Here is a 110,808-nt window from a genome sequence, read left to right as displayed (position 1 = left end):
GGGCGTCGCGAGCGATCTGGACAGCAGAGTCCAGCGGCCCCAGAGCAGGCTGAGGCCCTCGAAGCCGAACAGCAGCAGCGGTCGCCGCCCCTGCAGCCGGCCCCAGCCGGCGAAGCGCAGCTGCAGGGGGCCGAGCGCCACGGCATTGGCCACGCGCAGGGGCTCCCCAGCGGCATCCGGGCTCAGGCTCAGTTCCAGCCGCGCGCCCAGCCGGCGCAGCAGCGCACCGGTCAGCCGCGGCTCGGAGGTGGCTCCCTTCGGCCAGACCTGCTCCAGGCACCACACACCCACCAGATCCCCGGGGTGCAGCCCCAGGCCCTCCCGCCGGGCCCGCTCCTCCAGCGCCAACAGCTCCGCCGCCTCCGGGCGCCGGTCCGCATCGGAACCTCCGGCAGGCGGTTGGGTTGGCATCGGCCACTCATACAAGAGAACCAACAGTTTCGCCGGCTCGTTGGCCGGGGCCGGCGCCTACGCCGGCGATCCAGGCCGTGACAACCGCCCTTGTCAGACCGGCTCCGGCTGTGAAATCTTGAGCCGCCCCCAGCCCGCACCGGCTCCAGCACCCGGCCGTTGTTCAGGCAACCCCCGCCCCGATCCGATGACCGCCAACGCCACCCCCGATGTTCTGGTGATCAGCGCCAGCAATGGCGAGAACCTCAAGCTGGGAGAGCGCTTCGTCGCCGCCGGCCGTGAGCTCGGCCGCCAGACCGACCTGCTGGACCTCACCAGCCTCCCCCTGCCGCTCTACAACCCGCGCGCCCATGCCGCCGATGGCGTGCCCGACGCGGCCCGGGCCCTCAGCAGCCAGCTGCAGGCGGCACCCCGCTGGCTGATCTGCGCACCGGAATACAACGGCTCGATCCCACCGGTGCTCTCCAGCGCCATCGCCTGGCTGTCGGTGCAGGGCGACGATTTCCGCACCCTGTTCAACGGGCGCCCGATCGGCATGGCCAGCCATTCCGGCGGTGGCGGCATGGAACTGCTGACGGTGCTGCGCATTCAGCTGGCCCACCTGGGGGCTCAGGTGGTGGGCCGCCAGGTGCAGGCCAATGCCGCGAAGCCCGCCAAGCCCGAGAGCATCCGGGATCTGATGGTGCGGCTGCTGCAGATGGAACCGCTGCAGCTGAGCTGACCGGCGTTCCTTCCCCTCCGCAACCGCCGATCCCGTGCCCAGTCCTCTCCCCCCGCCAGCCGGCCCCATCCGGCTCCGCCGTGCCGCTGAGCGTTTCCACAGCCGGCTCGACTGGCTCGACTCGTGGCACAGCTTCTCCTTCGCCGGCCACCACGATCCCGACTGGAGCGGCTGCGGGCCGCTGCGGGTGATCAACGACGACACAATCGCCGCCGGGAAGGGATTCGGCATGCATCCCCACCGCGACATGGAGATCATCACGGTGATGGTGGAGGGCGAGCTGCACCATCGCGATTCGATGGGCACCCATGAGGTGCTGCGGGCGGGGGAGGTGCAGCGGATGACGACCGGCACCGGCATGGTGCACAGCGAGATGAATGAGGGGAGCGAGCCCTGCCGGCTGCTCCAGATCTGGGTCGAACCGGAGGCCAACCAGCTCCCACCCGGCTACCAACAGCGCCACTTCCGGATCGGAGGCGACTGGAGCCTCTTGGTGGATGGGGCGGACGCCGAACATGACACGGAACCCGGTGCCGATCGTGAGGTCCAGGGAGCCAGCCAGGACGCGGACGCCAGCCACCCCCTGCACGTGCATCAGGGCATCCGGCTCTGGCGGGCCCGACCGCAGGCGGGCCAGCAACTCCATCTGCCGCTGGCCTCCGGCGCACCGGCCTGGCTGCAGCTGATCGACGGGGATGGCGCCCTGGAGACAGGCGGCTCAGACGACAGCGGCCCGCTGGATCTGTACCGCGGCGATGGTCTGGCCTTCCGGCCGGCCAAGGATTGCGGTGCCGGGATCACAGCCGGCACCAAAGGCGCGGACCTGCTGCTCTTCGAACTGGGCTGAGGGAAGGCACGGATCTCAGCGGAGATTGACGAGCACAGATCCTGAAGGGAGCCGGTGAAGCGAGGGGGCGTCAGCGAGACGAGGCATCACGCGTCGACGCACTCCTCTTCAATACTCCTCGACGACCTCCTCTTCGATCACTTCCTCTTCGACAACCTCCTCGACCACCTCTTCTTCATAGACCTCGAACTCCTCGGCCAGGACAGCGGGGCTGAAGCCGAACGCCAGAAGGGCGCTGAGCGCCAGAAGACCTCCTTTCATCAACAGCTGCTGGTCGGGCCCGAGGAAGGTCTCAGGCTGCAGCGGGAGGCGGAGTGGGGGCCGAACCGTTGGCCACCAGCGGCAGCACCAGGGTGGCCAGGCGCTCGGGCCGGGCGGGGCGTTCACGCCGGGGCCGGCGGACGCCGAAGGGAACCCGGATCACGTTGGTGCCCTCAACGGTCACTGCCTGGCCGCTGGCGAGGGACTGCCGGGTGGCGTTGAGACCGGGCGGCAGGCTGGGGCCGGCGGGGAGGGAACGGCCCGGTGTGCCGGAGGGTCTGCCGGTGCGATCGCTGCTCATGAAACCGCCGAATCGGGGAATGCGGTGAGGCAGGACGGGAAATCCGACCTCCACGACCGCAGTTGCAGCAGATTGTGCGGGATGCGCAAGGGCTGAATCAAGCAGAAAGTCTGAAGATCAGCGCGCCAGGGCCGGAACGGGCTCCGCCAGCTCCTCCAGCGAGGGGCAGGTGCAGATCAGATGCCGGTCGCCGTAGGCGTTGTCGATGCGGGCCACGGCGGGCCAGAACTTCGCCTCCCGCAGCCCCGCCATCGGGTAGGCGGCCTGCTCGCGCGAGTAGGGCTCCTCCCAGGTGTCGGCCGTCACGGCCGCGAGGGTGTGGGGGGCCTGGCGCAGGGGGTTGCGCTCGGGATCCGCCTCGCCGCTCTCGATGGCGGCGGCCTCGGCACGGATCGCGGCCATGGCCTCGCAGAAGCGATCGAGCTCCTCGATGGGCTCGCTCTCGGTGGGCTCCACCATCACGGTGCCCGCGACCGGCCAGCTCACGGTCGGCGCGTGGAAGCCGTAGTCCATCAGACGCTTGGCCAGATCATCCACCTCGAGACCGGCCGTGCGGCGCAGCCCCCGCAGATCGAGGATGCACTCGTGGGCCACCAGGCCGGAGGGTCCCCGGAACAGCACCGGGTAATGGCGATCCAGCCGTGTGGCCAGGTAATTGGCCGACAGCAGCGCCACCGCGCTGGCCTGGCGCAGACCCGCACCTCCCATCATGCGGATGTACATCCAGCTGATCGGCAGGATGCCGGCGCTGCCCCAGGGAGCCGCCGACACCGCACCGATGGCCTCCTCGCCGCCGCAGCCCGGCCGCAGGCCATGGCCGGGCAGGAACGGAGCCAGGTGCGCGGCCACGGCGATCGGCCCGACGCCGGGGCCGCCACCGCCGTGGGGGATGCAGAAGGTCTTGTGCAGGTTGAGGTGGCACACATCGGCGCCGTAGGCCCCGGGATGGGCCAGGCCCACCTGGGCGTTGAGGTTGGCCCCGTCCAGATAGACCTGACCGCCGTGCCGGTGCACCAGCTCGCACAGGCGGCGGATGCCCGGTTCGAACACGCCGTGGGTGGAGGGGTAGGTGACCATGGCGGCCGCCAGCTCGCCGGCGTGCTGGCTGGCCTTGCGCTCCAGATCCTCCAGGTCCACGTTGCCTTCGTCGTCACAGGCCACGGGAACCACCTGCATGCCCGCCATCACGGCGCTGGCCGGGTTGGTGCCGTGGGCGCTGGTGGGGATCAGGCAGATGCGGCGATGGCCCTCGCCCCGCTGCCGGTGCCAGGCGCGGATCACCAGCAGACCGGCGTACTCGCCCTGCGATCCGGCATTGGGCTGCAGCGACACGGCGGCGAAGCCGGTCAGGGCGGCCAGCCAGCGCTCGAGGTCCTCGATCAGGCGCGCGTAGCCCCGGCTCTGCTCAGCCGGTGCGAAGGGGTGCAGCTGGGAGAACTCCGGCCAGCTCACCGGTGCCAGCTCGGCAGCGGCATTGAGCTTCATCGTGCAGCTGCCCAGCGGGATCATCCCCTGAACCAGGGAGAAGTCGCGCGCGGCCAGGCGGTGCACATAGCGCACGAAGGTGCTCTCGTTGCGGTGGTCATGGAACACCGGCTGACGCAGCCAGGGCCCCTGCCGCAGGGGCAGCCCGGCCCAGAGCTCCTGCTCGGGCGCCGCGGCCACCTCGATCCCTGCGGAGACCTCGGCAGGCGCGGCCGGGAGGGCTGAGGCGAAGGCTGCCAGCAGCCCCTTCAGTTCGCCGGCATCGCTGCACTCATCCAGGCTCAGCGCCAGGCCAGTGGCCTGCTGCGGAGGAGCGCCCAGCGGCAGCACCCTGAGGTTGAAGCCCGCCGCACTCGCGGCCGCCAGCAGCTCGGGCGCCCGGCCGCTCTGCAGGCAGACGGTGTCGAAGCCGGGCCCGCTCCCGGGGGTCAGGCCCAGCCCCTCCAGCCCGCGGCGCAGCTGTTCCCGCAGCGTCAGGATCCGGCGGGTGATGGCGGTGAGGCCCTCGGGGCCGTGATGCACGGCGTAGAAGCCCGCCATCACGGCCAGCAGCACCTGGGCGGTGCAGATGTTGCTGGTGGCCCGGTCGCGGCGGATGTGCTGCTCCCGCGTCTGCAGGGCCAGCCGCAGGGCGGGCTGACCGGCCCGGTCGCGGGAGCGCCCCACAAGGCGCCCGGGAATGCGGCGCTTGTGGGCCTCGCCGGTGGCGAAGAAGGCGGCATGGGGCCCGCCGAAGCCCATCGGCACCCCGAAGCGCTGGGTGCTGCCGATGGCGATGTCGGCCCCCAGCTCCCCCACCGGCTGCAGCAGCACCTGGGCCAGCGGATCGATGGCCACGGTCACCAGGGCGCCGGCCCCGTGCAGACGGTCGATCAGCGGGCGGGGATCGGGCAGACCCCCATCGCGACCGGGCAGCTGCAGCAGCAGGCCGAAGACATCGCTGAGGTCGACGCTGCCCGCCAGCGCAGCCACCGACGCGGTGCGCACCGCCACGCCCAGAGGCTCGGCCCGGGTGCGCAGCACCTCCAGAGTCTGGGGCAGCACCTGGTCGTCCACCAGGAAGCAGCGGGCCTCGCGCCGGGTGCAGGCCGAGAGGCTCAGGGCCATCGCCTCGGCGGCGGCGGTGCCTTCATCCAGCAGGGAGGCGTTGGCGATCGGCAGGCCCGTGAGCTCGCTGATCAGGGTCTGGAAGTTGAGCAGGGCCTCGAGGCGTCCCTGGGCGATCTCGGCCTGATAGGGGGTGTAGCTCGTGTACCAGCAGGGGTTCTCGAGCACATGGCGCTGGATGGCGGCCGGCGTGATCGTGCCGTGGTAACCGAGGCCGATCAGGCTGCGGCGCGGCGTGTTGAGCGCGGCGATGCGGCGCAGATCCGCCAGGGCCTCGCCCTCGTCGCAGCCCTCGGGCAGACCGGCGGTCGCCGCATCGGCCTCCAGCAGAATCGATTCGGGCACGGCGGCGGCGAGGAAGCTGCTCCAGTCCTCGAAGCCGATGGCCCGGAGCATCCGGTCCTGATCCGCCGCCGTGGGGCCGATGTGGCGCCCCACGAACGCGTCACCACCAGCCCGGATGCCCTCTGCCATGTGCCGCGAACCATGCCACCGGCGGGGATGCTAAGGAGGGCGCCCGCGGCCCGTCCCTCAGAGGCCGTCCACGCGAGCCGCGTAGCCGGCCAGATCCATCAGACCCTCCAGTTCGGCGGGATCTTCCAGCCGGATCTGCAGCAGCCAGCCCTCGCCATGGGGGTCGTTCTGGAGCTCCTCGGGGCTGGCCAGAACCGCATCGTTGCGGCGCTCGATCACGCCGGAGACCGGCGCGAACAGGTCCTCCACCGCCTTCACCGATTCCACCGAGCCGAAGCTGCTGCCGCGGCTGAGGCGCTCTCCCACCTCGGGCAGCTCCACGAAGACGATGTCGCCCAGCTGCTCCACGGCGTAGGCGCTCAGCCCCACGCGGGCCAGCTCCGGATCGGGCCGCACGTATTCATGGCTGTCGGCGAAACGGAAATCGGCGGGAGCGTCAAACGCCATCGGAGCCGGAGCACACGATCCCCAGTCTGCCGATCCCCCGGCCTCAGACCAGCTCAGCCGCCCGCAGGGCGGCGAGGGCCCGGATCAGCGCCAGCTGGTGGTGGGCCCGGTGGGTCCCCCCCTGGCTGAACAGCACGTAGGGCTCCCGCAGCGGCGCGTCAGCGGAGAACTCGCTGGTGCTGCCATCCACGAAGGTGCCGCCGGCCATCACCAGATCGCTGGCATAGCCGGGCATAGCGGCCGGCACGGGATCCAGATAGGCCTCGATCGGCGAGCAGGCCTGGAAGGCGCGGCAGACCAGCCGCAGCGGTTCGGGGCTGCCGAAGCGCACGGCCTGGATCAGATCACCGCGCCAGGCGCCGGGCAGCGGCTGCACCGGGTAGCCGAGGCCCTGAAACAGAGCCGCCACCAGATCGGCGCCGATGAGGGCCTCGGCCACCATCTGCGGCGCCAGGAACAGCCCCTGCAACACCCAGCGGTGGGCCTCGAAGCCCGTGCCGCCGGCGGCGCCGATGCCGGGCGCCGTCAGGCGGCAGCAGGCCTGCTCCACCAGATCGGCCCGGCCGGCCAGGTAGCCGCCGGTGGGAGCCAGGGTGCCGCCGGGGTTCTTGATCAGGGAGCCGGCGATCAGGTCCGCACCGGCGGCGGTGGGCTCCCGCTCCTCCACGAACTCGCCGTAGCAGTTGTCGACAAAGCAGACGCAGCCGGGCCAGCGCCGGTGCACCCGCTCGCACAGGCGTTCGATCTCCTCCATCGACAGGCAGGGGCGCCAGCTGTAGCCGCAGCTGCGCTGCAGCAGCACCAGGCGGGGCTCCTCGGCCAGCGCCGTCTCGATCGCGCCCTCGTCGGGCCGGCCGTCCGGGGCGAGGGGTACCTCGGCGTAGGTCACGCCGAACTCCGCCAGCGAGCCCTGGCCGCTGCCCCGCAGACCGATCACCTCCTCGAGGGTGTCGTAGGGCCGGCCGGTGAGCGCCAGCATGCGATCGCCGGGGCGCAGCACCCCGAACAGTGCGGCGGCGATCGCATGGGTGCCGCTGACGAACTGAAGCCGCACAGCCGCCCGCTCCGCTCCGAGCACATCGGCGAAGACCCGGTCGATCACCTCACGGCCCTGATCGCCGTGGCCGTAACCGCTCACGGAGGCGAAATGGTGCGGCCCCACACGCGCCGCCGCCAGGGCCGCCAGCACGCGGGCCAGACGGGGGCGCACCGCCTCGGTGCGGGCCGCCGCGGCCCCGGCCATCGCCTCACCGGCCGCCTGGACCCGCTCGCTGGCCCAGGCCTCCCAGGCCCGCCAGTCCGCCCCCGTTCCCCCTGCTGCCGCCATGGCTGCGCACTCCGCGACGCACAGGACTCCTAGATTGCCGCGCTGCCCCGCCGCTTCGGACACCGCCTTGCCCACTGCCGCCGCCACGCTCCCCTCCCCGTCGCGCCCGCAGGCGCCACGTCCAGCGGAGCTGCGCCGCGGTCTGCTGGAGCCCCGTCCACCACTGCCGCCACGGCAGCGACGGTTCAAGGCGGGCACCACCGGATTCATGCTGGCGCTGCACGTGGGAGCGGTGGCGGCCCTGCTGCCCCGCTTCTGGAGCCTGCCGGCCGTTCTCACCCTCGCTGTTCTCTACTGGGTCACGGTGCTGGGGGTGACCCTGGGGCTGCACCGCCTGGTGGCCCACCGCAGCTTCAGTGCCCCCCGCTGGCTGGAACGGCTGCTGGTGCTGATGGGCACCCTGGCCTGCCAGAGCGGTCCGATCGAGTGGGTGGGCCTGCATCGCCATCACCACCTTCACTCCGATCAGGTCAACGACCACCACGACGCCCGCCGCGGCCTCTGGTGGAGCCACAGCGCCTGGATGCTGCACGAGATCCCGGCCCTCCGGGAGGTGAGCCGCTTCACCGGCGACCTGCGGCGCGATCCCTTCTATCGCTGGCTCGACCGCTGGTTCCTGCTGCTCCAGATCCCCCTGGGTCTGACCCTGTACGCCCTGGGCGAGCGCCTGGCCGTGCCCGGCGGCGGCCTGGCCCTGGTGCTGTGGGGCATCCCGCTGCGGCTGGTGCTCGTGTATCACGTCACCTGGCTTGTGAACTCGGCCACCCACGCCTTCGGTTACCGCAACTTCGATTCGCCCGATCTCTCGCGCAACTGCTGGTGGGTGGCCCTGCTGAGCTTCGGTGAGGGCTGGCACAACAACCACCATGCCCACCCCTCCAGCGCCCGCCACGGGCTGCGCTGGTTCGAGCTCGACATCACCTGGGCCCACATCCGGGTGCTGCGCGCCCTGGGTCTGGCGCGCCGGCTGCGGCTGGCGCCGATGCCAGGCTCCGGGCGCTGAGGCGCGGGTTCAGGAGGGCCCTGAACCGTTCGTCGGCAGCCTGCGGCGCAGGCGCTCGAGGAACTCCCCCGGGTTCTCCTCACCGTCTGCCCCGACCTTCCCCTCGCTCCCGAGAAGAGCCTGCTCGGTGCGCTGCAGATCGGGCAGGAGGGCATCGAGGCTGCGGGCGCTGTATTCGGCCTGTCCGGCCATCACGGCGGCGAAGTCATTGCGGTCCTGGCGGCGGCGGCGGGGAAAGGCGGCCATCACCTCATCCCGGCAGGACCGCCAGGACCGGCCGCCGCAGAGCAGATCCGCCAGGGCCGCGCTCAGCTCAGCGGCCTCGGCATCGCCGGCGATGCGCCAGTCGTAGGCCGGCGGCGGCGGCCTCAGGCCGACGAAGATCTCCACCAGGTCACCGCAGCCGAGGGGCTGACCACCGCCGTCGAGCAGGGGCAGGGCCGAGGCCTCCACGGCGGCGAGCAGCTCGGGCACATCCGCCAGCGCCGTGCACAGCGCCGAAGGAAGCGGCGCCCCGGCGGGCCGCTGGGCCAGCAGGGCGTTGAGGCGGGCCAGGGTGAGAAAGATCTCCGGCCCCGGTGCGGCCAGCTTGCCGTTGCGCAGATTGGAGAGCTGGGAGTTGTGGATGCGACCGAGATCGAGCAGCTCGGCCATGGCCGGCAGCACCCGGTGCGACCAGGCGTTGCGCTCGTGCCAGACCTTGATCATGTGCCCGAAGGCCTGGCGCCCTGATACGAGGTCGTCTCGATACCCCAAGCGTGATCTTGATCCGTATCGCTATTGTACCGATCACTGATTCGGAATGCCCATGACGGCAACCCTCTCGGCACCAGTGGCCGCCAGTGCCGCCCACCGCCGAGCCCAGGCCCTGCACATCCCCCGCCGCGGCGAGCCGATGCCCTCCGCCGAGCGGGGGGTGCGCTGGGGCACGGTGGCCTTCATGGTCGTGATCCACGCCCTCGGGCTCTTCGCCCTGCTGCCGCGCTTCTGGAGCCTGCCGGCCGTGCTCAGCCTGCTGATCCTCTACTGGGCCACCGCCTGCCTGGGGGTCACGATCGGCTATCACCGCCTGCTCTCCCACCGCGCCTTCCGGGTGCCCCACTGGCTCGAGCGGGTGTTCGCCACCTTCGGGGCCATCAGCTGCCAGCACGGCCCGATTGACTGGGTGGGCCTGCACCGCCACCACCACAAGTTCTCCGACACCGACGCCGACCACCACAACAGCCACCGCGGCTTCTGGTGGAGCCACATGGGCTGGATGTTCCAGGAGATCCCGGCCATGGCGGCCGTGCCGCGGCTCACGGGCGACCTGGCCAAAGACCCCTACTACCGCTGGCTCAACGTTCACTTCCTCTGGCTGCAGCTGCCCCTCGCCCTGCTCCTCTACGGCATCGGCACGGTGACGGGCGCCGGCGGCTGGGCCCTGGTGCTCTGGGGCATCCCGCTTCGCCTGATGGTCGTATATCACATCACCTGGCTGGTGAACTCGGCCACCCACTGCTGGGGCCAGGCGCCCCACAGCAGCGGTGACGCCTCCCGCAACAACCCATGGGTCGCCGCCCTGACCTTCGGCGAGGGCTGGCACAACAACCACCACGCCTACCCCCACTCCGCACGGCACGGCCTGGAACCCGGCCAGATTGATCTGACCTGGCAGCACATCCGGCTGATGCGCCGGCTCGGCCTGGCGACCCGCATCCGCCTGCCCGGCGGCTGGGCGGATGCCCCCGGCACGGCCGGGTAAGGTGTTGGGCTGATCTGCGGGGGGCGTGCCCGGATGCACCGGGGCCTCCCGCCAGCGCCCGCCCCAGCTGATTCCCCCCCACCCCTTCGAACCGTTCCCATGGCCAAGCGTGTCCAGGTCGTCCTCAGCGAGGACTTGCTCAACCTCGGCAAGAAGGGTGATCTGGTGGAGGTGGCCCCGGGCTATGCCCGCAACCACCTGCTGCCCACCGGCAAGGCCCTGGCCGTGACCCCCTCGGTGATGCGCCAGGTGGAGCACCGCCGCGCCAAGGAGGCCGAGCGCCAGGAAGCGCTGCGCCAGGCCGCCGTGGACTTCCGCACGGCCCTCACCACGATCGGACGCTTCACCGTCAAGAAGCAGACCGGTGGCGATGACGTGCTCTTCGGCACGGTGACCAACGGTGATGTGGCCGACGCGATCACCGCGGCCACCAAGAAGGAGGTGGACCGCCGCCACATCCTGGTGCCCGAGATCCACCGGACCGGCTCCTACAAGATCCAGGTGAAGCTGCACCCCGAGGTCACCGCCGAGATCAACCTCGAGGTGGTGAGCCACTGATCCGGCGGCCGGGCGTTCCCCTGCGGTCATGCTGAGCGCCTCCACACCAGGGCCCGAGGGGCCCACACCTCCTCCCGCGCGGGGTCCGAGACCGGCGCCGCAGCGGGAGGAGCGCCTGTTCGAGGCGTTGCCCGAGTCGATGCCGCCGCAGAACCTGGAGGCCGAGGAGGCTGTTCTGGGGGGCATCCTGCTGGATCCCGAAGCCATCGCCCGTGTGGCCGACCAGCTGCGGCCGGAGGCCTTCTATCTCACGGCGCACCGCGAGATCTACCGCACCGCCCTGATGCTGCACAGCCAGGGCAAGCCCACCGATCTCACCGCCATGACCGCCTGGCTGGCGGACACGGGCCATCTGGAGAAGGTGGGCGGGAGCGGCCGCCTTGTGGAGCTGGTGGAGCGCACCATCTCCACCGCCTCGATCGAGCAGGTGGCCCGGCTGGTGATGGACAAGTTCCTGCGCCGCCAGCTGATCCGGTCGGGCAACGCCGTGATCCGGCTGGGCTTCGATCAGGCCCGACCGATGGAGGAGGTGCTCGATGAGGCCGAGCAGCAGATCTTCGCCATCAGTCAGGAGAAGCCGACCAGCGGCCTCACGCCCACGGCCGAGATCCTCACCAGCACCTTCAACGAGATCGAGAGCCGCTCCCTCGGCACGGCGGTGGCCGGCATCCCGGTCAACTTCTACGACCTCGATGCCATGACCCAGGGGCTGCAGCGCAGCGACCTGATCATCGTGGCCGGGCGCCCCGCCATGGGGAAGACCTCGATCGTGCTGAACATCGCCCGCAACGTGGCCCAGCACCATCAGCTGCCGGTCTGCGTCTTCAGCCTGGAGATGAGCAAGGAACAGCTCACCTACCGGCTGCTGTCGATGGAGGTGGGGATCGAGAGCGGGCGGCTGCGCACGGGCCGACTGCAGCAGGAGGAATGGCCCCTGCTGGGCCAGGGCATCAACACCCTCGGGCAGCTACCTCTCTTTCTCGACGACAAGCCCAATGTGGGTGTGCTCGAGATGCGCTCCCTCTGCCGCCGACTGATGGCCGAGCAGGGCCGCGAGCTGGGGCTGGTGGTGATCGACTACCTGCAGCTGATGGAGGGCTCCAACTCCGACAACCGGGTGCAGGAGCTCTCCCGCATCACCCGCGGCCTCAAGGGCATGGCCCGGGAGCTGAACGTGCCGGTGATGGCCCTCTCCCAGCTCAGCCGGGGCGTGGAATCGCGCACCAACAAACGGCCCATGCTCAGCGATCTGCGCGAATCGGGTTCGATCGAGCAGGACGCCGATCTGGTGCTGATGATCTACCGCGACGAGTACTACAACCCCGAAACGGCCGATCGGGGCATCACCGAGGTGATCGTGACCAAGCACCGCAACGGCCCGGTGGGAACGGTGAAGCTGCTGTTCGAACCCCAGTTCACCCGCTTCCGCAACCTGGCGATGTGAGCCGGCCGGTGCGGCGCGATCCTGGGATCGTGTTCCACTCGCCGAGATGATTCGCTCACGCGCCGCCGTGGCCTGGGAAGCGGGCCGCCCCCTGGAGGTCACGGAGGTGGACGTGGCGCCGCCGGGACCAGGGGAAGCGCTGGTGAAGCTGGTGGCCACCGGGGTCTGCCACACGGATGCCTACACGCTGTCGGGGGCCGACCCGGAGGGACTGTTTCCCGCGATCCTCGGCCACGAGGGCGGCGGTGTGGTGCAGGAGGTGGGCGAGGGGGTGAGCAGCGTGCGCCCCGGCGACCACGTGATCCCGCTGTACACACCGGAGTGCGGACGCTGCAAGTTCTGCCGCTCCGGCAAGACCAACCTCTGCCAGGCGATCCGCGCCACCCAGGGCAAGGGGCTGATGCCCGACGGCAGCAGCCGCTTCTCCAGGGACGGACGCCGCATCCACCACTACATGGGCACCTCCACCTTCTCGGAGTACACCGTGGTGCCGGAGATCGCCCTGGCGCGCATCGCTGCCGGTGCACCGTTGGAGAAGGTCTGCCTGCTGGGCTGCGGTGTGACCACCGGCATCGGTGCGGTGCGCAACACCGCCCGGGTGGAGCCAGGCAGCAGTGTGGCTGTATTCGGTCTGGGAGGCATCGGCCTGGCCGTGATCATCGGGGCGGTGATGGCCGGAGCGGAGCGGATCCTCGCCATCGACATCAACCCGTCCAAATTCGAGGTGGCGCGCCAGCTGGGGGCGACCGACTGCCTCAACCCCAGGGACGAGGAGAGCCCGATCCAGGAGCGGATCATCGCCCTCACCGACGGCGGCGTGGACTACTCCTTCGAGTGCATCGGCAACGTGGAGGTGATGCGCGCGGCCCTCGAGTCGTGCCACAAGGGCTGGGGGGAGTCGACGATCATCGGCGTCGCGGGAGCCGGCCAGGAGATCAGCACCCGGCCCTTCCAGCTGGTGACCGGCCGTGTCTGGCGCGGCACCGCCTTCGGCGGGGTCAAGGGGCGCTCGCAGCTGCCCGAGTATGTGGACTGGGCCATGCAGGGCCGCATTCCACTCGATGTGTTCATCACCCACACCATGGGGCTGGAGGACATCAACACCGCTTTCGATCTGATGCACGAGGGCAAGAGCATCCGCTCGGTGATCCATTTCTGACGCTCCAACCCCATGCCCCTGCCCGAGCCCGGCTCCAGACGTCCAGCCAGCCCGCCAGGCGCCCCGCCATGGCTGCAGCTGCTGGAGGAGAACCGCTGCTTCGGCGGCCTGCACCGCCGCTACAGGATTGAGAGCCGCGAGCTGAGCGGCAGCACGGTGGTGGCGGTGTTTCTGCCCCCCTCGGCGCTCGACGGCCAGCGGGTTCCAGCCCTGTACTGGCTCTCCGGCCTCACCTGCACCGATCAGAACGTGATGCAGAAGTCCGGCGTGCAGCGTCTGGCCGCCCGGCTGGGACTGGCGGTGGTGGCACCGGACACCAGCCCACGCGGCGAGGGGGTGCCCACGGATCCTGACGGCGGCTGGGATCTGGGCCAGGGAGCGGGCTTCTATGTGGATGCCAGCGCCCCGCCCTGGAACCGCCATTACCGCATGCACAGCTACGTGACAGAGGAGCTGCCGGAGCTGCTGGAGCGGGAGCTGCCACTGCTGCCGCTGCGGGGAATCAGCGGGCACTCGATGGGGGGACACGGGGCGCTCATCTGCGCCCTCCGCCATCCCGGTCGCTACGCCTCGGTCTCCGCCTTCGCCCCGATCGCCCACCCGGGTGCCTGCCCCTGGGGGCGCAAGGCCCTGGGCGCTTACTTGGGAGCGGATCCGGCGGCCTGGCGTGGCTGGGATGCCTGCACGCTCCTTCAGGACGGCCAGCGGGCGACGGGGCCGGATGGCGGCCTGCTGCCGCTGCTGGTGGACCAGGGCCTGGCCGACGGCTTCCTGGAGGAGCAGCTGCGGCCCGCGGATCTGGAGGCCGCCGCGGCCGCAGCCGGCCAGCCCCTGGAGCTCCGCCGGCAGCCCGGCTACGACCACAGCTACTTCTTCATCGCCAGCTTCATCGACGACCATCTCCACCATCACGCCCGGGCGCTGCTGAACCAGCCACTGCCCTGAGCCGAGCCATACATTGACCCGATGGCTCAGGACTGCACCGAACGCTTCGATCTGATCGTCGTCGGAGGCGGTCATGCAGGCTGCGAGGCGGCCCTCACGGCAGCGCGGCTCGGCCTCTCCACCGCCCTGTTCACCCTCAACCTCGACCGCATCGCCTGGCAGCCCTGCAACCCGGCGGTGGGCGGGCCGGCCAAGAGCCAGCTGGTGCACGAAGTCGATGCCATGGGCGGGGTGATCGGCCGCCTGGCCGACGCCACGGCCCTGCAGAAACGGGTGCTCAACGCCAGCCGCGGCCCGGCGGTGCGGGCCCTGCGCGCCCAGACCGACAAGCGTCTCTACGCCCGTCAGATGCTGCAGCTGCTGCAGCACACCCCGAACCTGGCCCTGCGGGAGGCGATGGTGACCGAGCTGCTGGTGGCGGGGGACGCCGATGCGGGAACGGCCCGCATCGAGGGGGTGGGCACCTACTTCGGGGGCCGCTACGGCGCCGGGGCCGTGATCCTCACCACCGGCACCTTCCTCAACGGCCGCATCTGGGTGGGCCTGCAGTCGATGGCGGCCGGCCGGGCCGGCGAGGCACCCTCCCAGGGCCTCACCGAAGCCCTGCATGCCCTGGGCATCCACACCGAGCGCCTCAAGACCGGCACCCCGGCCCGGGTGGACCGGCGCAGCGTCGCCCTCGATGCGCTCGAGGAGCAGCCCAGCGACGCCGCCGATCGCTTCTTCTCCTTCGATCCCACGGCCTGGGTGAGCGGCGAGCAGATGAGCTGCCACATCACCCGCACCACCGAGGCCACGCACCGGCTGATCCGCGACAACCTCCACCTCACCCCGATCTACGGCGGTGTGGTCGACAGCACGGGGCCGCGCTACTGCCCCTCGATCGAGGACAAGATCGTCCGCTTCGCGGACAAGCCCTCCCACCAGATCTTTCTGGAGCCGGAAGGGCGCGACACGCCCGAGCTCTACGTGCAGGGCTTCTCCACGGGGCTGCCGGAGCGGCTGCAGCTGGAGCTCTTGCGCACCCTGCCGGGGCTGGAGCAATGCGTGATGCTCCGGCCCGCCTACGCGGTGGACTACGACTACGTGCCGGCGACCCAGCTCTGGCCGAGCCTGGAGAGCAAGCGGGTGCAGGGACTCTTCTGCGCCGGCCAGCTCAACGGCACCACCGGCTACGAGGAGGCGGCGGCCCAGGGCCTGGTGGCGGGCCTCAACGCCGCCCGACGGCTGGGGCAGCAGGACCCGGTGCACTTCCCGCGCGAGGGCAGCTACATCGGCACGATGATCGACGATCTGGTGAGCCGGGATCTGCGCGAGCCCTACCGGGTGCTGACCAGCCGCAGCGAGTACCGGCTGGTGCTGCGGGGCGACAACGCCGACCGCCGCCTGACACCGCTCGCCCGTGAGCTGGGTCTGATCGATCAGCGCCGCTGGGATCTGTTCCAGCGCAAGCAGGAGGCGATCGAGCGGGAGATCCAGCGGCTGGAGACCAGCCGCCTCAGGGCCGGCGATACCGCCGGCGCGGCCCTGGCGGAGCGGTCCGGCGCGGCGATCAAGGGCTCGATCACCCTGGCGGATCTGCTGCGGCGCCCGGCCCTGCACCACAGCGATCTGGTCGAGCACGGACTGATGGAGGCGGAGCTGGGAGCCGACGTCTGCGAAGCCGCCGAGATCGACATCAAATACAGCGGCTACCTGGCTCGCCAGGAGGCCCAGATCGCCCGCGTCCGCCGCCAGGAGCACCGGCCGATCCCCGAGGACGTGCCCTATGCCTCGATCGACAGCCTCTCGCTCGAGGCGCGCGAGAAGCTCGCGGCCGTGCAGCCCCTCACCCTCGGGCAGGCCAGCCGGATCCCCGGCGTGAGCCGGGCCGACGTGAGCGCCCTGCTGCTGTGGCTGGAGCTCGAGCGACGCCGAACGCTCGTCAGCAGCGGCCGGGACCGATAAGATCCGCGCGACCGTCTCAGGCAGGACGCATCGCGGTGCACACTCCAACCTCCCGCGCCTACTGGGAACTCAAGGCCGAGCAGGTGCTCGACCGGGTGTTCGAGGAGCAGGAGGAGGCCATCGATGTGCCGCTTCATCCGGCCCCGGAACCCGTGCTGCAGCGGCCCGCTCCGGCACCGGAGAGCGCAGCGCCGCCGCATCGCTCCAGCCGGGTCACCCGGCTGGAGACCCGCCGGGCCGCCGGCCAGCGCGATCAGACCCGTCGCCAGCTGCTGGTTGGGGGCCTGGCCCTGGTCACCGGCGCGGCCGGCATCGCCGCCCTGATGGGCTGGAGCGGCTGGCGCGCCGCCCAGGCCGACCTGCGCCAGCAGCGCACCATGCTCGTGCTGGAGCGCATGCGCCAGCTCCGGCCGGCCGAACCCGCCGCCGCCGGCACCCCTGCCGCACCGGCGACCCAGCCCACGGCGGCCGTGGCCGCCGCCAACCCGGCCGTCGCCGCCGCTCCGGCGGTGGCTGGGGTGAATGCGGCCGCAGCGCTGCCGCCGCCGCCACCGGAGGAAGCCTGGATGCAGGAGATCGCGCCGCTGCCGGTGCCTCTGCAGGGCACGCTGCCGGCACCAGCGCCCCAGCAGGCGGTCGCGGTCGCCGCACCCGCCGCGGCCCTGCCGCCCCTGCCGGAACTGGTGGGCCTGGTGGAATCCCCCAACGGCGCCTCGGCCATCTTCCAGGTGGGGGGAACTTCCACCAGCGCCGGCGTGGGCGAAGTGATCGGGGCCAGTGGCTGGCGGCTGGTGGCCGCCGGCAACGACGAGGCGGTGCTGGAGCAGGGCGGTGTTCAGCAGCGCGTCAGCATCAGCGGTTTCTAGGGTGAACGGCCGCATGTGAGCCGATGGCGGCCGAGGCCACCCTGCCGTCCCTGCTGCCCTCCCCCACGCCGCTCTGGCAGGCCCCCTTCAGCGATGTGCTCGAGGCCAGAGCCGGCCAGCACCTCAGCGGCGCCTGGCGCCTGCTGCTGCTGGGCGACGGCAGCCCCACCCGCCACTTCCAGCTGCTGACCGGCGATCCGGTCAGCATCGAGCTGATCGCCATGGCGCCCGAACCGGCCCTGGAGGCGTCAACGGAAGGGGGCGATAGGGCAGATGGCGCGAATCGGGAGCGCCCGCCCGAAGTGGCAGAGCTGGCTGGTCCGCTGCTGCGGCGCCAGGTGTGGCTGCGCTGCGGCGAGCGGCGCCTGGCCTGGGCCGAGAGCTGGTGGAACCGGGATGCCGCCGAGCACCACCTGCGCGATCGCTCCCAGCCGATCTGGAAGAGCCTCACCAGCCGCCGGGCGGAACTGTTCCGCGAGGTGGACGGGCTGGCCCTGGTCACGGCCCCCTGGCTCAGCGAGGGCTTCGGGCAGGAGGGCCCCTTCTGGAGCCGCCACTACCGCTTCTTCCGCGGCGGCCGGGAACTCACCGTGATCCGCGAGGTGTTCTCGCCGGCGCTGGAGCGTTGGCTGGGGCCGACGGCAACACTTCCTCATGACGATTGATGACGGCCATGACGGTTTGTCCCGCTTTCGGCTTGACAGGTTGCCCTTCGCCGCTCCAACCCCAATCTGTGGTGAGGACAGCCCATCGCCATGGCCACCTCACCTCAGCCCATCTGGCTCAGCCTTGACGACCTGGCGCACCTGTTCGGCCTCTCCAGCCGGGCCTGCGCCCAGCAGCTGAGCCAGGCCGGCCTGCGCCTGAGCGGCGGCGCGCCGAGCGCGGAAGCGATCCGCACCGGTGCCGCCCGGCGCTCCCATGGCGGGCGAACGACCGGCCCGAAGCTCTGGAACCGGGAGGTCTGCAGCACGGCGCTCGGTGCGCGGGGCCTGCAACCGGTGAGCCTGGCCGAGCGGGTGCGGCAGTGGGCCGATCTGCTGGAAGCCCTGGTGCACGGCTCCCCCTCGATCTCCCTCTCGGCCGATCAGATGGCCGAGGACGTGCCCAGCGAGCTGGTGGAGCCGGTGAACCGCCAGCTGCAGCATGACGGCTGCAGCTACCGGGTGCGCCGGCGCGGGCTGCACCGTGGCGGCCGGGCAGCCGTGTCGGCGGGAGCCGACTGAATCAGAGGCCTGGGGACCGGCCTCAGGCCAGCCGCAGAGCTTCCGCCTGCTGGCTGGCCTTGGAGAGCATCTCCCGCAGGCGGTCCTCATCCACATGGCTGAGGCTGGTACGGATCAGGCGGGCATGGGGCGCGTGGCTGCGCAGGCGCTCGATCACCCGATCCGGCGTGGCATCGCGCACCAGCAGGCAGAGGGCGGCACTGCCCGCAGGCAGGGTTTCACCGAGCTCCCGCATGAAGGTGTCGTTGATGCCCAGGTCACTCATGGCGCCGGAAGCCGCGCCGACGCCGGCACCCACCGCGGCGCCCAGAAGGGGGTTGAGGAACAGCAGACCCACCAGGGTTCCCCAGAAGCCGCCACCGAGGGCGCCGGCGGCCGTGAGGTTCACCGCCTGGCGCAGGTGCACCTGTCCGTCGGCGTCGTTCTCGACGACCACCGCGTCCTCGAGGGCGATCAGGTGCTCCTGCTGGATGGACACCAGCTCCTTGCGCACCGCTTCGGCCTCCTCGGCCTTGGGGAAGCCCACCACCACAAGGTTGCTCATCGCTGCGAGCGGCTGATGCCGCGTCAAAGGTCTGGCCAGAAGCGTAGTCAGGCGCGGCGGGCGGAGAGGCCGGGCCGCAGCTCAGGGGCTCTGGCGGCGGCGACTGGAGCGCGGCATGGGCCGGCGGCCCGGACCGGGGCGGCGCACCGGTCGGTCCGGTTGATCGTCGGAGCCGCGGGGGGCCGGAGCCGCCGGCTCCACGGGCTCCGCATCCCGGCTCCAGCGGGCAATGCGAAACGCGTCCTCATCCGGCCAGTCGTCCGGTCCTGCGGGAGGCGTCGGTCGCGGCTCCCGAACAGGGGCTGGGGCCTCTGCCCTGGCCCTGGGCTGACGGCGGGAGATGGCCTCCAGCCGGCGGCGGCCGCCGGGCTCCGGCGGCGCCGGAGAGCGGACGGCCGGCGGGTCCTGCTGCTGCCAGGGCTCCTGCCAGTCGTCCTCATCCTCGAGCAGCCAGTCGAGTCGATCCCCCATCCAGCGCCCCATGCGGGCCAGACCGTCAGCGGCGCGGCGGCCCTCGCTGCGGGCACGGTCGAGGCGGCGGCCCCCCCGGGCGGCATCGAATCGATCCATGGCCCGACCCTACCGGCGCCGGCTCCTCAGCCAGCGCTCGCGCCGGAGGCCCAGCACGGCGATCGCCACACCGGCCAGCTCGAGGGTCCAGAGAAAGCAGCTGCCGGCGGTGACGGCGTCGCTCACGAGGCGGTCTCCCGGACCGTCTCGGGGGCTCTCTCCGGGTCGGTCACCGCGGCCGGTTCGAACACCAGCAGACAGCTGGCATGCCAGCGGCCGCTGTGCAGACGCTCGCAGCAGGGCCGGCAGGCCGCCTGGCTGACCCGACGCCGGTAGGGCGTGGTGCGTCCGCACTGAGGGCAGCGGGCCTGCCAGCGCACCGATGCGGCCGGCAGCGGATAGCGGTGGCGCACGCTCACCCGGAAATCCGACTGGGCGGCGTTGATGGCCTCCATGCGGGCGCAGAAGCGGGGGCCGTGGGCCTCCCTGAGGCCGAGCACCCGGTCCACCCAGGCGTGGATCATCTCGTGGCAGAGGGTGGACAGCAGGGCCTCCCGCGGCAGGGGCTCCAGCAGGGGGCGCGACAGCACGATCTCGCACAGATCCCCGCCGTCGCGGCCCCGGCCGCGCTTGTAGAAGCCGGCGGTGCGGGTCATGCGGCCGTCGCTCCAGCGCAGGCTCACCAGCGGTGATCCCCGGTGCAGCAGCGAGCCGTCGAAATGCTCCCGGTTCAGGCGATGGAACAGGGGCGGTAGCGGCTCCAGCGGCATGCCATCGGCAGCTCGGCCGGCTCAGTCTGCCGGCAGGGGCCAGCGGTCCGTCAGACTCGCCCATCCTTCCCCTTCCGCCCAACGCCATGGACACGGCCCTGGTCAGGGACATCGGCACCAAGGCGCTGCTCGCCGGCGCCGGCACGCTCCTCCTCTACTGGACGGTCAATGCCGTGAAGCTGGTGCTGAGCGCCCGCGGCATCAACCCCCTGATCAAGCAGTTCTTCACCCAGGTGGCCTCCGGCCGCATCGATGCGGCCTACCTGCTCACCACAAAGAACTACCGGGTGCATGTGAACCGGCAGCAGTTCATCCGTTTCCTGGCCGGCCTGCAGCTCAACCGCTACCGCAACCTCAAGTCCGGCCGGCCCCGCATCCAGGAGGGCAACGTGATCCTCACCGTGAAGCTCAAGGCCGAGAACAAGGACGAGCTGCCCCTGGATTTCACCTTCACCAAGGTCGACGACCAGTGGAAGGTGGAGCGCATCACCCGGGTGGCCGCCTGAGGGCATGGCACAGGCCCCAGCGGCGGCGGCGGCCCGGGCCGCCGAGCTGCGCCCCCTGATCACCCGGGCGGCCCACGCCTATTACGTGCTGGACGCACCCGTGATGGAGGACGCGGTCTACGACCGTCTCCTGCGGGAACTCGAGCAGCTCGAGCGGGAGCATCCGGAGCTGCACCGGCCGGACAGCCCGACCCTGCGGGTGGGGGGGGCTCCCGCCAGCCGCTTCGAGAGCGTGGCCCATCGCATCGGCCTGCTCAGCCTCGACAACGCCTTCGACCTGGGGGAACTGAGGGCCTGGCACGAGCGGCTGCAGCGGGTGCTGGAGAAGGCGCGGACCGCCGGAGCCACCGAGTCCCCTGAAACGGCACCGCAGGGGCAGACCGAACAGGCCCTGGTCAGCGAACTGAAGATCGACGGCAACGCCCTGGCCCTGAGCTACGAGGACGGTGTGCTGGTGCGGGCCGCGACACGCGGGGACGGCAGCCGGGGCGAGGAGATCACCGCCAATGTGCGCACCATCCGCACGGTGCCGCTGCGGCTGCAGCTGGAGCGGCCGCCGGCCTGGGTGGAGGTGCGCGGTGAGGCGTTCATCCCGTCGGCCACCTTCGAGGCCATCAACCGGGAGCGGGTCGCCGCCGGGGAGCCCGCCTTCGCCAACCCGCGCAACGCCTGCGCCGGCACCCTGCGGCAGCTGGATCCGGCTGTGGTGGCCCGCCGCCGCCTGGATTTCTTCGCTTACACCCTGCACCTGCCGCCCGATGCAGCGCAGGCGCCCGCCAGCCAGTGGCAGGCCCTGGACTGGCTGCGGCAGGCCGGCTTCCGGGTGAATCCGAATGCCCGCCGCTGCCCGGACCTGAGCGCGGTGGAGGCCTTCGTGGAGGAGTGGTCAGAGCGGCGCCACGGCCTGCCCTACGCCACCGACGGCGTGGTGGTGAAGCTCGACGACCTGGCCCTGCAGGAGCGGGCGGGCTTCACCCAGAAGGCCCCGCGCTGGGCGATCGCGCTCAAGTACCCGGCCGAGGAAGCGCCCAGCCGCCTGATCCGGCTGACCAGTCAGGTGGGCCGCACTGGCGTGGTCACCCCCGTGGCCGAGTTCGAGGCGGTGGCCCTGGCCGGCACGAGCGTCAGCCGGGCCACCCTCCACAACGCCGATCGTCTGGCGGAGCTGGATCTGCACACCAGCGACACGATCGTGGTGCGCAAGGCCGGCGAGATCATCCCGGAGGTGGTGCGGGTGCTGCCGGAGCTCCGGCCCGAAGGAGCGGTACCGCTGAGCCTGCCGAGCGCATGCCCGGTCTGCGGCTCCCCCCTGGTGCGGGAAGACGGGGAGGCCGCCACCCGCTGCGTGAACAGCAGCTGTCCGGCGATCCTGCGGGGCAGCCTGCGCCACTGGGTGAGCAAGGCGGCACTCGATGTGGACGGGCTCGGCAGCCGCCTGATCGAGCAGTTGGTGGACAAGCGCCTGGTGCGCTCCATCGCCGATCTCTACCGGCTCGATGCCGCGCTGCTGGCCAGCCTCGAGCGCATGGGGGAGAAGTCGGCCGCGAACCTGATGGCGGCGCTCGAGGCCTCGCGCCAACGACCCTGGTCGCGGCTGCTGCACGGGCTTGGCATCCATCACGTGGGCCAGGTCAACGCCCGCGCCCTGGCCTCGGCTTTCCCGGGCGTCGCCGAGCTCGCCGCGGCCGCTCAGGAGGCCCCGGAGACGGTCACCGCCGTGCACGGCATCGGCGATGAGATCGTCCAGAGCCTGCAGCAGTGGTTCGCCACCCCGGCCAACCAGGCGCTGCTGCGGGACTTGGCCGGCCTGGGCCTGCCTCTGGCCGGCAGCTCCGGCAACGAGCGGGCTTCAGGCGACCCGGGCGAGGCCGTGCCGGCGAGCTCACCTCTGGCCGGCAAGAGCGTGGTGCTCACCGGCACGCTGCCCGACATGAGCCGGGAGCAGGCCCGCGACCTGATCGAGGCGGCCGGCGGCCGGGTCACCGGCTCGGTGAGCCGGCGCACCAGCCTGGTGGTGGCCGGCGATGAAGCGGGAGGAAAGCTGGCCAAAGCCCGCGAGCTGGGAGTGACCGTGATCGATCAGGCCCAGCTGCAGGCCCTCCTCTCCGGTGCACTCAGCGAAGGCGCCGGTGAGGACGCAGCAGACGCCGGCGCAGCCTGAGAAAGGCCCAGCGCACCAGCTGGCCTTCAACGGCCACCGCCAGCACCAGCAGCAGTGAGCGGAGCAGAAGCGCCAGCGGTGAATCCGCATCGGGCACCAGAACGGCCGTCAGCCAGCCACTGATCAGGAGCGCGCCGATCACCGCCAGAACAACGATCAGCGGCAGCAGGCACCACAGCAGCGGCTGCGCCCCCCCTTCGCGATCGGCCGGATCAGCCCCCGGCCGGTAGTAGTAGGCCAGGATCAACGCCACCCAGCTCAGGGCCAGCCCCAGAAGCACCGCCACTGGACCTGTCCACGTCGGATGGCAGTCCAAGCGTAGGCAGGCTCAGCCCTCCGCCTCCGCCCCGTCGATCCAGCGGAAGCAGCGGTTCAGCTCAGCCAGGTCCAGGGCGACCTGAAGGCCCGTGAACCCCTTCGCATGGCGCACGGCCTCGGGCACGATCCGGCGTTCCAGCGGTCCGCCATCAGCCGCCACGAGCAGCACAGCGCTGGCGGCGACGCCACCCTCCTCACTGCCGCTGCAGACCCGCAGCCGGTCGCCGGGTCGGTGGATCAGCTCAGTCCGCTCAGCCGTTCGCGGGCGAGCTGGGCCTGGGTCTCGGCTTCGGCCAGGCTGGCGCGGCAGTCGGCCACCACGGCCTCCGGCGCCCGGTCGACGAACTTCGGATTGGCCAGCCGGCCGGAGAGCTGGGCGATCTCCTTCTCCGCCCGGGCCAGGTCCTTCTCCAGGCGGCTGCTCAGGGCCGCCAGATCCACCAAACCCTCAAGCGGCAGCACCACCTGCAGCTCTCCGCTGACGCCGGCCAGGGCCCGGCTGGCCGGGCGCGCTCTGGCCACGGCCGGATCCATCACCTGCACCGAGGGCGCGCGGGTGAGCAGGGCGATGTCCACCTCGGCGCGCATCAGCACGTCCGCCAGCTCGGGCCGGCCGGTGATGAAGAGCACCGGAGCGGGCTGGGAGGGCTTCAGGCCCGCCAGGGCCCGCAGGTTGCGCACCACCCGGATGGCGGCGATCAGCTCGGCGAAGCGGGCCTCCAGCCCCGCATCCATGGCGGCGGCATCGGGCTCGGGCCAGCGCTGCAGGGCGAGGAGCCGGTCATCAGCGGCGCCGCTGAGGCCATGCCAGAGCTCCTCGGTCAGATGGGGCATCAGCGGATGCAGCATCAGCAGCAGCTGCTCCAGCACCAGCGCGAGCACCTGCCGGGCGGTGCGCTGATCGGTCGCGGCCCGCTGTGCCGCCTCGCCCCGCAGCTCCGCCGCTGGATTGAGGCGACGCTTGCTCAGCTCCAGATACCAGTCGCAGACCTCGTTCCAGGCGAACTCGTAGAGCCCCTTGGCCGCTTCACCGAGGCCGTAGGCCGCGAAGCGCTCGGCGGTGCCGGCATTGACCCGCGCCAGCCGGGAGAGAATCCAGCGGTCCGCCAGGGTCAGGTGCGCCGGGTCGGGGCGGCCGAGGCTGGCCGGCGTCTCCCCACCCAGGTTCATCAGGGCGAAGCGGGTGGCGTTCCAGAGCTTGTTGGCGAAGTTGCGGGCGCTCTCCACGGTGGCGGAGGCCCCGCTGGCGCGGTCGTAGTCGAGGCGCACGTCCTGGCCGGCACCGGCCACCTCCCGCACCAGGGCGAAGCGCAGGGCATCGGCGCCGTAGCGGTCCACCAGCAGCAGCGGATCGATGCCGTTGCCGGCGCTCTTGCTCATCTTGCGGTTCTGCTCATCCCGCACCAGGCCGTGAATGGCCACATCCCGGAAGGGAATCCAGGGCTCGCCGGCGCCGCCGGGATCCATGGCGGCGGCCATCATCGTCATGCGGGCCACCCAGAAGAAGATGATGTCGAAACCCGTCACCAGGGTGGTGGTGGGGTACCAGCGCTGCAGATCGGCGCTGCCGGCATCGGGCCAGCCCAGGGTGGAGAAGGGCCAGAGGCCGCTCGAGAACCAGGTGTCGAGCACGTCCTCGTCCTGCTCCAGCACCACATCCGGACCGTGGCGCTCGCTGGCGATGGCGCGGGCCTCCGCCTCGCTGCGGGCCACCACGAAGGGGGTGTCGTCGCACACCCGGCCATCGGTCGCGCTGATCACGAACCAGGCCGGGATGCGGTGTCCCCACCAGAGCTGGCGGCTGATGCACCAGTCGCGGATGTCCGTGAGCCAGTCGAGGTAAACCTTGCGCCAGCGCTCCGGCACGAATCGGGGCTGCTGCCGCTCCAGGGCCTCGCGGCAGCGGGCGGCGAGCGGTTCGGTGCGCACGAACCACTGGGTGGAAAGCAGGGGTTCCACCGGCACCTTGCCCCGGTCGGAGTAGGGCACGCAGTGGCGGTGGGGTTCCACCTTCACCAGCAGGCCCTCCGCCTCGAGGGCCTCCACCACGGCACGACGCGCCTCGAAGCGATCGAGCCCCTCGAAGCGACCGGCGTGATGGTTCATCGTGCCGTTCTTGCGCATCACCGTGATCTGGGGCAGACCGTGGCGCTGGCCGATCGCGTAGTCGTTGGGGTCGTGGGCCGGGGTCACCTTCACGCAGCCCGTTCCGAAGCCCGCCTCCACGTGATCGTCCGCGATCACCGGGATCTCGCGCCCCACCAGCGGCAGCACCAGGGTGCGGCCCACCAGATGGCGGTAGCGCTCGTCGGCGGGGTTCACGGCCACCGCCACATCCCCCAGCATCGTTTCGGGCCGGGTGGTGGCCACCTCCAGATGGGTGGGTTGGCCATCGGCGGCACCGTCCTCAGCGCCGCTGAGGGGATAGCGGAAATGCCAGAGGTGCCCATCCACCTCCTTCATCTCCACCTCGAGATCGCTCACGGCCGAGCCGGAGGCGGGGCACCAGTTGACCAGGTACTCGCCGCGGTAGATCAGCCCCTGCTCATGCAGGCGCACGAAGGCCTCGCTCACCGCCCGGCTGAGCCCCTCGTCCATCGTGAAGCGCTCACGGCTCCAGTCGACCGAGTAGCCAAGCCGACGCAGCTGGGAAACGATGCGGCCACCGCTCTCCCGTTTCCACTGCCAGGCCCGCTCGAGGAAGGCGTCCCGCCCCAGATCGCGCTTGTCGGAGCCCTCGGCCCGCAGCTGCTTCTCCAGGATCGTCTGCACCGCGATCGAGGCGTGGTCGGTGCCCGGCAGGCAGAGCACGTTGCGGCCCCGGAGGCGGTGGAAGCGCACCAGGGTGTCGATCAGCGACGTCTCGAAGCCATGGCCCATGTGCAGGCTGCCGGTGACGTTCGGCGGCGGGATCACCAGGCAGAAGGGCTCCCCCGGGGCCTCGGGATCGGCATGGAAGGCACCGCTCTCCTCCCAGATCCGCTGCCAGCGGGCTTCCGTGCCGGCCGGGTCGTAGGTCTTGGGCAGGGCGTCCGCGGCCGTGGCGGCGGCGACGGAGGGCTCGGGCACAGGCGGGTCAGCGGGCTGGCCCCATGCTCGCAGGCGCCTCAGCGCCGCAGCAGCACCACCGCCATCGCGCTGAGGCCGATGGTGAGCCCGATGCCAACGTTCCAGACCAGGGACTGACGCCGCGCCAGCCGCCGCAGGCTGTCGGGCAGGGCATCGGGATACCGCTGCAGCAGCAGGGTCGACACCACCAGGATCAGGGTCGGGATCCCCAGGGCCACCAGCAGGGTGGGATCAACCACGCGCGGCGGCCGCGGCGAGGGCAGCGGCCTCCCGGGCGTCGGCCTGGGCCTGGGGAATGGAGATCCGGTCGTAGATGTGATGGATCCAGCGGCCGAAGAAGAGGTTGCGGTGGCTGCGCCAGAGGTTGAGCGGGTCGGCGGGATCGAAGTGCTCCGGCGGCTCCACCAGGGGATTGGCCTGATCCCGTTCGGCCTCCATGATCAGCCGGCCGGCGTTGTATTCGGGGTGGCCCAGATGCACGATCTGGCGCTGATCCGGCGTCTCGAAGATCGAGTAGCCCACCTTGTGGCCCCAGGCCAGCAGACGCAGGCGCCCGTCGGCCTGGGCCTCCTCCATCGCCGCGTCATCGAGGGTGGCGTGACGGCTCTGGGGGCAGGGGAAGCTGTCGTCGTGGCTGCCCATCACCGGATGGCCGCGGCCGAGGTTGCGCAGCGGGAACACGCCGAAGAGCTTGCTGGAGAGGGCCCGTTTGTCGACGCCGGCCCTATAGGCCATGGCGAAACCGGCCCAGCAGAGACCGAGGGTGCTGGGGATGTGCTGGCGGGCCACATCCATCAGCTCACAGATCTCATCCCAGTAGCGCACCTCCCGGTAGGTGAGGTGCTCCACCGGCGCGCCGGTGATGATCAGACCGTCCAGCGGCGCCTCGGCCAGAGCGGTCTCCCAGTCGACGTAGAGCTCATCGAGATGCTGGCGCGACCAGGTGCGGTAGGCGTGGGAGCGGAGCCGCAGCCAGATCGGCTGGATCTGGATCAGGGAGAGCCCGAGCGGGTGGAGCAGGTTGAACTCGTACTGCTCACCCAGGGGCATGATGTTGAGGATGCCGATGCGCAGCGGACGGATGTCCTGGCTCTCGGCACGCTCCGGTGGCATCCAGTGGATGCGGTTGGCCTCCACGGCCTCGAGACCGTGATACGAGCGCGGCAGGATCAGCGCCATGGCCGTGGAGCGAGGGGGGATGTCATCGGCCGATGGCCTCGAAGGCCTGCTGGAAGTCGCCCTTGATGTCGTCGATGTGCTCCAGGCCCACCGACACCCGCACCATGGTGGGGCTCACACCGGCGGAGAGCTGCTCCTCGGGGCTCAGCTGCTGGTGGGTGGTGGAGGCGGGGTGGATCACCAGCGTCTTGGCATCGCCCACGTTGGCCAGGTGGCTGGCGATCGTGAGGGACTCGATGAAGGTCACGGCATCGTCGTAGCCGCCCCGGAGGGAGAAGCTGAGCATGCAGCCCATGCCGCGTTCCAGATAGCGCTGGGCCAGGGCGTTGTAGGGGCTCCCGGGCAGGCCCGGATAGGAGACCTCCTCCACCTGCGGGTGCTCCTGCAGCCATTCCGCCAGGGCCTGGGCGTTGCTGGTGTGGCGCTCGACCCGCAGGCTCAGGGTCTCCAGACCCTGAAGCAGCAGGAAGGCATTGAAGGGGCTCAGGGCCGGGCCCCAGTCCCGCAGGCCCTCCACCCGTGCCCGCAGGGCGAAGGCCACGTTGCGATCGTCCGGAACGCCGAGCGCCCGGCAGACATCGCTGCCGAAGCCGAACGCCTGCCAGTGAACGAGACCGTGGTAGGCCTCACTGGGCTCGGAGAAGAGGGGGAAGCGGCCGTTGCCCCAGTCGAAGGTGCCCGCGTCCACGATCACGCCGCCCAGGCTGGTGCCGTGGCCGCCGATCCACTTGGTGGCGCTCTCCACCACCACATCGGCGCCGTGCTCGATCGGGCGGATCAGGGCGCCGCAGGCGCCGAGGGTGTTGTCCACGATCAGGGGGATGCCGTGCTCGCGGGCGAGGGCCGCCATCGCCTCGAAGTCGGGAATGTTGAAGCGGGGGTTGCCCATCGCCTCCACGTAGAGCGCCTTGGTGCGCTCATCGATCAGGGCGGCGAAGCTGGCCACATCATCGCCGTCGGCGAACTTCACCTGGATGCCCAGGCGGGGGAACTGCACCTTGAACTGGTTGTAGGTGCCGCCGTAGAGGTACGAGGTGGAGATGAAGTTGTCGCCGGCCGTCATGCAGTTGCTGATGGCCAGGAACTGGGCCGACTGGCCGGATGCCGTCGCCAGGGCCGCCACCCCACCCTCGAGCGCCGCGACGCGCTTCTCGAACACGTCCGTCGTGGGGTTCATCAGACGGGTGTAGATGTTGCCGAACCGCTTCAGGGCGAACAGATCGGCACCGTGTTCGGCGCTCTCGAACACGTAGGAGCTGGTCTGGTAAATCGGCACCGCCCGGGCGCCGGTGGTGGGGTCCGCCTGCTGACCGGCGTGGAGCTGCAGGGTCTCGTAGCGCAGGGAGCTCATCGGGATCGCTGGAGGGTGCGGCGACGCGGGCCGGGTCAGAATCCGTGTCTAGCTCAGGACCGGCTCTGTGGGACCTGAGGGTCAGAGCCCTGTCAGGGGCGGCCTGCCAGGCAGACTGCGGGGGCAGGAGCGAGGCACAAGGCTGTGGCGCTGGACTTCAACGATCCCGAACTCGAGTTCTCGGATCTGGTGTACGCGTACCAGAGCTGGGTGATGGCGGTGATCAACGACGAGAAGCTCGACAGCGAGGAGTCGCTCCTCACCGACGAGATCGCCGAGGACGCCCTGAACGCCTCCCGCTTCCTGCCGGCGGAGGTCTCCGCCGCGATCGAGACCAGCCTGGCGCGCGTCTACGAGGTGGATGCCGACGAACTCGCCGCCCTGCTCTACCCCGAAGACCCCGAGGACTGAGGCGGCGGGCGCGGCAGGGGGGGTCACAACCGACCCCATCCGGACGCCATCCTTGCGGCGCACCTCTTTCACCCGCAGCCCGATGCGCTGGACCTGCCAGGACATCCCCGATCAGAGCGGTCGGGTCGCCCTGATCACCGGCGCCAACAGCGGCCTGGGCCTGGAGAGCGCCCGGGCTCTCGCAACCGCCGGTGCCACCGTGCTGATGGCCTGCCGCTCCAGCCGCCGCGGTGAGCAGGCCCGCCAGCAGCTGCTCGGCAGCGCACGGGGCGGCCTGGAGCTGCTGCCGATGGATCTCTCGGATCTGGCCAGCGTCACCGCCGCGGCCGAGACCGTGCGCCGCGACTACGGCCGGCTGGATCTGCTGCTCAACAACGCCGGGGTGATGGCACCGCCGCGCACCCTCACCCGCCAGGGCTTCGAGCTGCAGTTCGGAGTCAACCACCTGGCCCACATGGCCCTCACCCTGCAGCTGCTGCCGCTGCTGCGCAGCCAGCCCGGAGCCCGGGTGGTGACGGTGACCTCCGGCGCCCAGTACTTCGGCCGCATCGGCTTTGATGACCTGCAGGGCGAGCGCCGCTACGACCGCTGGGCCGCCTACAGCCAGAGCAAGCTGGCCAATGTGATGTTCGCCCTGGAGCTGCAGGAGCGGGAGGCGGCGGCCGGCGGCGGCCTGCGCTCGCTGGCCGCGCATCCGGGCCTGGCCCGCACCAACCTGCAGCCCACCTCGATCGCCAGCCACGGCTCGCGGATCGAGGCCCTGGCCTACCGCCTCATGGACCCCCTCTTCCAGAGCGCGGCCCAGGGCGCCCTGCCCCAGCTTTACGCCGCCACCGCGCCCGAGGCCGAGCCCGGCGGCCACTACGGCCCCGACCAGCTCGGCGGCATGCGGGGCTGGCCCACCAGCTGCCGCATCGCCCCCGCCGCTCTGGACCCCGCCCAGCGCCAGCGGCTCTGGCAGCGGAGCGAGGAGCTGCTGCAGCTGCAGAACGTGCCGGTGGCCGCCTGAGGCACCGGATCTAGCGTGATGCGGGACGCCCGAGCCCGTGCCGCATCACAGCCTCCCCAGCGATCAGGTCCTGCGGGAGCTGGCCAGCGATGCCGAGCGCGGACTCAGCCGGGCTGAAGCGAGCACACGCCTGGAGCGCGATGGCCCCAACAGCCTGCGGCCACCGCGGCGGCGGCCCCTGTGGTGGCGCTTCCTGCGGCAGTTCCACGACCCGCTCCTCTACGCCCTGCTGATCACCGGGGCGATCAAGGCCTTCAGCGGATCCCTCACCGAGGCCCTGGTGATCTGGAGCGTGACCCTGATCAACGCCGTGATCGGCTTCGTGCAGGAGAGCCGGGCCGAGACGGCCATCGCCTCCCTGGCCCGGGTGGTGCGCAGCACCGTGGTGGTGCTGCGCGACGGCCGGCGTCAGCCCCTGGATGCAGCCGGTCTGGTGGTGGGGGATGTGGTGCTGCTGGAGCCCGGCGGCAGGGTGCCGGCGGATCTGCGGCTGCTGGAGCTGCACGAGTTCAGCTGCGACGAATCGAGCCTCACGGGCGAATCGCTCCCGGCGGCCAAGCAGTGCGCGCCCCTGCCGCCATCCACGCCGCTGGCCGACCGCACCAACATGGCCTACGCCGGCAGCTTCGTGAGCCGCGGCACGGCCCGGGCGGTGGTGGTGGCCGCGGGGCAGGACACCGAACTGGGGCGCATCTCCAGCGATCTGGAACAGCAGGTGAACCTGTCCACGCCGCTGACGCGGCGCTTCGCCCGCTTCAGCCGTCTGCTGCTGAAGGTGGTGGCGGTGGCGGCGCTGCTCACCTTCCTGATCGGCATCAGCCGCGGCCAGCCCTGGGGCGAGATGGGTGATGCGGCGGTGGCCCTGGCCGTGAGCGCCATCCCCGAGGAGCTGCCCGCGATCGTGACCATCACCCTGGCGATCGGGGTGCACCGCATGGCCCGGCGCAACGCGATCATCCGCCGGCTGCCCGCGGTGGAAGCCCTCGGCAGCGCCACCGTGATCTGCTCCGACAAGACCGGCACCCTCACCGAAAATCGGATGACGGTGGTGACGGTGCAGGCCGCCGGCCGTGCCGACGCCCCGGATCGAGAGGCCGAGCTCAGCAGCGCCCAGCGCCGGACCCTGGAGGCCGGAGTGCTCTGCAACGACGCCGCCCCGATGCAGGAGGGCGAGGGGCCGCTGGGCGACCCCACCGAGACCGCCCTGCTGGTGGCCGCCGACCGGGCCGGCCTCGAGCGCGACGGGCTGCTGGATCGCTGGCCCCGGCGCGACAGCCTGCCCTTCGAGGCCGCCCGCCAGTGCATGGCGACGGTGCATGCGCCCGATCGCCTGCTGATGAAGGGCTCGCTGGAGGCGATCCTGCCCCGCTGCAACCGCCAGCTTGCCGCCGATGGCGGCAGCGAGCCCCTCCACCCCCAGGCCCAGCAGCAGGCCCTCAGCCAGCTGGCGGAGCGTGGCCAGCGGGTGCTGGCCTTCGCGGAGGGTCGCCTGCCACCGGGGGCGACGCTCACAGCCGGGCAACTGCCGGACGATCTCTGTTTCCTGGGCCTGCAGGGCATGCTCGATCCGCCGCGGGCGGAGGTGCGCCGGGCCGTGGCGGCTTGCCACAGCGCCGGCATCGCCGTGAAGATGATCACCGGCGATCATCTGGCCACCGCCGGGGCGATCGCCCGCCAGGTGGGGCTGGGCCAGGGCGATGGGCTGCAGGCCATGGGCAGCCGTGAGCTGGAGGCACTGGCGGAGGCGGATCTGCCGGAGGCCGCACGCGCCACCACGGTGTTCGCCCGGGTGGCGCCGGGGCAGAAGCTCTCTCTGGTGCGCGCCCTGCAGGCGGCGGGGGAGATCGTGGCGATGACCGGCGACGGCGTGAACGATGCGCCGGCCCTGCGGCAGGCCGACATCGGCATCGCCATGGGCCGGGGCGGCACCGAGGTGGCCCGCGAAGCGGCCGACATGCTGCTGACCGACGACAACTTCGCCTCGATCGAAGCGGCGGTGGAGGAGGGCCGCGGCGTGGCGATGAACCTGCACAAGGCCCTGGCCTTCGTGCTGCCGATCAACGGCGGCGAGTCGATGACGATCGTGTTCAGCACCCTGCTGGGGCTGCCGCTGCCGATCACCGCGCTGCAGATCCTCTGGCTGAACATGGTCAACTCCCTCACCCTCTCGGTGCCGCTGGCCTTCGAGCCCAGGGCCGAGGGGCTGATGCAGCAGCCACCGCGCCGGCCCGATGCGCCGCTGCTCACCGGTGGCCTGCTGCGCCGGCTGGCCCTGGTGTCCGCCTTCAACTGGGCCGTGATCTTCGGTCTGTTCGCCTGGGGCCAGCACCAGCACGGCAGCCTGGAGGTGGGGCGCACCATGGCCGTGCAGGGCCTGGTGCTGAGCCGGCTGATCTACCTGCTCAGCCTGAGCGAGGCCGTGCGCGGTCTCTGGCGAGGGGGGCACCTGCACTGGCCGGCCCTGCGGCAGGCCCCCTGCTGCTGGCGGGCGTGGTGGTGGCTGTGGCGCTGCAGGTGCTCTTCAGCCAGCTGCCGGCGATGAACCACTGGTTCGCCACCACGCCCCTCAGCCCCGACGACTGGCTGATCTGCAGCCTGGCGATGCTGCCGATGCTGCCCATGGCCTGGCTCACCCACCGGCTTGATCGCCCGGCAGGCGCGGCATGATCAGGGGATGGCCGCGCCACGATCCCGCACCGTCGCCGCAGCCACGATGGCCCTGCAGGCCGCCGGCTGTCTGGTGGTGGGAGCCATCCTGGCCGGCGTGATCCTGACCCGGGCTCGTGAAGCGCGGCTCAACCAGGAGCACCAGTACGCCTTCGACAGCCAGCTGATGCTGGTTTCACCGCTGGCCTTCATGGCGGTTGGCCTGTGGCTGGGGGTGCGGAGTGGCCTGGTCCTGCTCCGCCCGCATCCTCCCGGAATCGGCGGCCAAACTCGGAATGATCCAGCGGATGGCGTGAGCTGGACAGGGCCATCACAACCTCGGCGCCGGCCAGCGAAGCGGCGCAATCAGACGATGCCGCCCCCATCGCCGATTCAGGCTCCTGACCCAGCCCCCACGTACCCCGACCGCTACTGCCGCGCCTGCGCCGAACTGGGCCTCGAGCCGGGTGTGAGCTGGGAGGTGATCCGCGCCACCTGGCGGCGCAAGCTGCCCCTCTGGCATCCGGACCGGGGCGGTGACCAGGAGCGCTGGCTGCGCAAACAGGCGGCCTACAACCTGCTGCAGGCCTGGGAGCAGTTCCGCCTCTGATGGTGCCGGGTGGCGGGCGCTGCTACCAGAACAGCAGTGCCCGGCTCTTCGCCATGCGCCCAGCCCTCGCTGCCGGCCCGCTCACACCCGTGAACCTGCTGGCCCTCGTGGGCTGCATGACCCTGGCCCTGATACAGCCGGCGATTGCCGTGCTGGTGCTGCTGATGGCCCTGAGTCACTGCGGACTGACAGCAGGCCGTCGCCAGGACGAGGACCCGGGCTCCACCCTGAGCGGCCAGGTGAGCCGGATCCTGCACCTGGAGCGCTGTCTGCAGCACCCCTGTCCCAGCCGCTGACGCGGTCGCGGACTCGGGCGCGGGTCAGTCCCAGTTGAGGGCGCCGCCGGTCTGGTACTCGGTGACGCGGGTCTCGAAGAAGTTCTTCTCCTTCTTCAGGTCGAGCACCTCGGACATCCACGGGAAGGGGTTGGCGGCACCGGGGTACTGCTCGGGCAGGCCGATCTGGGAGCAGCGGCGGTTGGCGATGAAGTGGAGGTACTCCTCGAACATCGGGGCGTTGAGGCCGAGCACACCACGGGGCATGGTCTCCACCGCGTAGCGGGCTTCCAGATCCACGGCCTCGCGGATCATGCCGACGAGCTCCTGCTGGAAGGCATCACTCCAGAGGTGGGGATTCTCGATCTTGATCTGATTGATCATGTCGATGCCGAAGTTCATGTGCATCGATTCATCACGCAGGATGTACTGGAACTGCTCCGCCGTGCCGGTCATCTTGTTGCGGCGGCCCATGCTGAGCACCTGCACGAAGCCCACATAGAAGAAGATGCCCTCGAAGACGATGTAGAAGGCCACCAGCTCGCGCAGCAATCGCTGATCGGCCTCGGGGCTGCCGGTGTGGAAGTAGGGGTCGGACAGCGACTGAGTGAAGGGCAGGGCCCACTCGGCCTTGCGCGCGATCACCGGGACCTCGCGGTACATGTTGAAGATCTCGCCCTCATCGAGGCCCAGGCTCTCCACCACGTACTGGTAGGCGTGGGTGTGCAGCGCCTCCTCGAAAGCCTGACGCAGCAGATACTGGCGGCACTCGGGATTGGTGATGTGCCGGTAGACGGCCAGCACGAGGTTGTTGGCCACCAGTGAGTCGGCGGTGGCGAAGAAGCCGAGGTTGCGCTTGATGATCATGCGCTCGTCCTCACTGAGGCCATCGCTCGATTTCCACAGAGCGATGTCGGCGTTCATGTTCACCTCCTGCGGCATCCAGTGATTGGCGCAGGCATCGAGATACTTCTGCCAGGCCCATTCGTACTTGAACGGCACCAGCTGATTGAGATCCGCGCGGCAGTTGATGATGCGCTTGTCATCCACCCGGATGCGGCCCTCACCCATGCGGATCGCCTCCAGGCCGGTGACACCGCCGGCTTCGCGCTGGGCGCGGCGGTACCCCTCGGGGTTCACCACCGGAGCGGCACCCGCCGTGGCCATCAGGGCGTCATTGGACACCACTCCATCCCCGGGGCGTACGGGTGGATCGAGTGTGATCGTTGCAGTCGCCGCACGGGGCGCCTCACGGGGCGACTCAGCGGGAGCTTCGGCGGGAGAGGGAGCGGTTGCGGTGGCGCCGGAGAGGGGATCGTCCCAGTTGAGCATCATCGGTCTGAACAGCGGAGGAGGAGCGGAGAGAAGGAAGGAAGAGGAGAGAGGAGCGAGCCGTGGAGGCGACGTGGAACCGGAGCGACGGGCGTCGCGATCGCGCGGTTACTGACAGGCCTCACAGGTGGGATCAAGCACCGAGCAGGCCGATGGGGCGGCAACGGGCTCATCAGCCACAGCGGCGCTGGAGGCTGCACTGGTGCCGTAGCTGCCGGTCACGGCCGAGAGGGTGTTGGCCCGGCTGCTGTCGGCCATGGTGGATTTCTCCACATGGGTGGCGCCCATTGAGCGGAGGTAATAGGTGGTCTTGAGACCCCGCACCCAGGCGAGCTTGTAGAGGTTGTCGAGCTTGCGGCCCGAGGGTTCGCGCATGTAGAGGTTCAGGCTCTGGGCCTGATCCAGCCACTTCTGACGGCGGCTGCCCGCCTCCACCAGCCAGCGGGCATCGATCTCGAAGGCGGTGGCATAGAGCTGCCGCAGTTCGGCGGGAATGCGATCGATCTGCTGCACACTGCCGTCGTAGTACTTGAGGTCGTTCACCATCACCTTGTCCCAGAGACCGAGGGCCTTGAGGTCCTCCACCAGGGCGGGATTCACCACCGTGAATTCACCCGAGAGGTTCGACTTCACAAACAGGTTCTGATAGGTCGGCTCGATCGACTGACACACCCCGACGATGTTGCTGATCGTGGCGGTGGGGGCGATGGCCAGGCAGTTGCTGTTGCGCATGCCCTGCCGCTGCACCTGCTCGCGCAGGCTGTCCCAGTCGAGCGTGGCGCTGTCGTCCATCTCCAGATAGCCGCCGCGACCTTCGGCCAGCAGGCGGATGCTGTCGATCGGCAGGATGCCCTGACTCCAGAGGCTGCCGGCGAAGCTCTGATAGGGGCCCCGCTCAACGGCCAGATCGGTGCTGGCGCTGATGGCGTGATACGAGATCACCTCCATGCTGCGGTCGGCGAAGGCCACCGCTTCCTCGCTGCCGTAGGAGAGGCGCAGACGGTAAAGGGCGTCCTGGAAGCCCATCAGACCGAGGCCCACGGGCCGGTGCCGCAGGTTGGAGCGACGGGCCTGAGCAACGTTGTAGAAGTTGTAGTCGATGACGTTGTCCAGCATGCGCATTGCGGTGCGCACTGTGCGCCGGAGCTTGGCCTCATCGAGGCCATCGTCGTTGACGTGAGCCGCCAGATTCACCGAGCCGAGGTTGCACACCGCGATCTCCTGATCGTTGGTGTGCAGGGTGATCTCGGTGCAGAGGTTGGAGCTGTGCACCCGACCAACATGCTGGTTGGTGTAGCGCAGGTTGCAGGGATCCTTGAATGTGATCCAGGGATGCCCCGTCTCGAACAGCATCGCCAGCATCTTGCGCCACAGATCCATGGCGGGAAGGCGCTTGTGCACCAGCAGCTCACCGCGTTCGGCGCGCTGCTCATAGGCCTCATAGGCCTCCTCGAAGGCCCGGCCGGTCAGATCGTGCAGATCGGCGGTCTCATCGGGGGAGAACAGGGTCCAGTGGCTGTCCTCGGCCACACGCTTCATGAACAGATCGGGCACCCAGTTGGCCGTGTTCATGTCGTGGGTGCGGCGCCGGTCATCGCCGGTGTTCTTGCGCAGCTCGAGGAATTCCTCGACATCGATGTGCCAGGTCTCGAGATAGCCGCACACCGCCCCCTTGCGCTTGCCGCCCTGGTTCACGGCCACGGCCGTGTCGTTCGCCACCTTGAGGAACGGCACCACGCCCTGGCTCTTGCCGTTGGTGCCCTTGATGTGGGCTCCCATGCCGCGCACCCGGGTCCAGTCGTTGCCGAGGCCGCCAGCGAACTTGCTCAGCAGGGCGTTGTCCTTGATGGCGCTGTAGATGCCATCGAGATCGTCGGGAACGGTGGTGAGGTAGCAGGAGCTGAGCTGGGGCCGCAGGGTGCCGGAGTTGAACAGCGTGGGCGTGCTGCTCATGAAATCGAAGCTGGAGAGCAGCTCGTAGAACTCGATCGCCCGCTCCTCCCGATCGATCTCGTTGATGGCCAGACCCATGGCCACCCGCATGAAGAAGGCCTGGGGGAGCTCGATCCGCTCGCCGGCGCTGGTGTGGATGAAGTAGCGGTCGTAGAGGGTCTGCAGACCGAGATAGGTGAACTGCAGATCGCGCTCCGGACGCAGGGCCGCGCCGAGACGCTGCAGGTCGAAGCGGGCCAGCTGGGGATCGAGCAGCTCCAGATCGGCGCCGGCGCGGATGTAGGCGCGGAACACCTCGCCGTAGCTCTCGGCCATGTCGGCCTGGGTGTCCACGGTCTGCGGCAGCCCCAGGCTGGCCAGCACCTCGCGCCGCAGGATGTCGAGCAGGAGCCGGGCGGCGGCGCGGCTGTAGTCGGGCTCCTGTTCGATCAGGGCCCGGGCCGACATGACCAGGGCCTGGGCCACATCGGCCTCGGTCACCCCATCGAAGAGGTTGCGCTGGGTGTCGAGCAGGATCGCGTCGGCGTCGACGCCGGGCAGATCCGCGGCCGCCTCGAGCACCAGGCGGCGCAGACGCTGCAGATCGAGCGGCTCGAGCCGGCCATCGCTGCGGAGCACCCGCAGACCGGTCGGTGCGGGAGCGTCCGCTGTGGCCAGAGCAGCCTTCTCGGCCCGCTGACGGGCGCGGGCCTCGCGGTAGAGCACGTAGTCGCGGGCGACCCGGTGCTCACCGGCCCGCATCAGGGCCAGTTCCACCTGGTCCTGGATGTCCTCGATGTGAACCGTGCCCCCCTGGGGTCGCCGCCGGCTGAGGGCATCCACCACCTGGCTGGTGAGCTCCGCCACCAGATCGTGGATGCGGTGGGAATCACCGGCGTGGTCGCCCTCCACCGCCAGGAAGGCCTTGCTCATGGCCAGGGTGATCTTGCCGGCATCGAAACCGGCCACCTGGCCATCGCGCCGGATCACCTGCAGCAGAACCTCTGCACCGCTGCCGGTGGCGGCAGACCCAGTCCCCTCGGGGGCGGCTGCGGCGTCAGGAACGCAGGAGGTAACGGTCACGATCGGCTCGACAACAGAGGACTGGTGCAGGCGGTCACAGCAATGCGGGAGGAGCCTCTGAGGGGAGAGGGATCCTCGCTCCGGCACCACCGGGAGGCTCAATATATGGCGAGCTTCTTCGCCGTCAACACCATATCTGGGGCGGGGCGGCTCCGTGCCCCCGGACACGCCGCAGCGGTAGCGATGGCGACCGGAACGGCCCGACAGGCAGCAGGCTTGGGGTCGATTCATGGGTGCGTGGATGGATGGGCTGATCCGGTTTCTGCTGGCGGATGCGTCCGTCTGGACCCTGGGGGTGGCCCTGCTCACGGCGCTGCTGCAGGCCGGACGGCCGTGGCAGAGCGGCCGCTGGGCGGAGGCCGCTCTGATCTGGATCGCCTTCTGGGTGCTGGGCGTGACGGGCGTCTACGGCTTCGTGCTGCATCTGGCCTTCGGGCCCTTCATCGCCGAACGGATCGGCTGGCCGAACAGCCCGTTCCAGTACGAGGTGGCCTACGCCAATCTCACCATCGGCCTGCTCGGTTTCAGCAGCTTCCTGCGCCGCAGCCGCGAGTTCCTGCTGGCCTCGATGCTGGCCTACGGCTCCTGGTTCTTCGCCGACGGGGTGGGGCATCTGGTGTCCCTGCTCACCGCCGGCGACACGGCCCCCTCCAACAGCGGCAGCGTGCTGATCACCGACCTGGGCACACCACTGCTGGTGCTGCTGTTGCTGCAGCTCAGCCGCCGGACGCGCCACCGGCTGCACTGAAGCGGGGCTCCGGCCCGTCGCGGCCGACCGCCTGGCGGATGAAGCCGGCGGCATCGGTGGCCTCAAGGTCAGCGACGGTGTGGATCTTCAGGTGCCGCCGACGCTGACCGCGTCCCTGCAGCCGGGAGGAGGGATCGGTGAAATCGGCCCCGTTGCTGAATTCGATCGACACATGGTGGCTGTAGGGGAAGGCGCCGCCGATGAGGGCACCATCGCTCAGAAACACCAGGCCGCGGTACATGATCCGCTGCTGCAGATCTGGATCGGCCTGCATGAACAGATCCCGCACCGCCTCGATGATGCGGGCCTTGCCTGGATCCAGCACCTGAAGATCGGCGAGAAACAGGGCAACACGCTGGGCGTCGGACTCACTCATGGCCTGATCATCCCGCCGGAGTGCCGCAGGGACGTGCTCTGCTGACAGCGCTGATCTGGATCTCTACGCTTCGACCATTGGGTTGGGCCAGCGGCTCGGGAGCGAGCGACCGTGACCATCATCGAGGCCCTGATCGACGCCCTGCTGCAGCGGCGCGTCAGCCACGTCTACGGGGTGCCCGGCGATTACGCACTCGCCCTCTGCGATCAGCTGGAGCGCTCACCCATCGCCCTGATCAACAGCGCCGGTGAGGAGGGGGCGGGGTTCGCGGCCGATGTGCACGCCCGCCTGACGGGGTTCGGCGTGGTGGTGGTCACCTATGGCGTCGGCGCTCTGAAACTGCTCAATCCCGTGGCCGGAGCCTTCGTGGAGCGCTCCCCCGTGCTGGTGATCAGTGGGGCCCCGGGTGTGAGGGAGAGCGATGCCCATGCTCTGCTGCATCACCGCATCCGGGCGGTGGAGACCCAGCAGCGCCTCTTCTCCGAGATCACAGCCGCCACGGCCTGCCTCGACTCGGGCCGCACGGCGGCGGCCGAGCTCCAGCGGGTGCTGGCGGCCATGGAGCGGGAATCGCGACCGGGCTACCTCGAGATCCCACGCGACTGCCTCGATCGCGAGATCCCCTGGCAGCTCGAGGGCTTCACGGCAGCAGCACCCCGGCCGCTGATCCCGGCGGCTCTGCAGCAACGGGGCGAGGCGGTGCTGCGCTGGCTGCGGCAGCGCCGGCGCGTGGTGGTGCTGGCGGGTGTGGAGGTGGCCCGCCTGGGGCTGGAGCAGAGGCTGCTGGAGCTGATCGAACGGGAGGGATGGCTGGTGGCCACGAGCCTCTCGGGCAAGTCCCTGCTGCCGGAGGGGCATCCCCTCCATCTGGGGGTCTACGAGGGTGCGATGAGCGCCCGTGCCACCCGGGAGGTGGTGGAGGGCAGCGACGCTGTGCTGCTGCTGGGCCTGCCGCTCAGCGACCTCGACACCGGCATCTTCACGATGGACCTCTCCGGTCCGGATCGCGTGCAGGTGGACCTGGCCCGGGGACTGATCTGGCCGGGCGGGCAGGAGGACGGGCTGGATCCGGCGATGGCGCTGCGCATCTGGCTCCAGGCCGCTGGGGATGCCCCCTCAGACGCGGAGGCCCCAGCGCGCAAGGATCCGGACACGACCTCGGGCCGAGCCGCAGCGGCGCCACCCTTCCAGCCCGACGCCGACGCCCCGATCCGGGTCCGGCGCCTGATGGCGGCGCTGGATGCCACCCTCAGCCCGCGCGACATCGTGCTCGCGGATCCCGGCGATGCCCTCTTCGCCTCGGCGGAACTGCATCTGCAGGAGGCCAACAGCTACCTCAGCAGCGGCTTCTGGGCGTCGCTGGGCTTTGCCCTGCCCGGAGCGGTGGGCGCCTGGGGCGCCCGACCCGACCGGCGCCCCCTGGTGCTGCTGGGGGATGGAGCCCTGCTGATGAGCGGCCTGGAGCTGGCCACCCTGGCGCGCTACGGGATCCCGGCACTGGTGGTGGTGCTGGACAACGGCGGCTACGGCACCGAGCGTCCGATGCTCGATGGCGCCTTCAACGACGTGCAGCGGGTGGATCACGTGGCCCTGGCCCTCTCCCTCGGCCTGCTGGAGGCGCGGCGGGTGAGCCGCGAGGATGAACTGATCGACGCGCTGCAGCACTGGCAGGCGGAGCGCAGCGGGCCGGTGCTGCTCAGCGTGGAGCTACCGGCGGACGATGCCTCCGAGGCCCTGCAACGCCTCACGGCGGCCCTGGCGCAACGGGTCAGCTCACGCCGCGAAGCACCTCCACACACTGATCCGAGCAGCTGCGATCGCGAAGATCGCAGCTCTCCAGACAGATGAAATAGGACTCGACGGCATCCCAGCGATGCTCCCTCTCCTCGCAGCAGAGCGGATCGGAACCGGAACGAAGCAGACAGCGTTCGAGCAGCTCGGGGGATGAAGGGCGGATCATGGGCTGGACCTCCAGCGAAACGGACGGAAGAGAGGACTCCCGACACGACCACTCAGGGACAGAAGGGCCGGAGAACAGGAGTGGAACGGGCGGATATCGCTGGGCTCCTGATCGGGCGCGAGGCTGGTTCGTTCCTGCGGCAGCCGCAGAACCGAAATCCGGAAGGCAGCGCGCTCGATCTCATGGCAGGTCTCACCCTAGAAATGAGCGTCAGCGGTTGCCTGATTGGTGTGTCGTTCCATTGCGGCCGGCCAGAGGCACCCATGCCACAGTGGCGGCGCTTGCCGGCACCGATGGGTCTGCTCCACTGTCCGATCTGTCTCGGCCTCGCCGTTCTGAGTGTTGTGCGGGCCGCATGTCACGCCTGCATGGTCTGGCAGCTGGCGGAGAGCACCCGGATCACGCCGCGGCTGCAGCCGTGCTGAACGGGTGGGCTGGATTCCGGCGCTGTTTGCGCGCAAGGCCCTGAGCCTGTGCACCACGCTTGATCCTCAGTCGGTTCCTCTGCCGTCTGAACCGGCGCAGGGCGGGTCGATGATTCCGGACGGAGTCTTCTTTGATCTGCTGGAGCGGGTGGCGGAGCGGGAGCCGGCCGGTCGATCCATTCCGATGCAGGTCGGCGCGTCGATGCGATGCGACGACTACGGAGCCTTCGGCCTCGCCTTCAAATCGGCGCTCGATCTGGCGGGCTCCTACCGGCGGGTCGAGCGCTACGGGCGTGTGGTGACGAGCATCGCCAACTTCCGTCTGCTGGAGGACAGGGAGCCGGCCCTGTTCGAGGTGATGCCAGGGTCTCCGGATCGCCCAGGCCTGCGGCTCACGAACGAGCTGGCACTGGCGGCCGCCGTGGCCCTGAGCCGGGAGGTGGCCGATGAGGCCTTCGCTCCCCTGGCGGTGCATCTGTCGCAGGAGGCACCCGAGGATTCGGAACCCTTCCATGCCCACTTCGCCTGCCCGATTCAGTACGACGCGGGGCGGGATGCCCTGGTGGTGAGCAGCCGCCAGCTGGAGCGTGCGAACCGCCTGGGCGATGCGGCGATCTGCCGCTTCTTCGATGGCCATCTCGATGGGGCGCTGCAGGCGCTCCCGGATGCCAGCGAACTGATCCAGCGCCTGAGGGAGGCGATCTCCAGAGCGCTGAGCGGAGGACCGCCCCGGCTCACGGAGATCGCCCGAGGCCTCACCATGAGCCCGCGCACCCTGCAACGCCGGCTGGCCGAAGCGGACGTGCTCTTCCAGGCTCTGGTGAGCGAGGTGCAGCAGGGGCTGGCGCGCGAACTGCTGGCGGCGTCGGAGTGCTCTCTGGCCGAGGTGGCGTTCCTCACCGGCTTCGGCGATCAGAGCAGCTTCGGCCGTGCCTTCCGGCGCTGGACGGGGCAGACCCCGAGGGCCTACCGGCTCAGCCACTCAGCTGCTGCATCAGGGCCGCCATGTCGATCAGCTCCCACTCCTCCGCGATCCGCCCGTCCCTGACGCGGCTGTGGACGATCCCGTCCACCGAGACGGAACGCCCGCTGGCCGGCATGCCGTGCAGCGGACCGGCATGGGTGCCGCTGAGGGTGAAGGTGGTGGCCACCATGAAGCCGTTGTCGAAGGATCCGGTGATGGCCACATGGAGATCAGGGAAGGCCTGCCGGTAGCCGGCGAAGAGAGCCTGCAGAGCGGCCGGGCCGCGCAGCTCCTCGCCAGGAGCCCGGTAGACGTAGTCGTGGTGCAGGAGCTCGGTGAGCACCGCCTCGTTGCCCCCGTTGATGCCCTGCTCGATCAAGCGGCGCACGACCGATTGGGGAGCTGTGTCCCATCGCCCCGACGCCGCCTCCGCGCAGGCGAAGGCGGCCACGTCGCGGGGTGCCCGGCCGAGAACGCGCTGCACGCCGTCGCCGAGATGGGCATTGCGCCCATCCAGCAGCGCCCCGAAGAGGTAGTCGATCAGACCCAGCTCCTCTTCGGAGGCCCCGCCGGCAGCCGCCGCGGCCAGCAGATCGGCCTGGCTGAGCGCCTCAATGCCGATGGGCCGGCCCAGGGCCTCGGTGAGAACGCCGGCCAGTTGCCGGAAGCTGATCAGCCGAGGCCCGGTGACCTCCAGGATCTCCCCGTCATGGCCGGGCCCCGAGAGCACAGCCACCGCCACATCGGCCAGATCATCGAGATCCACGAAGGGCTCGGGCACGTCGGCATGGGACACGGCCAGCGCGCCATCGCGCACCATCGGCGCGAAGTCCCCCTCCGAAAGGTTCTGCTGGAACCAGGCGGACCGCAGCACCGTCCAGGCCAGGCTGCTCTCACGCAGGGCCGCCTCCCACTCCAGGCACGCCGCCTCACCGCGGCCGGACACCAGAACAAGCCGCTCCACACCGTGAGCCTCTGCGACCTGCACCAGCGCTCGGAAGCGGGCCGGTGTGCCTGCGATCGGCAGGCTGGAGGGAAGGATCACCACCATCTGGGCCACATCACTCAGCACGTCAGACCAGGTGGAGGGGTCCTCCCAGTGGAACGCCGGTGAGGCGGTGCGTGATCCCGAGCGAACAGCGCAACCCCGCTCATGCAGGCGAGCCGCGATGCGCCGGCCGGTCTTTCCGGACGATCCGAGAACCAGTGTGGTGCGGGTCGACGGAGAGGGCGGGGCCAGAAGGGTGGCCTGTTCGAGGCACGTCATGGGGGGTGGCGCTCGGAGCGAATCGGAACACCGCCAGAGTCGTGACGTTCAGCGCAGACTTCTCGTCCCTGGACGCCAGGGTGTGTGCAGCGGGCGCCAGGGTTGTGGTGGAGGCTGATGCGGATGCGGCAGCCTGATCAGTCCTGACTCAGCTCTTCTCCTGCGGCGAAGGGAGGCAGCTGTCGGCTTGAGACGACGCGGCAGGCCGACCGTGCTCCAGACGCTCTGCGAGCCAGACCTTGATGATCGACTGGCGGGTCACACCGAGCCGGGTGGCCTCATGGTCGAGTCGCTCCACCATCCAGAGGGGGAAATCCACGTTCACGCGCTTCTGTTGCAAGCGGGATCGACGGGCACCGTCGAGATCGAGCGCCTCGACCACGGACTCACCGTCATCAACGCGCCGATCAAATTCAGAGCTGTTCATAAAGCTGGACCTCTTCCGGGCGGGAGCGGCGGACGGAAATGAGACGGATGGCCTGGCCGCGATACGTGATCACAGCCGACCAGTGCCTGCGGTGGATCTGGCCAATCACGAGGAACCGTGGCTCATCGGTGGTACGGGCTGGAATCTCGAGCACGGCGGGATCACTCCAGAGGGCTTGCGCATCGAGGAAATCGATGCCGTGCTTGACCTGGTTGGCCGCACTCTTGAGCGGGTCGCACTCAAAGTTCATTCGGTACGGATTTTATACCTTTTCAGCACTTCGACGATCCATCTCTTCTGGATGGCCTGGCCCCGGAACGGGACGGTGGAGGCGGCGGCAGTGCCGTCTCAGAGGGCGATCGTGTAGCGGTTGAACACCGTGCCCTGGAGCACCGTTTCCGAGGACGGCTGGCCGAACAGTCGAGCAATGGCGCGCCGCTGGGGCCGGCTGCTGGGCAGCAGAGCCACCAGGGAGGTGTGACCCTGCTGCCGGCCCCACGTCTTCAGTGTTGCGAGTACGTCTCGTCCGCGAGACCACTGAGAGGGTGCCAGCACAATGGCCAGCTCGAAGGAGTCGTCCTGCTTCTGGATGCCGCACCAACCCACCAGATCGGCGCCATTCCGGATGGCACGGATGAGGCAGCCTGGCCGACGGTCCTCGGCCTGTTTGACCTGGAGCCAGTCATCTGCCGACGAGGCTGTGAAGGGGGCATGAAGCATGAGGTACCTGCGCACACGTGCATCGTTCAGCAGCGCAAGCAGTTCAGGAATGGTGCAGGAATCGATGGGGTGGCAGGTGAGCATTGGCAGTTCGGGGCTCAGGAAACAGGAGGAGCCACTGGCATGCAGTCAGAGATCTGGCCAGTACTTCGCCTCAGGCCAGATCGCATTGATGTCGTCCGCTTGCTGTTGCGCGCTGAACCGTTCCCACACGATGCCATTCACATCCCTGTCCTCAGCAAACGCCTGGGCTTCACTGTCTTCCCAGCCCAGATGCCGCAACTGACCGGGCTGGCAACGGGTGTCCTGACGAATGGAAACGTTGAGCGATTCGGTTCGCCACAAGGCATACTCGTTGGGGATCACAACGCATGGCGCAGCCCCGAGCCGAGCCGTGTAATCGGCGACGGATTCCTCAAGTCTGGCCGTGGACAGCGCAATGTGCAGCTTGTTCATGCTGGCACCTCCGAAGCTCAAGCAACGCTAAATCCCAGGGTGGGCGCGTGCGCGAGCCGGCGGCGCCAGCCTCAGCGAATTGGCGGCTCAACGATCAGTCGAGAAGGGCGGCGATTCCATCCAACGGCCCTTCCCCTTCTGCCTTGCCAAATCGATTGAGATAACCAATCAACAGTTTGACCCACCAAGGCAAGGTGGATTGATCGAAATCCACCGTGTGCACCAGCTCAACACCCCTGTTGCCCGATCGCAGCTCAAAGATCTCGTCCACAGCTCCAATCTGAGCCGATTCTTCATAATGGTATCTGAAATGGATCAACTGATCTTTCTCGTAGTGCACGAGCTCCGCAAGTGCCTTGCTTCGCTTCCGGTTCATCTCGTCGGTCACCGCAAACGTCTGGCCGACCTCCAATCTCCTTGGCTTTCGGCTTCAAACGCATTTTGGATTCCATGCCGGCATCGTCCCGGGATCATGGATGATCTGCCAGATGTCGTGAGCCGATGCTGCAAATCGGCGCTTCTCAACGATTGTCACGTCTCCGGGCCAAGAACCTGCGCGGTCGCCATGGCATGACCGGGGCTGCTGCGATCAGGGAGGGCAACACATGCACAAGCCCAACCAGGAACGGAACCGGCCGGCCACCAGTGCAACGCGTTGTCCAGGACCATGTGAACTCTCGCTGCATGGCCTATCGTCATCACTGCTGCGCGCGTCAGCTGCAATCGTTCTCAAGACAGTCGCTGCTCTGGATCGATCCACCACAGACGTCACCTTCATCAATGCCGACCAGCCACTGCTTCAAGAACGCAACTCGCTCAATGACCAGCTGACGATCAATCGTCTGAACACACATCGGAACCATGCTTCCGTACTGCACCCGCTTGTCCTCCAAAGGGAAGCGCAAGTCCAGGTTCGCCTCCCGGAGTGTTTGCCACGCACTCTGCGACATCTTCAGCTTATTCAGAAAATCCGCTTTGTCCGCATAGCGAAGGTTGATGTCAGCCAGCACGCGGTTCAACTCAGACTCCGCCGCCTCCAAGTCGAGGCCGGCACATTGATTCATCTCCAACTGAGTCGTCGCAGCTTCAAGGCAGGTCATTTCAGTGCCTTCTTGTGCCTGCACTGGGAGTGCTGGCAACCAGAAGACTGCAAGGGCAAGAAGGATTCTCACGATCGGCCCCACTGCAGAGAGGAAGACCAGAATAGATCAGACATCGAAGAGCGCATACCGCCAAAGGTGACCTGCTCGGACACCGCTCTTGAAAGCTCATCATCAAGGATCCAACCCACTCCGCTGCGCTGCATCGATTTCTCTATCTTTGAGTTTCTTGATGAGCGACAGCATCTGCCATTCCAGCTCACTGATGCAGTAGATCGCGAGCCAGAGAGCAACAAAGCCAAGGTTCGGGTCATTGGACTGACCTGAGAGATGATCTGAAACCAGTCCAAGCACCCACGCCCCCAGAATGATCCATACGGCGACGGTCAGAATTCTGCGACTCCTGGCACGACGGGCAACTGTCCGGTCAAGACGCTCGGGATGATCGAGCAACTCGGCATAGCTATTGAGTCTCGACTCTCTCATGCGATCTCCCTACACGAAACAATAACTGGGCAGATCCGCCACGCAAACCAGAGATGCTGGCGGTGCCTGCGGATGGGAGACAGCCTCAACGAGAGACAGACTCATGATGCTGACTCAGAGTCTCCGGTGTCTGTTCCTCAAACAGACTAAACCAGATGATTGGGATCCGCCGATCGCACTGAACGAGCCACACCAGAAGGTCGGCCGCGATCGAAACACCCTGACGGCCCCAACTGAGAAGATGTGTGTCGATCATGATCGTCTTCTAGTCGTCTCCACATCGCTGTTGCCAAGCCACTCCTGGATGGTGCCGATGTCCTGTCCACCATCAAGGAGACGAATGGCCAACAAGCAGCACTGATGACTGTGGCCGGTTGATCGCTCGCCCAGCCCAGCTGCCACCACAGGCGTCACACACCCTTCTCAATCAGGCCGGGGGTTGTGCCTCAACACCACACCCAGCCACCTCAAAGCCACACAACCAGCCGCGCTGCACCCAGAGGGGCAGAAGTGAGGCGAGCGTGACGTCGTTGAGATCAACGTCCAGGCCGCAGATCTCCCCGAAGGGCACACACCGGCCCAGGGCCTCCAGCAGTTGCCACTCCTGCGCCTCCAGAGGATCCACGCGCGTGGTGTGGCCGTCCCGCCACACGAAGAGGTGCACGCCTCCCGCGTTGAGATCGATCTCCTGCTCCTGGGCATCGGCCGCAGCGTTGGCCTGCCAGATGCGGTGGATCGGGTAGTCGGAGGCGATCAGAGCCGAGCCGGCAGGCAACCGGAACACCAGCTGCGGCCATTGCTCGGGTGGAACCCGGGCCAGCGCCTCCAGGTTCAGGCCCTCCTCATCAGGAGCGTTGAAGGCCCGGTGCCAGTGCCACTCCAGCCGGGCCACATCGGCGAGATACGGCAGCGGCCGGGCGGGCGGGAATGCTGCGAGGAAGGCCGGAAGCCCTCCCCCGAAGTCGCCCAGATCCGGGGAGTGGGACACCTCGGTGGTGAGGAACGCCGTGGCCATGGCCTGGAAGAAGGCCGGGCCCACCAGCTGGAGGCAGACCGGGTAGATCTGCTCCAGGCTGCGCAGCAGTTTGCCGGCCACGCTGGTGCGGTAGGCCTCGATGCCCTGGCGGGCCGGGAGCACCGGGCTTCCCTGCAGATGCTGATCCAGCCGGGCCAGGTCGTCCTCGCTGGCCCGGCCCAGGGCCGCCGCGGTGAACAGCTGCTGCAGATCGGCCAGGCTCACAGCGCGGCCGGCTCCCGACGCAGGGCTTCCGCCTTGGCCGCTTCAGCCAGCAGCACATCAAAGGGGGGAATGGCGTTGTCCCACTCGATCAGGGCCGGCACCCCGGGGAAGCGCTGCAGGGCGCGGCGATACAAGGCCCACACCCCCTCCTGCACCTCCCGGCCATGGGTGTCGAAGAGGAAGCAGCCTTGCTCCTCGTAGCCGGCGAGGTGGATCTCCTTGACCCGCTCGGCAGGCAGGGCATCGAGGTATTGCTCTGGATCGAAACCGTGGTTGAAGGCATTCACGAAGACGTTGTTCACATCCAGCAGCAGGAAGCAGTCGGCGCGATCGGCCAGCTCCGCCAGAAACGCCCACTCGGGATAGTCGGCTCCCGCGAAGGACACATAGGGGGAGAGGTTCTCCAGCAGGATCCGACGCCCCAGCAGCTCCTGCACCCGCTGGACCCGCTCCACCACATGCACCAGGGCCTCCTCGGTGTAGGGCAGGGGCGCCAGATCGTGGAAGTAGCGCCCACCGCGAGAGACCCAGGCCAGATGGTCGGAGACCAGGGCAGGCTCCATGCGATCCACCAGCGCCTTCAAGCGCTGCAGGTAGTCGGTGTTGAGCGGATCCACCGAACCCAGCGAGAGGCCGACGCCATGCAGGGTGATCGGGTAGGTCTCACGCACCCGGCTGAGGTGATGCAGGGGCAGCCCCCCGCCGAGATAGTTGTCCGAGAGGGCTTCGAACCAGGGAATCGCCGGCCTGGTGGAGAGGATGTCGGCGTAGTGGGGGGATCGAAGCCCCAGGCCCACACCGGTGATGCAGGACGCGGCCATGAGCAGTGGCAACCATCGGGATGGACTGGGGCCTCGCGGGGTCAGGAGGTCTTGAGGGTGCCGCCCACGATCTTCTTGCAGGTGCCGGTGGGCACGTAGACCCACTCCTCCGGATCGCCGGACACCTTCGCCTCACCGGCACAGGAGTGGGTGCTGGTGCCGCAGTCGTTCATGCCGGCCCGGGCGATGCCGGCGCACTTTTCCATGCCGGCCTTGGCGGCCAGGGATTCACCGGCGCCGGCGGCCACGAGACCGAGGGCCAGAACGCCGCTGATGGCAGCGCTGACCACAGCCTGGGGTGCCTGAGGAGTGTTCATCGGATGGGAGAGGAATGGAGGAACAGGCGAGCGCCGATCGAGAACAACCGGCCCCGCTCCTCCCACTACCGCCGAGCAGGCCGATCGGATCTCGGTTGGCCCCAACCGCACCGATCCAAGAAGCCGTGGCGCCTCTCAGTCGGTCCGCTCGATGCGCTGGCCGGCAGCCCGGAGCAGGCGCGACTCACCAGTGGCCGTGCGGATCCGCACCACCACATCCACGTCGATCCCCGGGCCCCATTTCGGGCCATCGCGAACCACCACCACCAGCGACGGCGATGCACCATCCGAGAGGCGCACCTCCCCGGGCTCGGCCATCCAGAGCTGCTGGCCATTGACCACCCAGACGCTCTCCACCGCAAGCGCGTCCGGCAGCACCGCCCCACGCATCGGCTTGAGCGTGATCGATGCCATCAGGGGGCGGCCATCGGCTGGTGCGATGGGCATGAAGTCGCGCCACAGATCCACCTCAAGCCGCAGCGTTCCGCCGGCGAGCGGCAGCTGTTCCGGCGCGGCCAGCAGATCCTTCAACCGGGGTTCCGCGATGGCCACGGCGGGGCACAGGAGCACCACCCACAAGGCCAGACCGAACCACAGGTGCATTCGTGCGGGCATGGCTGATTCCCGAGTCCCGGGCGGCACGATTCAATGAAAGCTAGGTTGCGCCAACGGTCCAACCATCCAGTCGCGCAGCGATCCGCATGACCTCGGCTGGTGTGAAAGCGGTCGTCTGGATCGTGGCTCTTCTCTACGGCGCTGGAGCCGTGGTTCACATCGCCAACATCGCCGGGCTGTCCGGATCGTCCTGGCTGGAGTCGCCTCTGAAATGGCGGGTTCTCGATGTGGCCGACCTGGGCATGGATGGTGTGGTGGCGATCGGTTTCATTGCGGACTGGTGGATGGCCCTGCCCACCTTCGTTGCCGCGGCCCTGAGCCAGATCCTCCTCTACACAGTGGGGCGCACCTGGATCACCGATGTGCCGGAGCCCTTCGCCCCGGCTGTGGTGGGCGCGCAGCCAGAGCTGATCAGGACCCGGATCGAAGCGGCCACAGGCGCCACCAGCGCGTCTGTCGGGGCGGCCGCTCATGGCGGCCATCGCAGAGCGGGTAGCAGCGGGACCTGTGGCAACCACACATCAGCACCACCCCGTCCTCGGATGTGGTGAGGTCGTAGGACACCAGCCCGGTGCCGAGATGGGCTCCATCGCACAACCAGCCGTGGCGGCTGCGACCACAGCGGCAGAGGTGGTGGGTTCCGGCTGGCAGGTGGAGCGGAGTGGGGCCCACAGCAGCGGGTGCGGCTGGCTGAAGCCTGGCAACGGACCGATCCGGCGGCCGCGGTCCGGGAGCGAGCCGATCCGCCTGCTCCAGTCAGGGCGCTAGGCGGTCGATCGTCCAGAGCCGCTCGGGCTGCGCCGCTGCATCGCCTGCTGCAAGCCCTTCCGATCGCCGGTAGCGGAAGCGATCGTGCAGGCGGTTCTCCCGGCCCTGCCAGAACTCGATCTCCTCCGGCTCCACCCGGTAGCCGCCCCAGAAGGAGGGCAGCGGCACCTCGCCGCGGGCGAAGCGTTCGCTCATCTGGTGCCAGGCCTGATCCAGCAGGGTGCGGGAGCCGATCACCGTGCTCTGCTGCGACACCCAGGCCCCCACGCGGCTGCCGCGCGGCCGGGAGGTGAAGTAGGCGAGCGATTCGGCGGTGCTGATGCGTTCGGCCCGGCCGATCACGGCCACCTGCCGCTCCAGCGCGTACCAGGGGAACAGCAGGCTCACCATCGGGCAGGCGGCGATCTCGCCGGCCTTGCGGCTGCCGTGGTTGGTGAAGAACACGAAACCACGACTGTCGTAGGCCTTGAGCAGCACGGTGCGGCTGCTGGGGCGGCGACCGTCGCTGGTGGAGAGCACCATCGCATTGGGCTCCAGCAGCTCGGCCGCGGTGGCCTGGCCGAACCAGAGGCGGAACTGCTCGATCGGATCCGCCGCCAGGTCGCGCCGGCGCAGGCCTGCCGCCATGTAGCTGCGGCGCATCGCTGCCGGGTCGTGCTCGGTGCTGGGGCCCGGCATCAAAACATTGGGTGGCAAGGGCTCTCCATCCTCGCCAGGGGCAGCTGCGGAGCGTGGAGAGGAAGCCGGCAGGTCCGTCTCCAGCCGGGGTGAGTAGCCTTCCATCGCCGTCGTCGCCGGAGCGCCTGCCCTCCCCGAGCGTCACGCGATCGTCCACCCAGCCGGAGAGCTCGCCCCTTGGAGACCATTGAATCGGATGTCGTGATCGTGGGCGGCGGCCCTGCCGGCTGCTCCTGCGCGCTCTACACCTCCAGGGCCGATCTCAAGACGGTGATCCTCGACAAGAACCCCTCGGTGGGGGCTCTGGCGATCACCCACCAGATCGCCAACTATCCCGGCGTGCCCACCGACATCAGCGGCGAGGATCTGCTCACCCTGATGCGCGATCAGGCCGTGACCTACGGCACCGACTACCGCCGCGCCCAGGTGTTCGGCGTCGATGTGGGCGGCGAGATGAAGACCGTCTACACCCCCGACGGCACCTTCAAGGCCCGCGCCCTGGTGCTGGCCAGCGGGGCCATGGGCCGCCCCGCCTCCTTCAAGGGCGAGGCCGAGTTCCTCGGTCGGGGCGTGAGCTACTGCGCCACCTGCGACGGCGCCTTCTACCGCAACCGCGAGGTGGCGGTGGTGGGTGTGAACCGCGAAGCGGTGGAGGAGGCCCAGGTGCTGACCAAGTTCGCCTCCACCGTGCACTGGATCACCAACAAGGAACCGGCGGCGGACGACCACCACGCCCAGGACCTGCTCGCCACCTCCAACGTGCGCCACTGGAACCGGGCCCGGCTGCTGGAGATCGGCGGCGACGACAGCGGTGTGACCGGGGTGGAGGTGAAGGCCCGCCAGGAGGAGGAGCCCACGCATCTGGCCGTGGATGGGGTCTTCGTGTACATGGCCGGCTCCAAGCCGATCACCGACTTCGTCGGCGGCCAGGTGGAGGTGAACGAGGACGGCGGCGTGAAGGTCGACGACTGCATGGCCACCTCGGTGGACGGGGTCTGGGCCATCGGCGACATCCGCAACACCCCCTTCAAGCAGGCCGTGGTGGCCGCCTCCGACGGCTGCATTGCCGCCATGGCGATCGACCGCTACCTCAACAGCCGCAAGTCGATCCGGGTGGACTGGGTCCATTCCTGAACCGCGCCGCCCGGCTGCGGCCGGGCATTGCGTTGTCTTTCGCCTGGCCCTGACAGGGGCAGACAGCGGCCCGGGCGCTGGCCACAGTTGAGCAGGAGCCGCAACCGGGCCCGTGGCCGCCATGAACGCCAAGCGGAAGATCCTCACGGCGATCGGGGTCACGCTGACCGTGCTGATGCTGATCATCACCACGGTGGTGGCGCTCAACTTCCGCAGCTACGGCATCGAGAGCGCCAAGCAGAAATCGAGCCTCACCGCCGAGCTGGTGCGCGATGCCCTCACCTCACACATGGTGAACGGCTGGACGGAGGATCAGATCCAGTTCTATCTGGTTCAGATCAGCCAGACCCAGAACATCCGCGACCTCTGGCTGGTGCGCTCCCAGAGCGTGATCGATGAGATGGGCCCCAGCATGTACAACGAAGTGCCGCGCGACGATGTCGACGTGCAGGTGCTCAACACCGGCGAACGGGCGGAGGTGCTGGATGAAAGCCCGCAGGAGGCCAGCCTGCGCGTGACCATTCCCTACGTGGCCTCGGCCTTCGGGACGCCCAACTGCCTGCAATGCCACACCGCCAGTGAGGGCGACGTGCTGGGCGCCCTCTCGATGGTGTTCAACATCAGCGACGCCCGCAACACCGGCATCATCACCATCCTGCCGATCGCGGGAGCCTCGCTGCTGTTCCTGGCGATCGCGATCCTGGTGACCAATCACTTTATCCATCCCTACCTGGAGCTGTTCAGCTCCCTCCAGACCTCGATCGGGAAAGCCAGCGACGGTGATTTCTCCGGCCTGGTCCAGACCTCCCTCACCGACGAGGGCGGCGAGGTGGCGAAACGGCAGAACGAGCTCTACTCGAAGATGCAGGGCACCATCACTGATATCGACGAGAAGATCACCACCCTGCTCACACAGGACAGCAGCCTCTACAACAAGAATCCCCTGATCCGCTCGAAGGAGATCATCAGCGAGCTGGCGGACATCTACAAGTTCAAACGCACGATCGAATTCGACCGCTCCAAGCACGAGGTCTACAACCGCATCGCCTACGTGATTCACGACAAGCTGGCGATCCAGCACTTCGCTATCTACGAGACCAGCTCCGAACGCAAGACGCGTGCCCTGGTCCACGCCAGCGACCCGGGCATGTGGCATTCAGCGGCCGTGGATGCCGACATCAACGAATGCCGGGCCTACCGCACGCAGACGGTGATCTACTCCGACGACTTCAACCACGTCTGCGACAACTGCACCCAGAGCAGCGATGCGGCCTATGTGTGCGTGCCGTTTTCGATCAACAAGGAGGTGGGGCTGCTGATCGCCATCCGGCCGGCCGAGGCGGGTGAAGTCACGCGGATCCGGCGGGTGGTGCCCACGATCCTCAGCTACCTCGATGCCGCCAAGCCGGTGATCGAGAGCCAGCTGCTCACCGCGCTGCTCACCGAGCAGTCGCGCCGCGATCCGCTCACCGGTCTCTACAACCGCAAATACCTGGAGGAATACATCGACAAGGCCCTGCCCCAGGCGATGCGCGCCAAGACCAGCCTGGGCGTGCTGATGCTCGACATCGATTTCTTCAAGATGGTGAACGACACCTACGGTCACGACATCGGCGATGTGGTGATCCGGGGCCTCACCGAGACCATGAACGAGTGCATCCGCGAAGCGGACATCCCGATCCGCTTCGGTGGCGAGGAGTTCATCGTGCTCCTCTACAACTCCGATGAGAACGGCGCGATGATGGTGGGCGAAAAGATCCGCGAGGCCTTCGAGAAGAAGGTGTTCACGGCCGGCAAGGAGCGCTTCAGCAAGACCGTGAGCGTGGGCGTGAGCCTGTTTCCTGAAGACGCCAGCTCCTTCTGGAAAGTGATCAAGAGCGCCGATCTGGCCCTGTACCGTGCCAAGGAATCGGGCCGCAACCAGGTGGTGCGCTTCGCCGAGAGCATGGCCATGCAGGGGGCGGACTACTGATCGAGGAGCGCTGGCTCGTCCGTGAGGCGCGCTGAGACGTCAGGCCCGCCGCAACCCTGCCAGGATTCGGGCCTTGTGAACGCCCAGCCGGATGAGCGAGCCCAGCCAGGAGTCCTTCGTGTATGAGCCGGTGGAGCCGTTCGGCCGCAGCATGACGACGCCGCGACCCTGGAATGTGCAGGCCCTGGCCGGGGTGGAACTCCTGAACGGCCGGGTGGCGATGCTCGGCTTCGCGGCGGCCCTGATCGGCGAGCTGATCAGCGGCCGGGGCCCGGGAGGCCAGGTGCTGCTGCTGCTGCGCTGGGCGGTGACCGGCGGCCTCTGATCCACCCGGTCAGCAGGGCGAGGGCGAAGGTGCCCAGCAGGGCGAAGCCCAGCAGGCGCTTGCCGCCATCGAGCACCCCGGCGCCGAGGGCCACGATCGGTGGATTGGAGAGCAGGATGCTCACGATCAGAGCCGGCAGGAAGCGGCGCCAGGCCGTGCGGGTCAGGCCCACGCCATAGCAGACGAAATCAAAGAATCCGCTCATCAGGAACGCGGTCATCAACACCACGTTTCCTTCCAGGTGCTGGCGGCTGAGGCCGTCCACCCGGCCCATGAAGCGGGCCCCCACCAGGCGGGTCACCAGCCCGCGCCCGTAGCGGCGTGAGAGGTGAAAGCTGAGGGAGCAGGAGATCAGATCCGCCAGGCAGATCAGCACCAGGCCCTGGCGGAACCCGAACAGTGCCCCGGCCAGAATCGAATAGGCCGTGCCGGGCAGCGCCGGGATCACCACGCTGGTGATGCGCAGGGCCACCAGCAGCAGCGGCGCCCAGAGGCCCATCTGCTCCACCTGCGCCCGCAGTGGGCCCACTCCGTAGGCCTGCAGCAGAGTGGCGGCCAGCCCGAGCAGCAGCACGGCCACCAGCACCTGGACGCCGGTCTTCAGGCGCCTTGCCGACAGCCGCGCCGGGGCCTGATGAGAGGGAGCAACAGGGGCGCGCACCACGCCCTGCTCTGTCGCCTGAGGCACAACCAACCCGGAACTGAGGCCGCACGCTATGGGATCTCAGCCTGAGACCAGCAGTCCATTGCAGAGCGTCACACGCCGGTGGGAGGATGACCCGACGCGCGATTAGCTCAGCGGTAGAGCGCCTGCCTTACAAGCAGGATGTCGCTGGTTCGAACCCGGCATCGCGCATCAGCGTCATAAAGCAGCAACCGGCCGGGTCATGCGGTGGCAGCTGAACGGCAACGGTCTGCAGAGGGCCGGAACCTGAGCCCTATCAATGATCAGGGAGTGCTGATCACGACGGCCGCACGCGTCACCAGGGATAGCCTCACCACACAGGAAACGACCTCAGTGAGATCGCTGTATTTCGACCGCTACGGCAATTCGGAGGTCCTGTCCCTCAGAGATGTCGCCAAGCCGGAACTGCAGCCGGGGCGGGTGCTGGTTCAGGTTCACGCGGCGTCGGTCAATCCTCTGGACTGGCGCCTGATGAAGGCCGAGCCCTTCCTGGTGCGATTGTCGCTGGGGTTGCTCAAGCCGAAACACACCGGCCTGGGTGCCGATTTCTCGGGCGTGGTGGAAGCTGTGGCCGATGATGTGCCCGGCTTTGCAGCTGGCGATGCGGTCTGCGGGCTGATGGCGCCCGACCTGGTCGGCTCGTTCGCGGAGTTTGCACTGGTGAGCACGGAGTGCCTGGTGCACAAGCCGGCCTCACTCACGCACCAGCAGGCCTGCGCGCTCGGCGTCGCCGGCCTCACCGCCTACCAGGGCATCCACGACTACAGGGCAATCCAGCATGGTGATCGCGTCATGATCAACGGCGCCTCCGGCGGCATCGGAACCTTCGCGATTCCCATGGCCAAAGCGCTGGGTGCCCATGTCACGGCCGTCTGCAGCGGCCGCAATCACGACCTCGTGCGGGCTCTCGGAGCCGACCGGGTGATCGACTATCAGCGCGAGGACATCACTGAGCTGAGCGAGACCTTTGACCTGGTGTTCGATCTGATCGGCCAGCATCGCCCGAGCCGGATGAAGCGGCTCCTGTCGGAGAACGGGAAACTCGTTCTAGCGAGTGCCGCGGATGGCTGGGGCTTTCTCCGGGCGATGCTGGTCAGCCAGAAGGATGATGCTGTCGAGCTGATCGTTGAGCTGGAGAAGAGCGCATCACGCCTGCAACAGCTGATCGATTGCGTCGTGACGCACCAGATCGAGCCAGTGCTGGATCGAACCTATGCGTTGGACGACGTGATCGAAGCCATTGACTACGTCGCCACCAAGCGCGCCCGTGGCAAGGTTGTGATCAGCATCCGGGGATAAGAGCAGGTGTGCTGCCGTCTCCAGGCTCGGGAAGCCAAGGCGATCCTGCCATGCCGCCAAGGGAGCATCTGCAGCTGATCTGGACGATCGCGCATAGGATTCAAAGATCACCCCCCTCCTGCCTTCCTGGACGCCATCGTGACTCTCTATGCCGTGATCGTGGCAACAAGAGCCGACTATTACGACTACAAACGAGCCCATCCTGAGCACGACCAGAACCAGCTCACCTGGTTCAAGCAACAGGAGGAGGCGGGCACACTGCTGGCCTGCGGCCCGTTCGCCCCTCACGATGGAACGGGTCTCTGGATCCTTGAGGCCAGCAGCCTGGCGGAAGCGCAACGCATTGTTGGCTCCAGCCCCCGCTCACAGGATGGGATGCTGGCCGAATCAGCGCGGATTGTGGAGTGGGAAGCCCACATCGGCAAGCATCGATTCCTTCACTGACGACATCCACACAACAGTCATCGGCTCAGGACATGGATCACCTCGCGCAGCAGACATGGCCCATGGTTCAGCGCCCGGGACGATGCGGCGTTGTGATGGTCGTGGCTCTCCTGGCCGTCGTCTCGACAGCGGGACTGTCCAGAGCCCAGTCGCAGGCCTGCAGCGACACCACACAGGAACTCCTCGCGGAACTGGAAGCCGCCTCCAGCCCCATTGAGCCGATGATGGAGGATCACCGCCGATTGCTCCGATCACAGGGGTGCGATCCTCAACTCACCGGCTACGACATCGAAGCGACCGGCATCCAACTGGATGAGGAGCTCGACCCACCGGAAGAGAGCGGTCCGGCATTTCGCGTCGATCAGCTGATTCGCCTCGAATACTGAGTCGCACCGACCGTCCCGGCACCACACTGAGACAAGTGCGGGACGCCATCGATGCCCAGGGAGTTGGTCGGCACGGTGGCACTGGTGACGGGAGCCAGCCGGGGCATCGGCCGAGGCATCGCGGTGGGCCTGGCAGAGGCCGGTGCCACGGTATTCGTGACGGCACGCAGCCTGGAGAGCGGCGCCAGCAGTGATGCCGTGGGCGGCGCGCTCGCGGAGACCTGCCAGGAGGTGGAGGCCGCCGGTGGGCGCTGCATTCCCGTGGCGGTGGACCATGCCGATGACGCCCAGGTGGAGGCGCTGTTCGCCCGGATCGAGCGGGAGAGCAACGGCCGGCTGGACGTGCTGGTCAACAACGTCTACGGCGGTGTGCGCGCGCTGCGGCAGTCGATCGGCAAGAGCTTCTGGGAGAGCGATCCGGGCGCGTGGGATGCCTGCAACAACGCCGGTCTGCGCAGCCACTACATCGCCTCGGTTCAGGCGGCGCGGCTGATGGTGCCCCGGCGCAGCGGCCTGATCTGCACCATCTCCTCATGGGGCGGTCTGCTGCCCCTGTTCGGTGTCGCCTATGGCGTGGGCAAGGCGGCCTGCGACCGCCTCGCGGCCGAGATGGCTGCCGAGCTCAAACCCAGCGGGGTGACCTCCCTCTCCCTCTGGCCTGGTGTGGTGGGCACCGAGCACATCCGCGAGCTGGCGGAGGAGAGCCGTGACGCCAACTCGAGCGACCCGCTGCTGCGCTCCCTGGCCAGTCAGACCAACTGGGAAACGCCGCTGCTCACCGGTCGGGTGATCGCCGCCCTGGCGGCCGACCCCAACGTGCTCCGGCGAACCGGGAGGGTGGGCATCGTGGCCGAGCTGGCCGCCCGATATGGGGTGGTGGACGCGGAAGGCCGGCGCCCGGTCTCGCTGCGCTCACTGCGGGCGGTGCTGCCGTTCGCACTGCCCTCCCTGGCGACACGCACAGGCTGGATCCCCGACCTGCGGGCGCCCTGGTGGCTGCTGCTGCTGGCCGCGAGGATGTCGCCCCGCTTCTGAGCCATGGGCAACGACACCTACGTCCTGGGCACCCATGCGGAAGAGCGGGAGCGGCTCAGGCAACAGAGCGAGCTGTGGCTGCCATCCGCCCAGGCCGCCTGGCACCGGGCAGGGCTGAAAGAGGGCTGCCGGGTTCTCGATCTGGGAGCCGGCGCCGGCGACTGCAGCCTCGAGCTGGCCCGTGCGGTGGGGCCCTCCGGCCATGTGCTGGCCCTGGAGAAGAGTGCCGCCTACGTGCAGGAAGCCCAGGCCGTCGCGGCGCGACACGCGCCCTGGCTGGAGGTCCGTCAGCACGACCTGGCGATCGATGCGCCCGTGCCGGCGGGATTTGACCTGGCCTGGAGCCGCTGGGTGGCGATGTTTCTGCCGCGTCTGGAGCCGTTGCTCGATCTGCTCGGCAGGAGTCTTCGCCCGGGGGGCCGGTTCGTGGCCCATGAATACGTGCACTGGGCCAGCTTCGCTCTGCATCCCCACGGCGAGGCGATCGCCGCCTTCGGTGCGGCATCCATGGCCAGTTTCCGGGCCTCGGGGGGCGACCCGAATGTGAACCGGCGCCTGCCCGATCGCCTGGCGGAACGCGGCTTCCGGATCGACGAGCTCCGGCCGCTGCCCGTGCTCGGCCGCGGCGGAGATCCCTGGGCGCGGTGGCTGGAACGGTTCGTGCGGATCTACGGGAGGGAGCTCATCCGCCAGGGACACTGGAGCGCGGAGCAGGCCAGCCAGGCTGAGGAGGAGATGCAGGCTGCACGATCCATGCCGGGCAGCTACTGGGTGGGACCCACCGTGCTGGAACTCCACGCCACCGCACCGCCATAGGCCGGGGCCACCCGCCCGGATGGCTCAGGAGGCTGGCACCAGCTCCCGGACCTGCTGCGCCCGCTCAAGCGCAGCCAGGCCGCGGCGATGGATCTCGCGGGCGTGGTCGGTCCAGGTGCCCTGGCCCCAGTAGCGGAAGCAGCTGGTCTGCAGCAGCAGCAGATGCAGCAGAGCGTCCTGATAGTGGGGTGTGCTGGTGAGGGAAGGGTCCTCGACCAGCCAGGGGTCAAACAGCTCGTGAAAGCGGGCGCTGAGCGCCTGCATCGGCTCGAGAACGTTCTCGTAGCCGCTCACCCAGCTGATGCTGTTCGTCCAGGAGGCGCCATCCATTGAGAAGGAGCCACCCGCAGCCTTGAGCTCACGGATCGCTGCAGCCACCGACTCCGGATTGGGCGGATCGCCGGCACGCGACCAGAGCGTGTGCTGCTGCACGGCCTGGATCACTGGGTAGGCCGCAGGGTCGATGCCCCCGGCCTCCAGGAGCGCCAGATACTCGCTGCCGTTGATCGCCACGGTTGCCGGGCCATCCCCCGGCTCGGAAGCCAGACGCTGATACGCCTGCTGGAACGAACCGGGGAATTCGTTCATCATCACGCCGCCGTTCTCACCATCGGCGATCTGGCAGACGATGGCAGGGATCGTGATGTCGCCGAGCAGCTGCCGGGACAGTCCCAGCGCTTCATAACAGGGCTGCATCTGGCCCACGAGTTTCGTGTCCGAGCCCTGGGTCTTGATCAGGGCCAGGATGGAGGCCTCCGCACCGCTGGAGCTGCGCGCCAGCAGCCGATTGGGGGAGTACTTCTGGCTCTGCGGCAGAGGGGAGCCATCAAGAGTCTCCACGCTGTGCTCCTGAACCATCAGCCAGCGATAGCCGCAGTCCTTCAGGGCGCCAACCAGAGCATGGAGCGTGTCGGGATGATTGGGCAGATGCATCTCCGGCAGCGAGAAGCCCCTCACCCGCTGCAGCGCCTGATCACCGAACAGGGCGGCGAACTGATGCTGCCAGGCCTGAATCTGAAGCCTGAGATCCGGGATGGGGGTGGAGGGTGCCACCGCATGGCCCCAGAACGTGCCCAGCCACTCCACATGGTCCTGACACTGTGGGTCGCAGGTGAGGCTGCGGAGGGCATCGAGAATGTCGGATCGCCCCATCTGCTCCAGCCCCCAGAGCAGGGTGCCGGAGTAATCGAGCATGATGCGCGGATGGTGTCCCGCGGCGATGAGCTCGGGGATGATCTCCGCCATGCGGCGATAGCAATCGGCGAAGGCGGCGGCGTTGTGATTGTCACCCTCATCCGGGTGGTCGACCATGAACTGCAGATGGGAGATCAGCTCACCCTCCGCTCCGGCAGGAATGGTGGGCTGATGCATGTGCAGGGCGCAGGCGAAGCACGATTGGATGTCGCCCAGACGCCGATTCGGCGGAGGCGGGCTGGATGGCCCGGGCGCCTGAACCAGCCTCAGCAGGTCGGCTTCACGACCGGAGATCGGGGGCAAGGGTGAGGCGGTCATGCAGCGCGAGCGCGATGGAGGAGATCAGGACACGGCATCGCTCTCCTGCTGGAGGTAGCGACCGATCAACAGACCCAGCATGACGGCCAGGTACACAGGGCCAAGGATGCTGAACAGGATCACGGCGATCTGCGCCACGGGTGTGACAGGCAGAACGTCTCCGTAGCCAAGGGTGGTCATGGTCACGAAGGCGAAGTAGGCCAGGTGAACGAAATTGACCTGGGTGACTGTGAGGCTGGTGGCCTCAGGGCGGGGATCCGCAAGCGGCGATGCCGGCAAACCGCTGAAACTACCGGGGTTGATCGATTCGATCACGCACATCAGCAGGCTCGCCGTGAGCCCGAGCAGCACATAGCCCGAGATCGCACCGAGGAGAACCGAGGCGGTGACCTTTGGCTCCTGCCCGAGGCGGGTGATCAGACGCCAGTACGCATACGCCTGAAACAGAATCCAGATCACCAGAACGGGAATCCCGGAGCCTCTGAGATCCACGGGTGTCAGCAGCCAGAGCCACAGACTCACCGCCGACAACCAGCCCAGGAGCCGGAAGCTGCGGTTGCGGCTCTGCCTCGGGCTCATCCCTCCGAGGAGCTGGATCTGGAGCAGAACCACAACGGTGAAGCCGACCTTATCGATGCGATCGAGCGGCGGGGGCAGCGCAAACGCGATCAGTGTGAGCAGAGAGGCCAGCATCAGCCAGCCGTAGAGGCGGTGTGCCGTGGGGAGGGTCGTCGACTGCGCAGCAGGAGGCATCAGGCTTCGGAGCGAATGTCTTGGGATGACGGCTCAGACGCGGATCAGCCGAAGGGATCCCGGCAGAGTCTGGGTTGTCCAAACCGGACCGGCAACGCATGCCGGCTCAGCGGTGATCCGGTGCGCGCCAGAGCTTGAGTGGGGCTACTGCTGTGTAACCTGCGCCCTCTCGCTCGGCACGGGGCCGTGACCAGGCATCACCGCCAGGACAGGCCACGAGCTCGACAGGGGGCTGTGCTGAGCGTCCTGTCCGCCTCGGTGCTGATCGGTCTTGGTCCTGGACCGGCGAGCAGCGCGCCCCACGCCGCGGAAGCTGATCTGCAGGTGAGCCTTCAGATCATCCAGGGCATGGAGGCCTCGGAGGAAAGGACCCGGCTGATCCTGGCGTTGGTTGATGCCTGCATCGAACGATCGTGTTCCCTGAGCCTGGATGGCCCCCTGGAGCAGGTGAGGCAGGGCCTGAAGAATGGGGATGATCTGGCAGCCAACGTGCGGCTACGGATCGCGCTGGCACGGGCCGAGCACCGGCTTGGCAACGATGGGCAGGCGCAAGAGGATCTGCAGGCTGCAGCATCAGAGGTCGAGAAGAGCGCCAGCGGCGCCAGAGCCATCAGCCGGGAGGAGCAGGCCCAGCTGCTGCTGGAACTGAGCCTGGCCAATCAGGCCATCGGTGAGAGCGAGGTCGGCTCAGAGCAGCTCGCCACAAGCCAGGCGTTGCTGCATCAGGACACCACGGAGGCCTTTCCCTTCGCGGAGCAACCGCTGGACCTGGCGGTTGGAGCGGGATTGAGCGGCAGCTCGTTCATCGACACATCAGCCACCCTGACCGTGAGCCTAGATGGCTACAAGCAGTGGCCAAGGCAGGACCTCTACCTGACGGGGATCTACGGAGGGGGGTATGACAGTGATCGGGACGTGAAGCGAATACAGCCATTCGCCGAATCGATCCTCATCTATCGGTACCATCTGAATCCAGGATGGCACCTGATGGCAGGAAATCTCACGGCGCTGAACTCCTCCACCTTTGCCGCGCAAGACGATGATGACGATCTGACCCTGGTCACGCAGACCGTGGCGGGAATCGGGCGCAATCTCTGGCGTGGCGATGATCCGTCCAGCTTTATCGATCTGCAGCTCGGGGTCGGTCCGCGCTACGACTATGACTCCATCAACTTTGAGGAGCTGCAGAACGACGTGAAGCCGTCACTGGCGCTGCTTCTGGTGGGGCGTGATGTGCCCGTGGGAGCCGCCAGGCTGTCACCACTTCTGGGCGTGGCCTCAGACATCAGCGACATCACGGACACCTATCTGTTGCTGGACACATCGCTCAGGATCCCGATCACGCAGCGCCTGGCCTGGGATACGCGCGCAGTGCTGCGCTACCGCAGCAAGACGGTGGTGGAGAGCAACCCCAATGTGAACGCCATCTTCTCAACGGGCCTTCGCTTCAGCTTCAGCCCCTGAGATCGGCAGATCCGACATCGCAGCGACCCCAACTAGGACGCCTCCTCGAGCTGCGGCCTGACCGGTTGAGGAACCAGAAGGAGCTCCTTGATCGTTGCTGCGATGGGAACCGCCGTGATGATGCCGATGAAGTTGGCGATGGTGGCACCGACCATGACCGAGAACAGAATGACAATCGGGTTCAGGCCAGTCAGCTTGCCCAGCAGACGTGGAGGCAGGATGTTCTCAATCAGCTGGTCCACAACGATCAGCACCGCAAAGGCCGTGAGGCCCAGCTGAAGGCTCTTGAGCATGAACAGCAGGCTCACGCCAAGAACACCAACGATCGCACCGAAAGGGATGAAGCCCATCAGCCCAACCACCGTACCGGCCAGGACGGGGAAGGGAGCACCGACCACGAACAGAGATGCGGCGAGGGCAACAGCCAGGACGACCGCGAGAATCAACTGATTGAAGATGAAGCTGTTGAAGTTGCGGCGTAGCACCTGCAGAACCGCAACACCGCGTTCCTCAGGCAACCATGAGACAAGGCAGTTGCGAACAAGCTCGCCACCGTAAATCAGGAAGAAGACCGTCAGAACAATCAGGAAGAACAGACTGAGAAAGCTGCCGACGGATCCAAGAACACGCGATGGGATACTGAGAAGCAGAGACGAGACCTGACCCTTGATGGTGGCGATTTTCTCGTCAAGAATCAGATCCGTATCCAAGGACAGGCCAAGGGCACCCACACTGCTGTCGAACTGATCCAGCCGCAGTGAGGCTGCATCGATCCAGTCTGGAAGAGCGGCACTCAGGGCCACCAACCTGGCCAGGAGGAATGGGGCAAGCAACAAGGTGACCAACAGAACAACCACAAGGAAGAAGGCCACCACAGCACCGATCGCCATGCTGCGACGCAACCGCAGCCGCCGCTGCAGCAGCCTGACAGGGAGATTCAGGATCAGGGCGAAGACACCGGCGAGAACAAAAACGGTGAAGATCCCCTCAAAGGCTCGGTACAGCGAGCTGAACACCCACAGGTTCAGAGCCACCAGAGGGAAGGCAAGGCCTCGCACGAGGATGGGACTCAAGTCCCTGGGAAGAGCCATGACGGCAGTGGGGGTTCGATCGTGGCGTCAGGGTAGGGGGGAGACAGGAGAACGGTGAACAGGAACTGACATCAGCATCGGACCATAGGATCGGCAGGCATGAGGATCAGCAGTGGCACAGGATCGCCTCAGCATCAAGCCAGACGCAGCGGATGCAGCGTCTCGCACACTGCTGCGTGTTGTGGTGGCGTGCTCCATCGCCTTCATTGTCTTCGGACTGATGGTGGATCCCATACCCGAGATCCTGCAGGGCCTGGTGGCCATCCTTCTCACACGGGACTCTCTGATCACCGATTACATGGGCGTCGGAGGAATCGGTGCCGCATCAGTGAACGCCGGCCTGCTGGGATTGGTGGCCTGCGGCCTGTTCTACCGGTATCGAACAGCCGTGTCAGGAGGAGCCATGGCCTGTCTGTTTCTGCTGATCGGATTCGGGCTGTTTGGCAAGAATCTACTCAACATCTGGCCGATCATCGCTGGGGTGTGGCTCTCGGCCAGAATCAGGCGTGCGGACTTTGGCAGCCAGCTCCCCGTGGCCCTGTTCAGCTGTGCGCTGGCTCCCATCGTCACCGAAATTCTGTTCAGCACCAGCATTGGGCTCGCTGTCAGCATTCCCCTCTCCCTGATCACAGGCCTTCTGCTGGGCTTTGTGGTGCCGAGCGCGGCAACCCAGTTGTTCCGTGCTCACGACGGCTTCAATCTCTACAACCTCGGCTTCACCGCCGGCATCGTCGGGACGCTGGTGGTGGCGCTCTACAAGTCCTACGGCTTTGTTCCGGATCCCGTGATGATCTGGACCACGGGAAACAATGCTCTTCTGCTGGCCTTTTCTCTGCCTTTCCTGGGCGGATTGGTGCTCACAGGCTGCCTGCTCGACTCTTGTGCTCTCCGCTCGCTTCGGTCGCTGGTTCAGTCACCCGGACGGGCCCCCAGTGACTTCGTGGCGATCTACGGAATCGGGCCCACGTTGGTGAACATGGGGTTGAGCGGTCTGGTGGCCCTGGCGTATCTCCTGCTGATTCATGCCGACCTCAATGGGCCGACCCTGGGCGGCCTGTTCACCGTCGTTGGCTTTGCTGCCTATGGCAAACATCCGCTGAACATCACGCCCATCATTCTGGGCGTTGCCCTGGGGTCCATCGCCAAGCCCTGGAGCCTCACCGATCCGTCCACGGTGCTGGCCAGCCTGTTCGGCACCTCACTGGCACCCATCGCGGGCCAGTTCGGATGGGTCTGGGGCGTGGTGGCCGGGTTCATTCATTCGTCGGCGGTTCGAACCGTGGGATTCAATCACGCCGGTCTCAATCTCTACAACAATGGCTTCGCGGCTGGACTTGTCGCCGCAACCTTGGTACCGGTGATAAGTCTGGCTGGTCAGCAAGGCAAGCCAAGGTGCTGACAGCGAGCCGGAAGACAAAGACAATAGACCGCTGAGGTCATCTCACCAAGAACGGCCCTAGGAGGCTGCTGAAATTGCAGTCGAGACAGGAGCTGGCCCTGCTGTTTCCCAGGGCTGATTCAAAGTTCGGCACAGCAATCCTTGCCACGGCTGCCAGCATGGGCTGAGGTCAGCGGGATCGCTCCGTCTCCGTGCCCCAGATCGCCTCTGCCGCAACTGATCTCGACCTGATCACCTACCTCCGGGCTATTCCTGATGCCCGCATGCGCCGGGGCGTTCGCATCCCGGCCTGGTACCTGCTCCTGGTTGCGGTTCTCGGAATCCTGAGCCGTTGCGAGAGCCTCCGGGATCTGGAGCGCTTTGCCCGGCGCCATCACGCTGTTCTCATCGAGGCGCTTGGGATCGAACTGCGGCGCCCACCGTCTGATTCCGCCTTCCGCTACTTCTTCCTGCAGGTGGATGTCACGGCCGTCTGCGATGCCATTCGCGACTGGACGATCGCTCAGATCCCTGATGGTGCGGCCGATCTCGATCAGCTGGTGTGTGACGGCAAGACGTTGCGGGGCTCGGCAGAGCCCACCGCTGGCGGTGGCTCGGCCTTCATTGCCCAGGTGACGCTCTACTCCGCGGCCCTGGGCGTGGCGATTGCTCAGACCTGCACCGCCACAGGCGAGGACCACGAGCGGGCTGTCCTCAGGAGGCTGCTTGGAGAGCTCGACCTCGGCGGTGTGCTGGTTCAGGCCGACGCACTCCACACGCAGAAACCGTTTTTCGGCAGCTCCAGGAGCAGGGAGCCGACTTCCTGCTGACGGTCAAAGCCAACCAGCGGACGCTGCATCGTCAGATCCGCAGCCAATTCCAGGGGAAGCGCCGGATCCCTTTCACCGCAACGGATCACGAGCTTGGCCATGGCCGTGACATCACCTGGAGCATCCGGGCGAAAGAGGCACCCGCTCACATCAAGGAGAACTGGCCCGGCAGTGCCTGGATCGTGGAGGTGAGCGCCACCGGCTCCCGCCAGGGCAAGCCGTTTCAGGCCACCCACCGGTTCATCACCAGTCTGCGCACCCCTCCAAAAGCCCTGCTGCAACTGGTCCGTGACCGCTGGAGCCTGGAAAGCTGGCACTGGATCCGGGACACCCAGCTCAGAGAAGACAACCACCGCTACGGCGGCAATGGCGCCGGGGTGATGGCCACCCTGCGCACCGCGGCACTCAACCTCCTGCGACTGGCTGGATTCCGCTCCGTCCGCGAGGGACTCCAGGCCGTGATGCACGACATCACCACGCTGCTGGCGATGGTCCGGCAGACACCGGGAGCAGCGATGCCATGAGACTTTGAATCAGCCCTGTGCTGTTTCCCACCTCGGTGCTTGTGGCAGCGATTCCCGAGTCGCCTCAGTGACGGTTTTGACGCAGCCGCCGGCCGGCACATCGGCGGAGAAGACACTGATCCGCATCGGACCACCCAGTTGCCTGCGTTTCATGCCAGCGCCCTCCCCGGGCTGAGCAGGTTGGCCAGACGGATCAGGTTGTAGGCCGCCACATGCAGCCGGAACACCGCGCCCACCCTGGAGCGGCCTCTGGCCTTGAGCTGACGCAAGCCGGCGGCCTGTTTGATCCAACCAAACACCTGCTCGATCCGCTTCCTGGCATTGATCGATTGGCCGTAGCCCGCATGGCGGACGGTACGGCCATCAATGGCGGAGCGGCGACGCGGGCCGCTGTTCTGGGCGACATGCGGCGTGACGCCGGCAAAGCGAACACCTGCCACGAAATCCCTGGTGTCGTAGCCCTTGTCCGCGGCGAGAGTCTTCTGGTGAGTACCCGGCAGAGCCTTTGCCATCCGCAGCGCAGCGGTTCGTTCCCCATGGCCATTCGCCCGGGTCACTTCACTGGCCACCACCAGGCCGTGGCGGTTCTCCATCAGGCAATGGCCCAGATAGCTGAGAAACGCCCCAGTGCCACTGGACTTGCGGAACAACCGCGCATCGGCGTCACTGCCGGAGCGATGGGTTTGGTTGGAGAGCAGCAGCCCCCTGAAATCATCTCTGGCCCGTTTGCGGCCTTTCGCGGGAGCCCCACCAAATCCATGGCCACCACTGGGCGGTGCTGGACCGTCACCGTCATCCACTCCGTCCAGACGCTCGAGAGAGCTGTGGGATGCCCAGGCCCGCAGCAGGGTGCCATCGACCGAGAAGTGCTCGGAACTCAGCAGCGGTTTGACCTCGGGTGAGGCCAGCAGGAGTTCGAGGAATCGGGCCATGAGGTCCTCATTGAGCAACCGATCCCGGTTCTTGGTGAAGGTTGTGGGATGCCAGACGGGATCGTCTGGATTGAGGCCGACGAACCACCTGAACAGCAGGTTGTAGTCCAGCTGCTCGATCAGCATTCGCTCCGAGCGGATGCCATAGATCGCCTGCAACAACAGGGCCAGCAGCAGCTGTTCCGGTGGGATGGAGGGACGACCACCCTCGGGATAGAGCCTGCAGAAGGTGGGATTCAGCCGGTCAAGGGCGTGATCCGCTAGCCGCCGGACCTGCCGCAGGGGATGCGACGCCGCAATCCGATCCTCAGTGGAGACATAGGAGAACAGAGGGCCGGTCCGCTCCTGCTGTCCGCGCATTCGCCTGGTGCAGTTGGCTCATTGTCCCGCGGCTGGCAGGGTTTTTCAGCAGCCTCCTAACACAACCATAACCACTGGCTGCTTGAGCCAACAGGCTTGGCGCCTTACGATCAGATCCAGGCAGTAATCAGAACGCCTCGCAAACCAGATGGCAGCACAACACGTCCCAAGCCAAGAGCAGCTGGAGTCAACAACTTGGCATGCGTTGAGCATTGATGATGCACTTGAGGTGGCAGCCGTGGAAGCTGTCCATGGGCTGTCTGATGGGCAAGCTTGCGAACGCCTTGCACAATTTGGCGCCAATGAACTCGCAGCACGCAAAGGAATACCTCTCATTATTGTCTTCCTCTCTCAGTTTAGGAACCCGCTGCTTTACATCCTGCTCATCGCTGGTGTTGTGAAGGCTGTACTGGGTTCCTGGATTGAAGCTGGTGTGATCATTGGCGTTGCTTGCCTGAACGCGCTGATCGCCTTCGCCCAGGAATCCAAAGCAGAATCAGCCATCAAGGCGTTGGCGTCCTCCGTAACGACGGACACCATGACACGGAGAAGCGGGAAAACTGTTCAGCTGCCGTCTACTGAACTTGTCCCCGGAGATATTGTCCTTCTCGTTTCAGGCGACAAGGTCCCGGCAGATCTTCGCCTGATCAAGAGTAAAAGTCTACAGATCAACGAGTCCGGCCTTACAGGAGAGTCTGTTGCGGTAGAGAAGAATGCCGCTGAAAGGCTCATGCATCAGGACATCGCTCTTGCTGATCGAAGCAACATGGCCTACGCAGGCAGCTTCGTGACGTTTGGCCAGGGCGAGGGAGTTGTGATTGCCACGGGCAACGCGACTGAAACCGGCCGGATATCACAGCTGATGGACGAAAGCAAGGGTGCAGCGACTCCGTTGACAAGAAAGTTTGAAAAGCTCAGCAATACTCTGCTCAGACTCATCCTAGTGCTGGCGGTCATCACCTTTCTGATTGGAATCGCGTGGGGCAATTCTGCTTTCGACATGTTTCAAGCCGCGGTTGCTCTCGCGGTGAGTGCCATCCCGGAAGGTCTACCAGCTGTTGTCACAATTACTCTGGCCATCGGAGTTTCTCGAATGGCAGAGCGTAACGCCATCGTGAGGAACCTTCCAGCTGTCGAGACGCTGGGGAGTACCACGGTGGTCTGCTCCGATAAAACAGGCACGCTCACCGAAAACCAAATGACAGTGCAGGCCTTGTTTGCCGGTGGACGACACTACCAGCTAACGGGTGACGGATATCAGCCTCAGGGCCTCCTGCTGGATTCGGAGGATGTGCCGATCGAAGCTGAGTCAATGGTGCCACCGTTGCGTGACTGCCTTCTGGCCGGAGTCCTGTGCAACGACTCCGAACTATCAAGTAAGGACTCCGTGTGGAGTATCGTCGGAGATCCGACAGAAGGGGCCTTGATTGTTGCGGGAGAGAAGGTAGGGCTGAATAAAGCGTCTCTGTCAGGCCAATTTCCGAGAATTGACAGCATCCCATTCGAATCGGAATACCAGTATATGGCCACACTGAATCGTGCAGAACCAGAGGCAGCACCACAGGTCTGGATGAAAGGATCAGTTGAAGCTCTGATTCAGCGGTGCAGCCATACCATTGATCAAGCAGGACAGCCTCACCCCATTAACAAAGAGGATCTTCTTCTTCAGGCCCAGCGGATGGCGCAGAAGGGTCTGCGCGTTTTGGCATTTGCAACCAGAACTCTTGATGCAGAGCAAGTGGATCATCTCGACCTGAAGGGTGGACTGACGTTTGTCGGGCTCCAGGGGATGATCGATCCACCGAGGAGAGAAGCGATTGATTCGATTCGAGCTCTCTACCAGGCTGGCGTGGGAGTCAAGATGATCACGGGAGATCACAAGGTGACAGCGGAGGCGATTGCTGATCGAATGAATCTTAGTCCACATGCCTCCCTGAGAGCGTTCAGCGGTAGTGAATTAGCGGAACTCAATCAGGAGCAGCTGGCCAATGCAGTATCCACAGGCAGTGTCTTCGCGCGTGTCGTGCCAGAGCAAAAGCTACGGCTGGTGGAAGCGCTTCAGGCCCAAGGTCACATTGCCGCGATGACAGGAGATGGAGTCAACGATGCACCGGCCCTCAAGCAGGCGGATATCGGTATTGCGATGGGCATCACAGGCACGGAGGTCGCCAAGGAAGCCGCCGATATGGTGCTCACGGATGATAATTTTGCTTCAATCGAAGCTGCTGTCGAGGAAGGCCGGAATGTATTTCAGAATCTCATGAAGACTCTGGCCTTCCTCCTACCTGTCAATGGCGGCTTGTCCGCGAGTGTCTTCCTCAGTGTTGTGGCTGGACGAGGCGCCATGCTCCCCATTGAACCTTTGCAAGTGCTGTGGATCAATATGGTGATCTCCATCACGATGACGATACCGATTGCATTTGAACCTAAACCCTACGATCTAATGGACGCACCACCACGCTCACCGAGACAGCCACTGCTCTCCAAACCGCTGCTGAGGCGAATCGCACTGATCTCTGCCACGAATCTGGTCTTTATCTTTGGGGTGTTTGCCTGGATTCGAGAGTCGACAGGAGATCTTGGCCTAGCAAGGACAATGGCCATCCAGACACTTGTCACTGGCTTGGTCATCTATCTCTTCAGCCTCAGTCAGTTTTGGTCGTCTCTGGTGGCCAGACTCCAAGGCAAAGACGTACCACTTGGCCGGCTCTCACGAATTGGCTTTGGCATTGTCGCAACTATCCTGTTGCAAGTTGTGTTCAGTCAGTGGAAGATCATGAACCTCCTTTTCGACACAACCCCCATGCTGGCCAATCAGTGGTTGACATGCCTGGGGCTTGCGTCTCCAATGATCATCCTGGCCCTTTATGCAAACCGGTGGCCAGTGAACTGGGTTGCGAGAGACATCCCGAGGTGACGGCGATTGGGACAAGCAGACATCTGTTGGTCCCCTCGACTGGTCCCCAGGTGCATCGTCTCCTCAAACTTGGCGAGGCGTGAGTCGTTTTGGTGTCTTCCGGCCGATTCAGCCCCCTTCACATCCTGTAGATCCGCCATTGATCCTCAGCACTCGACCCCGATTGCTGAGCGCGGAATGATCTCGATATAGTGAACTGAAACTTCTGTCCGTTTTGCCATCATCCCCGGCACGCCGTTGGCTGCTGCCTGGCCTCATCGGTTTGATGCTGGCTCTGCTGCTGCCCATGCAGTCGCTCATGGCCGTGCCGCTTCCGCAGCTGCCGGCAGCAGTGATGGATGCGGCACCGGAACAGACGATCCCCGTCTTCTCCCTTGGCAATCTGGATGTGTCGCCCGTTTTTCTGGACGGGTCGATGGTCGGGCTTGTGCACAGTCGCAAGAGCCAGGCCAGATCGCTCGGACTGGCTGAGGCCGACACAGCAACCAACTCGCGGGTCCGGTCTTTTCTCATCTCCAGCCGTCTGCGGAAGTACCTCTCCGCCATTGAGCTCTACGTGCAGACCGTGCTCCGCCCCCGGGGTGTTACGGATCTCGCCACGCAGCAGCAGGCGATCGAAGACCAGCTCCGCCTGACCTTCGTGACCGATGCCGGGACGCCCTACATCTCCATCGCCTTCCCGGCAGACAGCAAACCCGAGCCGCTCTACACCTTTCAGGACGCGGACCTCCTCGCCATTCGCTTCGCGCCCAGCGATCGCGATGCGATGGGCCTCCGGGCGCTCAACACCGCCCGTCAGACCCTGGTGGGTGCCTGGCTGGATCGCCAGCGTCCAGCCCTCCTGAAGGGAGTCCTGCGCGCCACAGCGATCCTGGCCGCGCTGATTGTGCTCACGCTGATCACGCGCCGCATCCGCAGTGTTCTCAAGCGTCGCCTCCTCCTGGTGCAGACGCCGAGGTCTGCCGAGAGCAGAGCGGAGCCCTCCAAGCTGGAGTCCCAGTCGCCTGCGTTACCCGGACTCAACCACCAGCTCGAAGCGAGCGCCCTGCAGCTCCAGAAGGCGCTGCTGCTCTGGAGCGTGGTTCTGGCCTGGGTGCTGGGCATCGCCTCTGTGGCCAATCAGTTCTTCTTCTCCCGGCCCCTGAGGAACTGGATCCTGGGCGTGAGCGTGCGCGGGTCGACATCCAGCACGCTCCTGGATGGCTGGCCACCGATCGACTGGGCCCTCAGCTTCGGCCAGCAGGCCACGCTGGGCTTTCCCCTGCTGGTGTTCCTCCTGCTGGCCTCCACCTTTCTGCTGCTGCGCGTGGCTGGCGTCGCGGTGGATTACGGCATCAGGCGCTGGGCGGCGGAACACACGGATCAACGCATCCAATCACGGGCACCCATCATTCGTGTCACGTTGAAGGGCTGGATTCGGGTCGGTGTGATTCTTCTGCTGGCCTCGATCATCGTCAGCCGCCTGCATGGCTGGGGTGCCTTCAGCCAGCCGCTCACCATCCTCTTCGGCTTCCTCAGCCTGGCACTGTCGCTGGCCTCACAGAACCTCATCCGGGATCTGATCAATGGCCTGCTGATCCTCTGGGAGGACCAGTACGTTGTTGGCGATGTGATCTCCATTGACGACTACATCGGCATGGTGGAGGCGATCCATCTGCGCATCACGCAACTGCGCAATCTCGACGGCGAGCTCATCTCGATTCCCAATGGCCAGATCGGAGCCGTGCGGAATCTGTCGAGCAGCTGGTCGCGGGTCAACTTCGCCATCGATCTCAACTACGCCTGCGACATCGACCGCTCGATCGAGGTGATCACCGCTGTTGCGGCCGAGCTCTTCGAAGCCGAGTCCTGGCGCCCGCTCATTCTTGAGCCACCGGTTCTGCTTGGCGTCGACGAGCTCTCCCACAAGGGCTTCACCGTGCGTCTGCTGATCAAGACGCAACCCCTGATGCAATGGGATGTGGCCAGGGAGTATCGCCGCCGGCTCAAACGGGCCCTCGATGAAGCCGGGCTCGACATCGGCACGCCCCGCCTGGAGCTGCGCCAGGAGCAACGGCTGTAACTTGCCCCCACGACGACGCGTGGGGTGTCATGGCTGCACAGCGCTCCCTCCAGCGCAGCCTGCTCGCGCCAGCCGCCACAGCAGCGGCCGGCCTGAGCCTGGCCGCCACCCTCACACTGGGCTGCACCGCTCAGGAATCGTCGCCACCCGCCGCTGACGCACCCACCGCAGAGCAGACGGCACCGCCCACCCCGCCCGCAGGAACCGCGGCCACCCGCGAGGGGGCCTTCGTGAGCGGGGAGCACCCCACCAGCGGCACCGCCCGGCTGCTGCAGGAGAACGGTGATGCCGTGCTCACGTTCGATGAGGCCTTCAGCACCTCATCCTCCGGGCCCGATCTGGTGGTGGTGCTGCATCGCTCGGAGGACGTGATCGGTTCCACCGTTCCGCCGGCCTTCCCGATCAACGACGGCGATGTCGTGGTGGTTGCGCCTCTGAAGCGCACCACCGGCGAGCAGAGCTACACGCTGCCCGCTGATCTGAATCCCGACGACTTCCCGTCCGTGGCCGTCTGGTGCCGCCGCTTCAACGCCACCTTCGGTGCAGCCCGGCTCCAGCCCTGACCCCCTCCAAAGGGCCCATGGAAACGCTCAGTGCTTCCAGAACAGGTTGGTGTCGGTGAAGACCACCCCGTCGCCGTCGAGGTTGTCGACGCACCAGGGCACCACGGTGTCCGGAGTGGGGGCATCGGGGTGCATCCGCTGGATCGCACGGCTCGGCTTCTGCACGATCACCTGACCATCCGCCCCGGCGCGGTGCCGCACCGCGGCGATGAGGGCCCTGCACTGCTCGCGTGAGATCTCGGTTCGATCGACACGCACCACGATGCGACGCCCCGACGGCTGCAGCGGTTCCTCCGTTGCCGTGTGGGGCGGCAGCTCAATCGGGACTCCAGTCGCCAGCAGGGCCGATGCCGCCAGGGCGCACGATTGCAACAGGGCCATGGTTCAGGAATCGCCCGCACCAGCCTGGCCGGGGGATCAGCCAGCGGGCTGCAGGCCCCTCTCGTTGTTGCGAAGACCACGCAGGAGACGGTCATCCGCCAACCTCCGCTGAGTGGAAGTGCTTAGACCGGTTTCAAGCCTGCTGAGCAGGTGGTCATGAGTGAGGCGAGGGCAGGGCGTGCGTCCTGCCCTGCTTCGTTCACTCCCGGCGCGGGGTCCCTCCCGGGCTCAGAGATGAGCGCTCAGGTGAGCCTCGAGCCGTTGGAAATCGGCTTCGATCGCGGGGTTCTTCATCACGTCGAAGCAGGCGAAGGTCGGCAGGGCCGTCATGCCGAAGAATCGGAAGTTCATGTGCTGCGGAACCAGCAGATCATCCACACCGCGGCCCTGAAACAGGACTTGCTCCGGATCATCAAAGGCGTCAGCCGGGGCGTTGAAGGTGAGCGAGAGCATGTAGCGGCTGCCGGTGAGGGTGCCGCCGCTGCCGTACTGACGGCTCGGGTCCGAACGGGTACGGCCATCGCCGCTGCAGAGCTCGCCGCCCATCCCGGCGGAATACACCTCATCCATGTACTGCTTGAACCGCCAGGGCACCCCCATCCAGTTCACCGGCATCTGCAGGATCACAAGCTCACTGCGTTGGTGTTTGTTCAGCTCCTCGGCGGTGTCCCAGCCCTCCGCCACGGTGGTGCGCAGCAGCGCATGCCCCCGCCCTCCAGGTGGGACGCAATGCGCTCCAGCACGCTGGCGTTGAGGCGTCCCGGCGAGATGGGGCTGGGCTCATGGGCGTTGATCAACAACGCGGTCGGCATGGAGGAGGGGCGAGGAACCGCCATGCTTGGCAGGCAGGTGAGCACTGTCAATCAGTTTCCTTTTGGTAACCTGCTTCGACGCCGCCTTCGGGCTGATGGCCGACCGTGCTTCTCCCGCCCCTGAGCCGCCAGCCCCCGCGGCCAGCTGCCAGGAGCCCTGCCCGATCGAACGCGGCATGCGCCTGATCGGCGGCAAGTGGAAGGGGTCGATCCTCTGGCATCTGCAGTCCGGGCCGATGCGCTTCAACAGCCTGGCCAGGCAGCTCGGCGGGGCCAGCAAGAAGATGGTGGCCCAGCGCCTGCGCGACATGGAGCGCGAGGGACTCGTGACCCGGAGGGTGGAAGCAACCCGGCCGGTGGCCGTGAGCTACGCGATCACCCCGCTGGGCTCCTCCGCTCTGGACGTTCTCGATCGATTGAGGCAATGGGCAGAAGAGCAGGGCATCTGATGCCGCGGCTGGTCCGGATGGTCACCGCGCTGCTGGCCTCGCTGGCGCTGGGGCCGGCCGGGGCCAGTGCGGCCGAGGTGCTGGTGTTCCGCCTGGAGCCACGCGAGTTCCGGGTCCGCCTGGCTGAGATCGAGGCCTACGCCTCCGGCCGACCGGTGAGCAACCCGCTGCTGCAGGCCCTCAGCCTGCTGGGAGAGCGGGGGGAGGAGCAGCTGCGCTCGCTGCTCTCCAGCCCGTACCAGCTGGATGCCGCTGAACTCCGCAACGTGCTGGCGGCACCGATGCTGCAGGACCTGCTGGGCTGGCTGGGCTCGAAGCTGCGCCCAGGCAGCGGTGGGAATGGAGCCGCAGCACTGCAGCAGGCGCTGCTGAACGCCGCCGACCAGGGGGAACCACTCACAGTGCCGGACCTGATCGCCGCCTTTCCCAGCCGCGAGATCCACATCGATCTCGACCGCGCTCTGGCGGCCCTGCTCAGGCTCCTGACGCTCGAGCAGCAGACGCGGCAGGTCGTTCAGGCCATGGCGGTGTCCGGTGCGGCGATCAGCGATCAGAACCGGAACCGGGACCCGCGCCGCGAGGGCCCCCACGCGGTGACCGTGCAGGCCCTGAACCTGCGCGACGCGGCTCGTGGCAGAACGCTTCAGGCCGACCTGTACCTACCGGAACACGCGGATGCGGCACCGGCGAGCATCCCGGTGATCGCGATCTCACACGGCCTCGGGTCCACGAAGCAGTACTACGGCTATGTGGCCGAACACATGGCCTCCCATGGCTACGCGGTGGTGGCGGTGCAGCATCCGGGCAGTGATGCCTCTCGCCTGCTGGGACTGGTCAAAGGCACGCACCGCAGCGTGTTCGATGTGTCCGAGTTCATCGACCGGCCGCTGGATGTCAGCCACGTTCTCGACCACCTCACCGATCTGAACGACACAACGCTGAATCAGGCACTGCGGCTGAACGATGTGGGTGTGTTCGGCAATTCCTTCGGGGGCTACACGGCACTGGCGCTCGCCGGGGCCGAGATCGACACCCGAAACCTGCGCAGGGACTGCGATGCCAACCGGGACTCGATCAATGTGTCGCTGCTGCTGCAGTGCCGGGCCCTGCTGCTGGGCGACCCCGATCGTTCGTTGCGCGAGGAACGCGTCGGCGCGGTGCTCACGATCAATCCCGTCAACAGCAGCCTGTTCGGCCCCGGGGGATGAGCACGGTGACGGTGCCGGTGCTGCTGGCCGCCAGCGTCGACGACATCGTGACGCCGGCCCTGCTGGAGCAGGTGCAATCGTTCACCTGGGTCGGCAGCGAGCATCGCTACCTGGCCATGGCCGAAGACGTGACCCATGTGGTGGGAGAGCCTCAGGGCGGCGGGGTGCAGGCCCTCATCTCGAGCCTCGTCAGCCCGGCCCCCACGGCGCTGGTCAACTACGACAAGGCCCTGGCGCTGTCGTTCTTCGGGCGCTTCCTCACCAACGATCCGTCGATGGAGCCGTTTCTGCACGGCACCTATGCACGGCAGATCAGCCAGTCGCCGTTTGATCTCTATCTCGCCGGCTCAGAGATCCTGCCCGAGCTGGAAGCACTGTTGCAGCAACAGAACCCCTGATCCGGAGAGAGCGCGATTGACGGGGCCATCACACGGATCGCCAGGCTCGAGGCCGCTGCTGTAAAAGGGGTCGATTCTCTTGGCCCCAGCAGGGAGACCATGCCCGATTTCACAAGCCTCTCCACCCAGGCGCTCACGACCTTCGGTCTGAACGTGCTGGCCGCCGTAGCGATCCTGCTGATCGGTGCGTGGCTGGCGCGGCTCCTCTCCGGCTTCGCCCGGCATCTGCTGGTGCGCAACCAGGTGGAGCAGACCCTGGTGGGCTTCGCCGCGCGTGTGGTTTATGTGGCGATTCTGCTGTTCGTGGTGATCGCGGCCCTGAGCCGGCTCGGCATCCAGACGGCCTCGATCGTGGCGGTGATCGGTGGCGCCGGCCTGGCCCTGGGCCTGGCGCTGCAGAGCTCCCTGAGCAACGTGGCCTCCGGCGTGATCCTGATCCTGCAGAAGCCGTTCCAGATCGGCGACTTCATTGAAGCCGGCGGCGCGATGGGCACCGTCACCGACATCACCCTGCTGTCGACGACGCTCCAGTCACCGGACAACAAGGTGATCATCGTTCCCAATGGCAGCGTTCAATCGAGCAACATCATCAACTTCAACCTGCTCGACAAGCGGCGCCTTGATCTGGTGATCGGCGTGGAGTACGGAGCCGACATCGAGACGGTGAAGACGGTGCTGCTCGACGAGATCAGCAAGGAAGCGCGCCTGCTGCAGGAGCCTGCCCCCACCGTTGGCCTGGCCGAGATGGCGGACAGCAGCCTCAACTTCGCCGTGCGTCCCTGGGTGAAGACCGAGGACTACTGGGGTGTGTTCTTCGACTTCCAGCAGAGCGTGAAGAACCGGCTCGATGCGGAAGGGATCAGCATTCCCTTCCCACAGCAGGACGTGCACATCGTCTCCAAGGCCTGAGCGGCTCAGCTGGATGGCGGCGGCTTGCGGATGTCAACCTGAAAGCCTGGAATGCGGACATCGCCCGGCAGATGGGAGGCAGGGATGGTGATCTGGTTGCCATCCCGCACGGCGGCGTAGTGGGGCGACAGGATTTCGATGCCGGCCTCATTGCAGCCATCCAGGATGGCCTGGTGCAACTGGGTGGAGAGGCTCGGAACCAGCGCCATGTCATCGGTGAACGCCTTCAGCTCATAGCTCACGTAGAAATCATCGAGGCTGGTGATGCGCACGAACGAAGCGGGTGACTCCAGGATCCGCTCCACTCGGTTGGCGGCGGCACAGAGAACAGCCTCCGCCTGCCGCCAGGGCACGTCGTAGCCAAGGGTGATGGCGGCCTGCAGCACCACGGGCTCCTCCAGCTCGCGCAGGGTGGAGTTGAAATTGGTGATCGGCCCGGACAGCATCGTGGCGTTCGGAATCGTGACCATCTCGTTGTTCAGCGTTCGCAGCCGCGTGGAGAGGATGGTCTTCTCGTAGACCGTGCCCTTGTAACCGCCGAGCTCGATGAAGTCTCCGATGCGGAAGGCGCGGGTGTAGATGATGATCACACCGCCGATGATGTTGGACACCGCGCTGGCGCCCCCGAGCGTGACCAGGGCACCGAAGAGAATCGACACGCCCCGGAAGGCGGGCGCCTGAGAGCCTGGCAGGTAGGGGAACACCAGCGTGAAGGCCAGCGCGATCACCAGCAGAAACAGGATGCGGTGGGTGGGCATCGCCCAGTCCTGATCAAAGCCCTGGAAAGCGATGCGGCCCTCATCGATCGCGCCGAAGAACAGCTGCGAAAACCGGATCACCAGAGTGGCGAACGCCGCCGCCAGGCTGACGATCAGCAGGTTGGGCAGATAGCCGATGATCGCCTGGCCGACTGTCTGCACAGCAGCGGCGACCTGCGAGGTGGCCGCCTCCCGGAGCTGATCAACCTGGGGGAAGTGGCTTGCCAGCGCCACGGCAAAGATGCTCGCCACCACGAGAACAGCCAGGCCGTACGCCACCTGAACCACCCCTCGCAGAAGCGTCCTCTGCTGCTCGCGCGAGAGCAGCTCGAGCCCCTGAATGCGCCACGAGCTGAGCCATCGCAGCTCCGACTCGGAGATGCTGCGCCTGAGGCGCCGGTGCACCGCTCGCAGCACAGCGATCAGCCCCAGGGCAAGGGCCAGCTCCACAGCCGCAAGCCCCGCCCGCTTGGCCGGTGTGCGCTCGCTGAGCTGCTCCCGGTACTGCCGCACCGCACTCTGCACCGCATCGAAACGCTGCTGCGCCAGCGCGTCGAGGTCCGTGCCGGCAGCCGTGGCATCGGCCTCCAGAACCCGGAACAGCACGGCCTGCTCCGATGCAACCAGCCTCAGGCCCTCCTGACGGGTGAGAACCAGTGAATCGAGAGGCTGGGAGGTGCTGCGGGCAAAGCGGCGGATGCGGCGACTCGCCTGCCGGGCCCGCTGATCGGGGGGACACCCCCGGCCTCCGAGGCGATGCGAAAGAGAACGGTGCCGTTGAACCGAACCGCACTCTCCTCAGCGTCGTCGCTTGGTGCTGGGGCAGGCGGCGCCACCTGGGCGACGGCTGGGGCGGAAACGAGCAGGGCACGCGGAGTCGCCATGCCGGGAGCGAACCACGTGGCATGGATCGCCAGAGCGACCACGAGGGCGAGGCACCCCAGCAGGACATGGCGCAGCACCGCTCGCATGGCAGGAGGCAGACAGCAAGCTCAGCTCCCGACAGTAGGGATGGTGACGAGGGTGCGCTGCTTCGGGTCCCACAGCAGAAAGCGGGAACAGCCGAGCATGGTGGAAAGCGTCAGCGTCGGCACGCCGCTGAGCAGGTGGGCATTGCGCTGGTGACAGGCCCTGAGCTGGTAGTTGGGAATCCGGCAGGAGAGGTGATGCACATTGTGATAGCCGATGTCGGCGGTGAACCAGTTGAGGAGAGGTGGCAGCTGCAGAAAGCTGGTGCCATGCAGCACGCCGTCGATGGCCGACCAGTGGGCTGTGGTGCTGGCGTAGCTGGCCTCGAAGATGTGCTGCACAAAGAAGATGTTGATGAACGCCGTCGCCGAGAGGGCGAGCACACAGGCGCCGATCGTCAGCACCGGACCGGGGTCCTGCCAACGGGCGAGTGCCCAGAGGATGCCGGCGATGCACAGATTGTTCAGCACCATGTCGACCCACTCCGCTCGGTTGGCCCAGGCGCGTTGATGCGGAGGCAGAAACGGTCCGAGCAGCAGATCCAGCCTGGGCTTGATGGCCAGGTAGAAGAACCCGCCCGGGAAGGCCATGAGAGGGTGGCGCAGCAGAGCGTAGAACCGCTGCTGCATGGGGCTGAGGGCTCGGTATTCATCAACACTGAGGAAATCAGCCACGCCGCGGTAGCGCTGCCAGTCGCCATTGGTGGTGTGGTGGAAGGCATGATCGCGCGACCAGGCCATCTGGGGCATGGCATTGATCAGGCCGAGCACAAAGCCGAACAGCCTGTTGAGCCGGCGGGAGCGGAACAGCGAATCGTGGCCGCAGTCATGCATCAGAGAGAAGCAGCGCAGCGAGAACAGGCTGAGCAGAACCACGAGGGGTGGCACAACAAACCAGATGGCGAGCGCGGCGGCACGGAGGGTGAGCCACCAGAGCAGGGCATAGGGAACCAGCGTCGTGATGATCTGGAACCAGGCGCGGCGATCGGAGCGCACCATGAACGGCCTGAGATCGAAATCCGATCTCCGGAGCGCTGGAGGTCTGCTGCTCACGACAGCTGACCGGTGAATTCGCACTGGCGGCGCCTCAGCTGCTCGTACGCCTGCCGCGGGGTGGTGGCCATCCGGCGCAACTGCAGCAGCACCGGCCTGGAATCGATCGAGAGGAACAGGATCACCTCGGCGCCTGGCGCGTAGGTGCGGAGCAGGGCAGCCACGCGGTCGCGGGCGGCACGGTCCGGAACACCGGCCAGCAGGCGGCCGGCCTCACAGGCAGGCGTGAAGGCGCAGTCAACAGCGACAGGGTCGATTCCGGGAAGACCGCACGGACCGCGCCGATTGCTGACCCGGCCCAGCACCAGGCCACGCCCGGAGCGGCGATAGCCAGCCCAGGCACAGGCCGCAATCTGGAGCAGATGGTGGCTCTGCAGGAGACTCTCAGAGCGTTCGAGCTCACACCACGAAGCGATCCGATCCGGGATTCGATGCACTCTGACTGACATGAAGAGATGGGTAAGCTGAACAAGCGCCCAGCGACAGTGACACTAAGCGACGTGATTCACGACGTAAAATGATCAGCGCTCATCCATCCATGAATCACGCTCACGTGGACGTTCTTCAGAGGCTGCACCTGCAGATCATCGAGGAAGTGGAGCGACAGGGATCACTCACTGCTGCAGCCGAAACACTCTGCCTCACCCAATCGGCACTGAGCCACTCGATCAAGAAACTGGAGAAGCAGCTGGGAACGGATGTGTGGGTCCGCGATGGACGTCGGCTGCATCTCACCGAGGCCGGCCGTCAGCTGCGCGCGTTGGCCGAGCGGGTGCTGCCGCAGCTGCGTCTCACGGAACAGCAACTGCAGAAGGTGGCCTCGGGCGTGCGGGGCACGCTGCGGGTTGGGATGGAGTGCCATCCCTGTTACCAGTGGCTGCTTCGCATCGTTGCGCCCTACCTGGAGAGCCATCCGGATGTCGACATGGATGTGGTGCAGAAATTCCAGTTCGGCGGCATCGGCGCGTTGTTCCGCTACGAGATTGATCTGCTGGTCACACCGGATCCGCTGTTCAAGCCCGGGCTTCATTTTGAAGCGGTGTTCGACTATGAGCAGGTTCTGGTTGTGGGCGCCAGCCACCCCCTGGCTGGCCGGGAGTGGATCGCCCCGGCCGATCTGATCGCAGAGACGCTGATCGCCTATCCAGTGAGCCTGGACCGACTGGACATCTACAACCGCTTCCTGCTGCCGGCGGGCGTCACACCCGCCCGGCACAAGGCGATCGAAACCACGGACATGATGCTCCAGATGGTGGCGAGCGGTCGCGGCGTCACCGCACTGCCGCGTTGGCTGGCCGAGGACTATGCCCGCCGGCTGAGACTGTCGGTGGTGGGCCTTGGCGAAGCGGGCATCGCCAAACAGATTCATCTTGGCATTCGCGAGGCGGATCGTGAAATCGCTTACATTCAGAACTTCATCACTCTGGCCCAGCAGATCGGCAGACCGGATCAGGTGGAGCCTGCAGAGAAGAACGGAGAGACAACGAGATCTGCTTGATCATGTGAGACGGCTAAGCAGAGAGATGAGCAACACAATCGCTTGTGGTCATGAAGAACAAAGCGAGCACTCCCTTGCCTGAGCAGGAGGCCATCTGTACGATGCGGCGGACAGAGAGGAGAATATGTCGGTCAGAAACTGGTATCGTCAACAACGCCGGCTGTTACTGATTGCACTGGCTGCAGTCAGTGTGGCGGCTTGTTGCGCTCAGCAGCCCGTCCACAGTCAGCGGCAATCCGCTGTTTCCCGGGGCTGCACCCTCGGGAGACAGGGTGGTGGAGCTGCAGAACGAGGCAGGCCTGGAAACGGGCTGGGTCATTTCGCCCGTCTCGGGCTCGCGGCTGTTTCGGATTGCCCAGGATGTGGTTCCATCGCGCGCCAGCTCGAACGAGGCACCGCCCCGCAGGGCCCTCGAGGAGAGGGCCAACAGGATTGAGTCGCGCATCGGCCTGATGGCCCTGCGACGCAACACCGATCTCAGCTCACTGTATGTCGGGGAGGCCATTCTCAACGGGGAAACCGTTGTGGTGGCAACGGATCAGCAGCGATCCAGGCCACTGGTCATCGCAACGGTGACCGACGACGACAGCGCGGTTCTCGGCCTCAGCAAGACGGAGCTGGCTGATGAATGGAGCGCCATCATCGATGCCGACATCCGCCGTGGCCGGAGCGTCTTCAGCCAGGAGAACCGGGTCAGAAGGGCGGGCCAGATTCTTGATGGGATGGCGCTGATCCTGGGAAGTGGCTCCATCTATGTGGCCGCCAATCGCAGGCTTCGAGCGCGTGAAGACCGCATCCTGAAGGAGCAGGACGCATTGACAGCAACGGGCGCCGCTCAGGAGGCTGACGGCGCACAAGCTGGCAGGCCTGCATCCACCAGACCCATGCTCCTCAAGGCGCTGAGCGCTGGCAAGACACCCTTCAAGCAGGCGCTGCAACCCGGGTCTCAGAGTGCATGGATCACTGACCGCCGCGTGGTCAGGCTGCGACTCGGGCAGTGGCTGCTGCTGTGCCTGACGCTGGCCAGCGCCTATCTGGGCGTGCTTCTGCTGATGGTGAGCTTTCCGGCTCTGGCGGAGTTCCGGCGCGTCGTGATGGGGATCCCGCTGAAGCTGCTGCTGCTCTGGTTTGGCGGCAGCCTGTCGATCCGCGTGCTGTGGTTTGTGGTCGATCGGCTCTACGACGACCTGGCGCGCATGAGTGTCATCCAGAGCAGTGTCAGCAACCGGGACCGGTCCGAACGGCAGGTGCTGCGCCGCCACACGATCACACAGGCGCTGAAGGGATTCATCGCGTTGCTGGTTGTCTCGATCTGTCTTCTGATCGGTCTGGGGTATCTCGGGGTTCCCACGGCCTCGGTGGTCGCGATTGGAGGCCTGGCCGGCCTGGCGCTGTCCTTCGGCTCGCAGAGCCTGGTGCGAGACATCGTGAACGGCTTCACCATCCTCGCGGAAGATCAGTATGCCGTGGGTGACGTGATCGAAATCGATGACAAGTTTGGCGTGGTTGAGAACTTCGGCCTCAGGGTCACCCAGCTGCGCAGTCTGGCAGGGGAATACATCTCCATCCCCAACAGCAGCATCGGAGCGGTCAAGAATCTGACCCGTCTCTGGTCAAGAGTTCATCTTGAGCTTGAGATCGACTTTGCCTCGGACCCGGATCAGGCCATCCTGCTGGCCCGAGAGACGGCTGATGCCCTGGCCCGGGATCCCGCATGGCGGCCCCGCATCATCGCGGAGCCGGAGATTCTTGGCGTGGAACGGATCGGGGTCAACGGCTACACGCTGATGATGTGGATCAAGATGAAGCCTGGAGCGCACTGGGAAGTGGCGCGCGAGTTTCGCCTGCGTCTGTTGCGCTGTTATCGCCACCATGGCATTGCCTTCGCGGCCCACCGGGAACAGCAGGTCGATGCCTCCGGCCACCAGATCAGGGAGTTGCTGGAACGGGGGCGCATCACGCAACAGGCGTCCTGATTCAGGGGATCTGATTCAGGCGTCGCCGCCACGGCCGCGCAGTGCATCGGGCAGCTGTTCAAGGGACGCGGCCAACCTCAGCAGGGTCTCGGAGCTGGCCAGGTGCAGGTCACGCTGGGGGAAGGGAACCGTGATCCCATTGGCACGGAAGAGGCGATCGATGTTGTAGTTGAGCGAGCTGATGATCTCGTATTGCTGCATGGGTCGCTCCGTCCACACGAGAAGCGTGAACTCCAGGGCACTATCCCCGAACCGGCTGAAGAACACCTGGGGACATGGCTGGTTCAGAACCCTGCTTTCCTGCTCGCAGGCCCGAATCAGAGTGTCGCGAACCAGGGCTGTGTCTGAGCCGTAGGCCACGCCCACAGGGATCTGGAGCCGCGATGTGGGGCTGCCGTGGCTCCAGTTCACCACACGGGTGTCAAGAAACTCCGAATTGGGAACGATGATGCTGATGCCATCCAGCGTCACGATCTCCGTGCTGCGCAGGCGAAGCCGCCTCACCGTGCCCTGCAGATCATCCACTTCCACGAAATCTCCCACCTGGATCGGTCGCTCGAAGATGATCACGATGCCGCTGAGGAAGTTGCGGCTGATCCCCTGCAGGCCCAGGCCGAAGCCAACACCCAGCACGCTGGCGAACAACGTGAGCGAGGTGAGATCCAGACCCCAGAGCTGCAGCAGAATGATGGCAGCAAGGGTCAGGATTCCGTAACGGATGAGGAAAGCAACCGCTTCCTGAGAACCCACACTCATGCCCGTGAGACCGAGCACGTTGCGGCGGATCCAGCGCTGCAGCAGGTTCGCGGAATGCACCACGAGGGCGAACAGGCCGGCCAGGATCAGAACATCGAGCAGTGAGTAGGAGTTCTGGCCGAACGGCAGCAGCGGATCGGCGAGGAAGCCTCCGGCTTCACTCGTGAAGGTGCGTTTCAGTGATCGCGTCTGCGGGAAGAGATCAGCGATCCAGGCCAGGGACACAGTCCAGGCCGCCAACTGCAGGAGCCGCAGAAGCACCAGACTCGCCAGACGCCTCAATGGGTGGCGAAGTGCGCCGCTGGCCGCATTGGTGGAATCGGATCGATGCACCGCTCGGTAGATCCGTCCCAGAGCGATCTGCGCCAGCAGGGCAGCAAGCAGTGCAGCCGCAGCGAGAGGAAGCCTGCTCAGGATGTACGGCCGTGTTCGCTCCAGGCGATAGCGAGCGAAGGCCTGAGCGATGGTGCCGCTCCAGAGCTTGGCCTGCTCCATGGCCTCGAGGCCGGCAGGAACATCCCGCTCCGTCACCGTGACCAGGGTGGAACCGTTCGTCTGCAGCACGGGCAGACCATTGATGGTGCGGATGGAGATCGGGGGCTGATCCGGGGCCTGCGCCGCCTGCAGCAGCCGGGAGCGCACAGACTCCGCCCGGCGTTCGGCGATCTCTGGAGTGCTTCCCCAGACCTGGAACAACCGGCGCCCGTCGAGCACGACATCGTCGGCATGGGAGGTGACCACTGCTGAAGCAGCCGGAGAACCGGAATCCCTCCAGACGCTGCTCCAGCCGGCGGCCGGAGGTCCAATCAGCAACGTGACAGACAGTGCGACCAGCAGCCAGTGTCTGAAACCGCGCCAGGAGCGAAGCAATCCAGTGCAGGAGGCAGACGCTGGGACATCGCGCGACAGAACAACCAGGCGTCGTGGTGACGACGGACGATCTCATTTCACCTTAGGCCAGGGTCAAGGAATGGGTTGTCTGCAGGAATCTGGAAGAAAGCAGACGCATCGGAGACCTTGGGGGATGCATCAGTCACTCACCCAGTTGTGTCAGAGGCTTCGATGCCCACGGCGAATGCCCAGATCATTCGACGAGTGCCAGAAATAGCCATGATGTCGAATCTCAATGTCAGCAACCTCACGAGCAAGGAAGGATGGTGGTCACTTTTGGAGCCTCGAGAAAGGCCCCAGAGCTATCACGAGAGGAGGCAGGGAAGCAATGCTCCACAGAAGCAAACAATCAGCTTGGCGGTGGTTGTTGCTGCACGACTAAAGACACTCCGTACGCACCCTTGTCATGCCCGTGCCATAGGGATTGTGTCTGGTGCCGCAATGGTGTCAGCCTGACAGCGGCGGGCCACCATCCCCACCACGAGCCCCTCCTGCTGACCGCGTCCCCCAACCGCAGACCCGGTTCCGTCCCGTGGCTTTTGCGCTGTACAGGGCCTGATCGGCCTGTGAGAGCAGCTCCTCGGGGGAGCGCACCGACGCCGACAGCACCGAGTAGCCGACGCTGACCGTGACGCGGATCGCCTCGGCCTCCGGTCGCACCACCATCGCCTCAATGGCGGCCCGGATGCGCTCAGCGAACCGTTCGGCCTCACCGGGGCCTGCCTCGGGAAGGAGCACCAGAAACTCCTCACCGCCATAGCGGCCGGCCTGATCGGTGGCGCGGATGCTGCGGAGCACTTCGCGGGCGAAGCGGATCAGCACGGCATCACCCACCGGATGGCCATGGCCATCATTGATGCGCTTGAAATGATCGAGGTCGAGCATGAGCAGGGCCAGGTAGCGGCCGTAACGGCGCGCGCGGGCGAACTCCTGCTCCAGCAGAGCAGAAATGGCCGCGCGGTTGAACAGGTCCGTCAGACCATCGTGTCTGGCGACATACTGCAACGCCTGCGCCTCCTGTTTTGAGGACGTGATGTCCTCAATCACCCCCTCAATCAAGGGAAAGGCCTGATCATCCCGGGACAGGTGGCTGGTCACGCGCACAAACCGCTCACCGGAGTCGGGGTGAGCAAAGGCATACTCATGCGTCTCCTCAGACGCACTCTCCTCCAGCAGAGTCCTGCGCACCTGCCGCATCTGCTCAGCTGCACCCGACCGCCAGTCCACTGCTTCGGTGAGATCGACCGGATCCGCTGAACCAAGGGAGCAGCCGAAGAAGGATTCGGATCCCGCGCTCACATACAGCAACCGGCCCGACTCGGGCTCCTCGCTGAACACCAGATACTGTCCACCCAGGTTCTCAATCAAACGCTGATAGCGCTCGCGCGCCCGCAGCAGTCGCTCCCGCGACAGGGCGTAGTCCGTGATGTCCTGGATCAGGCCCTGAACCTGCGTGAGCATGCCATCGCCATGCAGGAGATGGGCATCCAGCTTGAGCGTGCGGACGCCCCTGTCTGACACCACACGGAAGGCGGTCGTCAACAGCGAGGCCTGGCTGATCAGGGCCTGCTGAACGGCGGACTCAAGCTCCTTCTGATCATCGGGGTGGACGATCGTGCGCCAGTGCTCCAGGTGCTCGGCACCGGCCGCCATGCCGATCAGACGCTGCGTCGTGGCGTCGCCGTGCACCTGGGAGGTGGGGATGTCGAGCGACCAGATGCCGGCATCGGTGTCCGCCAGCGTCTGCTGGAGTTGCTGGCTGCGCTGGGCAAGATCACTGTTGCGCTTGGCGAGGTCGCGGGTCCGATCTGCCACGGTCGCTTCCAGGGAGCGATTCGCCCGAACGAGCCCAGAGGCCTGCTCACCGATCGTCACGCACATGGCGTAGAAGGACGTGGTGAGGGCTTGCACTTCCGTGATGCCATGCACCGCAGGCTTCGGCCGGGCCGCCTGGCCGGTCTGGCGGAACCGTTGCATGGCCCGCTCGAGCTCCGTGATCGGCCCGGCCACCACACGGCTCATGAGCAGAAGAAAGGCGCCGATGAGCGCAGCATTCAGCGCCATCAGGCCCAGCGCCAGGAGCAGAGCCCGCTGTTCCACTGCGGCCAGCTGCGCGTCCCGCTCCCTCAGCCGAGCCCGCTCCCAGGCGATGAGATAGCGGGTCTGATCGCGGATCCGATCCATGATCAGTTTGCCGCGATCACTGTTGACGATCGCCAGCGCCGCCGCCTGATCGCCGGCTTGCACCAGGTCGATGGTTTCGTCCAGCTCAGCGATCTTCTGCTCGCTCAGCTCCGCGATCCGGCGAAGTCGAAGCGCCTGGGTCAGGCTGAAGTCCTCAATGAGGGCGGCCAGTTGATCCAGGTCCTGGCGTATCACCTGCAGGGCAGCGCTGTAGGGCTCCAGGTAGTAGTCACGGCCGGTGAGCAGGAACCCGCGCTGCCCGGTTTCCAGGTCCTTGAGATGACCGATCAGGGCCGTGGCCCGGGTGATCCGTTCGTGGGTCAGCGTCACGCGCTCCCTGCTCAGCCGTTGCTCGCGGTTCACCGAAACGAGCGTCAGCGCCAGCAGCGACTGCCCCGCCACAACGAGGGCCCACAGCGTGACAACAGCCTTCTTGATTGAGACGCGCATCGGCTCCGCCGGGGGCCTGGAGCAACCGGGCTGAGAGCGTCGTTGGACGCGCCGGCCCAGGCCTCACTCTTAGCCAGCCGCCCTCGCGCGAGCCATGAGCGGGAACGGTGGCCGGTGCGGGGAATCCTGTCGCCGCCAGTCAGAGCCTGTCACAGATCGGCGGCGCATCCCGTCCAAATGGGGGGATGTGCCGCCGGATCAGGCGGAGTTGGCTGGACACAGTTCAGGAGAGACCTGCCGATGACCCATCCGATTCCCCGCGATCGCGTTCAACTGCTGGCCTGGCTCGAGCGCCGCGGCGCAGCGGTGCCCCCGCAGCTGAGGCGAGTGGTGGCCCTGGACGCGCGCCTGCGCCAGGGCGCAGAGGACGACGGTGATGCAGCGCTGGGCTGAAGACCCGCAGTCACCTCATCGCGAAGCGACAGGCTGCTGCCTGATTCCATGAAGAATCCCGCGAAAGTGAGTCCTTAAAGCAGCGATCAAAGCCCTGCCTGCAGGAGGGTTGTGCACCTGATCTGAGTACATGTGCTGTGGGGTTTGCCTCCACCAACTGCCGGAAATGTGGTGCTACAGCGGAAGCAGATGCGAGCCGAACGATGCAGACTCCCGCCCCCACGCCCCGCACGGCGACCCCGCTTCCTCACGATGCACCACGAGGCAGAGCCCAGCACATGCTGAAGGATGAGCCCCACGACACCTACTGGGCCAGAGAATGTGATGCCCATCCGGAACGCCTGAGTTGTCGCGACTACGACGCCTGAGCTCAACCCTGCCACCGCTCAGCACCGATGCAGCCCTGGCCCGGTTTGATCAACTCGAACCGGTCGACATCGAGTTCATGCTGGGTGACTGGCAGGGCTGCAGCGTCAGCACCGGCCACCCCCTTGATGGGTTGCTTGAGTTGTACCACTGGCACGGCAAGCGCTTCTGCAGCAGCGAGGAGGTGCATCCCCTGGTGTTCCGGGCGCCGGGGGGAGTCAGGCGTCAGCTGCGGCCCGGCCTGCTGACGCCGGGCCTGAACTGGCTGGGGACACTCCCCGGTGAGCGATCCCCGCTGATGGTGGCTCTGTTCCGGGCCTTGATGCCGCTGATGAGCACGGATCGCTCAGGCGCCCGGCTGAGAATCACCCGCTATCGCGGCAGGGACAGCGCCACGATGATCTACGACCATGCCCCGATCAACGATGTGTTCCGGCGGCTGGATGCCAACCGCGTGCTGGGGGTGATGGACATGAAGGGGATGAATCAGCCCTTCGTCTTCGAGCTCAGCCGGCAGACATGATGCCGCCTCAGAGGCGGCAGCCGAGATGGAGCACGCCCTGCTGAAAGGCACGCACCAGCCGGATCACCACCTGGCGTTCGCCGGGCCCGAAGCTGTCGCGATGCTCGGCCAGCCAGTGCATCTCCTCGCAGGTGATCACGCCGGTGGACATGGACTGCTCCTGAAGCTGAGAGACCGTCATCTGTCTCGTTTTATTGCTTGTCTCACGCTGTCTCGCACGGCTGAGGAGCGCGATGCGGCAAGCCGCACCACGGCATCGGCGGGCCCAGGAGCCGGCACGGGCTGCCAATGTTGCGGGAAATGAGAGCTGTTGTTACAGTCCGTAACAACAGCTGAGGCAGGCATGGGCGAGTTCATGACGACGACCAGCACCGGTCTGCCGCCGCAGCTGCTCGCGGCTCTCGCCTGGGCCGCCGTGCTGGCGGCGGCCGCCCTGCTTCAGCGGCCCGACCGCAGCGACGACGACGACTCCGGCTTCGGCGGGGACGGCGGCCTGATGCAACCAGTGGTTGTGCGCTCGCGCTGATCGGTCAACGCAGTGGATTCATTGAGCCGCCTTCTGGTTCCTGAAGACGGCTCAGCGTGATGGGGGCCGTTTGCCGAGGGGATCAGACCCCCTGTTCGTAGAGCTTTTCCAGCCGTTCGCGGCTGAGATCCACATACAGCAGCTCGTCGCCTGCCTTCGGCGCTTCGGGGTGAACGGCACGCTTCTCGCGCGGCAGCGATGCGGTGCGCAGATTGCGCGTCATCAGGGCAAAGGCACCGCCGGCAACGGCCGCGAAGCAGATCCCATAGGCGAAGACAAACAAAGCTTCCACAGGCGCCTCAGTGACTGTGTCAACCGTAGCGTTGCAAAGCGCAACACGCGAGCAGCCCCGGCGGACTCAGGCCGGCACGCCGCTGGAGGAGCGCTGCAGAACCTGGGCGAGATCCGCAGCCGCCTGCGGCTTGCCGTAGAGAAAGCCCTGGGCGTAGCGGCAGCGGAGATAGAGGAGAAAGCGTTCCTGCTCCTCGGTCTCGATCCCCTCGGCGATCACAGCAAGCTCCAGGCTGTTGGCCACGGCGATGATGGCTGTGGTCACCGACACGTTGTCGCGACTGTCCGGCAGGCCCGAAACGAAGGCCCGGTCAATCTTGATGCGGTCGATCGGGAGCCGATGCAGGTAGCTGAGAGACGAGTAGCCGGTGCCGAAGTCGTCAATTGAAATTGACACGCCCATCGTCCGCAGCTCGCAGAGCGTGTCCAGCACATCCTGAGACGGCTCCGAGGCGATGCGTTCGGTGATCTCCAGCTCCAGTTGTCCGGGATCGATCCCAGATTGGTCAATGGCCCGAGTCACCGCATCCATGAAGGAGGGATGGCGCAGGTGGTTGGCGGCCACATTCACCGCCATGCAGCCGGGCTCCAGACCCGACTGCTGCCAGGACCTCAGCTGGGCACAGGCGGTGTTCAGAACCCAGCAGCCGATGTCACGGATCACACTCGACTGCTCGATGACCGGGATGAACTCGTCCGGCGCCATGGCGAAGCCGGCCCGCTCGCGAAAGCGGATCAGGGCTTCGGTGCCGATGATGGCGCCGGTCTGCATGTCCACCTGAGGTTGATAGACCAGACAGAAGTAGTCGTCGATCTGTCCGGTGCGGACGACGTTCTGAATGAACAGCTGCAGGGTTGATGACTGAGAGTGCTTCTGTGAAAAGAAGGTGTACGTGTTCTTGCCCTCGCGCTTGGCCGCAACCAATGCCGCATCGGCGTGCTGCAGCAGATCAGTGATCCCGTCGCCATCGTGGGGATAGAAGCAGACACCGATGCTGGCGGTGACAAAGATCTCCTGGTCGGCGAGATTGAAAGGCCTGCGAAACACATCCAGCAACTTCTCAATCACCGGCACGACACTCTGAGGCCCCGTTGTTTCCTCGAGCAGCACAAGAAACTCATCGCCACTCAGCCGGCCGACGGTATCGACCGCCCGGGTGGCTGACAGAAGACGTTCGGCGACATCATGCAGCAGCAGGTCACCGCAGGTGTGGCCAAGGGTGTCGTTGATGGCCTTGAACCCATCAAGATTCAGAGCGAGAAGGGCAAACTCGCGCGGCTGCCGCTGGCAGCGCACGATGCACTTCTCCAGTGCCTCGCCGAACAGAAGACGATTGGGAAGATCCGTGAGCGGGTCGTAGTGGGCCACTCGCCGCAGCTGCTCTTCATTCCGCTTCAGCTCGGAAATATCAGCGAAGACACCCACATAGCCAGACGGCTCGCTGCTCTCATCCAGGACGGTGCTGATGGTGAGCAACTGCGGATAGAGCTCTCCGCTCTTCTTGCGGTTCCAGATCTCACCCCTCCACTCACCAGACTCCCTGATGGATGCCCACATGGCCTGATAAGGGCTGCGTCATGCCGGCCTGACTTGAGCAGGTTCGACTTGCGCCCGAGCGCCTCACGCCTGCTGAAGCCGGTGATGGAGCAGAAGGCCGGATTGACATCCGTGATGCGCCCCTCCAGGTTCGTGACCACAACAGCCTCTGACGTGGAGGAGAAAATCGCTGCAGCCTGACGCAGGCTCTCCTCCTGCTGCTTCCGTTCGGTGATGTCCTGATTGACGCCGATGAACTCGGTGATGGAACCGTCGCTGGCGCGAAGGGCCAACCCCGACGTGCTCACATGGCGAACGGCGCCGTCAGGCCGGACAATGCGAAAGCAGACGTCGTAGACGGGCTGGCTGGCCATCTCGCTGAACCTCGCCTCCACGGCCTCCAGGTCATCGGGGTGGACGCGCTGCCGCCAATCTTCCACTACATGTCGAAAGCTGGCCTTGTCCACTCCATAGATCCGGAACAGCTCATCGCTCCAATCCATGCGACCCGTGACCATGTTCTGCCGCCAGACCCCGAGATGGGCCGTGTCCAGAGCCAGCTGCAACTCCTGCAGCGTTGCGGCCTGAGCGAGCTGAAGGGCACGAACATCACTGATGTCCCGCGCCATCATCAGGATGCCGTCCACTTGATCGGAGTCATTGATGAACGGCGTCAGAGTGATGTCAAAACAGCAACTCGTTCCCTTCAGCTCGGCATCCAGCGGCCAGTGAACGTGCTCGCCCCTCAGGCAGCGCTCCAGCTCGGGACGCATGCGAGAGAAGAGGTCCTGACCGACATTCGATGCGACAGTTGTGCCCAGCAACTGGTCGGCCGTCTTCTTCCAGAACCGCAGGTAGGCGCTGTTGGCGAAACGATAGACGAAGTCGGCATCCACATAGGCAATGGGATCCGAGATGGATTCGGCAACCAGATCAACCCAGCCATCGGAGCCGCGAATCACCACCACCCCCTTGCAGCACTAAGAAGAAATACGCACGTCGCGGCCGCCTATTCAACCCCGGGCATCACAGGCCAACATAGGACCGATCGATCCACCGATCCGAGGCGCAGCCTTCCAGCACAGGCTGCTTCAGGCCTCCAAGGATCCAGACGTCACTTCAGAGACCTGCTCAGCTCAGCTGCTGATCGATCCAGGCATGCGCATCCATCAACACCGCCTCCTCCGTCTCACTGCTGATGATCGGGCAGTGCAGGTGCTGGTGCGGTGGTGAGGTGATCAACCCGACCGGCTCGGATGCGCCTCGGCAGAGCAGGATCTGGAAACCCCGGTAGACCCGACGTTCGACAGGGATGGAATCGTGGGCAGCCTGCGGCATGGCTGATGCAGTCGGGGTTGGCGAGGGTGTCCTCACCCCTCAGGCCCACGCCGGGACCGGCAACAGGCTTGTGCCTGTGCCAGAGGTCCCGGTGGCAACTCTTTAGACAATCTGAAGGTAGCACCGGTCTTCGGAACGGCCCGGATCACAGAGGCGGCAGCGAGAGTGGGCGCCGGTGGCGGTTGCAGCCGTCGCGCCTGAGGGTCCACCAGACCCGGCCGGCCCGCCCCTCGCGCTGCAGCGTCATGCCCGGCCGCAGGCAATGACCATTGCCCCAGCGACTGATCGTGCTGGCGGAGAGTCCCAGCACTCCGGCCAGCTCCGCCCCACTCAGCGGAACCGCGAGATCAGCCGCCTCCGCCAGCAGCCTGGCGGTGCGAAGCGGGTCCGGCAGCGGCTCCAGATGAGGCGGCGCCACCGGGCTGGAGGGTCTCTCCACACGCTCCGGAACCATCACCGGCCGGGTGGTGATGGCCGTGCTGCAGCGCTCGGGGCTCAGGGGATGGGAGCGCGGGCGCGCCTTCAGGCCGCTGCGGCTGAAGCCCCAGCGCTGCTGGAGCTCCCGCACGGAGAGATGAACGGTCGGGGCATCGGAGGCCATGGGGCGATGGGGATCGATGGCGCTAGTACACCCGTACTGGGGCGTGCTGTCAATGCCCTGCTGTCTCTGGTGGCCTCCGCATAGGCTCAAGCCGGCTGGGGAGCAGCCCGGCGACGCCGTTGGCATCGGGCAGGGATGGATCGGATCGATGCCCACGTGCACCTCTGGGACAGCGAGCGGTTCACCTACCCCTGGTTCCAGTCCGGTGCCTTCGCCGCCCTGCCGGCGCGTTATCTGCCCGAGGACCTGACGCGCGACAGCCACCAGACCATCGCGCAGGCCGTGGTGGTGCAGGCCGAGATGGACCATGCGGCCGATCCCCTGCTGGAAACCGCATGGGTGCAGCAGCTCTCCGAGGAACCGGGAAGCGGCGCCGTGATCGGCGGCTTCGTGGCCTACGCCGATCTGGCCAGCGAAGGGGTGGAGGCCGTGCTTGAGCGTCACCGGGCCCATCCGATCAGCCGCGGCATCCGCCAGGAGCTCTGGTGGCAGACCCCCTCACCACGGGCCGACATCCTCAGTCGCGACCTGATCGCAGACCCGGCCTGGCAACGGAGCTTCTCCCTGCTCCAGCCGCTGGATCTGAGCTTCGATCTCACCTGCTGGCACTGGCAGCTCGAACCCTTCGCCAGGGTGCTGCAGCACTGCCCCGAAACAACCCTGATCGTGGACCATCTGGGCTCCCCCACTCCGGAGCAGGGCGAGGCCTTCACGGTCTGGCGCCGGGGACTTCGCGCACTTGCCAGCTGCCCGAACACCTTCATCAAGCTCTCCGGCTTCTCGCAGGTGCTCAACCCATGGGGGGCAACCGACATCGCCCCGTTCGTGAACGAGGTGCTTGAGGCCTTCGGCCCCTCACGCTGCATGTTCGGCAGCAACATGCCGCTCGAAGGTCTCAGCACGTCCTACGGAGATGTGCTCAGGGCGGTGGCGGAACTGACGAGCCAGCTCAGCGAGACCGAGCAACAGGACGTGTTCTCCGGCACGGCGAGGCGGGCGTATCGGCTGGAGCCGCAGCGCGAATGAAGGCCCGCCAACCGCAGAGAGATTGATTCTCGTTCCCGGTATTGCAGTGGCCGCCCTGGCCGATGCAGCCCACAATCGCGGCACTGGCGGATCACGCTGCCGGCGAGAGCGGCACAAGGCCGGACAGACACCGGTGCAACAGTCCAGAGAGACCATCGGCTGCCAGAGCCGCTGGCTACAACATCGCTGGCAAGGAATGGCGATGACTTCACAACCAGCGGGCGCTGTGGATGTGCGCACCTTTGTTCTCGCCCAGATGCTGTTCGAGCGACTGGTCGATGATCCCGATGCCTTGCAGTCTCCCTATGGAAACGAACTGCAGCAGAGCCTCAACAACTGGCTCGTCCATCAGATGGACCATCACTGACCAACCCCCCGGCTGATCAGACGATCAGCACAGATTGCCCCCCGGAGAGCTCATCCACGGACACCCCGGTGAAGGTGGTGGTGCCGAAGTCGGTCACCAGCTGGGCATCGGCTCCGGACTGGAGGATCGTATAGCTGGTGTCGGCGGTGATGTGGAAGACATCGCCATGCGCCAGGCTGAAGCCGGAGACGATGTCGTTTCCACCGGACCAGAGGAAGGTGTCGGCGGCTTCGGTCCCCACCAGCACATCGTCGCCTGCAGTGCCTGTGATCGGATCGACCGGTGCCAGGCCATCCTCCGGCAGGACGGGAGCGCTGGGATTGAGATCATCGCCCGGGAGCAGTGGATCACCCACTTCAGGATCGGCAGGAGACTCACCTGTGATGAGATCCTGGGCGGCTGATACTGGTGCCGCTGTGAGCTGTGACCAGGGATCCTCCACGAGAGGATCGAATCCCGCCATGTCAGTGATGCCACCCGAGTAGGCCAGAAACTCGTCTTTGGTGACACCCACCAGATCAACGCCACGCATTCCATCGCGGCCGATGACGGACACTCTCAGGGTGTTGGGCTCGCCAACAAGAGGCTCAACAGAGAAGCTGAAGATGTCGGATCGATCCATCACCAGCGTGTCACCGTCGGCAATGCTGAAATCCTCAACCCTGGCGATTCCAGGAGCCAGGACGAACGCATCAGCCCTACCACCTCCAACAAGGATATCGTGGGTGGTTGAGGCTGAACCGCCCTGGAGGATGTCTCGCCCGTCACCACCGACGAGCTGATTGCGGGACCCTCGACCGATCAGCACATCATCACCGGCCAGGCCATAGACGCTGCCAGTGGCCGACTGGGCCAGAAGCACATCATCCCCATCCGTACCGATCTTGACATCACCGACAACAACATCACCGTCGATGGGGGTGCCATCGGCATCAATGACACGGATCCCCGTGAGGGGATCGAAGGAGCTGCCAGCCTGGTCATTGAGAATCGCGATCAGATCCCCACCGCTGGAGGTGACCATGCGGTTCCCTTCAGGATCCACATCCGAGATCAGAAGGGCCGGCATGCCTTCGGCAAAGCTGTAGGCATCAGCGAGGATCTCGATGCTGTCGCCGGCGCTGGCATCCTCGATGGTGTTGGTGCCGCCGTTGAGCACGAAGGTGTCGGCACCGCCGCGGCCGGCGAGGATGTCGTCGCCCTCGCCGCTGACCAGCGTGTTGGCGTTGGCGTCGCCGCGGATCACATCATCCAGGCGGCTGCCCACCACGTTCTCCACGCTGTCCACATAGTCGCGGTCCGCCGTGGGGTCGCCGAGATCGGGCCGGTCGTGGCGGCGCAGGCCGTTGTTGATGAAGCCGAGGCTCAGGTCGGCCTCGATGCCCCGGGTGGCGCCATTGGTCTCGTAGTCGTAGGAGATCCAGTCGGAGCCGGCACCGCCGTAGATGTAATTGGAGCCACCGCCGGTCATGAAAAGGTCGTCGCCGCCGAATCCCCAGACCTCCACACCATCGAGATCGGGATTCATGGGGTTGGCCTGATTGAAGGCCACGAACAGATCACCGAAATCGCTGCCGACGAACTGGGATTCCTTCTCGATCGTGCGCGTGATCGCCTGGCTGCCGTAGGCGCCCAGCAGCATCACGCCGTTGGAGCCGAGCCCGGTCACATCACCACCACTGTTCAGATCCGATTGCCCGAGGCTGACGGAGCCGCTGCTGCCATCCACCGCCACCATGGTGTTGGCCACCGTGCGATAGGCCAGATCGAGCAGGTCGCGCTGGTTGAGCGATTCCATGCCGGGCTCCGACAGCCGGCTGCTCATGGCGGCCACGTCAAAGCTCACGTCCGCCAGCGTTGACCAGAGACCGTTCACCTCCTGGCGCACGAGAAAGCCATCACCGGAGGGTTGCTTCTGGATCACCTCCACCCGTGTGCGGCGCGGATCGAAGTTGAGGATCAGGGAATCCTCGAACGGATTGAAGTCCTGAACCACATCCGCCTGGGGCCAGTCGAGCGTGAGGCTCGGAGGTGTGCTCTGGCTCGGATTGAACAGATCCACCAGCTTGCCCGCCGCCTGCAGGGCGTAGCCCAGCGGCTTGATCGGCGTGGCCTTGAGCACAGCACCCGTCACATCCAGCCCGGTGGACACATCGGCGCCGTAGGACTCGCCGCTGCTGCCGGGATCCAGCTCCACCCAGCCGTTGCCGCTCATCGGCGCCAGCACGAAGGTGTCGAAGCCGGCGCCACCATTCAGCACGTTGCGATCGGAATCGCGGCGCTGATCCACGATCAGCCAGTCGTCACCCGAGCCGCCCCGGAGGGTGTCCGAGCCCAGGCCGGCATAGAGGCGGTCCTGATCCGCCCCGCCATCGAGCAGGTCGTTGCCATCGAGGCCATACAGCACATCATTACCACCATTGCCGAAAAGTCGGTCGTTGTGGACATAGGAGAGGTTGGGAGAGGGCACCTTGCCGGCCCCGATGATCACGTTGTCGCCGCCATTGCCCGACACCTGTGAGTGCACCCACCAGGTTTTGTAACCCACGGGCCAGTCCCAGGTTGGATTCTCCTGCTGATATGTCCAGTTGTTGGTGAAGTCACCCACATTGTTGATCGTGCCGCTGGATCGGGCAAAGCTGTACCAGGCATAGTTTCCCCCGCTGGCGCTTTGATAGTGGCGCTCATACTCATGGCCCCAGGGGGCCGGTGAGCTGGTCGGCATCAGGCTGAGTTCCTCCGGTACACTCTCGTGGGCCTGTGGCAGCGGTGGTTGAACAGGGCTCCATGGCTCCGGAGGCTCGATCGAAGGATCTGAGGGATCTTCAGGCACGAACAGATTGGGAAGCGATTCGGATGCTGAGGACGGCACGGATGCCTGGGACGCGACAGCGCCGGTGATGGGATCAATCGGGTTCATGAGAGATGCCTTCAGAACGGAGAACGGGAGCAGAGAGGGATGGATCTCCCTCCGATGGCTTCATGCTCAGGCGCCACGCTGTGCCGCACATCCTTCATCTGAAGGACAGACTCCAGAGACCCTTCAGATGTCGGGTCGGGATGCCGCACCTCTGCGCAGATATCGCCCGACAGTCATCATTCAGTCAGAGTCTGGTCCGACCTGAGTGTCATTCAGGCCTCAGGCACGGATCCCGTCCGCATCAACAAGCGCAACCAAGCCAGGCCATGCGGGAACCCCGGGCAGGGATCAGAGGCTCAGATCGGCGGCGTCCGGAATCGGCAGGCCCTCCCGCTCCCTCTGGGCCCGTTCGAGTTCTGCAGCCCGGCGCAGCTGAGGGGGGACGCGCTGCCCCTGCTGTTCAAGAAAACGCACCAGCGCGATGCGGCTCGTGGGGCGTGGCACAGCCATCGGACGCGATCAGGCGACCACAACCAACCGGTTGGGCAGAGGGTCAATCAACGTATCAAAGGTGACTGCACGGCCCATCGGTGCAGCGCGGACGTGGAACCAACACAGGCCACCCGTCCGCGGCAAAGTGCGCGCTGACCCCTGAAGGCCTGCGCATGACTCCCAGCCGTGACCAGATCCTGGCGGCCTCCGCCGGCTGGGTGGCCGTGCTGCTGAACGTGATGCCCGGGCTGGGAACGGGCTACCTGTACCAGCGCCGCTGGCGGGCCTACTGGATCACGGCCTCGCTCTCCAGCGCCTGGTTCATCGCCGGCGCTGTTCTGGCTCAGGAGGCCGATGCGGCCAGCGAGGTGGTGAACCAGCGCATCGGACTGCTGGGTCTGGTGGCCCTGGCCCTGGTCACGGCGGTGGAGGCCGGCCTCTCGGTGCGCCGGGTCCGGGCCAGCGCCGAGGAGCCCGCCGGCTGAGCGCTGCTCAGTAGCGCAGCGGCACAAAGATGCGGTTGCCGTTGTCGGGGTTGGTGTACACCACGTTGCCCTGGGGGTAGAGCTCACGCTCCCAGATGCCTCCGAGCGAATCGCGCAGCACGGACGTGGGATAGCCCTCCTGCACCAGCCGGTAGGTCATGGCCTTGCCGTCCCGCCAGCGGATCATCACGCTGCCGTCACCCTGCTGGCTGTCGCGGCAGCCGATCGGCTGATCGTTGTAGGTGCAGGACTTCCAGCCCTCGGCCCGGGCGGCCGGGCCGAGAGCACCGGCCCAGAGCAGGGAGAGGGCGAGCAGCGTGGCCGGACCTGGGGAGGAGCGCATGAACCGCATCACGGGGGCGTCCACTCTGGAGCCGGCGCAGCCTTCAGGCGAGGGACCCGGACACGCTGCGGCTCCAGGCCAGCATCGAGGGGTGCTGCAGCACGAGGCCCTGACCCTTGATCCGGGCATTGCGGATGCGGGCATTGAGCACCCGTTCCCCCGAGGAGCGGGACGGCGCCTGAAAGATCACCGGCGGCAGGCCGGCCTGATCGCAGATGGCGTCCGCGAGATCGCGGCCGCTCAGCTCCAGGTCGTCCACCAGGTTGAACACGCCGTCGAGGCCGCGATCGAAGGCCAGATCCACTGCCTGCACGATGTCGTCGCGGTGGATCCAGCCGCCCACCGCATCGCCGTTGCGCAGCACCACCTGGCCAGCCGCGCCCCGGATCTGGCCGGGCACGTCACGACCGGGGCCGTAGATGGCACCGAGCCGGAGCACGCACACCCGCACCGCCTCGCTGCGCAGCGAGCGCACGCTCTGCTCCGCGGCCGCCAGCACGGCATTGAGGGGGTGGGTCCAGTCGAGCGGGGCGTGTTCATCGGTGCTCTGGCCGCGGCGGTCGCCGTAGACCGCACTGCTGCTGAGATACACCAGCTGCAACGGCTGGGAGGCTGGCCGCGAGGCCAGGGCGGCCCTGATCTGCTGCAATCCGTCGAGGAACACCGAGCGGTAGGCGTCCTCTCCGGCCTGGCGGCTGCCGCCGGGGGCAAGGCTGATCAGCAGGCCGTCGCAGCCGGCCAGTTCAGCCAGGGCATTGTCCGGTTCGTCGGAACGGAAGCGGACGGCCTGATCAACGAGCGGCTTCAGGGAGGCCAGGCTCTCCTCACGCGTGGCGGTGGCCGTGATCCGGTGGCCGGCACCGCGCCAGGAGGCGGCCACCGCACGGCCGACATAGCCGCAACCGACGATGCCGCGATGCAGCCCGGAGGGCAGAACCGGACGGGGGGCGCTCTGCATGCGCTGATACAGGCCCGACAGATCGATCTCCATGAAGTGTCACTTTTCTTAAAACCTACGCGGATCCGGACCGGACGTGGTAGCTCTCGCCACCAGCCGGTCCAAGGCGGAGGCAGCGGAGCTCAGGGCTTGCGGCAGAGCACCGGCCGGCGCCGGCGCGGGTAGAGCTCGCGGCACATCGGGCAGATCAGCCCGTTGCAGCCGCGGGCCGTGCAGTGCTCCCGCCCGTAGAAAATGATCTGCAGGTGCAGCCGGTTCCAGGCCTCGCGCGGGAACAGGGCCTTGAGATCCGCTTCCGTGCGGCTGACGCTCTCGCCGCTGCTCAGGCCCCAGCGCTGGGCCAGGCGATGGATGTGGGTGTCCACCGGGAAGGCCGGCACGCCGAAGGCCTGGGCCATCACCACGCTTGCGGTCTTGTGGCCCACCCCGGGCAGGGCCTCCAGGGCCTCGAAACTGCGCGGCACCTGGCCGTCGTGCCGCTCCAGCAGCAGGGCGGCCAGCTTCGCCACGTTGCGCGCCTTGGTGCGGGCCAGCCCCAGCTGGCGGATGTGGCCCAGGATCGCCTCCTCACCCAGCTCCGCCATGGCGGCGGGCGTGGGGCCGGCGGCAAACAGGGCCGGGGTCACCTCGTTCACCTTCCTGTCGGTGCACTGGGCGCTGAGCAGCACAGCGATCAGCAGGGTGAAGGGATCGCTGTGATCCAGCGGCACGGGCGGCTCGGGATAGAGCTCCGCCAGGCGCTCAAGAACCAGCTCCGCCCGTTCCTTTCGTCTCATGCGGACGGTTGGTCCGGCCGCTCCACCACCGCGCTGTGGCTGGCGGGCAGCAGGTTCCAGGAGGGTGCGTAGACGTGCACCCGCCGGGTCGGCCCCGCGGGCGAGACGAAGGGCTGATCCGCGTGGGCCCAGGCCAGCACGCCCCCGGCGAGGTTCACCGCCTCGATCCCCTGCTGCCGCCACTGCTGGGCCTTGAGGCCGCTGCGCAGGCCGATGGTGCAGTAGGCCACCACCGTGCGGTCGCGGTAACGCTCCCGGTGGCGCTCGAACTGCTCGGCGCTCACCGCCCCCGGCAGCATCGACACCGCCTGCTCGGCCGGCTCCCGCACGTCCACCAGCAGCAGAGACTCCCCGGACGTGCCGCTGCCGGAGGCGGCCAGGCGTTGACCGAGCGCCTGCGGGGTGAGATCGGGAACGGCGGCGAAGCGCAGCCGGCGGAACAGCCCGTAGCGCCTGGCGATCTCTCTGGCCCGCTCGGCATCCGAGCGCTCGGGCCGGGATGCGGCCGCGAACGGCCACGATGGCGTCAGCAACCGCGCGGCGCGGCCCCGAAGCGGCTCCAGCCCCGTTGGAGCAACAAGCCCAGCGGGAACCAGCGCCAGCAACAGGGCGAACAGCGGCACGGTCTGAACGGAAGTCGGTGCGTCTCGACCGGTCTAACGGCTGATGGCGCCGAGTCAGCCGATCGCGGCGAACAGGTCGGGATTGGCGAGAAAGGCGTCCGGGTTGGTCTGGCTCAGGAAGCTGTCCGCTGTGGCGCCGATGAGGATGGCGCTGCCGGCAACGCTCTGGAGGTCGGCGGCATTCACGTCGTCGACGACGGCGGCGAAGAGAGAACCGCTGACGAAATCGACGCTGATGATGGCGCTGTCGTCCTCGAAGGCCGCGATGGTGAGCTGATCGCGACTGCTGACGCCGGGCATCACGATGCGATCGCCGGAGGCGACGTCAAAATCCTCGATCTCATCCACCTCACCCGGGTTGGCCGACAGGTTCGAGAGCGTGACGCCATCAACGAGGCGTGAGTCGGTTCGGATCACAAACCGATCCGCGCCACCGCCACCGACAAGCTCATCCTGGCCGAAATCACCGATAAGGATGTCAGAGCCCTCTCCTCCATAGAGCTCATCGTCACCCCTGCCACCGCGGATCAGGTCGTTGCCGGCTTCGCCGTAGACATCATCGTCACCGTTGTTGCCGTTGCCGAAGTCAGCCTCCGCACGCAGGAAGAGCTCATCCTCCTCCTTGCCACCTCGGTAAAAATCCCGGAAGACAGAGCCGAACAGATCGTCTGAGCCAAGGTTGCCGTTGACGCGGTTGGCGTAGCCAGCCACGTTCACGTCGGCTCCGGTCACCCTGTCGTTGCCGCTCAACAGCCGGATCGGCTGGCCGAGAAGGTCGGGGAAGGCCTCAAGATCGATGCTGTCGGCCAAATCAGAGAAGTTGACCACACCATCGTCCGCGAGCAGGAAGGTGTTGATCTGCGAGGCAGCTGTTGTCACCGGAAGGAAGGACTGCGATGAGCCAGGTTGTAGTCGATCGTCCTGCTCGACTGACCTGCCTGGAGCTGAGATGGCGTCTGTTCACAGACGAGTCAGACATCAGTCACAGTTTCTTCAGATTCACACTCGGCTGATCGACAGAGCTGATGAGGAGGCAACGATTAGCTCATCATTCGCGCAGGAGGCGTGCGGAGCCCGATCCATCGGCCGGGCCTGCATCACCCGCACAGGACAAGCACCGGCAGCGACCTCTCCGCAAGATGAGGGCCTCGCCTCCCTCACGTCCGACGATGTCGACGCGGGGGTCTCGGCATGAGAACGGGATTCATTCTCAATGACTCCCTAGGCTCCAACCGTGTGAGGACCCCATGAAACTCGTCCAGCGACTGCTGGTGGCACCCGCGGCCCTGGGCCTTCTGGCTCCTGTGGCCGCCGGTGTGGCCGGCAGCGCCAACGCCTCCGAGCTGAACCTGGATGGCGTCGGCGACTACTCCAGCTCCCGTGAGCAGGTCACCAGCATCTCCCAGTTCTCGGACGTCTACCCGACCGACTGGGCCTACCAGGCGCTCTCGAACCTGATCGAGCGCTACGGCTGCGTGGCCGGCTATCCGGACGGCACCTACCGCGGCGGCCGTGCCATGACCCGCTTCGAGGCGGCGGCACTGCTGAACGCCTGCCTGGATCGGATCACCGAGGTGACCGACGAACTCAAGCGCCTGATGAAGGAGTTCGAGAAGGAACTCGCCATCCTCAGGGGCCGCGTCGATGGCCTTGAGGCCCGCGTGGGTGAGCTGGAGGCCACGCAGTTCTCCACCACCACCACCCTCGAGGGTCAGGCCAGCTTCGTGATCGGCGCCAACAGCTTCGGCGGCGATGCCCGCGAGGTGGTGACGATCGTCGATGACGACGGCGGGGTGATCCGCATCGAGCGCGGCGACAAACGCAGCGATCGGGCCGCCGAGGAGTTCGGCGCCACCACCTTCAGCTACGACGTGCAGCTGGCGCTCACCACCAGCTTCACCGGCAAGGATGCTCTGATCACGATCCTGCGGGCCGGCAACTTCGCCGACTCCAGCTTCGGCGGCGCCGGTCCCTCGAGCCTCTCCACCCTGGAGGTGGCCTTCCAGGAGGACGCGGGCCTCGATGTGGTCGGCATCGACCGCCTGATGTACACCTTCCCCATGGGGGACAACTGGACGGTGTGGCTCGGCGGCCGCATCGGTCAGGAGGACATGCTGCCCATCTGGCCCACCGCCTACGCCAGTGACATCACCTCCACCGTGCTGGATGTGACCACCCTTCCCGGCGCGGTGGGTGCCTACAACAAGAACCTCGGGGCCGGCGCCGGCCTCACCTGGGAGAGCGGCGGCTTCGCGGTTCACGCCAACTACGTCTCCGCCAACGCCGACAATGGCAACCCCAATGAAGGGGGCATCGCCACCGATGGCGCCGAGGGAACCGGCACGGTTCAGATCGGCTACCAGGGCGAGCAGTGGGCGATCGCCGCGATCTACTCCTATCTCTCCAAGGGAACCCTGATCCCCCACGGCACCAGCTTCCTGCAGGAGAGCCTGGAGTTCTTCGATGCGCAGGGCACCAACGCCTTCGGCCTCAGCGCCTACTGGCAGCCGGCCGACAGCGGCTGGGTCCCCTCCATCAGCGTGGGCTGGGGCATCAACAGCCACAGCTACGACGGTGGCACCCCCGACGGTGCCGTGACCGAATCCCAGTCCTGGTCAGTGGGCCTGGAGTGGGACGACGTGTTCATCAAGGGCAATGCCTTCGGCATGGCGGTGGGTCAGCCCACCTTCGCCACTGCGCTGGAAGGTGATGACATCACGGCCAAGGACGGCAACTATGTGTGGGAGTGGTGGTACAAGTTCCAGGTGACGGACAACATCACCGTTACGCCGGCGCTCTTCTATCTGAGCCGCCCGCTGGGACAGTTCACCACCGGTGAGAGCTTCAACCAGCTGGGAGGCCTGGTGCGCACCACCTTCGCCTTCTGATCCCTGCACTCAGGTCATGGCCTCCGGTCGTGTCCACGACCGGGCCACCTGCTGGCTGGCCGGGCCCTACGGCCTCACCTGGTGGCCATGGCTCGGCCCGGCGGGAGCCGCCCTGGCCGCGGCCTGCTTCCTGGCGGGGGGCTCTGGCTCTCCCCCGATCTCGACACCCGCTCCCGGGCCCTGCGGCGCTGGGGCCCTCTGGGCTGGATCTGGTGGCCCTACCGCAGGCTGCTGCCGCACCGCTCACCCATCTCGCACGCGCCCCTGCTGGGCACCGCCGGCCGCCTGCTGCTGCTGATCGTCTGGTGCGGAGCCGCCGCCGCCCTGCTCGAGGGGCTGGGCCTGGCCCCGGGTCTGATGGCCCGGCTGGCCGGATGGGCCGCCCGCCTGGGCGACGAGCGCCGCGTCTGGCTGCTCTGCGCGCTGCTGAGCCTGGAGCTCAGCGCCTGGCTGCACCTGCTGCTCGATGGCGACCCCGATTGGCCGCGGCGCCAACGGTGAGAGGCTGGCCGGCAACGATCGCGAGCGAGCATCCATGGCTCCTGAGGTGCCCCCGCAGCAGGCCATGGCCGAGCTGGCGGCGGTGGTAGCCCGCCTGCGGGACCCGGAGCACGGCTGCCCCTGGGACCTGAAGCAGACCCACGCCTCCCTGGTGCCCTACGCCCTGGAGGAGGCCCATGAACTGGCCGACGCCATCCGCCACGGCGACGACGCCCATCTGCGCGAGGAGCTGGGGGATCTGCTGCTGCAGGTGCTGCTCCACAGCCAGATCGCCTCGGAGGAAGGCCGGTTCGATCTGGCCGATGTGGCGCTGGGCCTGCGCGACAAGCTGGTGCGCCGTCATCCGCATGTGTTCGCGCCCGCGGGCGACGACGGGGCGGGCAATCGCGGACACCGCGGCGATGCCGAGGCGGTGCGGCGCAGCTGGGAGGCGATCAAGGCGGCCGAGCGGCAGGCGGCCAGCGGCGACGCTGCAGCGAGCGGCGACCCCGAACGCCGCAGCCCGCTCAGCGACGCCCTGGGCCGCAAGGTGCGGGGCCAGCCCGCCCTGGCCGCGGCCATGACCATCTCCCGCAAGGCCGCCGCGGCCGGCTTCGAGTGGGACGACATGGCCGGGGTGTGGGGCAAGGTGCGGGAGGAAATGGCGGAGCTGGAGGAGGCCGTGAGCAGCGGCGACCGTGCCCACGCCGAAAGCGAGCTGGGCGATGTGCTGTTCACCCTGGTGAACGTGGCTCGCTGGTGCGGGCTCAACCCCGAGGAGGGCCTGGCGGGCACGAACCGGCGCTTCCTCGATCGCTTCTCCCGCGTGGAGGCGGCCCTGGCGGGCGACCTGCAGGGACGCTCTCTCCAGGAGCTCGAGGGCCTGTGGCAGCAGGCCAAGCAGGCGATCCGCTCGGAGGGCGGCGGCACAGCCGGGCCGGACACCGGCGCTGGCGGGAGCTGACGCCGCGGCCGGCTTCACTGGAGAGGTCCCTCTCCCCCACCGGTCCGGCCTCCGTGAGCCTCCCCTCCGCCTCCGCCAGCCACGGCTGGGTCGATGAGATCCACGACGGCGTCCGCTACGGCCTGGCCGGGCGGGTGCTGGTGGAGGAGACCAGCCCGTTCCAGCGGATCAGCGTGATCGAGAGCGCCCGCTACGGCCGGGGTCTGCTGCTGGACGGCCGCTGGATGACCGCCGAACAGCAGGAGCGCCACTACCACGAGGCGATCGTGCATCCGGCCCTCTGCGGCGCCGCCTCGATCGAGCGGGTGCTGGTGATCGGCGGCGGCGATGGCGGCACCGCCCGTGAATGCCTGCGCCACCGCGAGGTGAAGCACCTGGACCTGGTGGAGATCGATGGCCGCGTGGTGGCCCTCAGCCGCGAGCACCTGCCCGCCATCGGCGGCGAGGCCTGGAGCGACGAGCGCCTGCATGTGCACATCGCCGATGGCATCGCCTGGGTGGCCGAGGGGGCGGAGGCCTCCTACGACGTGGTGATCGTGGATGGCTCCGATCCGGCCGGACCGGCGGAGGGGCTGTTCAACCGCGCCTTCCTCAGCCACTGCCGCCGGCTGCTGCGGCCCGGCGGCGTCTTCGCCAGCCAGAGCGAGTCCCCCGAAGCCTTCCGCGAGGTGCACCTGGCCATGGTGCGGCTGCTGCGGGAGCTCTACGGCCACGCCGATCCGCTGTACGGCTGGGTGCCGATGTATCCCAGCGGCTGGTGGAGCTGGACCTTCGCCGCCTGCGACGGTCCCCGCTACCGCAGCCCGCAGCCGGAGCGGGCCGCGGCGGTGGCGGCGGGCTGCCACATCTGGAGCCCCCGCTGGCAGCGGGGCGCGTTCGAGGCGATGCCGGCGGCGATCGAGCGGGAGCTGGCCGCCGAGGAGCCCGGTACAGCCCCTCCTCCGGCCACAACGCTGCCCGGCTTCGATCCGGAGGGGGCGGTGTACATGGGCGCCCGGCGCGACCCGCGTGGCTGCGGGGTGGCCCTGTTCGGGGTGCCCTACGACGGCACCACCTCCTTCCGGCCCGGCGCTCGCTTCGGGCCGGCGGCCGTGCGGGAGGTGAGCCAGGGGCTGGAGACCTACTGCCCCCAGCTGGACCGCGACCTGGAGGACTGCGCCTACGCCGATCTCGGCGCCCTGCCGATTCCGTTTGGGGCACCCGAGCCGGTGGTGGCCGCCGTGGAGGCCGCCACCGGCTCCCTGCTGGACGCTGGCCTCACGCCTCTGATGCTCGGCGGCGAGCACTCGATCACCGCCGGTGCGGTGGCCGCGGCGGTGCGGCGTCACCCGGATCTGGTGGTGGTGCAGCTCGATGCCCACGCCGATCTGCGCGACAGCTGGCTGGGAGCCCGCCACAGCCACGCCTGCGCCATGCGCCGCTGCCTCGACGTGTTGCCGGCGGATCGGTTGCTGCAGGTGGGCATCCGCAGCGGCACCCGGCCGGAGTTCCGCGAGCTGCACCGCAGCGGCCGCCTGGTGCCGGCCTCACCGGCGGACGCGCCCCAGCGCGCCGGCGAGGCGCTCGAGCAGGCCCTGGCGCCCCATGCCGACCGGCCCCTCTACCTCACGGTGGACCTGGACTGGTTCGATCCCTCCGTGATGCCCGGCACCGGCACGCCGGAGCCCGGCGGCTTCCGCTGGAGCCACTTCGCCGCGCTGGTGGAGGTGCTGAAGGGTCGGCGCTGGCTGGGGGCCGACGTGGTGGAACTGGCGCCCCAGCTCGATGGCAGCGGCCAGAGCGCCGTGCTGGCGGCCAAGGTGGTGCGTTCGCTGCTGCTGCTGCTGAGCCCGCCCTCGGACTGAGCCTCAGAACCAGCAGCTGCCGTTGGCCCGCTGCTCCCGCAGGCGGCGGTGCTGCTGGGCCAGCAGCTGGATCACCAGGGTGGGATGCAGGTGCACCAGGTTGAGGAAGTTGAGCCGCTCCACCCGCACCAGCTCCACCGGCGTGGCGGCCACGGCCGAGTTGGTGTGAACGGCGTTGGGCAGCAGGATGTCCTGATACGAGAAGAGATCGCCGGCGCCGTAGCGCATGCGCTGCTGATCCCGTTCCTCCACATCCACCACGCCCCGGCAGATGGCGTAGATGGAGCGCACGTCAGCGCCCTGGCGGAAGATCGGCGTTCCGGTGGGAAAGGCGACCCGCTCACCGGCTGCCCGGTTGAGCATCAGCTCAGCCGCCGTTGCCAGAGCCGGGGAGGAAGTCACGGGCAGGGACGAACAGAGGGGTTGTCTACCCCTGTCTCATTGGAGCACTCAGTGCTCTGTGATGCGCATCAGCTGATGCACACCTGAAACAGGCGACCACGGTTCCGGGGATCAGGTGCTTGCGAACGCCGATTCCAGATCCAGCTGCAGAGGAGCGAGCGGCAGGGCCTGGCTCAGGGCCTCGCGATCGGGAAGCATGGGCAGCCTGGGGCCACGGGGCGTCCAGTGGTGGCACGACACGTCCCCGGCCACCTCGGCATGGATGGGCAGCTGGCGCAGGTTGCAGAAGCCCGGCTCCGGTGAACGCGCCAGGGTGCAATGGCGGCAGCTTCGGCAGCAGGGAATCTGAGGCACTGGACAACTCGGGTGCCGAAAAGGTAAGGGATGCACGCCGCCAGCAACACCCGATCGGCGGAAACCTCCTCCTTCTCTTCGGCAACCCGAACAGAATCGGTAGGAGACCGGCATCCATAGGATTCCCGCCGAGCGACCGGATCACGGCATGGGACTGCGCCACACCCCCTGCACGCCGTGATTCAGGCCAGCGGCGCCCGCCTGGTGCCCTTCGCCGGCTGGGAGATGCCGCTGCAGTTCGCCGGGGTGGTGAAGGAGCACCAGGCGGTGCGCAGCGGCTGCGGCCTCTTCGACATCTCCCACATGGGGGTGCTGCGGCTCACGGGCGAAACCTGCAGCGATCACCTGCAGCGCCTGGTGCCCTCGGACCTGCACCGCATCGGCCCCGGCGAGGCCTGCTACACGGTGCTGATGCAGGCCGACGGCGGCATCCTCGACGACCTGATCGCCTACGACTGCGGCCTGCGGGACGGGCAGAGCGAACTGCTCCTGGTGATCAACGCCGCCTGCGCCGAGGCCGACACCGCCTGGCTGCAGGAGCAGCTGGCACCGCACGGCGTCATGATCACCGATGCCAAGGGGGATGGGGTGCTGCTGGCCCTGCAGGGCCCGCAGGCCGCCGCCCGTCTGGCACCGCTGCTGGGGGAGAGCACCGCCGCGGCCATGGCCGGGCCCGATGGCACACCCCTGGCTGCCCTGCCCCGCTTCGGCCACCGCCAGCTGCGGCTGGAGGGCATCGGCGAGGGGCCGGCCGCCGGGGCCGAGGTGCTGGTGGCCCGCACGGGCTACACCGGCGAGGACGGCTTCGAGCTGCTGCTGCCCTCGGGCGAGGCGGGCACCGCCCTCTGGCAGCGGCTCACCGAATCCGGCGTCGAGCCCTGCGGTCTGGGCGCACGCGACACGCTGCGTCTGGAGGCGGGCCTGCACCTCTACGGCTCCGACATGGACCGCTCCACCAGCCCCCTGGAGGCCTCGCTCGGCTGGCTGGTGCACCTGGAGATGCCCGAAGCCTTCGTCGGACGCGACGTGCTGGAACGGCAGACGGCCGAGGGGCTTGAGCGGCGGCTGGTGGGCCTGAGCCTGGAGGGGCGCGCCATCCCCCGGGCCGGCTACAGCGTGCGGGCCGGCTGCGGCAGCGACGATGCCGTTGTGGGCCGGGTCACCAGCGGTAGCTGGTCTCCCACCCTGCAGTGCGGCATCGCCATGGCCTACGTGCCCCCCGCCCTGGCGCGGCCCGGCACGGAGCTGGCGGTGGAGATCCGCGGCACACCCCAGCCGGCGCGGGTGGTGCGCCGCCCCTTCCTGCGGCGGTAAATCGCTGTGGGACACTCCCTTCCTGTCCCCGAGCCCCCCACGATGCGCAGCCACGGATGCGGCGATCTGCGCCCAGCCGCCATCGATCAGGAGGTGAGTCTCTGCGGCTGGGTGGATCGCCGCCGCGACCACGGCGGGGTGATCTTCATCGATCTGCGCGACCGCAGCGGCACCGTGCAGATCACCGTGGACCCGGACCAGGGCGCCGAGCTGTTCGCCACCGCCGAGCACCTGCGCCAGGAGACGGTGCTGCAGGTGAGCGGCCGGGTGCGGAGCCGTCCGGAGGAGGCGATCAACCCCCGCATCGCCACCGGCCAGATCGAGGTGCTGGCCGCCGGCCTCACCGTGCTCAACGCCGTCAGCGGCACCCTGCCCTTCAGCGTCTCGGTGCACGACGAGGAGACGGTGCGCGAGGAGCTGCGCCTGCGCCACCGCTTCCTGGATCTGCGCCGCGAGCGCATGGCCCGCAACCTGCGCCTGCGCCACACCACGGTGCAGACCTGCCGCCGCTACCTGGAGGACGCCGGCTTCATCGAG

The 110,808-nt window shown here is 67.1% G+C and carries 116 protein-coding genes, 1 tRNA gene and 1 pseudogene (2 of these 118 only partly in view); 59 read left to right on the top strand and 59 right to left on the bottom strand.

The genetic code is table 11. The annotated features are described in order from the left end of the window. On the bottom strand, positions 1–411 hold the 5' portion of the coding sequence (locus tag EVJ50_RS11455; RefSeq protein ID WP_150884079.1) for a hypothetical protein. 168 nt of this gene lie to the left of the window's left edge; 411 of the gene's 579 nt are visible here — the first part of the coding sequence; it begins with the start codon at positions 409–411; its stop codon lies beyond the left edge, outside the window. A gap of 187 nt (positions 412–598) precedes the next feature. On the opposite strand from EVJ50_RS11455, the gene EVJ50_RS11450 reads away from it, so the two are divergent. Then, positions 599–1,132 (top strand): NADPH-dependent FMN reductase, encoded by a 534-nt coding sequence (locus EVJ50_RS11450; protein WP_150884078.1) that lies wholly within the window; start codon positions 599–601, stop codon positions 1,130–1,132. A gap of 34 nt (positions 1,133–1,166) precedes the next feature. After that, positions 1,167–1,979, top strand: coding sequence for a pirin family protein (locus EVJ50_RS11445; RefSeq protein ID WP_150884077.1), 813 nt, complete (start codon positions 1,167–1,169; stop codon positions 1,977–1,979). Positions 1,980–2,087: 108 nt separating this feature from the next. Here EVJ50_RS11445 and EVJ50_RS14705 read toward each other — a convergent pair whose 3' ends face one another. From EVJ50_RS14705 to EVJ50_RS11425, 5 genes are all read right to left on the bottom strand, one after another. Then, the gene (locus EVJ50_RS14705) at positions 2,088–2,240 is read right to left on the bottom strand and encodes a hypothetical protein (protein ID WP_191964759.1); all 153 of its coding nucleotides are present in this window, start codon (positions 2,238–2,240) and stop codon (positions 2,088–2,090) included. Positions 2,241–2,271: 31 nt separating this feature from the next. Continuing rightward, complete coding sequence (locus EVJ50_RS11440) at positions 2,272–2,541, bottom strand: hypothetical protein (RefSeq protein WP_150884076.1); 270 nt, start codon at positions 2,539–2,541, stop codon at positions 2,272–2,274. A 117-nt stretch (positions 2,542–2,658) separates the two neighbouring features. Continuing rightward, a complete protein-coding gene (gene gcvP / locus EVJ50_RS11435; protein WP_150884075.1) occupies positions 2,659–5,607 on the bottom strand; it encodes an aminomethyl-transferring glycine dehydrogenase in 2,949 nt (982 codons plus the stop codon). A gap of 57 nt (positions 5,608–5,664) precedes the next feature. Next, complete coding sequence (gene gcvH / locus EVJ50_RS11430) at positions 5,665–6,054, bottom strand: glycine cleavage system protein GcvH (protein ID WP_150884074.1); 390 nt, start codon at positions 6,052–6,054, stop codon at positions 5,665–5,667. Between the two features lie 43 nt (positions 6,055–6,097). After that, the gene (locus EVJ50_RS11425) at positions 6,098–7,381 is read right to left on the bottom strand and encodes a methionine gamma-lyase family protein (RefSeq protein ID WP_150884073.1); all 1,284 of its coding nucleotides are present in this window, start codon (positions 7,379–7,381) and stop codon (positions 6,098–6,100) included. A 67-nt stretch (positions 7,382–7,448) separates the two neighbouring features. On the opposite strand from EVJ50_RS11425, the gene EVJ50_RS11420 reads away from it, so the two are divergent. Further along, positions 7,449–8,384: a fatty acid desaturase gene (locus EVJ50_RS11420; protein WP_225322917.1), complete on the top strand. Its 936-nt coding sequence runs from the start codon at positions 7,449–7,451 to the stop codon at positions 8,382–8,384. 9 nt (positions 8,385–8,393) lie between these two features. Here the strand turns inward: EVJ50_RS11420 and EVJ50_RS11415 are convergent, their stop codons facing one another. Further along, on the bottom strand, positions 8,394–9,092 hold the full coding sequence (locus tag EVJ50_RS11415) for a hypothetical protein (RefSeq protein ID WP_225322916.1): 699 nt from the start codon (positions 9,090–9,092) through the stop codon (positions 8,394–8,396). A gap of 100 nt (positions 9,093–9,192) precedes the next feature. Between EVJ50_RS11415 and EVJ50_RS11410 the strand changes: the two genes are divergently transcribed. From EVJ50_RS11410 to EVJ50_RS11370, 9 genes are all read left to right on the top strand, one after another. After that, on the top strand, positions 9,193–10,128 hold the full coding sequence (locus EVJ50_RS11410; protein WP_150884070.1) for a fatty acid desaturase: 936 nt from the start codon (positions 9,193–9,195) through the stop codon (positions 10,126–10,128). A 99-nt stretch (positions 10,129–10,227) separates the two neighbouring features. Continuing rightward, positions 10,228–10,686, top strand: coding sequence for a 50S ribosomal protein L9 (gene rplI, locus EVJ50_RS11405; RefSeq protein ID WP_150884069.1), 459 nt, complete (start codon positions 10,228–10,230; stop codon positions 10,684–10,686). Between the two features lie 28 nt (positions 10,687–10,714). Further along, complete coding sequence (dnaB, locus tag EVJ50_RS11400; RefSeq protein WP_150884068.1) at positions 10,715–12,130, top strand: replicative DNA helicase; 1,416 nt, start codon at positions 10,715–10,717, stop codon at positions 12,128–12,130. A gap of 46 nt (positions 12,131–12,176) precedes the next feature. Next, positions 12,177–13,289: an S-(hydroxymethyl)glutathione dehydrogenase/class III alcohol dehydrogenase gene (locus tag EVJ50_RS11395; RefSeq protein WP_150884067.1), complete on the top strand. Its 1,113-nt coding sequence runs from the start codon at positions 12,177–12,179 to the stop codon at positions 13,287–13,289. 72 nt (positions 13,290–13,361) lie between these two features. Then, a complete protein-coding gene (gene fghA, locus EVJ50_RS11390) occupies positions 13,362–14,234 on the top strand; it encodes an S-formylglutathione hydrolase (protein ID WP_191964922.1) in 873 nt (290 codons plus the stop codon). A 21-nt stretch (positions 14,235–14,255) separates the two neighbouring features. Continuing rightward, the gene (mnmG, locus tag EVJ50_RS11385; protein WP_150884065.1) at positions 14,256–16,181 is read left to right on the top strand and encodes a tRNA uridine-5-carboxymethylaminomethyl(34) synthesis enzyme MnmG; all 1,926 of its coding nucleotides are present in this window, start codon (positions 14,256–14,258) and stop codon (positions 16,179–16,181) included. 35 nt (positions 16,182–16,216) lie between these two features. Next, on the top strand, positions 16,217–17,047 hold the full coding sequence (locus tag EVJ50_RS11380) for a hypothetical protein (protein ID WP_150884064.1): 831 nt from the start codon (positions 16,217–16,219) through the stop codon (positions 17,045–17,047). A 23-nt stretch (positions 17,048–17,070) separates the two neighbouring features. After that, positions 17,071–17,712, top strand: coding sequence for a chorismate lyase (locus EVJ50_RS11375; protein WP_191964758.1), 642 nt, complete (start codon positions 17,071–17,073; stop codon positions 17,710–17,712). Positions 17,713–17,802: 90 nt separating this feature from the next. Then, the gene (locus EVJ50_RS11370; RefSeq protein WP_150884063.1) at positions 17,803–18,273 is read left to right on the top strand and encodes a hypothetical protein; all 471 of its coding nucleotides are present in this window, start codon (positions 17,803–17,805) and stop codon (positions 18,271–18,273) included. Between the two features lie 22 nt (positions 18,274–18,295). Here the strand turns inward: EVJ50_RS11370 and EVJ50_RS11365 are convergent, their stop codons facing one another. The 3 genes from EVJ50_RS11365 to EVJ50_RS11355 form a co-directional block, all read right to left on the bottom strand. Further along, a complete protein-coding gene (locus EVJ50_RS11365; RefSeq protein WP_150884062.1) occupies positions 18,296–18,817 on the bottom strand; it encodes a DUF1269 domain-containing protein in 522 nt (173 codons plus the stop codon). Positions 18,818–18,898: 81 nt separating this feature from the next. Then, complete coding sequence (locus tag EVJ50_RS11360; protein WP_150884061.1) at positions 18,899–19,387, bottom strand: RNA helicase; 489 nt, start codon at positions 19,385–19,387, stop codon at positions 18,899–18,901. A gap of 122 nt (positions 19,388–19,509) precedes the next feature. Further along, positions 19,510–20,097 (bottom strand): SprT family zinc-dependent metalloprotease, encoded by a 588-nt coding sequence (locus EVJ50_RS11355; RefSeq protein WP_150884060.1) that lies wholly within the window; start codon positions 20,095–20,097, stop codon positions 19,510–19,512. 86 nt (positions 20,098–20,183) lie between these two features. Here EVJ50_RS11355 and EVJ50_RS11350 point away from each other — a divergent pair, with 86 nt between their 5' ends. Beyond that, positions 20,184–20,603 (top strand): hypothetical protein, encoded by a 420-nt coding sequence (locus tag EVJ50_RS11350; protein ID WP_150884059.1) that lies wholly within the window; start codon positions 20,184–20,186, stop codon positions 20,601–20,603. 4 nt (positions 20,604–20,607) lie between these two features. After that, positions 20,608–22,764, top strand: a complete 2,157-nt coding sequence (ligA, locus tag EVJ50_RS11345; RefSeq protein WP_150884058.1) for an NAD-dependent DNA ligase LigA — start codon at positions 20,608–20,610, stop codon at positions 22,762–22,764. On the opposite strand, the gene EVJ50_RS11340 is transcribed toward ligA, so the two are convergent. The 6 genes from EVJ50_RS11340 to EVJ50_RS11320 form a co-directional block, all read right to left on the bottom strand. Further along, complete coding sequence (locus EVJ50_RS11340; protein WP_150884057.1) at positions 22,718–23,050, bottom strand: hypothetical protein; 333 nt, start codon at positions 23,048–23,050, stop codon at positions 22,718–22,720. The genes ligA and EVJ50_RS11340 overlap by 47 nt on opposite strands. Before the next feature lie 42 nt (positions 23,051–23,092). After that, the gene (locus EVJ50_RS14700; protein ID WP_191964757.1) at positions 23,093–23,242 is read right to left on the bottom strand and encodes a hypothetical protein; all 150 of its coding nucleotides are present in this window, start codon (positions 23,240–23,242) and stop codon (positions 23,093–23,095) included. 77 nt (positions 23,243–23,319) lie between these two features. Further along, positions 23,320–26,151 (bottom strand): valine--tRNA ligase, encoded by a 2,832-nt coding sequence (locus EVJ50_RS11335; RefSeq protein WP_191964756.1) that lies wholly within the window; start codon positions 26,149–26,151, stop codon positions 23,320–23,322. A gap of 38 nt (positions 26,152–26,189) precedes the next feature. Beyond that, positions 26,190–26,390 carry a hypothetical protein gene (locus EVJ50_RS11330; RefSeq protein WP_150884056.1) on the bottom strand — a complete coding sequence of 67 codons (201 nt, stop codon included), beginning with the start codon at positions 26,388–26,390 and terminating at the stop codon, positions 26,190–26,192. After that, a complete protein-coding gene (locus tag EVJ50_RS11325; protein WP_150884055.1) occupies positions 26,383–27,330 on the bottom strand; it encodes a homoserine O-succinyltransferase in 948 nt (315 codons plus the stop codon). The genes EVJ50_RS11330 and EVJ50_RS11325 overlap by 8 nt, the downstream gene beginning before the upstream one ends. Before the next feature lie 22 nt (positions 27,331–27,352). Continuing rightward, positions 27,353–28,681, bottom strand: a complete 1,329-nt coding sequence (locus EVJ50_RS11320; RefSeq protein WP_150884054.1) for an O-acetylhomoserine aminocarboxypropyltransferase/cysteine synthase family protein — start codon at positions 28,679–28,681, stop codon at positions 27,353–27,355. A 144-nt stretch (positions 28,682–28,825) separates the two neighbouring features. On the opposite strand from EVJ50_RS11320, the gene EVJ50_RS11315 reads away from it, so the two are divergent. The 6 genes from EVJ50_RS11315 to EVJ50_RS11290 all read left to right on the top strand — a co-directional run bounded on the left by EVJ50_RS11315 (position 28,826) and on the right by EVJ50_RS11290 (position 33,653). Next, complete coding sequence (locus tag EVJ50_RS11315; RefSeq protein WP_150884053.1) at positions 28,826–29,092, top strand: hypothetical protein; 267 nt, start codon at positions 28,826–28,828, stop codon at positions 29,090–29,092. Positions 29,093–29,174: 82 nt separating this feature from the next. Further along, positions 29,175–30,101, top strand: coding sequence for an oxidoreductase (locus tag EVJ50_RS11310; RefSeq protein WP_150885000.1), 927 nt, complete (start codon positions 29,175–29,177; stop codon positions 30,099–30,101). 37 nt (positions 30,102–30,138) lie between these two features. Further along, on the top strand, positions 30,139–32,643 hold the full coding sequence (locus EVJ50_RS11305; protein WP_150884052.1) for an HAD-IC family P-type ATPase: 2,505 nt from the start codon (positions 30,139–30,141) through the stop codon (positions 32,641–32,643). Continuing rightward, positions 32,592–32,768, top strand: a complete 177-nt coding sequence (locus tag EVJ50_RS15405) for a cation transporting ATPase C-terminal domain-containing protein (RefSeq protein ID WP_370455494.1) — start codon at positions 32,592–32,594, stop codon at positions 32,766–32,768. The genes EVJ50_RS11305 and EVJ50_RS15405 overlap by 52 nt, the downstream gene beginning before the upstream one ends. A gap of 7 nt (positions 32,769–32,775) precedes the next feature. Then, positions 32,776–33,357: a J domain-containing protein gene (locus EVJ50_RS11295; protein WP_150884050.1), complete on the top strand. Its 582-nt coding sequence runs from the start codon at positions 32,776–32,778 to the stop codon at positions 33,355–33,357. Then, on the top strand, positions 33,357–33,653 hold the full coding sequence (locus EVJ50_RS11290; protein ID WP_150884049.1) for a hypothetical protein: 297 nt from the start codon (positions 33,357–33,359) through the stop codon (positions 33,651–33,653). Before EVJ50_RS11295 ends, EVJ50_RS11290 begins: the two co-directional genes overlap by 1 nt. 24 nt (positions 33,654–33,677) lie before the next feature. On the opposite strand, the gene EVJ50_RS11285 is transcribed toward EVJ50_RS11290, so the two are convergent. Together EVJ50_RS11285 and EVJ50_RS11280 are read right to left on the bottom strand one after the other, a co-directional pair. Then, a complete protein-coding gene (locus EVJ50_RS11285) occupies positions 33,678–34,703 on the bottom strand; it encodes a ribonucleotide-diphosphate reductase subunit beta (RefSeq protein WP_370455642.1) in 1,026 nt (341 codons plus the stop codon). A 369-nt stretch (positions 34,704–35,072) separates the two neighbouring features. After that, positions 35,073–37,979, bottom strand: coding sequence for a ribonucleoside-diphosphate reductase subunit alpha (locus EVJ50_RS11280; protein WP_225322914.1), 2,907 nt, complete (start codon positions 37,977–37,979; stop codon positions 35,073–35,075). A 241-nt stretch (positions 37,980–38,220) separates the two neighbouring features. On the opposite strand from EVJ50_RS11280, the gene EVJ50_RS14695 reads away from it, so the two are divergent. After that, the gene (locus EVJ50_RS14695) at positions 38,221–38,727 is read left to right on the top strand and encodes a DUF6790 family protein (RefSeq protein WP_191964755.1); all 507 of its coding nucleotides are present in this window, start codon (positions 38,221–38,223) and stop codon (positions 38,725–38,727) included. Here EVJ50_RS14695 and EVJ50_RS11270 read toward each other — a convergent pair. Further along, a complete protein-coding gene (locus EVJ50_RS11270) occupies positions 38,696–39,103 on the bottom strand; it encodes a DUF1801 domain-containing protein (RefSeq protein ID WP_150884048.1) in 408 nt (135 codons plus the stop codon). The genes EVJ50_RS14695 and EVJ50_RS11270 overlap by 32 nt on opposite strands. A 111-nt stretch (positions 39,104–39,214) precedes the next feature. Here EVJ50_RS11270 and EVJ50_RS11265 point away from each other — a divergent pair, with 111 nt between their 5' ends. Together EVJ50_RS11265 and EVJ50_RS11250 are read left to right on the top strand one after the other, a co-directional pair. Further along, positions 39,215–40,951, top strand: a complete 1,737-nt coding sequence (locus tag EVJ50_RS11265; protein WP_150884047.1) for a thiamine pyrophosphate-binding protein — start codon at positions 39,215–39,217, stop codon at positions 40,949–40,951. 646 nt (positions 40,952–41,597) lie between these two features. Beyond that, positions 41,598–42,536: an AraC family transcriptional regulator gene (locus tag EVJ50_RS11250; RefSeq protein ID WP_150884044.1), complete on the top strand. Its 939-nt coding sequence runs from the start codon at positions 41,598–41,600 to the stop codon at positions 42,534–42,536. Here the strand turns inward: EVJ50_RS11250 and EVJ50_RS11245 are convergent. From EVJ50_RS11245 to EVJ50_RS11190, 12 genes are all read right to left on the bottom strand, one after another. Continuing rightward, positions 42,463–43,719 carry an ester cyclase gene (locus EVJ50_RS11245; protein ID WP_150884043.1) on the bottom strand — a complete coding sequence of 419 codons (1,257 nt, stop codon included), beginning with the start codon at positions 43,717–43,719 and terminating at the stop codon, positions 42,463–42,465. The two genes, EVJ50_RS11250 and EVJ50_RS11245, sit on opposite strands and share 74 nt — an antisense overlap. A gap of 148 nt (positions 43,720–43,867) precedes the next feature. Then, on the bottom strand, positions 43,868–44,101 hold the full coding sequence (gene brnA, locus EVJ50_RS11240) for a type II toxin-antitoxin system BrnA family antitoxin (RefSeq protein ID WP_225322913.1): 234 nt from the start codon (positions 44,099–44,101) through the stop codon (positions 43,868–43,870). A 31-nt stretch (positions 44,102–44,132) separates the two neighbouring features. Then, positions 44,133–44,396, bottom strand: coding sequence for a BrnT family toxin (locus EVJ50_RS11235; protein WP_150884041.1), 264 nt, complete (start codon positions 44,394–44,396; stop codon positions 44,133–44,135). Positions 44,397–44,494: 98 nt separating this feature from the next. After that, on the bottom strand, positions 44,495–44,950 hold the full coding sequence (locus EVJ50_RS11230; protein ID WP_150884040.1) for a GNAT family N-acetyltransferase: 456 nt from the start codon (positions 44,948–44,950) through the stop codon (positions 44,495–44,497). Positions 44,951–44,995: 45 nt separating this feature from the next. Then, entirely contained in the window at positions 44,996–45,322 is a 327-nt protein-coding gene (locus EVJ50_RS11225) for a hypothetical protein (protein ID WP_150884039.1), read from the bottom strand. 94 nt (positions 45,323–45,416) lie between these two features. Then, positions 45,417–45,734, bottom strand: coding sequence for a hypothetical protein (locus EVJ50_RS11220; RefSeq protein ID WP_150884038.1), 318 nt, complete (start codon positions 45,732–45,734; stop codon positions 45,417–45,419). A gap of 301 nt (positions 45,735–46,035) precedes the next feature. Continuing rightward, positions 46,036–46,494: a lysozyme inhibitor LprI family protein gene (locus EVJ50_RS11215; protein WP_150884037.1), complete on the bottom strand. Its 459-nt coding sequence runs from the start codon at positions 46,492–46,494 to the stop codon at positions 46,036–46,038. A 102-nt stretch (positions 46,495–46,596) separates the two neighbouring features. Next, the gene (locus EVJ50_RS11210; protein WP_150884036.1) at positions 46,597–46,908 is read right to left on the bottom strand and encodes a hypothetical protein; all 312 of its coding nucleotides are present in this window, start codon (positions 46,906–46,908) and stop codon (positions 46,597–46,599) included. Between the two features lie 427 nt (positions 46,909–47,335). Then, positions 47,336–48,148 carry a DNA-binding domain-containing protein gene (locus EVJ50_RS11205; RefSeq protein WP_150884035.1) on the bottom strand — a complete coding sequence of 271 codons (813 nt, stop codon included), beginning with the start codon at positions 48,146–48,148 and terminating at the stop codon, positions 47,336–47,338. Continuing rightward, positions 48,145–48,969 (bottom strand): DUF692 domain-containing protein, encoded by an 825-nt coding sequence (locus EVJ50_RS11200; protein WP_150884034.1) that lies wholly within the window; start codon positions 48,967–48,969, stop codon positions 48,145–48,147. Before EVJ50_RS11200 ends, EVJ50_RS11205 begins: the two co-directional genes overlap by 4 nt. A gap of 41 nt (positions 48,970–49,010) precedes the next feature. Further along, entirely contained in the window at positions 49,011–49,286 is a 276-nt protein-coding gene (locus EVJ50_RS11195) for a DUF2282 domain-containing protein (RefSeq protein ID WP_150884033.1), read from the bottom strand. Positions 49,287–49,421: 135 nt separating this feature from the next. Then, complete coding sequence (locus tag EVJ50_RS11190) at positions 49,422–49,889, bottom strand: hypothetical protein (RefSeq protein ID WP_150884032.1); 468 nt, start codon at positions 49,887–49,889, stop codon at positions 49,422–49,424. 98 nt (positions 49,890–49,987) lie between these two features. Between EVJ50_RS11190 and EVJ50_RS11185 the strand changes: the two genes are divergently transcribed. Further along, positions 49,988–50,452, top strand: a complete 465-nt coding sequence (locus EVJ50_RS11185; RefSeq protein WP_150884031.1) for a hypothetical protein — start codon at positions 49,988–49,990, stop codon at positions 50,450–50,452. 205 nt (positions 50,453–50,657) lie between these two features. Here the strand turns inward: EVJ50_RS11185 and pdxH are convergent, their stop codons facing one another. Beyond that, positions 50,658–51,347, bottom strand: a complete 690-nt coding sequence (gene pdxH / locus EVJ50_RS11180) for a pyridoxamine 5'-phosphate oxidase (RefSeq protein ID WP_150884030.1) — start codon at positions 51,345–51,347, stop codon at positions 50,658–50,660. Positions 51,348–51,524: 177 nt separating this feature from the next. On the opposite strand from pdxH, the gene EVJ50_RS11175 reads away from it, so the two are divergent. From EVJ50_RS11175 to EVJ50_RS11165, 3 genes are all read left to right on the top strand, one after another. Continuing rightward, positions 51,525–52,481, top strand: coding sequence for an NAD(P)/FAD-dependent oxidoreductase (locus tag EVJ50_RS11175; protein ID WP_150884029.1), 957 nt, complete (start codon positions 51,525–51,527; stop codon positions 52,479–52,481). Between the two features lie 121 nt (positions 52,482–52,602). Next, positions 52,603–54,453: a GGDEF domain-containing protein gene (locus EVJ50_RS11170; RefSeq protein WP_150884028.1), complete on the top strand. Its 1,851-nt coding sequence runs from the start codon at positions 52,603–52,605 to the stop codon at positions 54,451–54,453. Positions 54,454–54,544: 91 nt separating this feature from the next. Further along, positions 54,545–54,778: a chlorophyll a/b-binding protein gene (locus tag EVJ50_RS11165; RefSeq protein WP_150884027.1), complete on the top strand. Its 234-nt coding sequence runs from the start codon at positions 54,545–54,547 to the stop codon at positions 54,776–54,778. Here EVJ50_RS11165 and EVJ50_RS11160 read toward each other — a convergent pair. After that, positions 54,711–55,442, bottom strand: a complete 732-nt coding sequence (locus EVJ50_RS11160; protein ID WP_225322912.1) for a TVP38/TMEM64 family protein — start codon at positions 55,440–55,442, stop codon at positions 54,711–54,713. The genes EVJ50_RS11165 and EVJ50_RS11160 overlap by 68 nt on opposite strands. Before the next feature lie 120 nt (positions 55,443–55,562). Here EVJ50_RS11160 and EVJ50_RS11155 point away from each other — a divergent pair. From EVJ50_RS11155 to EVJ50_RS11130, 6 genes are all read left to right on the top strand, one after another. Beyond that, positions 55,563–55,634 (top strand) — tRNA-Val (locus EVJ50_RS11155). 99 nt (positions 55,635–55,733) lie between these two features. Continuing rightward, positions 55,734–56,762, top strand: coding sequence for an NAD(P)-dependent alcohol dehydrogenase (locus EVJ50_RS11150; protein ID WP_150884026.1), 1,029 nt, complete (start codon positions 55,734–55,736; stop codon positions 56,760–56,762). A 138-nt stretch (positions 56,763–56,900) separates the two neighbouring features. Next, entirely contained in the window at positions 56,901–57,206 is a 306-nt protein-coding gene (locus tag EVJ50_RS11145; RefSeq protein ID WP_225322911.1) for a YciI family protein, read from the top strand. Positions 57,207–57,301: 95 nt separating this feature from the next. Continuing rightward, complete coding sequence (locus EVJ50_RS11140; protein ID WP_150884024.1) at positions 57,302–57,592, top strand: hypothetical protein; 291 nt, start codon at positions 57,302–57,304, stop codon at positions 57,590–57,592. A 51-nt stretch (positions 57,593–57,643) separates the two neighbouring features. After that, entirely contained in the window at positions 57,644–58,627 is a 984-nt protein-coding gene (locus tag EVJ50_RS11135) for an SDR family NAD(P)-dependent oxidoreductase (RefSeq protein ID WP_150884023.1), read from the top strand. A 3-nt stretch (positions 58,628–58,630) separates the two neighbouring features. After that, positions 58,631–59,443, top strand: coding sequence for a methyltransferase domain-containing protein (locus tag EVJ50_RS11130; RefSeq protein ID WP_150884022.1), 813 nt, complete (start codon positions 58,631–58,633; stop codon positions 59,441–59,443). Positions 59,444–59,467: 24 nt separating this feature from the next. On the opposite strand, the gene EVJ50_RS11125 is transcribed toward EVJ50_RS11130, so the two are convergent. Next, complete coding sequence (locus EVJ50_RS11125) at positions 59,468–60,955, bottom strand: glycosyl hydrolase family 57 (RefSeq protein WP_150884021.1); 1,488 nt, start codon at positions 60,953–60,955, stop codon at positions 59,468–59,470. A 24-nt stretch (positions 60,956–60,979) separates the two neighbouring features. Next, positions 60,980–61,708, bottom strand: a complete 729-nt coding sequence (locus EVJ50_RS11120) for a potassium channel family protein (protein ID WP_150884020.1) — start codon at positions 61,706–61,708, stop codon at positions 60,980–60,982. A 324-nt stretch (positions 61,709–62,032) separates the two neighbouring features. On the opposite strand from EVJ50_RS11120, the gene EVJ50_RS11115 reads away from it, so the two are divergent. Then, positions 62,033–63,172, top strand: coding sequence for a DUF481 domain-containing protein (locus EVJ50_RS11115; RefSeq protein WP_150884019.1), 1,140 nt, complete (start codon positions 62,033–62,035; stop codon positions 63,170–63,172). Positions 63,173–63,204: 32 nt separating this feature from the next. Here the strand turns inward: EVJ50_RS11115 and EVJ50_RS11110 are convergent, their stop codons facing one another. Next, positions 63,205–64,206, bottom strand: coding sequence for an AI-2E family transporter (locus tag EVJ50_RS11110; protein ID WP_191964753.1), 1,002 nt, complete (start codon positions 64,204–64,206; stop codon positions 63,205–63,207). 169 nt (positions 64,207–64,375) lie between these two features. Here EVJ50_RS11110 and EVJ50_RS11105 point away from each other — a divergent pair, with 169 nt between their 5' ends. The 3 genes from EVJ50_RS11105 (at position 64,376) to EVJ50_RS11095 (ending at position 66,995) form a co-directional block, all read left to right on the top strand. Beyond that, positions 64,376–65,662, top strand: a complete 1,287-nt coding sequence (locus EVJ50_RS11105) for a DUF1576 domain-containing protein (protein ID WP_225322910.1) — start codon at positions 64,376–64,378, stop codon at positions 65,660–65,662. Positions 65,663–65,853: 191 nt separating this feature from the next. Next, complete coding sequence (locus tag EVJ50_RS11100) at positions 65,854–66,471, top strand: transposase family protein (RefSeq protein ID WP_150882827.1); 618 nt, start codon at positions 65,854–65,856, stop codon at positions 66,469–66,471. After that, positions 66,465–66,995 carry an ISAs1 family transposase gene (locus EVJ50_RS11095; RefSeq protein WP_150884017.1) on the top strand — a complete coding sequence of 177 codons (531 nt, stop codon included), beginning with the start codon at positions 66,465–66,467 and terminating at the stop codon, positions 66,993–66,995. The genes EVJ50_RS11100 and EVJ50_RS11095 overlap by 7 nt, the downstream gene beginning before the upstream one ends. A gap of 149 nt (positions 66,996–67,144) precedes the next feature. On the opposite strand, the gene EVJ50_RS11090 is transcribed toward EVJ50_RS11095, so the two are convergent. After that, positions 67,145–68,287 (bottom strand): IS5 family transposase, encoded by a 1,143-nt coding sequence (locus EVJ50_RS11090; protein WP_150884016.1) that lies wholly within the window; start codon positions 68,285–68,287, stop codon positions 67,145–67,147. A gap of 148 nt (positions 68,288–68,435) precedes the next feature. On the opposite strand from EVJ50_RS11090, the gene EVJ50_RS11085 reads away from it, so the two are divergent. From EVJ50_RS11085 to EVJ50_RS11075, 3 genes are all read left to right on the top strand, one after another. Then, positions 68,436–71,204, top strand: a complete 2,769-nt coding sequence (locus EVJ50_RS11085) for an HAD-IC family P-type ATPase (protein WP_150884015.1) — start codon at positions 68,436–68,438, stop codon at positions 71,202–71,204. Between the two features lie 265 nt (positions 71,205–71,469). Continuing rightward, complete coding sequence (locus EVJ50_RS11080; protein WP_150884014.1) at positions 71,470–73,266, top strand: mechanosensitive ion channel family protein; 1,797 nt, start codon at positions 71,470–71,472, stop codon at positions 73,264–73,266. A 29-nt stretch (positions 73,267–73,295) separates the two neighbouring features. Then, the gene (locus tag EVJ50_RS11075; protein WP_150884013.1) at positions 73,296–73,829 is read left to right on the top strand and encodes a DM13 domain-containing protein; all 534 of its coding nucleotides are present in this window, start codon (positions 73,296–73,298) and stop codon (positions 73,827–73,829) included. Between the two features lie 27 nt (positions 73,830–73,856). On the opposite strand, the gene EVJ50_RS11070 is transcribed toward EVJ50_RS11075, so the two are convergent. After that, complete coding sequence (locus EVJ50_RS11070) at positions 73,857–74,210, bottom strand: hypothetical protein (RefSeq protein WP_150884012.1); 354 nt, start codon at positions 74,208–74,210, stop codon at positions 73,857–73,859. Positions 74,211–74,438: 228 nt separating this feature from the next. After that, positions 74,439–74,894 carry an NAD(P)H-dependent oxidoreductase gene (locus EVJ50_RS11065; RefSeq protein ID WP_225322909.1) on the bottom strand — a complete coding sequence of 152 codons (456 nt, stop codon included), beginning with the start codon at positions 74,892–74,894 and terminating at the stop codon, positions 74,439–74,441. A gap of 223 nt (positions 74,895–75,117) precedes the next feature. Between EVJ50_RS11065 and EVJ50_RS11060 the strand changes: the two genes are divergently transcribed. From EVJ50_RS11060 to EVJ50_RS11045, 4 genes are all read left to right on the top strand, one after another. Beyond that, positions 75,118–75,471, top strand: coding sequence for a helix-turn-helix domain-containing protein (locus EVJ50_RS11060; RefSeq protein ID WP_150884011.1), 354 nt, complete (start codon positions 75,118–75,120; stop codon positions 75,469–75,471). Next, positions 75,471–76,679 carry an alpha/beta hydrolase gene (locus EVJ50_RS11055; RefSeq protein WP_191964752.1) on the top strand — a complete coding sequence of 403 codons (1,209 nt, stop codon included), beginning with the start codon at positions 75,471–75,473 and terminating at the stop codon, positions 76,677–76,679. The genes EVJ50_RS11060 and EVJ50_RS11055 overlap by 1 nt, the downstream gene beginning before the upstream one ends. After that, positions 76,676–77,077 (top strand): hypothetical protein, encoded by a 402-nt coding sequence (locus tag EVJ50_RS11050; RefSeq protein WP_150884009.1) that lies wholly within the window; start codon positions 76,676–76,678, stop codon positions 77,075–77,077. The genes EVJ50_RS11055 and EVJ50_RS11050 overlap by 4 nt, the downstream gene beginning before the upstream one ends. 99 nt (positions 77,078–77,176) lie before the next feature. After that, a complete protein-coding gene (locus EVJ50_RS11045; protein WP_150884008.1) occupies positions 77,177–77,986 on the top strand; it encodes a mechanosensitive ion channel family protein in 810 nt (269 codons plus the stop codon). Between the two features lie 5 nt (positions 77,987–77,991). On the opposite strand, the gene EVJ50_RS11040 is transcribed toward EVJ50_RS11045, so the two are convergent. The 3 genes from EVJ50_RS11040 to EVJ50_RS14690 all read right to left on the bottom strand — a co-directional run bounded on the left by EVJ50_RS11040 (position 77,992) and on the right by EVJ50_RS14690 (position 80,929). After that, positions 77,992–79,350 carry a mechanosensitive ion channel family protein gene (locus EVJ50_RS11040; RefSeq protein ID WP_150884007.1) on the bottom strand — a complete coding sequence of 453 codons (1,359 nt, stop codon included), beginning with the start codon at positions 79,348–79,350 and terminating at the stop codon, positions 77,992–77,994. 386 nt (positions 79,351–79,736) lie between these two features. Continuing rightward, positions 79,737–80,711, bottom strand: a complete 975-nt coding sequence (locus EVJ50_RS11035; RefSeq protein WP_150884006.1) for a fatty acid desaturase — start codon at positions 80,709–80,711, stop codon at positions 79,737–79,739. A 50-nt stretch (positions 80,712–80,761) separates the two neighbouring features. Further along, on the bottom strand, positions 80,762–80,929 hold the full coding sequence (locus tag EVJ50_RS14690) for a hypothetical protein (protein WP_191964751.1): 168 nt from the start codon (positions 80,927–80,929) through the stop codon (positions 80,762–80,764). A 374-nt stretch (positions 80,930–81,303) separates the two neighbouring features. On the opposite strand from EVJ50_RS14690, the gene EVJ50_RS11025 reads away from it, so the two are divergent. After that, positions 81,304–82,263 (top strand): LysR family transcriptional regulator, encoded by a 960-nt coding sequence (locus tag EVJ50_RS11025; protein WP_150884004.1) that lies wholly within the window; start codon positions 81,304–81,306, stop codon positions 82,261–82,263. Between the two features lie 275 nt (positions 82,264–82,538). Continuing rightward, positions 82,539–84,239 carry a mechanosensitive ion channel family protein gene (locus EVJ50_RS11020; protein WP_150884003.1) on the top strand — a complete coding sequence of 567 codons (1,701 nt, stop codon included), beginning with the start codon at positions 82,539–82,541 and terminating at the stop codon, positions 84,237–84,239. A 15-nt stretch (positions 84,240–84,254) separates the two neighbouring features. On the opposite strand, the gene EVJ50_RS11015 is transcribed toward EVJ50_RS11020, so the two are convergent. Further along, positions 84,255–85,736 (bottom strand): mechanosensitive ion channel family protein, encoded by a 1,482-nt coding sequence (locus EVJ50_RS11015; protein ID WP_150884002.1) that lies wholly within the window; start codon positions 85,734–85,736, stop codon positions 84,255–84,257. Between the two features lie 597 nt (positions 85,737–86,333). Beyond that, positions 86,334–88,520, bottom strand: coding sequence for a diguanylate cyclase (locus EVJ50_RS11010; protein ID WP_150884001.1), 2,187 nt, complete (start codon positions 88,518–88,520; stop codon positions 86,334–86,336). Positions 88,521–88,760: 240 nt separating this feature from the next. Here EVJ50_RS11010 and EVJ50_RS14685 point away from each other — a divergent pair, with 240 nt between their 5' ends. Continuing rightward, positions 88,761–88,913, top strand: coding sequence for a hypothetical protein (locus EVJ50_RS14685; protein ID WP_191964750.1), 153 nt, complete (start codon positions 88,761–88,763; stop codon positions 88,911–88,913). 346 nt (positions 88,914–89,259) lie between these two features. After that, complete coding sequence (locus EVJ50_RS11005; protein WP_225322908.1) at positions 89,260–89,802, top strand: DUF4334 domain-containing protein; 543 nt, start codon at positions 89,260–89,262, stop codon at positions 89,800–89,802. Between the two features lie 7 nt (positions 89,803–89,809). Here EVJ50_RS11005 and EVJ50_RS14680 read toward each other — a convergent pair whose 3' ends face one another. Beyond that, positions 89,810–89,953, bottom strand: a complete 144-nt coding sequence (locus EVJ50_RS14680) for a hypothetical protein (RefSeq protein WP_191964749.1) — start codon at positions 89,951–89,953, stop codon at positions 89,810–89,812. Between the two features lie 204 nt (positions 89,954–90,157). Here EVJ50_RS14680 and EVJ50_RS11000 point away from each other — a divergent pair, with 204 nt between their 5' ends. After that, positions 90,158–90,328, top strand: coding sequence for a hypothetical protein (locus EVJ50_RS11000; protein ID WP_225322907.1), 171 nt, complete (start codon positions 90,158–90,160; stop codon positions 90,326–90,328). A gap of 82 nt (positions 90,329–90,410) precedes the next feature. Here the strand turns inward: EVJ50_RS11000 and EVJ50_RS10995 are convergent, their stop codons facing one another. From EVJ50_RS10995 to EVJ50_RS10975, 5 genes are all read right to left on the bottom strand, one after another. Further along, complete coding sequence (locus EVJ50_RS10995; RefSeq protein ID WP_150883999.1) at positions 90,411–90,620, bottom strand: hypothetical protein; 210 nt, start codon at positions 90,618–90,620, stop codon at positions 90,411–90,413. Between the two features lie 66 nt (positions 90,621–90,686). Next, complete coding sequence (locus EVJ50_RS14675; protein ID WP_225323201.1) at positions 90,687–91,988, bottom strand: bifunctional diguanylate cyclase/phosphodiesterase; 1,302 nt, start codon at positions 91,986–91,988, stop codon at positions 90,687–90,689. A 26-nt stretch (positions 91,989–92,014) separates the two neighbouring features. Then, the gene (locus EVJ50_RS10985) at positions 92,015–93,124 is read right to left on the bottom strand and encodes a PAS domain-containing protein (RefSeq protein WP_150883997.1); all 1,110 of its coding nucleotides are present in this window, start codon (positions 93,122–93,124) and stop codon (positions 92,015–92,017) included. A gap of 163 nt (positions 93,125–93,287) precedes the next feature. Further along, entirely contained in the window at positions 93,288–93,494 is a 207-nt protein-coding gene (locus tag EVJ50_RS10980) for a hypothetical protein (protein WP_150883996.1), read from the bottom strand. Positions 93,495–93,639: 145 nt separating this feature from the next. Next, positions 93,640–94,095, bottom strand: coding sequence for a hypothetical protein (locus tag EVJ50_RS10975; RefSeq protein ID WP_150883995.1), 456 nt, complete (start codon positions 94,093–94,095; stop codon positions 93,640–93,642). A 135-nt stretch (positions 94,096–94,230) separates the two neighbouring features. Here EVJ50_RS10975 and EVJ50_RS10970 point away from each other — a divergent pair, with 135 nt between their 5' ends. Next, a complete protein-coding gene (locus EVJ50_RS10970) occupies positions 94,231–95,121 on the top strand; it encodes an amidohydrolase (RefSeq protein WP_150883994.1) in 891 nt (296 codons plus the stop codon). Between the two features lie 22 nt (positions 95,122–95,143). After that, positions 95,144–95,488 carry a hypothetical protein gene (locus tag EVJ50_RS10965; protein WP_150883993.1) on the top strand — a complete coding sequence of 115 codons (345 nt, stop codon included), beginning with the start codon at positions 95,144–95,146 and terminating at the stop codon, positions 95,486–95,488. 16 nt (positions 95,489–95,504) lie between these two features. Here the strand turns inward: EVJ50_RS10965 and EVJ50_RS10960 are convergent, their stop codons facing one another. Both EVJ50_RS10960 and EVJ50_RS14670 read right to left on the bottom strand, forming a co-directional pair. Next, positions 95,505–98,213, bottom strand: a complete 2,709-nt coding sequence (locus tag EVJ50_RS10960; protein WP_191964748.1) for a calcium-binding protein — start codon at positions 98,211–98,213, stop codon at positions 95,505–95,507. Between the two features lie 483 nt (positions 98,214–98,696). Beyond that, a complete protein-coding gene (locus tag EVJ50_RS14670) occupies positions 98,697–98,858 on the bottom strand; it encodes a hypothetical protein (protein WP_191964747.1) in 162 nt (53 codons plus the stop codon). Between the two features lie 155 nt (positions 98,859–99,013). Here EVJ50_RS14670 and EVJ50_RS10955 point away from each other — a divergent pair, with 155 nt between their 5' ends. Continuing rightward, complete coding sequence (locus tag EVJ50_RS10955; RefSeq protein ID WP_150883989.1) at positions 99,014–99,325, top strand: hypothetical protein; 312 nt, start codon at positions 99,014–99,016, stop codon at positions 99,323–99,325. A 7-nt stretch (positions 99,326–99,332) separates the two neighbouring features. Here EVJ50_RS10955 and EVJ50_RS10950 read toward each other — a convergent pair whose 3' ends face one another. The 5 genes from EVJ50_RS10950 to EVJ50_RS10930 all read right to left on the bottom strand — a co-directional run bounded on the left by EVJ50_RS10950 (position 99,333) and on the right by EVJ50_RS10930 (position 102,904). Then, complete coding sequence (locus tag EVJ50_RS10950; RefSeq protein WP_150883987.1) at positions 99,333–99,668, bottom strand: hypothetical protein; 336 nt, start codon at positions 99,666–99,668, stop codon at positions 99,333–99,335. Between the two features lie 43 nt (positions 99,669–99,711). Continuing rightward, positions 99,712–100,659, bottom strand: coding sequence for an NAD-dependent epimerase/dehydratase family protein (locus tag EVJ50_RS10945; RefSeq protein WP_150883985.1), 948 nt, complete (start codon positions 100,657–100,659; stop codon positions 99,712–99,714). An 89-nt stretch (positions 100,660–100,748) separates the two neighbouring features. Beyond that, positions 100,749–101,402, bottom strand: coding sequence for an endonuclease III (gene nth / locus EVJ50_RS10940; protein ID WP_150883983.1), 654 nt, complete (start codon positions 101,400–101,402; stop codon positions 100,749–100,751). Beyond that, entirely contained in the window at positions 101,399–102,025 is a 627-nt protein-coding gene (locus tag EVJ50_RS10935) for a rhodanese-like domain-containing protein (protein WP_225322906.1), read from the bottom strand. The genes nth and EVJ50_RS10935 overlap by 4 nt, the downstream gene beginning before the upstream one ends. A 54-nt stretch (positions 102,026–102,079) precedes the next feature. Continuing rightward, positions 102,080–102,904, bottom strand: a complete 825-nt coding sequence (locus tag EVJ50_RS10930) for a calcium-binding protein (protein WP_150883981.1) — start codon at positions 102,902–102,904, stop codon at positions 102,080–102,082. Positions 102,905–103,272: 368 nt separating this feature from the next. Between EVJ50_RS10930 and EVJ50_RS10925 the strand changes: the two genes are divergently transcribed. The 5 genes and pseudogenes from EVJ50_RS10925 to speB all read left to right on the top strand — a co-directional run bounded on the left by EVJ50_RS10925 (position 103,273) and on the right by speB (position 108,201). Next, the gene (locus EVJ50_RS10925) at positions 103,273–104,913 is read left to right on the top strand and encodes an iron uptake porin (protein ID WP_150883979.1); all 1,641 of its coding nucleotides are present in this window, start codon (positions 103,273–103,275) and stop codon (positions 104,911–104,913) included. A gap of 87 nt (positions 104,914–105,000) precedes the next feature. Further along, on the top strand, positions 105,001–105,414 hold the full coding sequence (locus tag EVJ50_RS10920; protein ID WP_370455492.1) for a DUF2227 family putative metal-binding protein: 414 nt from the start codon (positions 105,001–105,003) through the stop codon (positions 105,412–105,414). 34 nt (positions 105,415–105,448) lie between these two features. Then, the gene (mazG, locus tag EVJ50_RS10915) at positions 105,449–106,357 is read left to right on the top strand and encodes a nucleoside triphosphate pyrophosphohydrolase (protein WP_150884992.1); all 909 of its coding nucleotides are present in this window, start codon (positions 105,449–105,451) and stop codon (positions 106,355–106,357) included. A gap of 53 nt (positions 106,358–106,410) precedes the next feature. Continuing rightward, a pseudogene (speE, locus tag EVJ50_RS15115) lies at positions 106,411–107,268 on the top strand (polyamine aminopropyltransferase); the annotation flags it as partial. A gap of 75 nt (positions 107,269–107,343) precedes the next feature. Beyond that, entirely contained in the window at positions 107,344–108,201 is an 858-nt protein-coding gene (gene speB, locus EVJ50_RS10910) for an agmatinase (protein ID WP_225323200.1), read from the top strand. Between the two features lie 3 nt (positions 108,202–108,204). Here the strand turns inward: speB and EVJ50_RS10905 are convergent, their stop codons facing one another. Together EVJ50_RS10905 and EVJ50_RS10900 are read right to left on the bottom strand one after the other, a co-directional pair. Next, the gene (locus EVJ50_RS10905) at positions 108,205–108,603 is read right to left on the bottom strand and encodes a cyclic nucleotide-binding domain-containing protein (protein ID WP_225322905.1); all 399 of its coding nucleotides are present in this window, start codon (positions 108,601–108,603) and stop codon (positions 108,205–108,207) included. Between the two features lie 111 nt (positions 108,604–108,714). Continuing rightward, a complete protein-coding gene (locus tag EVJ50_RS10900) occupies positions 108,715–108,957 on the bottom strand; it encodes a hypothetical protein (protein ID WP_150883977.1) in 243 nt (80 codons plus the stop codon). A 177-nt stretch (positions 108,958–109,134) separates the two neighbouring features. Between EVJ50_RS10900 and gcvT the strand changes: the two genes are divergently transcribed. Next, complete coding sequence (gene gcvT, locus EVJ50_RS10895; protein WP_370455491.1) at positions 109,135–110,271, top strand: glycine cleavage system aminomethyltransferase GcvT; 1,137 nt, start codon at positions 109,135–109,137, stop codon at positions 110,269–110,271. Between the two features lie 42 nt (positions 110,272–110,313). Continuing rightward, positions 110,314–110,808: the 5' portion of an aspartate--tRNA ligase gene (gene aspS, locus EVJ50_RS10890; RefSeq protein ID WP_150883973.1), read on the top strand. It continues 1,326 nt past the right edge of the window; only the first 495 of its 1,821 coding nucleotides appear in the window; it begins with the start codon at positions 110,314–110,316; the stop codon falls past the right edge of the window.

This window comes from Synechococcus sp. RSCCF101 (assembly GCF_008807075.1).
Taxonomy (GTDB): domain Bacteria; phylum Cyanobacteriota; class Cyanobacteriia; order PCC-6307; family Cyanobiaceae; genus RSCCF101.
Note: the sequence above shows the minus strand (reverse complement) of the source record. Positions and strands in the feature narration are given on the sequence as shown.

What these genes read in the sequence shown, in the direction of transcription:
- EVJ50_RS11290 (WP_150884049.1), top strand. Translation starts at nt 33,357, where the DNA reads ATGGTGCCGGGTGGCGGGCGCTGCTACCAGAACAGCAGTGCCCGGCTC.
- EVJ50_RS11000 (WP_225322907.1), top strand. Translation starts at nt 90,158, where the DNA reads ATGACGACGACCAGCACCGGTCTGCCGCCGCAGCTGCTCGCGGCTCTC.
- EVJ50_RS11450 (WP_150884078.1), top strand. Translation starts at nt 599, where the DNA reads ATGACCGCCAACGCCACCCCCGATGTTCTGGTGATCAGCGCCAGCAAT.
- EVJ50_RS11080 (WP_150884014.1), top strand. Translation starts at nt 71,470, where the DNA reads ATGCTGGCTCTGCTGCTGCCCATGCAGTCGCTCATGGCCGTGCCGCTT.
- EVJ50_RS11415 (WP_225322916.1), bottom strand. Translation starts at nt 9,092, where the DNA reads ATGATCAAGGTCTGGCACGAGCGCAACGCCTGGTCGCACCGGGTGCTG.
- dnaB (WP_150884068.1), top strand. Translation starts at nt 10,715, where the DNA reads ATGCTGAGCGCCTCCACACCAGGGCCCGAGGGGCCCACACCTCCTCCC.
- EVJ50_RS11230 (WP_150884040.1), bottom strand. Translation starts at nt 44,950, where the DNA reads ATGCTCACCTGCCACCCCATCGATTCCTGCACCATTCCTGAACTGCTT.
- EVJ50_RS11355 (WP_150884060.1), bottom strand. Translation starts at nt 20,097, where the DNA reads ATGCCGCTGGAGCCGCTACCGCCCCTGTTCCATCGCCTGAACCGGGAG.
- mazG (WP_150884992.1), top strand. Translation starts at nt 105,449, where the DNA reads ATGGCTCCTGAGGTGCCCCCGCAGCAGGCCATGGCCGAGCTGGCGGCG.
- EVJ50_RS11270 (WP_150884048.1), bottom strand. Translation starts at nt 39,103, where the DNA reads ATGAGTGAGTCCGACGCCCAGCGTGTTGCCCTGTTTCTCGCCGATCTT.
- EVJ50_RS10920 (WP_370455492.1), top strand. Translation starts at nt 105,001, where the DNA reads ATGGCTCGGCCCGGCGGGAGCCGCCCTGGCCGCGGCCTGCTTCCTGGC.
- EVJ50_RS11360 (WP_150884061.1), bottom strand. Translation starts at nt 19,387, where the DNA reads ATGGATCGATTCGATGCCGCCCGGGGGGGCCGCCGCCTCGACCGTGCC.
- EVJ50_RS11075 (WP_150884013.1), top strand. Translation starts at nt 73,296, where the DNA reads ATGGCTGCACAGCGCTCCCTCCAGCGCAGCCTGCTCGCGCCAGCCGCC.
- EVJ50_RS11235 (WP_150884041.1), bottom strand. Translation starts at nt 44,396, where the DNA reads ATGAACTTTGAGTGCGACCCGCTCAAGAGTGCGGCCAACCAGGTCAAG.
- EVJ50_RS11375 (WP_191964758.1), top strand. Translation starts at nt 17,071, where the DNA reads ATGGCGGCCGAGGCCACCCTGCCGTCCCTGCTGCCCTCCCCCACGCCG.
- EVJ50_RS11135 (WP_150884023.1), top strand. Translation starts at nt 57,644, where the DNA reads ATGCCCAGGGAGTTGGTCGGCACGGTGGCACTGGTGACGGGAGCCAGC.
- EVJ50_RS11295 (WP_150884050.1), top strand. Translation starts at nt 32,776, where the DNA reads ATGGCCGCGCCACGATCCCGCACCGTCGCCGCAGCCACGATGGCCCTG.
- EVJ50_RS11190 (WP_150884032.1), bottom strand. Translation starts at nt 49,889, where the DNA reads ATGCACCTGTGGTTCGGTCTGGCCTTGTGGGTGGTGCTCCTGTGCCCC.
- EVJ50_RS11250 (WP_150884044.1), top strand. Translation starts at nt 41,598, where the DNA reads ATGATTCCGGACGGAGTCTTCTTTGATCTGCTGGAGCGGGTGGCGGAG.
- EVJ50_RS14695 (WP_191964755.1), top strand. Translation starts at nt 38,221, where the DNA reads ATGGATGGGCTGATCCGGTTTCTGCTGGCGGATGCGTCCGTCTGGACC.
- EVJ50_RS10955 (WP_150883989.1), top strand. Translation starts at nt 99,014, where the DNA reads ATGACTCCCAGCCGTGACCAGATCCTGGCGGCCTCCGCCGGCTGGGTG.
- EVJ50_RS11125 (WP_150884021.1), bottom strand. Translation starts at nt 60,955, where the DNA reads ATGACCGCCTCACCCTTGCCCCCGATCTCCGGTCGTGAAGCCGACCTG.
- EVJ50_RS11010 (WP_150884001.1), bottom strand. Translation starts at nt 88,520, where the DNA reads ATGCGCGTCTCAATCAAGAAGGCTGTTGTCACGCTGTGGGCCCTCGTT.
- EVJ50_RS11185 (WP_150884031.1), top strand. Translation starts at nt 49,988, where the DNA reads ATGACCTCGGCTGGTGTGAAAGCGGTCGTCTGGATCGTGGCTCTTCTC.
- EVJ50_RS11050 (WP_150884009.1), top strand. Translation starts at nt 76,676, where the DNA reads ATGAGCACGGTGACGGTGCCGGTGCTGCTGGCCGCCAGCGTCGACGAC.
- EVJ50_RS11090 (WP_150884016.1), bottom strand. Translation starts at nt 68,287, where the DNA reads ATGCGCGGACAGCAGGAGCGGACCGGCCCTCTGTTCTCCTATGTCTCC.
- EVJ50_RS11195 (WP_150884033.1), bottom strand. Translation starts at nt 49,286, where the DNA reads ATGAACACTCCTCAGGCACCCCAGGCTGTGGTCAGCGCTGCCATCAGC.
- EVJ50_RS10960 (WP_191964748.1), bottom strand. Translation starts at nt 98,213, where the DNA reads ATGCCGACCAGCTCACCGGCCCCCTGGGGCCATGAGTATGAGCGCCAC.
- EVJ50_RS11440 (WP_150884076.1), bottom strand. Translation starts at nt 2,541, where the DNA reads ATGAGCAGCGATCGCACCGGCAGACCCTCCGGCACACCGGGCCGTTCC.
- EVJ50_RS14670 (WP_191964747.1), bottom strand. Translation starts at nt 98,858, where the DNA reads ATGGCTGTGCCACGCCCCACGAGCCGCATCGCGCTGGTGCGTTTTCTT.
- EVJ50_RS11350 (WP_150884059.1), top strand. Translation starts at nt 20,184, where the DNA reads ATGGACACGGCCCTGGTCAGGGACATCGGCACCAAGGCGCTGCTCGCC.
- speB (WP_225323200.1), top strand. Translation starts at nt 107,344, where the DNA reads ATGGGCGCCCGGCGCGACCCGCGTGGCTGCGGGGTGGCCCTGTTCGGG.
- mnmG (WP_150884065.1), top strand. Translation starts at nt 14,256, where the DNA reads ATGGCTCAGGACTGCACCGAACGCTTCGATCTGATCGTCGTCGGAGGC.
- EVJ50_RS11210 (WP_150884036.1), bottom strand. Translation starts at nt 46,908, where the DNA reads ATGAGAGAGTCGAGACTCAATAGCTATGCCGAGTTGCTCGATCATCCC.
- EVJ50_RS10980 (WP_150883996.1), bottom strand. Translation starts at nt 93,494, where the DNA reads ATGCCGCAGGCTGCCCACGATTCCATCCCTGTCGAACGTCGGGTCTAC.
- EVJ50_RS10970 (WP_150883994.1), top strand. Translation starts at nt 94,231, where the DNA reads ATGGATCGGATCGATGCCCACGTGCACCTCTGGGACAGCGAGCGGTTC.
- EVJ50_RS11245 (WP_150884043.1), bottom strand. Translation starts at nt 43,719, where the DNA reads ATGACGTGCCTCGAACAGGCCACCCTTCTGGCCCCGCCCTCTCCGTCG.
- EVJ50_RS14705 (WP_191964759.1), bottom strand. Translation starts at nt 2,240, where the DNA reads ATGAAAGGAGGTCTTCTGGCGCTCAGCGCCCTTCTGGCGTTCGGCTTC.
- EVJ50_RS11045 (WP_150884008.1), top strand. Translation starts at nt 77,177, where the DNA reads ATGCCCGATTTCACAAGCCTCTCCACCCAGGCGCTCACGACCTTCGGT.
- EVJ50_RS11035 (WP_150884006.1), bottom strand. Translation starts at nt 80,711, where the DNA reads ATGGTGCGCTCCGATCGCCGCGCCTGGTTCCAGATCATCACGACGCTG.
- EVJ50_RS11060 (WP_150884011.1), top strand. Translation starts at nt 75,118, where the DNA reads ATGGCCGACCGTGCTTCTCCCGCCCCTGAGCCGCCAGCCCCCGCGGCC.
- EVJ50_RS10975 (WP_150883995.1), bottom strand. Translation starts at nt 94,095, where the DNA reads ATGGCCTCCGATGCCCCGACCGTTCATCTCTCCGTGCGGGAGCTCCAG.
- EVJ50_RS11425 (WP_150884073.1), bottom strand. Translation starts at nt 7,381, where the DNA reads ATGGCGGCAGCAGGGGGAACGGGGGCGGACTGGCGGGCCTGGGAGGCC.
- EVJ50_RS11140 (WP_150884024.1), top strand. Translation starts at nt 57,302, where the DNA reads ATGGTCGTGGCTCTCCTGGCCGTCGTCTCGACAGCGGGACTGTCCAGA.
- nth (WP_150883983.1), bottom strand. Translation starts at nt 101,402, where the DNA reads ATGAGACGAAAGGAACGGGCGGAGCTGGTTCTTGAGCGCCTGGCGGAG.
- EVJ50_RS11320 (WP_150884054.1), bottom strand. Translation starts at nt 28,681, where the DNA reads ATGAGCTCCCTGCGCTACGAGACCCTGCAGCTCCACGCCGGTCAGCAG.
- EVJ50_RS11365 (WP_150884062.1), bottom strand. Translation starts at nt 18,817, where the DNA reads ATGAGCAACCTTGTGGTGGTGGGCTTCCCCAAGGCCGAGGAGGCCGAA.
- EVJ50_RS11225 (WP_150884039.1), bottom strand. Translation starts at nt 45,322, where the DNA reads ATGAACAAGCTGCACATTGCGCTGTCCACGGCCAGACTTGAGGAATCC.
- EVJ50_RS11165 (WP_150884027.1), top strand. Translation starts at nt 54,545, where the DNA reads ATGAGCGAGCCCAGCCAGGAGTCCTTCGTGTATGAGCCGGTGGAGCCG.
- EVJ50_RS11410 (WP_150884070.1), top strand. Translation starts at nt 9,193, where the DNA reads ATGACGGCAACCCTCTCGGCACCAGTGGCCGCCAGTGCCGCCCACCGC.
- EVJ50_RS11120 (WP_150884020.1), bottom strand. Translation starts at nt 61,708, where the DNA reads ATGCCTCCTGCTGCGCAGTCGACGACCCTCCCCACGGCACACCGCCTC.
- EVJ50_RS14685 (WP_191964750.1), top strand. Translation starts at nt 88,761, where the DNA reads ATGACCCATCCGATTCCCCGCGATCGCGTTCAACTGCTGGCCTGGCTC.
- EVJ50_RS10925 (WP_150883979.1), top strand. Translation starts at nt 103,273, where the DNA reads ATGAAACTCGTCCAGCGACTGCTGGTGGCACCCGCGGCCCTGGGCCTT.
- rplI (WP_150884069.1), top strand. Translation starts at nt 10,228, where the DNA reads ATGGCCAAGCGTGTCCAGGTCGTCCTCAGCGAGGACTTGCTCAACCTC.
- gcvP (WP_150884075.1), bottom strand. Translation starts at nt 5,607, where the DNA reads ATGGCAGAGGGCATCCGGGCTGGTGGTGACGCGTTCGTGGGGCGCCAC.
- EVJ50_RS11055 (WP_191964752.1), top strand. Translation starts at nt 75,471, where the DNA reads ATGCCGCGGCTGGTCCGGATGGTCACCGCGCTGCTGGCCTCGCTGGCG.
- EVJ50_RS11370 (WP_150884063.1), top strand. Translation starts at nt 17,803, where the DNA reads ATGGCCACCTCACCTCAGCCCATCTGGCTCAGCCTTGACGACCTGGCG.
- EVJ50_RS14680 (WP_191964749.1), bottom strand. Translation starts at nt 89,953, where the DNA reads ATGTCCACCGGCGTGATCACCTGCGAGGAGATGCACTGGCTGGCCGAG.
- EVJ50_RS10945 (WP_150883985.1), bottom strand. Translation starts at nt 100,659, where the DNA reads ATGGAGATCGATCTGTCGGGCCTGTATCAGCGCATGCAGAGCGCCCCC.
- EVJ50_RS11025 (WP_150884004.1), top strand. Translation starts at nt 81,304, where the DNA reads ATGAATCACGCTCACGTGGACGTTCTTCAGAGGCTGCACCTGCAGATC.
- EVJ50_RS11285 (WP_370455642.1), bottom strand. Translation starts at nt 34,703, where the DNA reads ATGGGTGAGGGCCGCATCCGGGTGGATGACAAGCGCATCATCAACTGC.
- EVJ50_RS11310 (WP_150885000.1), top strand. Translation starts at nt 29,175, where the DNA reads ATGCGCTGGACCTGCCAGGACATCCCCGATCAGAGCGGTCGGGTCGCC.
- EVJ50_RS11200 (WP_150884034.1), bottom strand. Translation starts at nt 48,969, where the DNA reads ATGGCCGCGTCCTGCATCACCGGTGTGGGCCTGGGGCTTCGATCCCCC.
- ligA (WP_150884058.1), top strand. Translation starts at nt 20,608, where the DNA reads ATGGCACAGGCCCCAGCGGCGGCGGCGGCCCGGGCCGCCGAGCTGCGC.
- gcvH (WP_150884074.1), bottom strand. Translation starts at nt 6,054, where the DNA reads ATGGCGTTTGACGCTCCCGCCGATTTCCGTTTCGCCGACAGCCATGAA.
- EVJ50_RS11395 (WP_150884067.1), top strand. Translation starts at nt 12,177, where the DNA reads ATGATTCGCTCACGCGCCGCCGTGGCCTGGGAAGCGGGCCGCCCCCTG.
- pdxH (WP_150884030.1), bottom strand. Translation starts at nt 51,347, where the DNA reads ATGCCGGGCCCCAGCACCGAGCACGACCCGGCAGCGATGCGCCGCAGC.
- EVJ50_RS11070 (WP_150884012.1), bottom strand. Translation starts at nt 74,210, where the DNA reads ATGGCCCTGTTGCAATCGTGCGCCCTGGCGGCATCGGCCCTGCTGGCG.
- EVJ50_RS11130 (WP_150884022.1), top strand. Translation starts at nt 58,631, where the DNA reads ATGGGCAACGACACCTACGTCCTGGGCACCCATGCGGAAGAGCGGGAG.
- EVJ50_RS11170 (WP_150884028.1), top strand. Translation starts at nt 52,603, where the DNA reads ATGAACGCCAAGCGGAAGATCCTCACGGCGATCGGGGTCACGCTGACC.
- EVJ50_RS11085 (WP_150884015.1), top strand. Translation starts at nt 68,436, where the DNA reads ATGGCAGCACAACACGTCCCAAGCCAAGAGCAGCTGGAGTCAACAACT.
- EVJ50_RS10950 (WP_150883987.1), bottom strand. Translation starts at nt 99,668, where the DNA reads ATGCGCTCCTCCCCAGGTCCGGCCACGCTGCTCGCCCTCTCCCTGCTC.
- EVJ50_RS11325 (WP_150884055.1), bottom strand. Translation starts at nt 27,330, where the DNA reads ATGGCGCTGATCCTGCCGCGCTCGTATCACGGTCTCGAGGCCGTGGAG.